General features: G+C 49.5%; 83 protein-coding genes, 1 tRNA gene, 1 other RNA gene and 3 pseudogenes (2 of these 88 cut by a window edge). 39 read left to right on the forward strand and 49 right to left on the reverse strand.

From position 1 onward, the window contains the following. Positions 1 to 148 carry the 3' end of a hypothetical protein gene (locus CIL02_RS12240; RefSeq protein WP_240513676.1) on the forward strand. The gene continues 257 nt to the left of window position 1, outside the view, so 148 of the gene's 405 nt are visible here — the last part of the coding sequence; its start codon lies off the left edge, out of view; its stop codon occupies positions 146 to 148. 32 nt (positions 149 to 180) lie between these two features. Here the strand turns inward: CIL02_RS12240 and CIL02_RS12245 are convergent, their stop codons facing one another. From CIL02_RS12245 to CIL02_RS12265, 5 genes are all read right to left on the reverse strand, one after another. Continuing rightward, entirely contained in the window at positions 181 to 795 is a 615-nt protein-coding gene (locus tag CIL02_RS12245; RefSeq protein ID WP_240513678.1) for a hypothetical protein, read from the reverse strand. 89 nt (positions 796 to 884) lie between these two features. After that, positions 885 to 1,403, reverse strand: a complete 519-nt coding sequence (locus CIL02_RS12250) for an imm11 family protein (protein WP_094402096.1) — start codon at positions 1,401 to 1,403, stop codon at positions 885 to 887. A gap of 10 nt (positions 1,404 to 1,413) precedes the next feature. Next, positions 1,414 to 1,698: a hypothetical protein gene (locus CIL02_RS12255; RefSeq protein WP_094402098.1), complete on the reverse strand. Its 285-nt coding sequence runs from the start codon at positions 1,696 to 1,698 to the stop codon at positions 1,414 to 1,416. Between the two features lie 327 nt (positions 1,699 to 2,025). Then, on the reverse strand, positions 2,026 to 2,721 hold the full coding sequence (locus CIL02_RS12260) for an immunoglobulin-like domain-containing protein (protein ID WP_094402100.1): 696 nt from the start codon (positions 2,719 to 2,721) through the stop codon (positions 2,026 to 2,028). A 249-nt stretch (positions 2,722 to 2,970) separates the two neighbouring features. Next, positions 2,971 to 3,180, reverse strand: a complete 210-nt coding sequence (locus tag CIL02_RS12265) for a helix-turn-helix domain-containing protein (protein ID WP_044072484.1) — start codon at positions 3,178 to 3,180, stop codon at positions 2,971 to 2,973. A 980-nt stretch (positions 3,181 to 4,160) separates the two neighbouring features. Between CIL02_RS12265 and CIL02_RS16745 the strand changes: the two are divergent. From CIL02_RS16745 to CIL02_RS12290, 4 genes and pseudogenes are all read left to right on the forward strand, one after another. Beyond that, a pseudogene (locus CIL02_RS16745) lies at positions 4,161 to 4,392 on the forward strand (IS982 family transposase); the annotation flags it as partial. Between the two features lie 245 nt (positions 4,393 to 4,637). Continuing rightward, positions 4,638 to 5,747, forward strand: a complete 1,110-nt coding sequence (locus tag CIL02_RS12280; RefSeq protein WP_240513679.1) for a transposase — start codon at positions 4,638 to 4,640, stop codon at positions 5,745 to 5,747. A 30-nt stretch (positions 5,748 to 5,777) separates the two neighbouring features. Next, positions 5,778 to 6,319, forward strand: a pseudogene (locus CIL02_RS12285) (IS982 family transposase); the annotation flags it as partial. 298 nt (positions 6,320 to 6,617) lie between these two features. Beyond that, positions 6,618 to 7,985, forward strand: coding sequence for an undecaprenyl-phosphate glucose phosphotransferase (locus CIL02_RS12290; protein WP_206073502.1), 1,368 nt, complete (start codon positions 6,618 to 6,620; stop codon positions 7,983 to 7,985). A 429-nt stretch (positions 7,986 to 8,414) separates the two neighbouring features. Here CIL02_RS12290 and CIL02_RS12295 read toward each other — a convergent pair. Together CIL02_RS12295 and CIL02_RS12300 are read right to left on the reverse strand one after the other, a co-directional pair. Beyond that, positions 8,415 to 8,488 (reverse strand) — tRNA-Arg (locus CIL02_RS12295). Positions 8,489 to 8,593: 105 nt separating this feature from the next. Then, positions 8,594 to 11,344: an H-type lectin domain-containing protein gene (locus tag CIL02_RS12300; protein WP_094402106.1), complete on the reverse strand. Its 2,751-nt coding sequence runs from the start codon at positions 11,342 to 11,344 to the stop codon at positions 8,594 to 8,596. Positions 11,345 to 11,599: 255 nt separating this feature from the next. Here CIL02_RS12300 and asnA point away from each other — a divergent pair, with 255 nt between their 5' ends. Next, the gene (asnA, locus tag CIL02_RS12305; protein ID WP_094402108.1) at positions 11,600 to 12,637 is read left to right on the forward strand and encodes an aspartate--ammonia ligase; all 1,038 of its coding nucleotides are present in this window, start codon (positions 11,600 to 11,602) and stop codon (positions 12,635 to 12,637) included. Positions 12,638 to 12,743: 106 nt separating this feature from the next. On the opposite strand, the gene CIL02_RS12310 is transcribed toward asnA, so the two are convergent. Continuing rightward, positions 12,744 to 14,570 carry a DNA polymerase III subunit gamma/tau gene (locus CIL02_RS12310; RefSeq protein WP_094402109.1) on the reverse strand — a complete coding sequence of 609 codons (1,827 nt, stop codon included), beginning with the start codon at positions 14,568 to 14,570 and terminating at the stop codon, positions 12,744 to 12,746. Positions 14,571 to 14,900: 330 nt separating this feature from the next. Between CIL02_RS12310 and CIL02_RS12315 the strand changes: the two genes are divergently transcribed. Next, positions 14,901 to 15,944 carry a hypothetical protein gene (locus CIL02_RS12315; RefSeq protein ID WP_094402111.1) on the forward strand — a complete coding sequence of 348 codons (1,044 nt, stop codon included), beginning with the start codon at positions 14,901 to 14,903 and terminating at the stop codon, positions 15,942 to 15,944. Positions 15,945 to 16,120: 176 nt separating this feature from the next. On the opposite strand, the gene rbr is transcribed toward CIL02_RS12315, so the two are convergent. After that, a complete protein-coding gene (gene rbr / locus CIL02_RS12320) occupies positions 16,121 to 16,663 on the reverse strand; it encodes a rubrerythrin (protein ID WP_094402113.1) in 543 nt (180 codons plus the stop codon). A 198-nt stretch (positions 16,664 to 16,861) separates the two neighbouring features. On the opposite strand from rbr, the gene CIL02_RS12325 reads away from it, so the two are divergent. After that, positions 16,862 to 17,788 (forward strand): hydrogen peroxide-inducible genes activator, encoded by a 927-nt coding sequence (locus tag CIL02_RS12325; protein WP_094402114.1) that lies wholly within the window; start codon positions 16,862 to 16,864, stop codon positions 17,786 to 17,788. Between the two features lie 34 nt (positions 17,789 to 17,822). Here CIL02_RS12325 and CIL02_RS16895 read toward each other — a convergent pair whose 3' ends face one another. Next, complete coding sequence (locus tag CIL02_RS16895; protein WP_256387562.1) at positions 17,823 to 17,954, reverse strand: hypothetical protein; 132 nt, start codon at positions 17,952 to 17,954, stop codon at positions 17,823 to 17,825. A 177-nt stretch (positions 17,955 to 18,131) separates the two neighbouring features. On the opposite strand from CIL02_RS16895, the gene lysS reads away from it, so the two are divergent. From lysS to CIL02_RS12345, 4 genes are read left to right on the forward strand one after another with little or no spacing between them, the layout of a single operon-like run. Further along, entirely contained in the window at positions 18,132 to 19,862 is a 1,731-nt protein-coding gene (gene lysS, locus CIL02_RS12330) for a lysine--tRNA ligase (RefSeq protein WP_094402116.1), read from the forward strand. A 28-nt stretch (positions 19,863 to 19,890) separates the two neighbouring features. Beyond that, complete coding sequence (locus CIL02_RS12335; protein ID WP_094402118.1) at positions 19,891 to 20,886, forward strand: NAD(P)H-dependent glycerol-3-phosphate dehydrogenase; 996 nt, start codon at positions 19,891 to 19,893, stop codon at positions 20,884 to 20,886. Between the two features lie 55 nt (positions 20,887 to 20,941). After that, positions 20,942 to 22,300, forward strand: a complete 1,359-nt coding sequence (locus CIL02_RS12340) for a glucose-6-phosphate isomerase (protein ID WP_094402120.1) — start codon at positions 20,942 to 20,944, stop codon at positions 22,298 to 22,300. An 11-nt stretch (positions 22,301 to 22,311) separates the two neighbouring features. Further along, positions 22,312 to 23,037 carry an HAD family phosphatase gene (locus tag CIL02_RS12345; protein ID WP_094402122.1) on the forward strand — a complete coding sequence of 242 codons (726 nt, stop codon included), beginning with the start codon at positions 22,312 to 22,314 and terminating at the stop codon, positions 23,035 to 23,037. A 120-nt stretch (positions 23,038 to 23,157) separates the two neighbouring features. Here the strand turns inward: CIL02_RS12345 and CIL02_RS12350 are convergent, their stop codons facing one another. From CIL02_RS12350 to CIL02_RS12390, 7 genes and pseudogenes are all read right to left on the reverse strand, one after another. Then, positions 23,158 to 23,931 (reverse strand): Rossmann-like and DUF2520 domain-containing protein, encoded by a 774-nt coding sequence (locus CIL02_RS12350; protein WP_094402123.1) that lies wholly within the window; start codon positions 23,929 to 23,931, stop codon positions 23,158 to 23,160. A 17-nt stretch (positions 23,932 to 23,948) separates the two neighbouring features. Continuing rightward, the gene (locus CIL02_RS12355) at positions 23,949 to 24,476 is read right to left on the reverse strand and encodes a nitroreductase family protein (RefSeq protein WP_094402125.1); all 528 of its coding nucleotides are present in this window, start codon (positions 24,474 to 24,476) and stop codon (positions 23,949 to 23,951) included. Positions 24,477 to 24,593: 117 nt separating this feature from the next. Beyond that, positions 24,594 to 24,746, reverse strand: a pseudogene (locus CIL02_RS17010) (4Fe-4S binding protein); the annotation flags it as partial. A 302-nt stretch (positions 24,747 to 25,048) separates the two neighbouring features. Beyond that, on the reverse strand, positions 25,049 to 25,768 hold the full coding sequence (locus CIL02_RS12370; RefSeq protein ID WP_240513681.1) for a DUF1349 domain-containing protein: 720 nt from the start codon (positions 25,766 to 25,768) through the stop codon (positions 25,049 to 25,051). Positions 25,769 to 25,857: 89 nt separating this feature from the next. Further along, entirely contained in the window at positions 25,858 to 26,058 is a 201-nt protein-coding gene (locus CIL02_RS12375) for a DUF4250 domain-containing protein (protein WP_094402130.1), read from the reverse strand. Positions 26,059 to 26,453: 395 nt separating this feature from the next. Beyond that, a complete protein-coding gene (locus CIL02_RS12385) occupies positions 26,454 to 27,119 on the reverse strand; it encodes a YqiA/YcfP family alpha/beta fold hydrolase (RefSeq protein WP_094402314.1) in 666 nt (221 codons plus the stop codon). 127 nt (positions 27,120 to 27,246) lie between these two features. Then, complete coding sequence (locus tag CIL02_RS12390; RefSeq protein WP_094402134.1) at positions 27,247 to 27,891, reverse strand: HXXEE domain-containing protein; 645 nt, start codon at positions 27,889 to 27,891, stop codon at positions 27,247 to 27,249. 734 nt (positions 27,892 to 28,625) lie between these two features. Between CIL02_RS12390 and CIL02_RS12395 the strand changes: the two genes are divergently transcribed. Together CIL02_RS12395 and CIL02_RS12400 are read left to right on the forward strand one after the other, a co-directional pair. Further along, complete coding sequence (locus tag CIL02_RS12395; RefSeq protein WP_094402316.1) at positions 28,626 to 30,860, forward strand: alpha-N-acetylglucosaminidase; 2,235 nt, start codon at positions 28,626 to 28,628, stop codon at positions 30,858 to 30,860. Positions 30,861 to 30,942: 82 nt separating this feature from the next. After that, entirely contained in the window at positions 30,943 to 32,139 is a 1,197-nt protein-coding gene (locus CIL02_RS12400) for an acyltransferase family protein (protein WP_094402135.1), read from the forward strand. Between the two features lie 113 nt (positions 32,140 to 32,252). Here the strand turns inward: CIL02_RS12400 and CIL02_RS12405 are convergent, their stop codons facing one another. The 3 genes from CIL02_RS12405 to CIL02_RS12415 all read right to left on the reverse strand — a co-directional run bounded on the left by CIL02_RS12405 (position 32,253) and on the right by CIL02_RS12415 (position 33,971). After that, a complete protein-coding gene (locus CIL02_RS12405; protein ID WP_094402137.1) occupies positions 32,253 to 32,678 on the reverse strand; it encodes an RNA-binding S4 domain-containing protein in 426 nt (141 codons plus the stop codon). Between the two features lie 9 nt (positions 32,679 to 32,687). Further along, positions 32,688 to 33,260 (reverse strand): aminoacyl-tRNA hydrolase, encoded by a 573-nt coding sequence (pth, locus tag CIL02_RS12410; protein WP_094402139.1) that lies wholly within the window; start codon positions 33,258 to 33,260, stop codon positions 32,688 to 32,690. A gap of 102 nt (positions 33,261 to 33,362) precedes the next feature. Further along, a complete protein-coding gene (locus CIL02_RS12415) occupies positions 33,363 to 33,971 on the reverse strand; it encodes a 50S ribosomal protein L25/general stress protein Ctc (protein ID WP_094402140.1) in 609 nt (202 codons plus the stop codon). Between the two features lie 287 nt (positions 33,972 to 34,258). On the opposite strand from CIL02_RS12415, the gene nusB reads away from it, so the two are divergent. The 7 genes from nusB (at position 34,259) to CIL02_RS12450 (ending at position 39,087) form a co-directional block, all read left to right on the forward strand. Further along, the gene (gene nusB, locus CIL02_RS12420) at positions 34,259 to 35,221 is read left to right on the forward strand and encodes a transcription antitermination factor NusB (RefSeq protein WP_094402142.1); all 963 of its coding nucleotides are present in this window, start codon (positions 34,259 to 34,261) and stop codon (positions 35,219 to 35,221) included. Between the two features lie 20 nt (positions 35,222 to 35,241). Beyond that, positions 35,242 to 35,571 carry a preprotein translocase subunit YajC gene (gene yajC / locus CIL02_RS12425; protein WP_094402143.1) on the forward strand — a complete coding sequence of 110 codons (330 nt, stop codon included), beginning with the start codon at positions 35,242 to 35,244 and terminating at the stop codon, positions 35,569 to 35,571. Then, on the forward strand, positions 35,571 to 36,554 hold the full coding sequence (locus CIL02_RS12430; protein ID WP_094402145.1) for a CdaR family protein: 984 nt from the start codon (positions 35,571 to 35,573) through the stop codon (positions 36,552 to 36,554). Before yajC ends, CIL02_RS12430 begins: the two co-directional genes overlap by 1 nt. Further along, positions 36,551 to 37,138 carry a dephospho-CoA kinase gene (gene coaE, locus CIL02_RS12435; RefSeq protein WP_094402147.1) on the forward strand — a complete coding sequence of 196 codons (588 nt, stop codon included), beginning with the start codon at positions 36,551 to 36,553 and terminating at the stop codon, positions 37,136 to 37,138. Before CIL02_RS12430 ends, coaE begins: the two co-directional genes overlap by 4 nt. Before the next feature lie 39 nt (positions 37,139 to 37,177). Continuing rightward, the gene (locus CIL02_RS12440; protein WP_094402149.1) at positions 37,178 to 37,621 is read left to right on the forward strand and encodes a DUF5606 domain-containing protein; all 444 of its coding nucleotides are present in this window, start codon (positions 37,178 to 37,180) and stop codon (positions 37,619 to 37,621) included. Positions 37,622 to 37,652: 31 nt separating this feature from the next. Beyond that, positions 37,653 to 38,522, forward strand: coding sequence for a DMT family transporter (locus CIL02_RS12445; RefSeq protein ID WP_094402151.1), 870 nt, complete (start codon positions 37,653 to 37,655; stop codon positions 38,520 to 38,522). Positions 38,523 to 38,679: 157 nt separating this feature from the next. Beyond that, complete coding sequence (locus CIL02_RS12450; protein ID WP_094402152.1) at positions 38,680 to 39,087, forward strand: Hsp20/alpha crystallin family protein; 408 nt, start codon at positions 38,680 to 38,682, stop codon at positions 39,085 to 39,087. Positions 39,088 to 39,090: 3 nt separating this feature from the next. On the opposite strand, the gene CIL02_RS12455 is transcribed toward CIL02_RS12450, so the two are convergent. After that, positions 39,091 to 40,386 (reverse strand): S9 family peptidase, encoded by a 1,296-nt coding sequence (locus CIL02_RS12455; protein WP_094402154.1) that lies wholly within the window; start codon positions 40,384 to 40,386, stop codon positions 39,091 to 39,093. A gap of 150 nt (positions 40,387 to 40,536) precedes the next feature. Between CIL02_RS12455 and CIL02_RS12460 the strand changes: the two genes are divergently transcribed. Next, entirely contained in the window at positions 40,537 to 41,211 is a 675-nt protein-coding gene (locus CIL02_RS12460; RefSeq protein WP_094402155.1) for a queuosine precursor transporter, read from the forward strand. 47 nt (positions 41,212 to 41,258) lie between these two features. Here CIL02_RS12460 and queF read toward each other — a convergent pair whose 3' ends face one another. Further along, positions 41,259 to 41,720, reverse strand: a complete 462-nt coding sequence (gene queF / locus CIL02_RS12465; RefSeq protein ID WP_094402157.1) for a preQ(1) synthase — start codon at positions 41,718 to 41,720, stop codon at positions 41,259 to 41,261. Between the two features lie 92 nt (positions 41,721 to 41,812). Continuing rightward, entirely contained in the window at positions 41,813 to 42,607 is a 795-nt protein-coding gene (locus CIL02_RS12470) for a lipocalin family protein (RefSeq protein ID WP_240513691.1), read from the reverse strand. A gap of 330 nt (positions 42,608 to 42,937) precedes the next feature. Here CIL02_RS12470 and CIL02_RS12475 point away from each other — a divergent pair, with 330 nt between their 5' ends. From CIL02_RS12475 to CIL02_RS12495, 5 genes are all read left to right on the forward strand, one after another. Beyond that, positions 42,938 to 44,716, forward strand: a complete 1,779-nt coding sequence (locus CIL02_RS12475) for a biotin/lipoyl-binding protein (RefSeq protein ID WP_094402160.1) — start codon at positions 42,938 to 42,940, stop codon at positions 44,714 to 44,716. Further along, entirely contained in the window at positions 44,713 to 45,267 is a 555-nt protein-coding gene (locus CIL02_RS12480) for an HDIG domain-containing metalloprotein (RefSeq protein ID WP_094402162.1), read from the forward strand. Before CIL02_RS12475 ends, CIL02_RS12480 begins: the two co-directional genes overlap by 4 nt. Before the next feature lie 101 nt (positions 45,268 to 45,368). Then, positions 45,369 to 46,592 (forward strand): peptidase T, encoded by a 1,224-nt coding sequence (gene pepT, locus CIL02_RS12485; RefSeq protein WP_094402163.1) that lies wholly within the window; start codon positions 45,369 to 45,371, stop codon positions 46,590 to 46,592. 23 nt (positions 46,593 to 46,615) lie between these two features. Beyond that, entirely contained in the window at positions 46,616 to 48,874 is a 2,259-nt protein-coding gene (locus tag CIL02_RS12490; protein ID WP_094402165.1) for a cation:proton antiporter, read from the forward strand. Positions 48,875 to 49,021: 147 nt separating this feature from the next. Beyond that, a complete protein-coding gene (locus CIL02_RS12495) occupies positions 49,022 to 51,913 on the forward strand; it encodes a putative LPS assembly protein LptD (protein WP_094402317.1) in 2,892 nt (963 codons plus the stop codon). A gap of 853 nt (positions 51,914 to 52,766) precedes the next feature. Here CIL02_RS12495 and CIL02_RS12500 read toward each other — a convergent pair. The 13 genes from CIL02_RS12500 to CIL02_RS12560 form a co-directional block, all read right to left on the reverse strand. Continuing rightward, the gene (locus tag CIL02_RS12500) at positions 52,767 to 53,585 is read right to left on the reverse strand and encodes an inositol monophosphatase family protein (protein WP_094402167.1); all 819 of its coding nucleotides are present in this window, start codon (positions 53,583 to 53,585) and stop codon (positions 52,767 to 52,769) included. A 29-nt stretch (positions 53,586 to 53,614) separates the two neighbouring features. Continuing rightward, on the reverse strand, positions 53,615 to 54,157 hold the full coding sequence (yfcE, locus tag CIL02_RS12505; RefSeq protein ID WP_094402168.1) for a phosphodiesterase: 543 nt from the start codon (positions 54,155 to 54,157) through the stop codon (positions 53,615 to 53,617). Between the two features lie 52 nt (positions 54,158 to 54,209). Continuing rightward, entirely contained in the window at positions 54,210 to 58,148 is a 3,939-nt protein-coding gene (locus tag CIL02_RS12510) for a two-component regulator propeller domain-containing protein (RefSeq protein ID WP_240513685.1), read from the reverse strand. Between the two features lie 27 nt (positions 58,149 to 58,175). Beyond that, positions 58,176 to 59,447 carry a DUF6055 domain-containing protein gene (locus CIL02_RS12515; protein WP_094402172.1) on the reverse strand — a complete coding sequence of 424 codons (1,272 nt, stop codon included), beginning with the start codon at positions 59,445 to 59,447 and terminating at the stop codon, positions 58,176 to 58,178. Between the two features lie 142 nt (positions 59,448 to 59,589). Then, positions 59,590 to 61,041: a CotH kinase family protein gene (locus tag CIL02_RS12520; protein WP_094402174.1), complete on the reverse strand. Its 1,452-nt coding sequence runs from the start codon at positions 61,039 to 61,041 to the stop codon at positions 59,590 to 59,592. Positions 61,042 to 61,151: 110 nt separating this feature from the next. After that, a complete protein-coding gene (locus tag CIL02_RS12525; protein WP_094402175.1) occupies positions 61,152 to 62,933 on the reverse strand; it encodes a RagB/SusD family nutrient uptake outer membrane protein in 1,782 nt (593 codons plus the stop codon). Between the two features lie 13 nt (positions 62,934 to 62,946). Continuing rightward, positions 62,947 to 66,192, reverse strand: coding sequence for a SusC/RagA family TonB-linked outer membrane protein (locus CIL02_RS12530; RefSeq protein WP_094402177.1), 3,246 nt, complete (start codon positions 66,190 to 66,192; stop codon positions 62,947 to 62,949). 18 nt (positions 66,193 to 66,210) lie between these two features. Beyond that, positions 66,211 to 67,902 (reverse strand): fasciclin domain-containing protein, encoded by a 1,692-nt coding sequence (locus CIL02_RS12535; protein WP_094402179.1) that lies wholly within the window; start codon positions 67,900 to 67,902, stop codon positions 66,211 to 66,213. Positions 67,903 to 67,930: 28 nt separating this feature from the next. Continuing rightward, positions 67,931 to 69,958, reverse strand: coding sequence for a fasciclin domain-containing protein (locus tag CIL02_RS12540; RefSeq protein ID WP_094402181.1), 2,028 nt, complete (start codon positions 69,956 to 69,958; stop codon positions 67,931 to 67,933). Positions 69,959 to 69,981: 23 nt separating this feature from the next. After that, complete coding sequence (locus CIL02_RS12545) at positions 69,982 to 71,700, reverse strand: RagB/SusD family nutrient uptake outer membrane protein (RefSeq protein ID WP_094402182.1); 1,719 nt, start codon at positions 71,698 to 71,700, stop codon at positions 69,982 to 69,984. 11 nt (positions 71,701 to 71,711) lie between these two features. After that, on the reverse strand, positions 71,712 to 75,032 hold the full coding sequence (locus tag CIL02_RS12550) for a SusC/RagA family TonB-linked outer membrane protein (protein WP_094402184.1): 3,321 nt from the start codon (positions 75,030 to 75,032) through the stop codon (positions 71,712 to 71,714). Between the two features lie 2 nt (positions 75,033 to 75,034). After that, positions 75,035 to 77,593, reverse strand: a complete 2,559-nt coding sequence (locus tag CIL02_RS12555; RefSeq protein WP_094402185.1) for a fasciclin domain-containing protein — start codon at positions 77,591 to 77,593, stop codon at positions 75,035 to 75,037. A 186-nt stretch (positions 77,594 to 77,779) separates the two neighbouring features. Beyond that, positions 77,780 to 80,383, reverse strand: coding sequence for a hypothetical protein (locus CIL02_RS12560; protein WP_141210227.1), 2,604 nt, complete (start codon positions 80,381 to 80,383; stop codon positions 77,780 to 77,782). Between the two features lie 330 nt (positions 80,384 to 80,713). Here CIL02_RS12560 and CIL02_RS12565 point away from each other — a divergent pair, with 330 nt between their 5' ends. Further along, positions 80,714 to 83,191, forward strand: a complete 2,478-nt coding sequence (locus CIL02_RS12565) for a DUF4859 domain-containing protein (RefSeq protein WP_094402189.1) — start codon at positions 80,714 to 80,716, stop codon at positions 83,189 to 83,191. Positions 83,192 to 83,829: 638 nt separating this feature from the next. Here CIL02_RS12565 and CIL02_RS12570 read toward each other — a convergent pair. From CIL02_RS12570 to ssrA, 3 genes are all read right to left on the reverse strand, one after another. Continuing rightward, positions 83,830 to 87,984 carry an RICIN domain-containing protein gene (locus tag CIL02_RS12570; RefSeq protein ID WP_094402191.1) on the reverse strand — a complete coding sequence of 1,385 codons (4,155 nt, stop codon included), beginning with the start codon at positions 87,982 to 87,984 and terminating at the stop codon, positions 83,830 to 83,832. Between the two features lie 179 nt (positions 87,985 to 88,163). Next, positions 88,164 to 88,301: a hypothetical protein gene (locus CIL02_RS16415; protein ID WP_170935095.1), complete on the reverse strand. Its 138-nt coding sequence runs from the start codon at positions 88,299 to 88,301 to the stop codon at positions 88,164 to 88,166. Between the two features lie 488 nt (positions 88,302 to 88,789). Then, positions 88,790 to 89,189: a transfer-messenger RNA gene (gene ssrA / locus CIL02_RS12575) on the reverse strand. Positions 89,190 to 89,320: 131 nt separating this feature from the next. Between ssrA and CIL02_RS12580 the strand changes: the two genes are divergently transcribed. The 7 genes from CIL02_RS12580 to CIL02_RS12610 all read left to right on the forward strand — a co-directional run bounded on the left by CIL02_RS12580 (position 89,321) and on the right by CIL02_RS12610 (position 102,547). Continuing rightward, entirely contained in the window at positions 89,321 to 93,646 is a 4,326-nt protein-coding gene (locus tag CIL02_RS12580) for a CotH kinase family protein (protein WP_094402192.1), read from the forward strand. A 205-nt stretch (positions 93,647 to 93,851) separates the two neighbouring features. Next, positions 93,852 to 96,386: an SLBB domain-containing protein gene (locus tag CIL02_RS12585; RefSeq protein ID WP_094402194.1), complete on the forward strand. Its 2,535-nt coding sequence runs from the start codon at positions 93,852 to 93,854 to the stop codon at positions 96,384 to 96,386. A gap of 35 nt (positions 96,387 to 96,421) precedes the next feature. Then, positions 96,422 to 97,465, forward strand: a complete 1,044-nt coding sequence (locus CIL02_RS12590) for a chain-length determining protein (protein WP_094402196.1) — start codon at positions 96,422 to 96,424, stop codon at positions 97,463 to 97,465. A gap of 113 nt (positions 97,466 to 97,578) precedes the next feature. Next, positions 97,579 to 99,117 (forward strand): hypothetical protein, encoded by a 1,539-nt coding sequence (locus CIL02_RS12595; protein WP_094402197.1) that lies wholly within the window; start codon positions 97,579 to 97,581, stop codon positions 99,115 to 99,117. 4 nt (positions 99,118 to 99,121) lie between these two features. Further along, on the forward strand, positions 99,122 to 100,183 hold the full coding sequence (locus CIL02_RS12600) for an EpsG family protein (RefSeq protein ID WP_094402199.1): 1,062 nt from the start codon (positions 99,122 to 99,124) through the stop codon (positions 100,181 to 100,183). A 59-nt stretch (positions 100,184 to 100,242) separates the two neighbouring features. Next, positions 100,243 to 101,406 carry a glycoside hydrolase family 99-like domain-containing protein gene (locus CIL02_RS12605; RefSeq protein WP_094402201.1) on the forward strand — a complete coding sequence of 388 codons (1,164 nt, stop codon included), beginning with the start codon at positions 100,243 to 100,245 and terminating at the stop codon, positions 101,404 to 101,406. Positions 101,407 to 101,419: 13 nt separating this feature from the next. Then, the gene (locus tag CIL02_RS12610; RefSeq protein WP_094402203.1) at positions 101,420 to 102,547 is read left to right on the forward strand and encodes a glycosyltransferase family 4 protein; all 1,128 of its coding nucleotides are present in this window, start codon (positions 101,420 to 101,422) and stop codon (positions 102,545 to 102,547) included. Positions 102,548 to 102,599: 52 nt separating this feature from the next. On the opposite strand, the gene CIL02_RS12615 is transcribed toward CIL02_RS12610, so the two are convergent. Together CIL02_RS12615 and CIL02_RS12620 are read right to left on the reverse strand one after the other, a co-directional pair. Continuing rightward, entirely contained in the window at positions 102,600 to 104,558 is a 1,959-nt protein-coding gene (locus tag CIL02_RS12615; protein ID WP_170935097.1) for a glycosyl hydrolase family 28-related protein, read from the reverse strand. A gap of 281 nt (positions 104,559 to 104,839) precedes the next feature. Further along, positions 104,840 to 105,718 (reverse strand): family 16 glycosylhydrolase, encoded by an 879-nt coding sequence (locus tag CIL02_RS12620; RefSeq protein WP_094402207.1) that lies wholly within the window; start codon positions 105,716 to 105,718, stop codon positions 104,840 to 104,842. Positions 105,719 to 105,840: 122 nt separating this feature from the next. On the opposite strand from CIL02_RS12620, the gene CIL02_RS12625 reads away from it, so the two are divergent. Together CIL02_RS12625 and CIL02_RS12630 are read left to right on the forward strand one after the other, a co-directional pair. After that, positions 105,841 to 106,635, forward strand: a complete 795-nt coding sequence (locus CIL02_RS12625) for a glycosyltransferase family 2 protein (protein WP_094402209.1) — start codon at positions 105,841 to 105,843, stop codon at positions 106,633 to 106,635. A gap of 64 nt (positions 106,636 to 106,699) precedes the next feature. Then, positions 106,700 to 107,368, forward strand: a complete 669-nt coding sequence (locus CIL02_RS12630; RefSeq protein WP_094402211.1) for a sugar transferase — start codon at positions 106,700 to 106,702, stop codon at positions 107,366 to 107,368. Positions 107,369 to 107,594: 226 nt separating this feature from the next. On the opposite strand, the gene CIL02_RS12635 is transcribed toward CIL02_RS12630, so the two are convergent. Further along, positions 107,595 to 108,038 carry a lipocalin-like domain-containing protein gene (locus CIL02_RS12635; RefSeq protein ID WP_094402213.1) on the reverse strand — a complete coding sequence of 148 codons (444 nt, stop codon included), beginning with the start codon at positions 108,036 to 108,038 and terminating at the stop codon, positions 107,595 to 107,597. A 19-nt stretch (positions 108,039 to 108,057) separates the two neighbouring features. Beyond that, on the reverse strand, positions 108,058 to 109,626 hold the full coding sequence (locus CIL02_RS12640; RefSeq protein ID WP_094402215.1) for a capsule assembly Wzi family protein: 1,569 nt from the start codon (positions 109,624 to 109,626) through the stop codon (positions 108,058 to 108,060). A 202-nt stretch (positions 109,627 to 109,828) separates the two neighbouring features. Between CIL02_RS12640 and CIL02_RS12645 the strand changes: the two genes are divergently transcribed. Next, on the forward strand, positions 109,829 to 110,890 hold the full coding sequence (locus tag CIL02_RS12645) for a hypothetical protein (protein WP_094402217.1): 1,062 nt from the start codon (positions 109,829 to 109,831) through the stop codon (positions 110,888 to 110,890). A gap of 145 nt (positions 110,891 to 111,035) precedes the next feature. Here the strand turns inward: CIL02_RS12645 and CIL02_RS12650 are convergent, their stop codons facing one another. Next, entirely contained in the window at positions 111,036 to 111,548 is a 513-nt protein-coding gene (locus tag CIL02_RS12650) for a histidine phosphatase family protein (RefSeq protein WP_094402218.1), read from the reverse strand. A gap of 96 nt (positions 111,549 to 111,644) precedes the next feature. Here CIL02_RS12650 and CIL02_RS12655 point away from each other — a divergent pair, with 96 nt between their 5' ends. Beyond that, the gene (locus tag CIL02_RS12655) at positions 111,645 to 112,277 is read left to right on the forward strand and encodes a DUF308 domain-containing protein (protein WP_094402220.1); all 633 of its coding nucleotides are present in this window, start codon (positions 111,645 to 111,647) and stop codon (positions 112,275 to 112,277) included. 198 nt (positions 112,278 to 112,475) lie between these two features. Here the strand turns inward: CIL02_RS12655 and CIL02_RS12660 are convergent, their stop codons facing one another. The 5 genes in view from CIL02_RS12660 to CIL02_RS12680 are tightly spaced (at most 51 nt apart) and all read right to left on the reverse strand, a layout consistent with a single transcriptional unit that may run on beyond the window. After that, positions 112,476 to 113,405 (reverse strand): acyltransferase, encoded by a 930-nt coding sequence (locus CIL02_RS12660; protein WP_094402222.1) that lies wholly within the window; start codon positions 113,403 to 113,405, stop codon positions 112,476 to 112,478. A gap of 51 nt (positions 113,406 to 113,456) precedes the next feature. Beyond that, positions 113,457 to 113,918, reverse strand: coding sequence for a thioredoxin-dependent thiol peroxidase (gene bcp / locus CIL02_RS12665; protein WP_094402223.1), 462 nt, complete (start codon positions 113,916 to 113,918; stop codon positions 113,457 to 113,459). A gap of 4 nt (positions 113,919 to 113,922) precedes the next feature. After that, the gene (gene udk / locus CIL02_RS12670) at positions 113,923 to 114,555 is read right to left on the reverse strand and encodes a uridine kinase (RefSeq protein ID WP_094402225.1); all 633 of its coding nucleotides are present in this window, start codon (positions 114,553 to 114,555) and stop codon (positions 113,923 to 113,925) included. A gap of 21 nt (positions 114,556 to 114,576) precedes the next feature. Next, the gene (locus tag CIL02_RS12675; protein ID WP_094402226.1) at positions 114,577 to 115,173 is read right to left on the reverse strand and encodes a uracil-DNA glycosylase family protein; all 597 of its coding nucleotides are present in this window, start codon (positions 115,171 to 115,173) and stop codon (positions 114,577 to 114,579) included. Beyond that, a protein-coding gene (locus tag CIL02_RS12680) for an endonuclease/exonuclease/phosphatase family protein (protein WP_094402228.1) crosses the window boundary here: on the reverse strand, positions 115,170 to 115,343 show its 3' end. 873 nt of this gene lie beyond the right edge of the window; only the last 174 of its 1,047 coding nucleotides appear in the window; the start codon falls outside the window, past its right edge; it ends in the stop codon at positions 115,170 to 115,172. The genes CIL02_RS12675 and CIL02_RS12680 overlap by 4 nt, the downstream gene beginning before the upstream one ends.

A 115,343-nucleotide genomic window follows, 5' to 3' on the forward strand; every position in this document is an offset into this window, starting at 1 on the left:
ACGGAAAAAAGTCCACGAGCGATACAAGGAATATGATGGCTGCTATCTCGGTCACTATGCACAGTGGTTCTTTTGGTTCTTCTTCACTATTGGTGTCTTTGTAATTGCAGGAGGTGTAGGAATGATAATTGCACAGAGTTGTGGCTAATGACAACAGATGTGCTCATGAGGGCTTAATTTTTATATCTCGTCAGTTGTTTCTACCGTACAATAGAAACATCCGCCCTTAATAATGTCATAACCAACAATTTTTTCATCTGCAAAAGCGTCAAGAACTCTTTTTGAGAAAAAGACATCAGAACCTTGTGGATATAGCAAATCTTGGTTTTTATATTTCGGTGTTAGTGTGATTCGCTTTGGAAAGTAAATATCATTGTCGTTGTAAAACTCCTTTCTGTTTTGAAATACTTTACATTTTTCATTGTATATATCAATAAACTCGCACTTAGGATAAACAAATTCTGTATCTTTAATAATCGGCACAAACAAAAGATAAAAGTCAGATGCGATGCCGTCAATTTTTATTCGCTTCAGAATGTATTCTGATTTACGAACGTGTATTTGTTCAAGTACATTTTTAACTTTTGCGCTGACAACAGCCTTCAAGCTTAGGCATGCAGGCGAAAAATCCATGAAATCGACATAGTCTTTCCTTTTGACAATTTGTCCCTCTATTTCATCGGGCATATTTATATATATGTCATGTTTATTCTCAAAATACATCAAAATATTCCTATTTTTCTCAGACATATAGTCCAGAAAGTCCTTTGATTTTATCTTAACAGTATGTGGCATTTCGTATCTGCCTCTGATTCTTTTATCTAACGTAAATGTTATTTGATAGTACATAATTCGTGACTTTATTAATGCATCATAGCTAATCTTTAATATTTATCTAAATCTTCAAAAGTTATATTTGTGATACCATTTTTTTCAATTAGTTCTTTAACTCTTAATGAACAAACTGTTGCACCACTATCTTTTAGGTAGAAGATTTCTTCACCATTCCATGATGTAAAATCTATTTGAAAAGTTCCATAAATACGGTCTCCGTCAGAATCGTACTCGCATATAGAATCCACCTGTGCTTCTACGAATGCAAAATACTGTAACTTTGATCCTCTAATCCTTATTGGTATAAAGGATAATCCTTTGACTCCATTACTTTCTAATAATTTTTTAAATTTATCAGAAACAAATCTTAATGGTCCTTGATCACCAATAAAATCATAAAACACATTTCCCTCATCAATGTAGAAAACATTGTTCTTAATTACATTTTGTAAATTAGGAAAAACGTGAAAAGGGTCATAGATCTCTTCTGACTGAAGCCTAACTTGTTTTTTCTTATGTCCTAACATTATAGTTGTAAAATTCATAGTGCTGTCGAATTTGTAATCCATACTCTATTGATTATGATTCACATAAATCTTTGCATTTCTCCCAATGCGCATCGAATTCCTCTTTGCTAACCAACATATTGGTTTCTATCGAATACAAGTCATATTGCAGGATGATGGACATTGGGGGATTGAGTTTGATGAAATCTTCTGGAAAGCAACCATCTATTTCGACATTAGCTACGCAATAGTTGCCATCTGCAGAAATTGTGATAGCCTTTGATACTCTCACGCCATCAAACTCGCCATGGCAAACCGTGTCGAACACCTTTGTCTTGAAATAGAACTTGTATATCAATATCCTGTTATTGCATGGAAGCTGGCTTCTCAGACGGATACACAAATGAGCTAAGGACAACAAAAAACTTTTCTTGGCATCCTTTGGAGACATTATCAGCGTGAAGTCCTTGCCTAGCTGACCTACGGAAATGTAGCCACAAATACTGTGAGCAAATATTTCTTTGTATCTTTATCTCTTAGTTTCATATTACGTTCATTATATTTTACTCTGTATTGTACACGCACACTTACCGTGTCCACCGCCTCTTGGGAATGGACGCATGAGGCAAATAAACAAAATGCCAATAAACTGAAGAGTATTTTCATAAGCAACAATTCTTTTTATTTACTTCAACTCAAAGGTTGCCATGAAAGGCACCTTCTCACCATCTATGCTATCCTCATAAAAAAAGCGGTAAACGCCTGGTTTGTTGGGAAGAATATCGGGAAAAAGATGGGCAGTAATGGTGCCGCTTTGACCATCGTTTAAAACATGACCGATGGCCGTGAACAAGCAATCGGTGGGCACAACAAACCAATTGCCATCCGCTCCTTGGGCTGTGATGCTATAGGCATCGCCATACACAAATTCCTCGCCACTATGGTTGGTAATCGTGAATCTGATTTCCGTGGTGCCCAATGGATAGGAAGGCTTCTCCGCCTTGAGGGAGATGCCTTGGTAGGTGCTCACGCCTTCCCTGTTGTCGATGATAGGGTCCAACTTGCCCTCAAACCTGATGGCGGGCGAGTTGTAAATCTGCCTACGAAACTCCAGCTGCTTCTCCTTCGTGTTCCAACGGAGCGCAACATCAATGGAGTTGGATCCCATTCCAAATCCAACAACATTTCGCAAGGCCGGGGTCTTGTCTTCCGACAGGAACTTCCGCTCAAGTATCCGCATAATGGCGTTCAGTTCCCTATGCGAATATTTACGCGCCGAAGCCTTGCGATAGGTTCTCTTCTTGCTCTTGACAACTCTCTTTTTGCTAATGGCAACCCTCTTTTTGCCAACAGTTGCCACTTTCTTTTGCTGAATGGCCATTGATGGGTTGCAAGCAGCACAAGTGGTTTGCATTGAAAGGAACATTGTCAATCCTAATATTATTGCATTGAGGAGTTTTGGCTTCAGTCTCATAGTTATCAGCAATTAATAATTTAACATGTAGAGAGATATGAACTCTTATAGTATATTTCTTTTCTTATGAGAAAAGTTCAATTTATTTTGCAAATACTATATTTTAGTTTATCCACAAAATGATGCTATGATATTATTTTGTCTCTCATAATCTCTTCAATCATTGCGTTCCTTTTTGTCCGTGATAAGTTCTTTCATATCCACAGACAAGAACTGTGCAATTTCAAGAAGCGTTGTAAGGTTGGGTTGAGAACGGTTGCATACGTAAGCATTGACCGTACTGAAACTCCTTCCTAACTTCTTTGCAAGCCATGTTTGGCTTATCCCTTTGTCCTCTAAGACTGCTCTTATGCGATTTAACTTCATGTTTTTATCGTTTTTACGCTACAAAAATAATATTTTATCGTGATAATCCATTCAAATCCCTTGAATATCTGCTGTATTCCGTCGTAATTTAGACAAAATAGAAATATAATCTGCAAAAATGGGACTAAGCAATTGATTTCCCAACATGGCAAGATACATATATGCGTTCATAAATATTTGTTCTATTTGCCATGTTCTTAAAATGTCAAAATCGGAAATTTATCATTGTTTTCAGTGTTAATTTATGTTTTCTCATGCTTTCATTTTGGGGTTTCTTGATTTTGTTGTTCCTAATTTGTTTCTTTCGTCATTTTACCATTCCAATTAGTATTGATTATCAGTACATTACGAGCAATCAGTAAGATTTCAAGAAGAAGATAATGACGTTAGTAGTAGTCTGTAAAGTCTAAAAAGTGACAAAACAAGTTACTTAACCAGTAATCAAACTGGACATTTATCTGCGGAAGGAGAATGTTGTCTAACGCACTAAATATCAGAGTGTTAAATTTGTATATATCAATTTTTTTCGTACCTTTATAGTTGAAAACCAAAGGGGTACAATCAACTATGCCACTTACACCTTGAAATGATTCACTTTTACCTAATATGTAAGTCTTACAGAATCTCGATTGTGTTTCATAATCACATGTTGACTCATAATGATCTTTCAATAATGCTGTAATAAACGTACTCGTTTTGTCAAAATCATTTCCTGTGATTAAACAGAGTTCTGCCAACAATTTATTGATTAAACCAGTTTCTTCCTCTACTGTATGAGGAAGGCATAGCCTCTTACAATAGTAAGATGACAAAGTGTAAGACTCTATGTTGGAAATCATAGTGTCGTTTTAAAATAACGTGAGTTCGACAAAATATAAGTGCTTGAAAATTTGGTGATTAGCGAAATTTTTGGAGTTTCCTTGAACGAAGCGAAAAACTTTATAGTGTTGAAATACAAAGAATTACAAACAATAATCGCTATGATCACCGAGGACAAAGTTTTTCACTTCGTTCAAGGAAACTCCAGAATTATTTTGTATTGCAGATGATTTTTGCAAGTTTTTTGATGCCATGATGGAAAAATATACACTGAAAGCAGATAAGAAACGGCAATATCATCGCAAGTCAACCATGTCAAAGGCAGAAATTATGGTAATCATGATACTGTTTCATGATTCAGGCTACCGTTGCCTGAAACATTTCTATATAGAAAACAATACTCTGTTAATTCTAATGTAATCGTTTGAAAATGAGAGAGTTAATTAACGTAATATAACTGGTGAAATTTGGTTAAGTGGCTGATTATCAGTAACTTTATAGTTCCCCAACATTAAAGTTATATGACATCAGAACCACTCAACCAATATACGGAAATCTGCAGAGATGCTATCAAAAGTTCATCTGCAAAGGTAAGCAAAACTTTCGAAAACCTTCTCTTGGAAATACTCTTATTGTACATGACGATACAAAGAAAGATAAATTTCACTCAAATGGAGCGCTACGGCACCCATTGCGAGCAGACCTACAGAACGAATTTCAACCGTGGCCGTGCTAAATGCATAGACTGGGTGAAGTTCAACCTTGCCCTTTGCAGACGTTACTTGAATATGGATGGTCTATTGGCTATTGCCATTGATCCGAGCTACATCAGCAAGTCTGGTAAGAAGACTCCGCATATCGGTACTTTCTGGTCCGGTTGTGCAAGTTCCATGAAGCATGGACTTGAAATCATGGGACTGGCTCTTGTCGATGTCTATGCCAACAGTTGCATGATGCTGCGCGCCCATCAGACTCCATCTACAGGAGAGTTGAAACTGCGCAACATGACTCTCGTGCAACATTACATAGCGGTCATCAAGCGTTACAAGAAGGAATTGTTGAAGGTCACCGATATTGTTGTCGCTGACGCCTTCTTCTCTATCCGTCCGTTTGTGGATGGAATCAAAGAGTGCGGTTTCCATCTTGTCAGCCGCTTCAGGGATACAGCGAGCCTATACTATGTGTATACGGGGCCTCGTTCCCACAAGCCTGGACGTCCCAAGACACTTGACGGAAAAATCAACTACAAGAAACTTGACCTCACTCGTATGGCAGAGTTGCATATTGAAGGACTTGAGGGCACAGCCTACACACTCATTGCCTATTCAAAGGCTTTGAAGAAGAAAGTGCGCCTTGTCATTTGGATTATGCCCAACGGAAAGCACAAGCTTTTCTTCTCAACAAAGACATCCATGTCGGGTGAGGATGTGCTGCGCACATACCGCTCAAGATTCCAAATAGAATTTTGTTTTCGCGATGCAAAGCAGTATACCGGCCTTACGCATTGCCAGGCAAGACACAAGAACCAGTTGGACTTTTCCTACAATGCATCATTCGCATCACAGAATGTAGCAAAGGTGATGATGAAGGAAAACGGGATGTCGTATTCCATGGCGTCTTTCAAGGAGATCATGGCAAGCACATACATCGCTAAATTAATTTTTGACAAGTGTCGGAGAATACCGAACCGAAAGTTAATTAGTCATACTATCAAAGAACTCTTTGGCTGGCAGCGTAAAACTGCTTAGCCTTTATCTCAAATTTTAACGAACTATTGAGAAAAGGTATGCAGACATATGCGTCACCTCTTCCCGAAAGTTGTCTCATACAACCGATTCGTGGAACTTGAAAAGGAAGTAGCCATCCCTTTGGCTTTAAGATGCATCTGATATGTAACGAGAGGGGTGAGTTGCTGAACTTTATGATAACCCCCGGAGATGTGGATGACAGGAAACCATTGGAATACAAAGTCTTCGTAGAATTCATATATGGCAAGCTGGTCGGAGATAAAGGGTATATCAGCAAGAACCTTTTCCAACGCCTGTTCGTGGATGGCATACAGCTTATCACCAAACTTAAAAACAACATGAAAGGTGCCCTGATGAGCGTGTCTGACAAGCTGCTGCTTAGGAAACGAGCAATAATAGAAACGGTAAATGACGAGTTGAAGAATATTGCACAAGTGGAACATTCAAGACACAGGTGCTTTGACAATTTCATCGTGAACCTGCTTGGAGCTATCGCTGCTTATTGTATGTTTCCTAAGAAGCCGTGTATCAATGTACGACGTACAGTTGATACACAGCTTTCATTGTTTTGAATTCATCAAACTCACGTTATTTACCAAGAATTGATTAAAGGTGGAAATTAATAGAACTCACAAAAAAAATATGCCTTTCTTATGATTTTCAAGAAAAATGAATGGAATATAAAAAATATTTGGTATTTTTGTACTCAAAACACAGGTGGCACACCACCAAAAAACAGAATATCACAAATAATAAACAAGATACATATATTAAAAAAACAATTCGTCCACATTACGGGGAGACAATATTTTTGTTATGACTAATCAAAATTCAAGAGAGTTTGTATATTTCAAGATTCCCGTGTTTATAATGGACTTGGGAATTCATATATTTGTTCTGACGTGCCTTGCCAGGCTAATGCCATCATCCTATTTCCCGGAATTGCTCAAGGGAAATAACATGTCGTTGTCTGTGTACGCACTGCTGACCATAGCATACACTATGTCTATTGGCGTTTTCGGCCTACGGTTGCACGAGAGACGGGTAAAGCTATTGTTAGTGCTGTGGCGAGCAATAGTGCAGACAGTAACCACATACCTGATGTTTACCGTGCTGATAACATTGGTGCTTAAGGCATCGCCACGAACGATGATTGTTATACAGTTTGGTGTATCCCTGCCATTGATAGTAGTATTCCACTATTGTGCAAACATGATAGTGAGAAGAATCAGACGACTGAGACACAACATTCGCAACGTGGTAATTATTGGTACCGACGATGTTTCGATAGACTTGTATGGAGAGCTTATTCAGGGACAGGCATTCAGAGGATATCAGGTGATGGGATTTTTCGGACCAAAAGAGGGTGTGGAAATCCCAGAGAGCAGCAAGATTATTGGTGACATCACATCTTTCTTTGAATGGATTAAGTGGAACAGGCCGGATGAGATTTATTGCTCGCTGCCACCTGCAGAGTATGAGGAAGACGTAAACCACATAATCCACATCTGTAACGAACGCTTCATAGAACTGTTCTTCGTACCAAACTTCAAGGGCTATCCCAAACGGCACATGCTTGTCAGAAGCATTGGCGACGTGAAATACATTAAGCTTCGTGAGGAGCCGATGAACTCGCCGACAGCTAAGCTGACGAAGCGGATGGTGGATGTCTGCGTGAGCGGCCTGTTCCTCTGCACCCTTTACCCGTTTATCGTGCTGTTCGTATGGCTCGGCAACCTGATTACAAGCAATAAGGGGCCTCTGTACTTCCGACAGGCAAGGACAGGATATAATGGAAAGAGTTTCTATATATATAAGTTCCGTTCGATGAAAGAGAACAAAGAGGCGGACAAGCTACAGGCAACGAAGGACGACCCAAGGAAGACTCCGTTTGGGGACTTCTTGCGTCGGTCGAGCATTGATGAGTTGCCACAGTTTATCAACGTTTTTATTGGAAACATGAGCATCATCGGGCCACGTCCGCACATGGAATACCACACGGACATGTATAGTGCGCTGATTAGCAACTACATGGTGAGGCATTTGGCTAAACCGGGCATTACGGGATGGGCACAGATTAACGGATGCCGCGGTGAGACCAAGACTTTGGAGGAAATGGCTGATAGGGTGGAACACGATATATGGTATATAGAAAACTGGAGTCTCCTGCTTGACGTGGAGATTTTCTTCAAGACTATATGGCAGGTTATGCCAGGCAGAGACAAGCAAGCCTATTAAACTGAGGGGACCCTCCCAACCACTCCCCAGAAGGGAGAGAGACACCCACCTGCAATCTAACATAGTTAGAGACTTGTATCATATAGGCTCAGTGGAAAAATATGGGGGAAAAGGATCACCTAAATGAAGGCAATGCTTTGCGTTGGCAGATGCAAAGCTTTGCGATGGCAGATGCAAAGCTTTGCGTTGGCTCATGCAAAGCTTTGCGTTGGCAGTTGCAATGCTTTGCGTCTGAGATGGGCTAAACTGGCACAGAAATCATCTGTCATATTCTGGATATGAGAAAATGGAGGAAAGACTCACCATACGGGGACATTGTAGCCCCCAGGAAAGTTCTGCTAAGCCAACATCACTTCATTTACGGATGAACAAAAAAAACTCGCACAGGCAAGTGACTGTGCGAGATAATCAGAACTTAAAACCTGTCTGTGAACCCGATGGGATTCAAACCCATGACCTTCAGAACCGGAATCTGACGCTCTATTCAGCTAAGCTACGGGTCCTTGACGTTAGCGGATGCAAAAGTAATAATTTTATTCGAAACAACAAAATATGGGGCGGATGTTTTTCGTCCGCCCCATATAATTTATAGACTTTTGCTATAACGGTTACTTGTTTACGAACTTATGCGTCTTGCCATCCTTCTTGATGACGTAGATACCCTTAGGCAGGTTGGTGACACTGTCGCCGACCCTTACACCATTGATGTCGTAGATGCCCTCGGCTGCATTGGTAGCCGGTGTTGCATCAACGTTTCTAATGCCTGTAGTAACACTGCCATCCTCGTCGCTTACCACTATATATCCGACACGCTCGGTATATTTCTTCGTACTTGACACGGTTCCGTATTCCGCATTGGTGTCGTCCGTCTGCAGGCGTACCCTGTGATAGTATTCTGTAGGACCTGTGCCATAAGTACGCAATACGGAGTAGCATGGAACATCGTATGACTGCATCTGTACGAGCACCTTTGGATTGGCAAGCAGGTCATCGTTGCCATAGAAGAACTTATAGTTGGTGAGAGTACTCGTAAAGGTAATTGTCGTGTCACGGACGGTAACGACATGTCCGCTGCCGTCGAGTGTCTGACCACGCTCTATGGCCACATAGCTGACATCACAGCTTCTGACACTTTTTGCAGTAACACCGCTCTGGCGAAGCAGGATAACCTTGAAGCCCTCCTTTGTCACGTCAAAGACACGCGTTATGACAGGATACGGGGATACGGTAACCGCATACTGACCCGGTGAAGCCATAACTATTGGTATATCGTTGAACGGCTGTGCGAATGTTATAACGGCGGTATCGGAACCGGCAACAGAGCTTCCCACAGCAAGTCTCTTCGCTGTGATACCAGCCTCGTAGCGAAGGTCACCGATAGTGCCGGAACCTTTCTTGGCAGCCATGTAGGTTACCGTCTCGGAAAGTGTCATGGGCACATCCTTGGTTGTACCCTCAGACCACGACAGGAGGTTCATCTGGAACGTACTGTTCTTTCTTCCAGCCACAGAGGTGAGGCTGACGAGATGCTCGACGAGCGACGCCTTGTTGTTCTTGTTTGATACAGAGCCGAAGATCAGAGCAGGTTTCTCATCATATCCCTTCTCGAAGAACGAGTATGCAGTGTTCTGGTCGGCCAAGGTCATCTCGCCTACTTGTATCTCACCTGCCTGCTCGTCTGCGCCAAGAGCCTTGGCGAAGGACACTACATTGTAGACTACATCCGAATAGTAGTCCTTATTATTATATGTAGTGGTATGTATTCGGTAGCCTTGCTTTCCGCCTGTAGACACGGTATCAACATATGTGTAGCTTGCCGGACCGTCATCAACGGGAATCTCTGCGATTACTGTCCATGCGCCTCCGTCAATCTGACGCTCGATAACCATGCTGTTGTTGTATTCTCCGTTAGGCTCATTCCATTTCAGCGTGAATGTAGACTGTGTCTGCTTGAAGCTGCCTGTCAGGTTGCTGGGTGCTCCCATGCGTGGTGCCGACGGAATATACTTGTCGTAGTCCTTAGAATAGCCCACACCGGTGTTCATGCTTGCATAGTATTCGCCGGTCGGAGTGAGCGCACCGTCATTGTATATTCTGGAATACCACTGCTCGCCGTTCCAGTAGAAATACCTTTCCACGTATCCCCAGCTGTTCAGCTTGTCGAGAATGCGCTTTACCACCACGGCATTCTGCGATACGCGATAGCTGTCCTCCCATCCTGAGGTGAAGACACCGTTTTTATTCCACGATGCGCCCCACACCCACTCAGATATCCACAATGGGCGGTTGCCGTAGCTGCTGTACCAGTTTGCGAGGTTATTGAACGAGCCTTCGGGCCAGTAGCAATGCACGTCCATTAAGTCGCAACGCCATCCGCGGGCATCAATAGAGTCGATGAACTCACGCAGCCAGCTAAGGCTACCATCGTGCGATGTTGGCGAGCAGAGACGCTTGCCTGTAGCCATAAGCTTCTCCCAGTTGGCCAATACTGTCGCCACAGACTGTGGATGGTCGTCAGCTGAGTTGCCAGGCTCGTTGTTGGTCTTCATCATCGGCGAGTAGGAAGTAGCACCACACGCAGCTGCAGACGGCCAGTCCTCATAGATATGGTTAGCTACACACTCACGGTCGATACCCATGTTGATGCCTGCATCCCAGGTATAGCATGACTGAGAGTTAACTGCCTTATTCGACTCCGTACCAACATCGCTGGCGAGTCCTCTCTTGCTGCAGTCGTTCCACTTGAATATACGGTACGAGCTTACCCTGCCTGCCAGTACTGTAGGAAGGTTCATCTCAAGGTCAGCCTTGTCGGCGATGAAGCAACGGCTGTAGCCATATCCGCCGGGTCTTGACGAGAATGTCACCATATATCCACGCTTGAGCTTGAAGCTCTGAATGCGGTTGTTGAGTTTTGCCTCTGTGAGGGTGTTCATAAAACCGCCTGTATTCTCAAGTCCAAAATCATTGCACGACTCGCCTCCGAAATCCTTCTCTGAATATACGGTAAGTGGCTTGATGTCGGCAGCATAAGGCATGATTATGGCTCCGGAATTATAAATCTTCACCTGGCAGTTGGTACCGTTCTTGGCAGGCTCGCCATTGATGTAGACATAGCCAAGCTGCTCAAGCGCCAGCGACGGATAAAGCCCGTCGAGCACCAATGTGGCGTGCTCCGTATTGGTGATGTTAACAGAACCCGTAGCCGTAAACGGTGTGGCTGACGTAATGTGATAGTCCACGTCATCACTAAGTGTGACAGCCTCCGATACCTGCTCAACCGTCGTTATGGTGTTGTCGGCCCAGACAGAAGGCAAAGCTACACAGAGGGATAATGTAAGTAAAGTTAGATGTTTCATTATTTTTTAGGTTTTTAATCAGTATTTGCTGGCAAAGATAAACAATTATTGCCAAATGACATATATGTTTATAACAATATTAACTTTTATTTTCTATTAACTCACATATATAAAAACAGACATCTATTCCTATCGATATGTAAAGTGAAAAGTTTAGTTTTACGACATTTTGCAAAAATAATTGGCAAAACAGTTTGCACATTCACAACAAATACGTACCTTTGCAGGCATATTCAAAAATCACATTACAAAAATATGAGCAAACTTATTGAGCCTATAGGCTATCAGACCCTGCTCGACAGAAACCAAACAGAGCAGGGTATCAAGAAGATAAAGGATTTCTTCCAGCAAAATCTGTCTACCGAGCTGAGGCTTCATCGTGTCACGGCACCTCTTTTCGTAATGAAGGGTCTTGGCATAAACGACGACCTGAACGGTGTTGAACGCCCAGTATCATTCCCTATCAAAGACCTTGGAGACGCAAAGGCCGAGGTTGTCCATTCGCTGGCAAAATGGAAGAGGCTCACTCTGGCGGAGTATGATGTGAAGCCCGGTTACGGCATATACACTGACATGAACGCCATCAGAGCCGACGAGGAACTGGACAACCTGCACTCACTATATGTAGACCAATGGGATTGGGAGGCTGTCATCACACGCGAGGACAGGAACCTAGCGTTCCTTGAGGACGTAGTTAGGAGAATCTACGCGGCCATCCTGCGCACCGAATACCTCACTTGCGAGACTTATCCAATTCTGAAGCCATTCCTGCCGAAGGAAATACATTTCGTACATAGCGAGGACCTGCTGAGGATGTATCCCGACTTGAGTCCGAAAGAGCGCGAGGATGCTATCTGTAAGAAATATGGTGCCGTATTCGTAGAAGGCATAGGCGGAAAGCTCAGCAACGGGAAGAAACACGACGGGCGCGCTCCCGACTACGATGACTGGTCGACTGTAGCCGAGAACGGAAAGAAAGGTCTTAATGGCGACATCCTTATTTGGTATCCTGTCTTGGGCCGCTCGTTCGAGCTTAGCTCTATGGGCATACGTGTTGACAAGGAGAGTCTGCTAAGACAGTTGGAGATAGAAGAAAAACAAGACCGTGAGAAGCTATACTTCCATAAGCAACTTCTTGAAGACAAACTGCCATTGTCCATAGGTGGAGGTATCGGCCAAAGCCGTCTGTGCATGGTGATGCTTCACAAAGCGCATATCGGAGAGATACAGGCAAGCATCTGGCCTGAGGACATGCGCATGGAATGCGCAAGGCTTGGTATGCCGCTGATATAAATTCAGATACACTGTTTTGCCGCAGAGCCCAAATTAGTTTTTTATTAAACGTTAATTCCGCAACTAAGTAAATAGATGTTCATTTACTTTGTTGCGGAATTGATGTTTATGACATTTCCAGACCGAGAGACTCATAGAGCAGCCGCACGCCCGGATAGTTTGCTTTCAGCTCATTAAGCACGTCACGCTTGGTCATCAGGACTTTCACTTCCTCCACCTTGGCAAGCCTGAGCTGAAGTTCGATATTGCCGTTGCCAAGCGCCTTGGCCAACGTGGCCCGGATGCGTCCCTTGATGGACTGAAGCTCGTTGAGCAGGATGTCGTTGTCTACCACGACCTCAACATTTGGATAATCAGATATCTTAGGCAATAGGTTCTTCATTCTGCTCGACAGTCCCGTCATCTCCTTCGGCATGCGGTTGCACATCAGCATCCACTGGTGACCCAGTTCCTCTTCTGTGAACAATTTGTCAGCCGACTTATCGATAGTCTCCTCTACATCCTGGCTATCATTCTGACTGTCCTTCTTTCCGAGCGTTGCAAAGGTCACTCCCAGTGAGCCGAGTTTAAGTTTTCTTCCTGCCAAAGCAGCAGGTTGCGTAGTTGCCGCGGATGACGAAGGTGTTGTGACAGCGGCTTCCGCATAGGTATTTATTGTCGTTGTCTGTGTTGCCACATGTGCTGCAACTGCCGCAGCGGATCCTTCGCTTCTCCTTGCCACGACAGCATTTCCGGCTACAGCCACCTGCGATGCTGCATTCTGCCGGACACCAGCTATTTTTCTGAACAGGGTTTTAAGTCGTCTGGGGCTACGCCCCGATGATGCTCCCTCGTCATCGGCCTGCGTCAGCTGAGCCACCTCGATGAGCGTCAGCTCCACCAGCAAGCGCTTGTTTGAGCTTTGCTTGTAGTTGACATCGCAGCGGTTCATAATCTTGAGGGCGTTGTACAGGAACTTAATGGGGCATTTCTGCGCCTGCTGTTGGTAGCGCTGCCGTTGTGTCTCGCTGGCCTCAAGCAGCTTTGTCGTCTCCGGGTCCTTCGCCATGAGCACATTGCGCACATGGCTCGCAAGCCCCACTATCAGGTTGCCGCCATCGAAGCCCTTCGACAGCACACCATCGAGGAGCAGCATAATGTCGGGCACCTTGTTCTCAAGGGCGAGGTCTACGATGTTGAAATAATTGTCAACGTCGAGGATGTTCAGGTCTTCGAGTACCTTCTGGTAGGTGATGTTCCCCTGACAGAAGCTCGCTGCCTGGTCGAAGATGGACAGAGCATCACGCATACCTCCGTCGGCCTTCTCGGCAATTAGGGCAAGTGCCTCGTCCTCGTAGGATATGCCTTCCTTTTCTGCCACCATCTTCAGATGGTCGATGGTACCTTGGACGGTCATCCTCTCGAAGTCATAAATCTGACATCGGGACAGGATGGTGGGCAAAATCTTATGCTTCTCTGTCGTGGCCAGGATGAAGATGACATGTGCGGGCGGCTCCTCCAGAGTCTTGAGGAACGAGTTGAAGGCTGCCTGCGACAGCATGTGTACCTCGTCGATGATGAACACCTTGTATTTTCCCACCTGCGGGGGGATGCGCGTCTGCTCCATGAGTGTCTTTATCTGCTCCACTCCATTGTTGCTGGCAGCATCAAGCTCAAATATGTTGTACGAGCGTTGCTCGTTGAAAGCCTTGCAGCTCTCACACACGCCGCAGGCATCGCCGTCGGCAGTAGGGTTCATGCAGTTTATAACTTTTGCGAAGATGCGGGCACAGGTGGTCTTGCCCACTCCTCGTGGTCCGCAAAACAGATATGCGTGCGCCAGCTTACCACTTCGCACGGCATTCTTCAGCGTTGTCGTAAGCGACTTCTGACCCACTACCGAGTCGAAGGACATTGGCCTGTACTTACGCGCGGAGACTATATAGTCATTCATTATCGGGATGATGTTTTGGTTGCACTTTCTCCAAGCCGCAAATGGCGTTGAAGCATAATCATCTGCAAACTTACAAATTATTTTCCAAATACCGATATCATTGCTGAGGAAAAAAGATTTTTTCGCTCAACTTCACTCAACTTTAGCTGGTAACAACAATACATTAGTTATGGTGAAAAAAAGTGTCTCTTGTATTATTGCGTTTCGTATATTTTGTGTACTTTTGCCAACAATTCCGCGACATTCCCCGCTTGTCAGACAAAGCTGAGAATAGAGACACATTCAGTGCCGTCCCTGCCGCCATATCTCTATTAATTTATTATCAACGATATGATGAAAAGACTGATTTCCCTCCTCCGCATCTGGAAGTTGCCCGTGTCGATGCTCACGGGTGTGTTGCTGTACTACCTCCTCAAGGCCCTGCTGCCTGCTGGCGGCGATGCGGAAAGTGCTTTCTATAACGTCGTGTCTCATTTTCTTCAGCCGTCGCTTATTTTCGTCATGCTTCTGCTCTCTTTTCTCCGTGTCGACGTTCGTGACCTGAAGCCCCACCGCTGGCACATCATCCTCCTCGCCGTACAGTCCTCTCTATTCGTGCTCAGTTCTGTCGTTGCACTGCTCATCCCGCCTACAACAGTTGGATGGCGACTGATGGCAGAGGGTGCGATGCTCTGTTTCATCTGTCCTACGGGCACAGCCTCAGCCGTCATCGTACAGAAACTCGGAGGCTCTGTCAGCGGAGATGTCACCTACATCGTGCTCTGCAACATGATGGTGTCGCTGCTTGCGCCTGCTTTCCTCACCCTTGTCGAGCCTCATGCCGGACTCGGCTTTATGACAGAGTTTTTCATGATTATGGGCAAGGTCTTCCCGCTCCTGCTCTTCCCGCTCCTTGTCTCGTTCGTTATCCGTCACTATGCGCCACGACTGCTTGAGCGTCTTCTCTCCGTGCCCGACCTCGCTTTCTATCTATGGCTCGTAGCCCTTGCCCTCGCCATCACCGTGACGGTTCGCACTATAGCCGAGAGCGACATCGCCCTTGTGCATCTTGTCGGTCTGGCAGTGGTGAGCGCATTGTGTTGCGTGGCGCAGTTCCGGGTGGGCCGCTGTGTGGGCCGTCGTTGGAAACAGCCTACGAAGCCGCTGTCAGAGCTGCCACCCTCGGCGTTGTACCCCAACGGATATGTCGATGCTGCCGAGCGTTCTGCCATCACTGCTGGGCAGGCGATGGGACAGAAGAACACCGTCTTCGCCATCTGGATGGGCCTCGTCTTCCTCAACCCCGTAACCTCAGTGGTAGGCGGCTTCTACAGCATATGGCACAATTTGATAAACTCATGGCAGCTATACAAGAAAGCTAAGGTGGCGAAATAACAGACACCCTATCAAATTGGACACCCTACAAATTAAATACCCCAGAAAGTAGCTGTTTCTATTTGGTTTGGAAACAAACATTCAGGGCACGCCCCAAGATGGAGCATGCCCTGAATAATTGTTTCCTACTTGCGAGAGGTTGGAGCACCGTCATTAACGAGTGCCTGTCCAACTCCTTACCAGTTCTGTGCCCTTACCTCGAAATAGCTCTGTGCGTGGTCGCATACGGGGCATACCTCGGGAGCAGCCTTGCCAACAACAATGTGTCCACAATTGCGGCACTGCCAGATGGTGTCGCCGTCGCGTGAGAATACTATGCCATCCTCGATGTTCTTGAGCAGCTTGCGGTAGCGCTCCTCGTGATGACGCTCAATCTCTGCCACGCCACGCATCCTTGCGGCAATCTCAATGAAGCCCTCTTCCTCTGCTTCCTTGGCCATGCGGTCGTACATGTCTGTCCACTCGTAGTTCTCACCCTCGGCGGCAGCCTTCAGATTGGACATGGTGTCCTTGATGGCACCACCCTCAAGATACTTGAACCACAGCTTGGCGTGCTCCTTCTCGTTGTTGGCTGTCTCCTCGAAGAGAGCGGCAATCTGCTGATAGCCGTCCTTCTTGGCCTTTGATGCGAAGTATGAATACTTGTTGCGTGCCTGAGACTCGCCTGCGAAGGCTTCCATCAGGTTCTTCTCTGTCTTTGTTCCTTTAAGTTCTTTCATAATCTTTCTGTTTGCTATTTATTAATTATTTGGTTCTATGATTTGATTGCAAAGATATATATATTTTTGATATCCAGCAAACAAAATGTGTCTATCAGAGAATAGAAAATATCTATATTTACATTATTTTAACGGCTTTTTCACATACTTTTATCTCCAAGTGATGTATATTTGCCACATATTTAATAATATACAAATATGACTTTACAGCAATTGGAATATATCGTGGCCGTGTATCGCACACGCCACTTCGTGAAGGCTGCCGAGGCATGTGGCGTAACGCAGCCTACCCTCAGCGCGATGATTCAGAAACTGGAAGCTGAGCTTGACGTGAAGCTATTCGAGCGTTCCTCCCAGCAGGTTATGCCTACGGCTATAGGGAAAGTCGTTGTTGAACAGGCATGGAAGGTTCTGAACAGAGCACGCAAGCTAAAAGATATAGTTGCCGAAGAGAAGAAGTCGCTCACTGGTACCTTCAGACTCGGCATCTTGCCCACCATCGCCCCTTATCTGTTGCCCAGATTTTTCCCAAGACTGATGAGAGAAAACTCTTCATTGGAAATTCGGGTGGTTGAGATGAAAACCGCCTATATACGCCGTGCCATAGACAGGGGCGAGATAGATGCCGCTGTGATGGTTGATACAGGCGACCTCGACGACTACGCCCTGACGACACTCTTCTATGAGCAGTTTCTTGCTTACGTATCACCCTCTGACCAGTTGTCGGCCAAGAAAAGCATCAAGACGAGCGACCTCAGCAACGAGCTCTTATGGTTGCTCGACGAGGGGCATTGCTTCAGAGACCAGCTGGTGAAATATTGCCAGCTCAAAGCAGCCAAGACCAGTCAGTCGGCCTACTCATTAGGGAGCATTGAGACATTCATGCGCATCGTAGAGAACGGGCAGGGGATGACGTTCATTCCCGAGCTGGCCACCATGCAGCTCACTCCAACGCAGAAAGAGCTTGTTCGTCCGTTTGCCATACCAATACCAACACGCGAGGTTGTAATGGCAACATCCAAGGCGTTTGTCAGGCAAAGCCTGCTGAACATGATAGTTGGACAGATTAGGAATAGCGTGCCCGAGAAAATGCTAAAGCTTAACAATACCGAGCAAAGAATATAATGTTCTTATCCCCGACCGCAAACAACTATCATTCTCACCCACAGCCATCGTGGTACGAACTGCAGATGCCAGTCTGCAACCTGTATGTGCCATTGATGGCTGCCAGAGGGCGACATCGGTAAGACATGGCACCTGTGACGACGGCAGGTTTTCGGACTATATCCATAATTCCGTTCTTAATATACATTATTATATATACCGCTTCCAAGCGGCAAAAACAACAAAAAGCAGGCATACTTTCCTGGGTTAGAAGATTAATTAATGAAAAAGACCCAAAAAACACATTCGCTTTCGGATTTATTTATTAAATTTGCACTCATAAAATCATATTCGAATAGACTTTATGAATATTTTAGAGCTTAGTGAACAGGAGATTGGCCGCCGCCAGAGTCTCCAGGAGTTAAGGGACATGGGTATCGACCCCTATCCTGCAGCAGAGTTTCCCACCAACGCTTTTTCAACCGACATAAGGGACGACTTCAGCGACGACGCCGAACCGCGCGAGGTTTCGGTGGCCGGTAGGCTTATGAGCAGGCGCGTCATGGGTAAGGCGAGCTTCGCCGAACTTCAGGACAGCAAGGGACGCATACAGATATACATCTCACGTGACGATATCTGCCCGGGAGAGGACAAGGACCTGTACAACAAGGTCTTCAAGAAGTTGATGGATATCGGCGACTTCATCGGAGTGAAGGGCTTTGTATTCCGTACCCAGACGGGAGAGATATCTGTCCACGCCAAGGAAATAACCCTTCTGAGCAAGAGCCTGAAGCCGTTGCCAATAGTGAAATACAAGGACGGTGTGGCCTACGACAAGTTCGATGACCCAGAGCTGCGCTATCGCCAGCGCTACGTAGACCTTATTGTCAACGACGGCGTCAAGGATACCTTCCTGCAGAGAGCCACCGTGCTGCGCACCATTCGCCGGGTACTCGACGAGGCCGGATATACAGAGGTAGAGACCCCTACCCTACAGGCTATTGCAGGAGGAGCATCGGCACGCCCGTTCATAACACATTTCAATGCCCTTAACGTCGATATGTACATGCGTATCGCCACTGAGCTTTACCTGAAGCGACTCATCGTGGGCGGCTTCGAGGGTGTTTACGAAATAGGAAAGAACTTCCGCAACGAGGGTATGGACCGCAACCACAACCCGGAATTCACATGTATGGAGCTGTACGTGCAGTACAAGGACTACAACTGGATGATGTCGTTCACCGAGAAGCTTCTTGAGGCTGTCTGCATAGCCGTCAACGGAAAGCCGGAACGTGAGGTCGACGGGCAGATTATCAGTTTCAAGGCTCCCTACCGCCGTCTGCCCATACTCGACGCCATCAAGGAGAAGACTGGCTTCGACTGCAACGGCAAGAGCGAGGACGAGATACGTGCCTTCTGCAAGGAGAAGGGCATGGAAGTAGACGACACCATGGGCAAGGGAAAGCTCATTGACGAGCTGTTCGGAGAGTTCTGCGAGGGCACATACATACAGCCAACATTCATCACAGACTATCCCGTGGAGATGTCACCACTAACCAAGAAGCACCGCTCTAAGCCTGGACTGACAGAGCGTTTCGAGCTGATGGTAAACGGCAAGGAGCTGGCCAACGCCTACTCAGAGCTTAACGACCCCATAGACCAGGAAGAAAGGTTCGTAGAGCAGATGCGACTGGCCGACAAGGGCGATGATGAGGCCATGATTATTGACCACGACTTCCTGCGCGCACTTCAATACGGCATGCCTCCCACAAGCGGTATCGGTATTGGCATCGACCGCCTGGTTATGCTTATGACCGGCAAGACATATATTCAGGAAGTACTCTTCTTCCCACAGATGAAGCCAGAGAAGAAGATGCCACAGAGCACCATTGCAGAATGGGGAGAGATAGGTGTGGCTGAGGAGTGGGCATATGTTCTGCGCAAGGTCGGCTACAATCTCATCGCTGACATTGTCGAGGAAAAGCCACAAGGACTGCAGCAGAAGCTTCTCGAAATAAACAAGAAATACAAACTCGGTTACGAGAAGCCAACACTCGAAGAGATAGGCACCTGGATAGAGAAAGCCGCTAAATAAGCAGCCGTAAACCATAACGCACACACTCATGTTCGACTGTGGGAAAATAGCCATCATCGGTGGAGGAAGCTGGGCTACCGCCATTGCAAAGATTGTGGTGGAACATACACACCACATAGGATGGTATATGCGGCGCGATGACCGCATAGAGGATTTCAAGAGACTGGGCCATAACCCTGCGTATCTTGTTGGAGCACACTTCAATGTCGACGAGATATTCTTCTCCTCCGACCTCAACAAGATTGTCGAGGCTTACGATACCTTGGTGTTCGTAACACCCTCGCCATATCTGAAAAATCACCTGCGCAAGCTCAAGACACGCATTAGGGACAAATTTGTACTTACCGCTATCAAGGGTATAGTGCCAGATGAGAATCTTGCATGCTCGGAATATTTCCACCACGTCTATGACGTACCATACGAGAACCTCGCATGCATAGGCGGACCATCGCATGCGGAAGAGGTAGCACTCGAACGGTTGTCATACCTTACAGTTGGATGTGCCGACATTGACAAGGCAAAAGCATTCACAGAGGTACTCTCGTCTGACTTCATCAAGACCAAGACTTCATGCGATGTCATCGGCATAGAATACTCGTCGGTACTGAAAAACGTATATGCCATTGCCGCAGGCATCTGCGGCGGACTGAAATACGGCGACAACTTCCAGGCCGTCCTCATGTCGAATGCCGTGCAGGAGATGAACCGCTTCCTCACTGCCATTCACCCTATGGAGCGTAATGTCTACGACTCGGTATACCTGGGCGACCTGCTCGTAACGGGATATTCCAACTTCAGCCGCAACCGCACCTTCGGAACCATGATAGGCAAGGGCTACTCCGTGAAGAGCGCACAGATAGAGATGGAGATGATTGCCGAAGGCTACTTCGGAACGAAATGCATGAAGGAGATCAACCGCCACATGCACGTCAACATGCCTATCCTCGACGCAGTCTACAACATCCTCTACGAGCGCATAAATCCACAGATTGAAATAAAGCTGCTCACAGACTCCTTCAGGTAGCCCCAGACACTACCGACACATAACAAGAAAAACAATTATCAATCATAAACAAAAAATGGGAAACATAACACTTGACACAAGCAAAGCTGCCCAGTTCCTCAAAGCTGGTGCAGTAGAGGCTCTTGAGCCTCAGGTAAAGGCCGCTCAGGAGGCCTTGGAAAACGGCACATGCCCAGGCAACGACTTCCTCGGATGGCTGCATCTGCCGACATCAATCTCTGCTGACTTCGTAAAGCAGATACAGGACTGCGCCGACGTTCTGCGTCAGAACTGTGAAGTTGTCGTTGTGGCTGGTATCGGCGGCAGCTACCTTGGCGCACGCGCCGTCATCGAGGCTTTGAGCAACTCGTTCGCATGGCTCGTTGGCGATAAGAAGAATCCCACTATCCTCTTCGCAGGAAACAACATCGGCGAGGACTATCTATCAGAGCTTACGACATATCTCAAGGATAAGAAGTTCGGTGTAATCAACATCTCCAAGTCAGGAACCACCACCGAGACCGCTCTCACCTTCCGTCTTCTCAAGAAACAATGCGAGGAGCAGCGTGGCAAGGAAGAGGCCAAGAAGGTCATTGTAGCCATTACGGATGCAAAGAAGGGTGCCGCACGCACATGCGCTGACAAGGAAGGCTACACATCATTCATCATCCCCGACAACGTAGGCGGACGCTTCTCCGTACTCACTCCCGTAGGCCTGCTGCCTATTGCCTGCGCAGGCTTCGACATAGCCAAGCTCGTAGAGGGCGCACAGACCATGGAGAAGGCTTGCGGCAAGGACGTACCGTTTGCAGAGAACATCGCCGCACAGTATGCCGCCGTGCGCAACGCACTGTATGCAGAGGCCGGCAAGAAGATTGAGATTATGGTCAACTACCAGCCGAAGCTCCACTTCATGAGCGAGTGGTGGAAGCAGCTCTACGGCGAGAGCGAGGGCAAGGACGGCAAGGGCATCTTCCCTGCATCATGCGACTTCACCACTGACCTGCACTCTATGGGACAGTGGATTCAGGAAGGCGAGCGCACCATCTTCGAGACCGTGATAAGCGTAGAGGCTCCCAACCACACGCTGCTCTTCCCACACGATGAGGAGAACCTCGACGGACTGAACTTCCTCGCTGGCAAGCGTGTTGACGACGTAAACAAGATGGCAGAGCTGGGCACACGCCTGGCACACGTGGACGGTGGTGTGCCAAACATCCGCATCTCTATGCCCGAACTCAACGAGTTCTACCTCGGAGAGCTCATCTACTTCTTCGAAATCGGCTGCGGCATCAGCGGCAACGTACTGGGCGTAAACCCATTCAACCAGCCTGGAGTAGAGGCTTACAAGAAAAACATGTTCGCCCTGCTCGACAAGCCAGGCTACGAGGCTGAGAGCAAGGCCATCAAAGAGCGTCTTGCCAACGAGAAGTAATACTATATTGTATGTTCAACGAGCAGATTAAAAGCTTTATAGATAACCACGGCCTTGGGACATTCCGTCCCAAGGCTGTTCTCTTTGATATGGACGGCGTGCTCTACGACAGCATGCCCAACCATGCCATAGCATGGCAGAAGTCCATGGCACAGTTCGGCATTAATATGACTGCCGAGGATGCCTACGCCACCGAGGGAGCACGAGGCATAGACACCATCAAGAAATTTGCCAGCATGCAGCTACACAAAGACATAAGCGACGAAGAGGCGCAGCAGATGTACGATGTGAAGACAGCAATTTTCCACAGCATGCCCGAGGCTCCCATCTTCGACGGAGTAATACGCCTTATGACCCTCATACGGCAAAGCGGACTGACAATAGGAATAGTAACGGGCAGCGGACAACGTCCTCTCATTAACCGTCTGCTCACCGACTTCGGCAACTTCATAACTGCCGGGCGCATTGTCACGGCATACGATGTCACACATGGCAAGCCCGCTCCTGACCCATACCTCATGGGAGCTGCTAAAACAGATGCGGAGCCTCACGAGTGCATTGTCGTAGAGAATGCACCACTCGGTGTCAAGGCTGGCGTAGCGGCAGGATGCCTCACCATAGCCGTGAACAGCGGTCCCCTACCCGACTCAGTACTCTCCGACTGCGGTGCACACGTCGTACTGCCAAGCATCAAAAGGCTTGCTGAGGTATGGGAAGAGACACTCAACAAACCATAGACATTCTACCAACTACAACCACCCTAATTAATTATTGGTTGCTGATAAATGAATCAATGCACCTTTGATACGTGTTCGTAAGGGCAACCTGCCTGATAAATGGCTTTTTGCTGTAAGGCCTCAGCGGTGGCTGCCCTTGTGTATGCTCTCACTCATCAGCCTGTATATTTCCTGCAATTCGGGGTCTTCGGTCAGTAGTGACATCTGGGCATCGATGACGTTGCGGTCGTATCTCACTGCCGGGCCAGTCTGTGCCTCGGCTGGCGGCATGACATGCACCTTGCGTGCTGTCTCGTCAATGAGCGGCAACATAACGTCGAACGGTATGCCATGACGCTCAAGCAGCGAGGCCGAAAGGGCATAGCAGCGGTTGACGAAGTTGCAGGCAAAGACTGCGGAAAGATGCAGGTAGCGTCGGGCATCGGAACTGAGGACATACACACGTGAGGAGAGGCTTGCAGCCAACGCTTGTATCTCTGCCTCCGTGGCTGCATCGCAGCCTTCCACGAAGCATGGTATGTCGCAGAAGTCCACCACCTTGGTCCTCGAGAACGTCTGCATGGGATAGAGCACACCATAGCGCACGGCCTTTCCGCGGAACACATCCATGGGAATGCTGCCGGCAGTATGCAGGAAGAGCTTTCCACTCCTGCCCCCACACACCCTGTCTGTCAACTCTCCGAGTACCCTGTCGCTCACGGAGAATATATATACATCGGCATCGTCTCTAACGTATGCGACTTCTGTCACCGCCTCGCAGCCAACGGCTGCTGCAAGAACAGTTGCCGAGTGTTCCGTCCGGCTGTACACCTGCAATATGTCATGTCCTGCCTTGCGCAGAGCGGGTGCAAGGCTGGTCATAAGGTTGCCCGCACCTATCAGTATTATCCTCATCGTCTCCAGTTGTTATGTCAGAATACGTTCACGTGAACGTTCTCCCACCTTAGAGCCTCTTCGTCCTGCAGTTTCCGCTCAGACGCCTTATGCCCCACTCCAATGACGCAGAGCACGGACAGCTCCTCAGGTATATCGAGTATTCCTCTTATGACCTCGTCTGCCGATGTACCGTCAGACAGTCCCCGGTTTCTCATCTGTGCCCAGCATGAGCCGAGTCCCAGCTGCTCAGCCTGATACTGCATGGATACAGCAGCGATGGAACAGTCCTCCACCCAGCAGTCGTTCACCGACGGATTGCCCAGCACGACTATTGCCAATGGGGCGTTCTTCAGGAACTGCCCTCCCATGTCCTTTGCATCGGAGAGTTTCTCTATCAGAAGCTTGTCGTCTACCACAACAAACTGCCACGAGCGGTTGCCTTTAGACGTTGGCGACATCAGGGCAGCCCGGAGGATAGTCTTCACATCCTCCGCGTCTATCATCTCCTGTGTAAAAGTCCTGTGACTGCGGCGCTTCTGCACCAGTTCTTCAAATCTTGTCATAATATCACTTTTTGTTAGTTGTCATTTTTGCTCCATGCCCCTCCAACTGCAAAGTTACACAATAATATATGTTTTGCATATCAGAGTGGGCACTGACGCATATTCCTAATGAGAGTCTTAGAGGTAAAGCTCGTTTTCCTTTCTTGTGGCACAGACTTTTTTCAGACCTTGTGTAGCCAGGAAGTTCATCACCACTCCGATTCTTCTTGCCCCCGTTGGGCATACAGACACACATCTCATGCAGGAGATGCACTTGGCAGTGTCAACCGTCCTAGGGTCAGAGAGCGGAAAAGCCGAGCGATAGGAAGTTCTCTCTTAGGAGAGCGGCAGAGCCGAAACTCGCTTAGGCGAGCGGCAGAGCCGAGCGAAAAGGAGCCAAATGTTTCACCCCTGAAAGGGTATTGGCTTATCATAACTCCCCATCATAACTCCCCATCATAACTTCTTTCTTGCCTTCCTTTACTTGCGAAAGTTGAATTAGTATATTTGCAGTATTATTGATATTTATTCCAAACATCGCTTCAAGCATTCGTGTCCCGCTGTATGTTCGGATAATATATAGTTTACTGTCTTCAGTCCGGCTGCTGCCCATCGTGGGCTTTCCAGGCACATTCTGTCAGTTTCATATCAGTAAAAATCGCCTTGAAAGACGACTGTTCCGGAGAACAGGCGTATATGCCAAATTGTATCTTTCCTCCGCCCTTATGCATGTGGCATACACGCATCTGCGTGAAATAAACCCCGTCGTGCGAGCACTCGATGCAATAATCGTCCTCTCTACGGGAAAGTCTATACCACATCGTTTTGACATTAGCAGGGATAGCCGTTGTAGCCCAATCAGAAAAACCATTGTTGGTCACCACACTTCCCAGATGCTGGAACTCCTCATTTTCGTACTCCACACTGCCCTTAAGCCAGTTGTCGCTATCGAGGTAAAGTACGATGCCACATTGGTCAAAACGATGATGGCTTTCCGTGAAATCAGTCTTTACCACAAAACTGAAAAACTTCTCCTCTGTCTCCATCTGGAAAACAGGGGCGTTGTCGTTTCTGAAATGATAATAGGTACGTTGCCAGAGATCTGTGCCCGGTTTGGTGACTACCTCTATGGTATCACCCTTAATGACGCAACTCTCCGGCTGTCGCGTCCATTTGAAATTGCCTATGTCCAGTGTCATAATCTTTTGATTTTGTCCAATGTTCTCTTGGCGTTTGCCATTGTCTTTGCCCATACATGCTACAAGAAGCGTCAGCATGGTGACGGTAATGACAGTCATCTTCGTTCTTTCCATATTCTTATGATGTGTTTAACTATAGCAACAGGGTGATAACAGACGCACAAAACTTGTCTGTTTTTCACTTCTGCTAACACCTCTTCAGTCTATTCATCATAGCCTACCGGTCGCATTTGTTTTTGCGCCTCGCTATATACATAGCCGTAGTCCTTGAGATATTGTTTTATTTCCTGTGGGTCGCGCCCAAAGGCACAGCAGAGAGATTCAAGCGAGTCGTATTCCTCATCCCTCAGAAGCATATTAATGCTCGACACAAGTATGTGCGGGTCTTGTGGCAGATATTCCATAACTATATGTTTTATTGATTCAACAAATTTTCCATTACCTCAATGGCAGACAAAATGTCATCGTGGAAGCGGCGGTGGTTAACCAAAAAGTCATCGTGTCCATCAGACAACAGACCATACAATGTTTTATCCATATCCTGTACGTAAGAGGATATAGCATATTCAATGTCGTCTTTTTGCCATTCCATGTTGGAATGTGCATACACACGTTCCTTTTGGTGAAAGAAACTGTATGCTGTTTCTATTGCGTTTTTGTCTATCCTGATGCTCGTACTCATTACACCTTATTATATATTATTTTTTATACTCCATAAGGATGTCACAACGCTCGTAGGCATTGCCCTGCAGGGGTATTTCCACAAAGCCAAGCGACCGATAGATGGCGATGGACGCTTTCAGGCGTGTGTTTCCCTCCAGATAATCGTCTCTATATTCTGGCTTGTAGGTTTCGAGCGTACTGTTGTGGGCGAAGAAAACTCGTCGAGCATCTTCCGTGCCAATGGAGCATACCATGACTTCACTTCCAGTTCCGTGGGCGTATGTCCCCCGGGAAAGTGATGACTGACGGCATAGTGTTGCAAGAACAAGGGCTCGAAATGTGCCAGGGTGTCTTGCTCGCCAAAGAGTCCCCACACCCGTTTTTCAGAAACAGGACTGCAATTGTCAAACTGTGAGGCTTCGAGCTCTGCAAACTCTTCTATTAACGCTTCGTCAATGACAAGCCGTTGGTTGCCATCCTTGCGCGGCGCCTTATATTGGTGCTCTCCCATGCGTTGTCTGAGGAAGTCTGTCATCATGAAATATGGATTTCCGAGTAGTGCTGGGACACCAACGTCAGGAGCCAGCAGCTGTGCCAGGAACGAGCCGCAGCTGTTGCCGATGAGCAGGTCGGGCTTCTCCTGGCTGATTAGTGTGCGAATGTATCTCAACGCCTCTTTTGGATGAAGAGGCAAGTCGGGCGTCAGCACAACAGCCTGCCCGTCAAAAGCCTCCCTAAGTGCCATCGCCATCGGACAGCTGCCTGTGGCAAAGAAGCCATGTAGAAACAGTATCTTTTTCATTTTAAAAGTCATTCTGTTAATCCTTCTCTTATTCATCCATTATATCTGAATATTCCGCAGGCTGCACACAGAGGCACATTGTCATGTGGCGTCCAACTATATGACAAACCTTTTAAATCCTGGCTCATTAATGTCGCGAACGTATCACCATCCCTGCAATACGATGGGCGAACAAAAGGTTGGCTGCCATAAATATGATTCCCACAACTCCGCATATTACCATTTCCATGCCGCTCATGGCATACCAAATACCCTGCAACCCTACATATGCATAGGGTATCAGAAGCAGGGAAGAAACCACACCAGGCACATATCCTTTCACCATGACAGCCTGCAAGACATGAACCACCAGATGGAAAGAAAAAGCCATGAACAGGGCAGCCCATATTTGGAAGCTGTATTCTCCCTGAACAAGCACGTAGCAGGTGGCTAAGAGAAGAACCACAAGTTCTTCAAGAGCGGCAATGACAAATGACTTTGTACTGATACCGCATAGATAGTCTATCACGGACTTCATCCCAGGAAATCTTCCTGCCAGAGCATCTTTGTGTTTCTGCATCCAGCGATGCTGCACTATAGCCTCTTCTGTGTCATGAAGGATAAAGGCAAGAGGGAGGGGAAGGACAAGATATAATACACTTAACGCACTCATATATATATATATTAAGATAATGCAAAGATACACAGAAATCAGAGAATACCACCGCTTTTGACAGAATAATTTTCGTTTTGGACAAATTTGAGTATGTTCTGTCCTCCGTATTACCGCCATGGCCTTGAGTTTGGTTCATCCGACATTTCGAGTGATTATCATTTAAGCAGTGTGGTCTGTATTTGTTACCTTCATTGCCGATAAGGTTATAAATCTTGTCTGTGACGTATTCATATTTGCGGTTCATGCTATATCTCGAGTGACAATATATTGTTGCGTGGTCGATGCATATATATATCATTGCCGATAAGGTTAATAACCTTACGCCTGCAAGGTTAATAACCTTAAGGCCGTAAGGTTATTAACCTTATCAGGGTTGCAAACGTATTCATATCCTTTGGCAAACGGTTTCACCCACTTCATTTAATAATATACTTCAGGAATAATATATTATAATGCGTCACTCCATATTTCTGATGAACCTTGAGTTTCTCTACCAGTGCATCGTGAGCATGCCGCTTATATCAGAAGTATTATGAACGTACATTTTCTCTGCGCTCTTTGCGACTTTGCGAGAGTTCTTTCCCGCATATGTTTATTGCGTGGTATATTTATCGCCAGGCCGCAAAGGTCGCAAAGATATATATACCCTTGCGAGACCTTTACACCCTCTGCGCATCCAATGTATGTTCTATGCTTGGCAATGCAGGGATGCAAGAACAACAAGAAAACAAAAGTTCTGACATGACATAAAATACAAAAACCCAATTGTCAATTTGCTTTTATCCCATATGTTTTGTAACTTTGCAAGCATAACAGACAAATATTACAAAACCTATAAACACTACCGCTATATGAGACACTTTCTGACAGCTTTGTTATGCATGATAGCCGTTGTTGCCAACGCAACTCCCATCGATGACCTGCTTGAGCGTATTGACAAGGGGGCATCGAGGAAATTCAAGATAGAACTGCGCAAGTCACCCACCGACTTCTTCGAGATAGACCAGGCTGGGAGCAAGGTCGTTGTCCGCGGCAACTCGTGGGTGAACATCGCAACGGGCATAAACTGGTATCTGAAATACCATTGCGGCATACACCTGACATGGGGCAACATGCAGGCCGCACTGCCTGCCAAACTGCCCGTCGTAAAGAAGAAAGAACGTCACGAGACCGACCTGAGGATGAGATACAGCTTCAACTATTGCACCTTCTCCTACTCCATGGCGTTCTGGGACTGGCAACGCTGGCAGGAGGAGATAGACTGGCTGGCCCTGCACGGGGTGAACATGCCGCTGGCCATTGTCGGAACGGAATGTGTGTGGAGGAACATGCTCCTGAAAATGGGATATACGGAAGAGGAGGTGGGACAGTTCATTGCCGGTCCGGCATTCCTCGCATGGTGGGAGATGAACAATCTCGAAGGCTGGGGCGGCCCGTTGCCACTGTCATGGTACAGCCAGCAGGAAGCCCTGCAGAAAAACATCCTGAAGCGTATGAGGCTGCTCGGCATGGAGCCCGTACTGCCAGGCTACAGCGGAATGATGCCACACGACGCAAGGCAGAAGATGGGACTCGATGTCACGGACGGAGGCACATGGAACGGATATGTACGTCCGGCAAACCTCATGCCCACCGACAAGCGGTTTGCAGAAATTGCCGACTCATACTATGCTGAGCTGACAAAGCTCTACGGCAAGTCAAAATACTACTCCATGGACCCGTTCCACGAGAGCAACGATGATGCGACAACAGACTACGCCAAGGCCGGAAAGGCGGTGATGGAGGCCATGAAGCGCACCAACGACCAGGCGAAATGGGTGGTGCAGGGATGGACGGAGAACCCACGCCCGCAGATGATGGCAGACCTCAGAAACGGAGATATCGTGATACTCGACCTCTTCTCTGAGTGCCGTCCCATGTTCGGCATACCATCGGTATGGAAACGCGACAAAGGATACGAGGGACACTCGTGGATGTTCTGCATGCTGGAGAACTTCGGCGGCAATGTGGGACTGCACGGGCGCATGGACCAGCTGCTCGGCAACTACCGCCTGGCACGAAACGGTAGTGACTGGACAAAGACCATGACTGGAACAGGCTTCACAATGGAGGGAACGGAGAACAACCCCGTGATGTTCGAGCTTATGAGCGAGCTGCCATGGCTCAGCGAGGTACCGACAAAGGAGGAATGGGTGAGGAAATATATCGTGGCACGGTATGGCAAATACGACAAGGATATCGAAGAGGCATGGATGCTGCTCGCCTCCTCTATATACAACTGTCCGCTTGGCAACAACCAGCAGGGGCCTCACGAGAGCATCTTCTGCGGCAGGCCGGGACTGAACAATTTCCAGGTGAAGAGCTGGTCGAAGATGAGAAACTACTACGACCCGGAAGACACCCGCAAGGCTGCTGAGAAGATGCTGGCGGCAGCGGACAGGATGAGAGACAACGACAACTACCTGCACGACCTGGTGGACATAACCAGGCAGGCTCTCGCCGACCAGGGCCGCAGGCAGTACCTGAAGACCATTGCCGACTACAACGCATTTGCACGCAAGGACTTCAAAAGGGATGCAGAACGCTTCCTGAGGATGCTCCTCATGCAGGACGAGCTGCTGGGCACACGCAGGGAATTCCGCCTCGGCAACTGGACGGAGATGGCAAGGGCGCTGGGAACGACACCACAGGAGAAAGACCTGTACGAATGGAACGCAAGGGTACAAATAACGACATGGGGCAACAGAGTGTGTGCCGACAAGGGCGGACTGCGCGACTATGCCAACAAGGAATGGCAGGGGCTGCTGAAGGACTTCTATTATAATAGGTGGAAGATATACTTCGATGCCCTCGACAGACAGATGGCCGACGACACCAAGCCCAACTACGAGGCCGTGGGAGGTGGCGCAAACTCCAACAAGACCTCCGACGAACTGTTCTCTATGGCATTGCCGCACGGTCCCGTCATCGACTGGTATGCAATAGAGGAGCCGTGGACTCTGAAGCATAATTCTTATTCGTCATCACCGGAAGGCGACCCAGTTGACATGGCAAGAAAAGCTGCTGAGTTTTTTAGTGAAGAGTGAAAAAAGTGAAGAATGAAGAGTGAAGGGTGAAGAATTTAATGGCATATAGAGAAAACTGCTATCATTATTAATAGAAATCAAAATGAACAAAAATACAAAGCACACCAGTCCAATCCTTACACCCCCCACCGGGGGGCAGGGGGGCTCCACTTCTGGGCAGGGAGGCTGTAGACAAAAGGGCTCCCGTCTGCTTGCCGTAGACATCCTTAGGGGTATGACTGTGATGTTCATGATACTCGTAAACAACGGGGCTGGAAAGGAGATATTCTCTACGCTGAAGCACTCGAAATGGGACGGCATGACACCCTGCGACCTCGTGTTTCCCTTCTTCCTCTTCATAATGGGGTTCTCCATCTTCCTGAGCCTTAGGAAAACAGAATTCAGATGGTCGGCACAGACAGGACTGAAAATCTTGAGGCGCACGCTGTTGCTCTTCGTCATCGGCCTTGCCATAAACTGGTTCGACATGGCATGCTCCGGCTCTCCGCTTGACTTAGAACACCTTAGGGTATGGGGCGTGATGCAGCGTCTGGCAATATGCTATTGTGCAGCTGCCCTGCTGGCCATCGCCCTTCCCCACCGCAGTATGAACTTACTCACTGTGGCTCTGCTCGCCGTATATGCCGCCATACTAATCATAGGCAACGGATATGCGCAGGACGCACAGGCAAACTGGCTCTCCATAGCCGACAACAACCTTATAGGCAGCAACCATCTGTATACGAAAAGTCCCGTTGACCCGGAAGGACTTGTAAGTACTATCTCTGCTATTGCCCATACCCTGATAGGTTTCAGTTGCGCACGTTATATCTCGACAAACAGCAAGCTGAGCAACCATGCCGACAAGGCTTTATGGCTGCTTGCCGCAGGAGCGGCGATAGGGTTTGCCGGATGGCTGCTATCGTTCGGACTGCCGCTGAACAAGCGCATATGGAGTCCGAGCTACGTACTGGCCACATGCGGCATGGCAATGATGGCTCTCGGCATCATAGTACGTCTCGTCGACATGACGCCCGACGGAAAGCAGAACAAGACCGCAAACTCCGTGATTACACTGTCAGTAGCTTTTGGCACCAACCCGCTGTTCCTGTATGTGGCGAGTGAGATTCTTGGAATAGCCTTCGGCAGTTTCGGTATTAAAGATGGTGCATACACAGCCATACGAACCATAATAGGAAACGGCTACTGGGCATCCCTCATCTACAGCATCGCCTTCGTAGCCCTTCATGCCGCAATGGGGCTGTGGCTATGGAGGAAGAGGATATTTGTAAAAATATAAAGCCTCACCCCCATCCCCTCCCCAAGAGGGAGGGGGCAAAACGGTTTTGAGGTTATGAGGTTTTAAGGTTGTTAGGTGAAATTACCTACAAAACCTACAATAACCTACAAAACCTATTCCTCGTCAAAATCAAAATCTGAGTCGAAGTCGTAGTCGAAAAACTCTGGTTCGACAAACGCATCAAGTGCCCGGCGTTCCTTCTTCGTGGGCCTTCCCGTACCCCTTGCCCTGTCAACGAAGCCGCTTATGCGGCTCATCTCCAGCAGTTCGTACTGCTTTGGGTCTGTGACATTCTCGTATATCTCGGGCAGCAGCTTCGCCCCTACCCTCTGCTCTATGGTCTTCAAGACCTTGAACGAATAGGTTATCGGCGGCTTCTTCACGTTAATAACGTCTCCCACCTTTATGGTGCGTGATGGCTTCATGTCCACCCCACCTATCGTCACCCTACCGTTCTTGCAGGCGTCAGAAGCTATGGAGCGCGTCTTGAAGATGCGCGCCGCCCATAGCCATTTGTCTATTCTTGCGGTATCAGCCATAGTGTTCCGTTATTTTTTTCCGAGTTTGTTGAACTGGTTCATGGTGATGTCCATGCCTGCCAGTACGAAACTTTTTATGATGTTGACAGCGATGTCTATGCTTGGCTGTAGCTGCTTCATGTCATCCTCGGAATACTGTCCGAGTACCCAGTCTATCTGTGCTCCCTTAGGATAGTCGTTGCCTATACCCATGCGCAGTCTCGGATAGTCCTGTCCTATGAGCTGCTGTATATGTCCCAGGCCGTTGTGTCCGCCATTGCTGCCGTTGGCCTTCAGGCGGAAGGCTCCAAGCGGCAGGGCCACATCGTCAGAGATGACGAGCAGCCTCTTCTGGTCTATGTTCTCCTTATTGAGCCAGTATCTCACGGCATTGCCGCTGAGGTTCATGAAAGTAGTAGGCTTCAGCAGGAACACCTTTCGCCCCTTGATGGATGTCTCGGCCACAAAGCCGTAGCGCTTGTCCTGAAATGTAGTTCCCATTTCCTTGGCGAAAGCGTCGAGAACCATGAAACCAGTATTGTGGCGTGTGCGTGCATACTCGTCACCGGGATTGCCCAGCCCGCATATCAGATATTTGTCCATTTGAAATATGGTCGGATGAAATGAATTATTGACTGAAAAAAAATAAAAGGCGGACACCACAGATGTCCGCCCGATTATCATACAGAATAGTTAGTCTCCAATTTACTTGCCCTCAGCGGCAGCGGCGGCAGCAGCAGCCTGCTGTGCGGCACGTGTCATCTTGATAGAGCAAACGATAACCTCCTTAGGAGTAGCAATCTCAAGACCCTCGAAGCTGAGTTCGCCAACCTTGATGCTCTTGCCAATCTTCAGAGCAGTAACGTCTACATCGAGATGCTCAGGGATCTGCTGATAAGGAGCTGTAACGTTAATCTTGCGGATAGAGAGGTTCATGCGTCCACCGTCGCGTACACCCTGTGCCAAACCAACGAGCTTGACAGGAATACCGATAGTGAGCGGCTTCTGGTCGTTAACCTCATAGAAGTCTACGTGAAGCAGAGCGTCTGTTACCGGGTGGAACTGCAGCTCCTTCATTACAGCGGTATGAGACTCGCCGTCGATGATAAGGTTGATGACATAGATGTGGGGAGTGTAGACAACCTTGCGGAGCTCAGTCATAGGAACTGCGAATGACATTGCTACGGGCTTGCCGTTCTCGTCCTTCTGCTCGCCATAGAGGTTGCATGGAACCAATCCCTCCTTGCGGAGGAGCTTAGAAGCTTTCTTGCCAAGGTCTGTACGCTTCTGACCTGTTACGTTAATCTCTTTCATGAGTTGTGTTACTATAAATTAAAATTGTTGATATTAATTCGCCATCACACAGAGATGCGCTTAGCGTCTTAAAAAAGTGGGTGCAAAGTTACGAATAAATCTCCAAAATCAAAACATCTTGGCCGAAAATTTGTTCTTTCTCGCATAAAAAACCATAAAAGAGCCACTTTTCCATATGGTTTTCTTGCGGGAAAAGTTTTTTTTGCCTAATTTTGCAAAACAATGTATGGATAAAACTCCATTTACAACTTAACACTGTACACAATATATAATATATAGGTAGAGTAATGATTAATAGGGAATTGATTAGAATAAAGATAGTCCAGTTAACCTACGCATACTATCAGAACGGCAACAAGAACATGGACAATGCTGAAAAAGAGCTGCTTTTCAGCTTGTCGAAGGCATACGACCTGTATAATTACCTTCTCGACCTTATTCTGGCCATAAGCAAGGAGGAAAGGCGGCGTGTGGAAATCGCCACACAAAGGGCCCAGCGAGAGGGTACAGATATCCCGTCAACAAAATTCATCGACAACAGATTTACCCTACAGCTTGAAGAGAACAAGATGCTCGCAGACTTCAACGAGGCAAAAAAGCTTACTTGGGCAGACGACATAGAGTTCATACGTAAGATGTGCGCCCTCATCGAGCAAAGCCAGATATATACCGACTATATGTCTGCCGAGGAAGACAACTATGAGGCCGACAGGGAGGTATGGCGCAAGATATACAGGCAGATGATACAAGACAACAGCGACCTGGAAGCCCTACTCGAGGAGAAGAGCCTGTACTGGAACGACGACAAGGAGGTTGTAGACACCTTCGTGCTGAAAACCATCAAGCGCTTCGACCCAAAGAACAAGGCAAAGCAGGAGCTCCTGCCGGAATACAAGGATGCCGAAGACAAGGACTTTGCAATAAAGCTGTTCCGTGCAACAATCCTCAACGCCGACCAGTACCAGCGTTTCATGAGCGAGACCAGCCGCAACTGGGATTTCTCACGTCTGGCGTACATGGACGTGATAATAATGCAGATTGCCATCGCAGAGATGCTTACCTTCCCCAACATTCCCGTGAGCGTCACCATAAACGAGTATGTGGAGCTTGCAAAGCTCTACAGCACTCCACGTAGCGGTGCATACATCAACGGCATGCTCGATGCCATAGCACGGCACCTTTCCGAGACTGGAAAGATGTTCAAGACACTCGCCAATCCCGTGAGACCGCAAACAACAGATAATCAATAATTCAACAATAATAAACAAACATGACAACACTTGTACTGGCTGCACAGGCAGCTGCTCAACAGGGTGGCGGTATGGGCGGAATGCTCATAATGATGATAGCCATCTTCGCCATCATGTATTTCCTCATGATTCGTCCGCAACAGAAGCAACAGAAGCGCATCCGAGAGTTCCAGAACTCACTTCAAGAGGGAACTAAGGTGCTCGTAGGCGGTGGCATACACGGCACCGTGAAGCGTGTAGACCTTGCTGCAGGCACCATCGACGTGGAAATAGCCCACGGCACAGTGATAACAGTAGAGAAAAGCGCTGTCTTCGCCTCTGCGCAGGACGCCACAGGCAATAAAGCGTAATGGCAGCTGGGCGCATACTTCGCAATGTCAGGGACTTCGTGTTCAGTGTAGTGAACAAGGAGTTTCTGATTTTTTTGTTCTTCCTCGCCCTCAGCGGCGTCTTCTGGCTTATGATGACGCTAAACGGGACTTACGAGAAAGAGCTGCAGGTGGAGATGCGCCTCGTCGGAGTGCCCGAGAACACTATCATCACGGCCCCCCTCCCCGACAGCGTCAAAATAACCGTGCGCGACAAGGGATTTGTGCTGCTCTCCTATGGTTTCAGTCACAAGATAAGGTCTCTGTCCTTCCCTTTCGCCACCTTTGCCAACCACAGCACCGGCAAGGGGCAAGTACCTGTGTCTGAGATAAACAAAGCCGTAAAGCAACAGTTGTTTGGCTCCACAACGCTGATATCGCTGAAGTGTGACCATACGGCCTTCCTGTTCAATGACGGCGAGCAGAAGACCATCCCCGTGCGGCTTGCCGGCACGCTAACGCCCAAAGCCAGCTACTACATAGCCAAGGTGAACGTCGTTCCCGACAAGGTGACCATCTATTCTGACAAGCACACCCTTGACAGCCTTAAGGCAATGCCCACTGAGACTTTCAAGATTACAAACATTCAGGACACACTCGTCACCGAAGTAAGCATGAGCAGCATCTATGGCGTGAAGTGCGTGCCCAACAAGGTAAAGCTGGAGATATTCACCGACATCCTCACCGAGGAGAGCATCGAGGTGCCGATAACGCCAATAAACGTTCCCGAGGGCATCGTACTACGCACATTCCCGCAACGGGTTAGGGTAATCTTCTATGCTGGTGCCAGAATGGTGCGCGACATAAAGAGCGCTCCCGAGGAGTTTGTCGTAGTGGCAGACTACCAGGCATTGGCAGACGGCAAAAGCGACAAATGCAGTCTTCAGCTGCAAAGCGCGCCACGCACCATAAACAACGCACGCATAGAGACACCAACTGTTGACTATCTGGTAGAACAGCAATGACACCACCACTATCCCCCAGCCATATTGCCATTACAGGCGGCATAGGAAGCGGCAAGAGCTTCGTCTGTGACATACTGCGCAGAAGGGGCTTCGGCGTCTACGACTGCGATGCAGCCGCAAAGAGGCTCATGGCCACCGACAAGGACTTGCAACGCGAGCTGTCACAGCTCGTCGGCAACGGAGTATATAGCAACGGTGTCTTGCAGAAGTCTGTGTTGGCACAGTTTATCCTTGAAAGTGAGGACAACAAGCAGGCCGTCAACCATATTGTGCATCCTGCCGTAGCCGCAGACTACCTATCCTCAGGCTGCCAGTGGCTTGAGAGTGCCATACTCTTCGATGCCAACTTCGACCAGCGTGTAACGTTCGACATCATCATTGGTGTGGTAGCTCCCGACGAAGTGAGGACTGAGCGCATCATGACGCGCGACGGCATAAGCCGTGAACAGGCCCTGCAGTGGATAGGCTGCCAGATGCCACAGGAGACCGTAGCAAGACTCTGTGACTACATCATCAGCAACGGAACAGGTGACGACGTGGAGGCACAGGTGGAGGACATTTGCATGAAGCTTAATATTGTATAACATACAAACCAATAAACCAAAAAACAACAGAGAAAGAAAATGGAAACAATACTGTCTATCGCCGGCAAGCCCGGCCTTTACCGACTGGTATCACGTGGTAAGATGAACCTCATCGTAGAAACTATCGATGACGCCAAGCGACGTATGCCCGCATTCTCAACAGACCGCGTCACAAGCCTCGCCGACATCGCCATGTACACTGACGCCGAAGACATTCCACTATGGAAGGTACTGAAGAGTCTTGGTGAGAAAGAGCAGTCGAAGACCGCCTCTATCAATTATAAGAAATGCAGCTCAAAGGAGTTGCGCGACTATTTCGCTGAGGTTCTGCCCAACTTCGACCAGGAGCGTGTACACGACAGCGACATAAAGAAGCTGCTGCAGTGGTACAACATTCTTGTCAACAACGGCTATACCGATTTCGAGACTGTCCTCTGCCCTACTCCTGGCGACAACGTCGACTCAAGGCAGGAGGCTGAATAACGACACCCAACAACTCACACAACAGTCCATTATGTGGAGATACCACCTCTTAGCCATAGCGACAATACTCGTATGGGGCGTAACCTTCGTCAACTCAAAGGTGCTGCTCCTGCATGGGCTTGCCGTCCACGAGATATTCGTCATACGCTTCGGCATAGCCTACCTCTGCATATGGACCATCTCTCCGCGCCGCCTGTGGGCCTCCAGCCTTCGTGACGAGGCCATCATGATGCTACTGGGCATCACAGGCGGCTCGCTGTATTTTGTAGCCGAGAACATGGCCGTGAAACTGAGCTTTGTCAGCAACGTGTCATTTATAGTGTGCACGGCCCCACTCTTCACCACACTTCTTGGGTTGCTCTTCATCAAGGGCATGCGTGCCACACGCGGCCTTGTCATCGGCTCCATGCTTGCCATAGCAGGAATGGCAATGGTGATTTTCAACGGGCAATTCGTGTTCAAGCTCAATCCCGCCGGTGACCTGCTGGCATTCTGTGGAGCACTCTGCTGGGCCGTCTACAGCCTGCTAATGAAGTCTGTTGCCACCCGCTACGGTGCAGTATTCGTTTCGCGCAAGGTATTCTTCTATGGCTTGCTCACTGCCCTTCCACTCTTTGCCTTCATGCCCTGGCAGTTTCCCGCAGAAGGTTTCCTTATTTCCGCAGTATGGGGAAATCTGCTGTTCCTTGGGTTCATAGCCTCCTTTGCCTGCTTTGTGTTGTGGAACCTCGCCATCAAGAAAGTGGGAGCCATAAGCGTATCAAACTATGTATACCTGAACCCCATCTCCACAGTTGTATGCTCCGCACTCGTGCTTCACGAGCCTACTACCTGGATAGCCATCCTCGGCTCAGCCCTCATCCTCTCAGGCGTGTTCGTAGCCAACAAGAGAGGTGTATGAGGTTAGTGTAGGAAATTTCATATAAAAAAAACATCGGTCAAAATGTCTGTTTGTTACGCCATTTTGTCACCCACTAAGTCTTTGGTACATTAGTTGCGATTACGATTAGTGTAAAAGTAAAACATTAACCATTTTAAAAGTATAGGAGATTACAACTATGTACAGAAACGCTTGGTTACCAGAAGTCTTCAACGACTTTTTTGACAACAACTATATGCCTAAGGCCAATGCCACCGCACCAGCCATCAACGTGATGGAGTCAAAGACCGACTACCGTGTAGAGCTCGCCGCTCCTGGCATGCGCAAGGAGGATTTCGACGTGAACATCAACACCGATGGTGACCTTGTAATAAAGATGGACCGCAAGGGCGAGAAGCACGATGAGAACGTCCACTACCTGCGCCGTGAGTTCTCTTACACCAAATACGAGCAGACTCTTATCCTCCCTGACGACGTGGACAAACAGAAGATAAGTGCCAATGTTGCTGACGGCGTGCTGACTATCGTACTGCCAAAAATAGTCAAGGAAGAGCAGAAGATTGCGCGCAACATTGAGATTGGCTGATAATCACCTGATATCATTTATCCAAAGGCATATCCTGTCCAGCACCTCCACAGACATTGTCTCCTCAATCTGCTGATATTCAGTATAATTGCCTGTGGTACAATGCTGGAAGAGATGGTTTAGCCCGTCAAAAGGCAGAATGGTATGCCTGCAAGCAGAAAGCCCAGCGTGGAGTGCCGAGAGATTAGCCTCGCAGTCCACCTGGGTATCTTTTTTTCCACCCATCGCCAGTACGGGGCAAACGATCTTCGGCAATATCGGACGCACGTCGATAGTAAGCAGGTGGCGCATATATGGCGAAGACGTCTGCCGCAACACCTTGGAAAAATGCTCCCGCAGCATAGCTGGCACATTCCCCACATCAATATCCTCGACACAAGCTCCGTTGGCCAGTTTGCCAAAGGCATCAGAGAGTGCGTTGCTATAGGCATCGAGGACGGTCACAGGCAAGAAAGCCTGTGCCAGGCTGGCACGATGCTGGCTCACCAGCGTCTGCAGTCCTGATACCGCCATGGCAGCCATAGTGACCACATAGTCGGCCTTACCCTCAGCGGCAATCATCAGTGCAATGGTGCCGCCCTCACTATGCCCTATCACCCCCACCCTGCTGAAGCGGTTGCGCAAATACCTTATTACAGCCTCCGCATCGTCTTTGAAATCATCAGTAGTGAAACTTGAGAAGTCCAATGCCGCATTGCCATACCCACGGTCATCATATCTCAGCGATGCTATCCCATGGCGTGCAAGCGCATCAGCCAGTACGGCAAATGGCCGGTGGCCAAATATCTCCTCGTCACGGTTTTGCTGTCCGCTACCCGTTACCATCACCACCACAGGAGTATTGCAGTTGCAGTTCGGTGGCAGAGTGAGTGTACCGCTGAGCACAATGTTCCCACTTGCCACTCTCACCTCCTCAGTGGTATATGGGAATGGCGATACAGGAGTCTGTGGGCGTCTCATTTGCATCATCCCCTTTCTGAGAGTCAGCGGCAACGACAGTCCTCCCTGCAGGAACAGTCCCTTGATAGAATCTCCCTCCATGAGGCCTTCGAACGTAACGCCAACGGCAGCCACCATCACCCTAAGCTTTCCCTCCTCAGTTATCGTCCTCTCGCCCTTAATACCCTTGACACCCTGTGCAGGAGAGTCAAGTGTACAGCCGTCCGCACTGAAGTTGAACACCAATGGCAGGCTCATGCCCTGCACATCAAGCTTGCCCGTCCATGCACCCTCCTGAGCAAGGGCGGTTAGACACACCAGTATAGAAAAAACAGTCGAAAAGAGACGAGATGTAGTCATAAATCAGTCTTTATATATGTTTTCTGCAAATATACGATAAAAATACGATATTTTTAGTATCTTTGCACCGCTTTTAGCTAAAAGCGCATAAAACGCTAATGACCAACATGGTCGAAGAGTGCTTGGTAAACCTCTATAAAAACAAGAAAAATGGAAAAAAGGAATAATCTTGTGAGCGTGACGTTCATGCTTTTCGGCACGCTCTTCTGCGTCTGCCTGATTACGGCAAACATTCTTGAGACAAAGCAAATATCACTTGCCGGCATAAGCCTCACCGGAGGACTGCTAGTGTTCCCCGTGTCGTATATCATCAACGACTGCGTGTGCGAGGTCTGGGGATATGGCAAAGCGCGCATGCTCATATGGACCGGTTTTGCCATGAACTTCTTCTTCGTCCTTACCGGTGCCCTGTGCGATGCCATTCCCGGTGCCCCCTACTGGACGAACAACGAAGGTTTCCATGCCATTTTCGGCCTTGCTCCGCGCATTGCCGGAGCCTCTTTCTTAGCCTTCGTCTGCGGCTCCTTCGCCAACGCCTACGTTATGAGCAGGATGAAAATCGCAACAAGAGGCAAAGGGTTCTCCCTGCGTGCCATACTGAGCACGGTAGCCGGCGAGAGCATAGACTCTTTGCTGTTCTTTCCGCTTGCGTTAGGCGGTGTCGTACCAGCGTCAGAGCTTGTGAAGCTCATGCTCTGGCAGGTGTTTCTGAAGACCGCCTACGAGGTAGTGGCTCTTCCTGCGACAACAAGGATTGTCAGATGGCTGAAGGCTCACGAGGGCATGGACGCCTACGACGATGGCATAGACTACAGATGGTGGTAGAGCCATGAGACACTCTTCACTGCTGCCCGTCTATCACTGCCGTCCGGCTATTCATGTCGTGCGAACCGCTCCATGGCGAGCTGCTCGTAGCGGGTGCCTGGACGACCATAGTTGGCATAGGGATATATGCTTATTCCTCCGCGCGGGGTGAACAGTCCCGTCACCTCTATATATTTAGGGTCCATGAGCCTTATTAGGTCCTTCATAATGATATTGACGCAGTCCTCATGGAAGTCGCCATGGTTACGGAAGCTAAACAGGTATAGCTTCAGGCTCTTGCTCTCCACCATTCTCACATCAGGGATATACGAGATGCGTATCTCGGCAAAGTCAGGCTGTCCGGTGATGGGACAGAGCGATGTGAACTCCGGGCAGTTGAATCTCACCCAGTAGTCATTCTCCGGATGCTTGTTTGTAAATGTCTCCAGTACGTCCGGCGCATAGTCCATTCGATATTGCGTCTTCGCTCCGAGGGCTTTCAGCCCGTCATCTTTTCTTTTATCGTTCATTTGTGTTTTTTTGAAGTGGTTGGTGATGTAAATAAATAGTTAGTGAGATTACCCTTTGACCTCAGACATCAGACCTTAGCCCTTAGACCTCATCACTCTCCCGTTGTAGCCTGCAGTGCCTCCTTGGTCAGTTTCTCAATCATCGCCTGTGCCTTCTTATTAATTGAATTCTCGGGCGACTGTCTGTAGTAGCTTCTTTGCACACCGTCAGATGCCAGGACGAGCGAGTCGTCGCGCAAGTATACGATATCACAGGTGTCGAGCCTGACGTCCTTAAGTTTCAGCGATCCTTCCTTGTCAATATTTTCCAGGTCGGGCTTGCCGCTCGTCATCACGAGCTTTCCATTCCAGATATGCCATTCCGTGAAATAGCTTAGCTGTGGATATACCACGGGGCTCTCGTCGGCCAGTGAGCTTTGCTCCCTTACATATCCCACGCTGGCCGCCGTCCACTGCCGTTTCAGCGAGAAGCCATATTCGCGAGGAATCATGTAGGTTGCCTTCACCGAGTCGGGCATATTGCGCTCCATGCGCTCCTGCATGCGCTTGCTCATATTCTCGTAGTCTCTCATCTTCGGCATGACGATATAGCACCAGGTGCCCTTCAGCTCATCAAGGTCTATCGCCATGTCGGCCACCGTAGAGTCTTCGCTATTGATGACCAGTCCCATCCAGTCGCCAACCTTTGGCTTGCCGAGCACTCTCCCCCTTCGCATGGCATCTATGATGTCATACCTCACAGGGTCGCTGCCGTCGTTTGGCAACAGTACTATCACCGAGTCAGAGCAGCCCTCGCAGGCCAGCCCGTACACCGTCAAATCTCCCTTCAGCTTCAGCTCGTCATTGAGATGTCCCTTACTCACCTGTCTGCTGTCACCGCATGACATGAAAGTCACGGCTGCCATGGCCAGACCAATGATTAATTTCCCTATATACATTACTTTTATTTTTAATATTCAGCCATTCGAGCTGCAAACTTACGAAAAAAAACACAACCACACAAGTTTGAGTGTCAGAAAATACAACTTGCCATAACTTCAGCATCCATATGGGCGTAAACATGCTCTGACAAACCACAACGCCACCACTTCTTGCACAAATCCTACTCTGTGAGCAAGTTTGCGGCAAAACAGATTTAATAAAACGCAAAAAATCATTGGGACAGCTAAATAATTGGATTTATTTGTGTAATTTTGCGGTCGAATTTGGAAAAGATTATGAAAAAGAAAATACAATTCAGTCTCGTCTACAGAGACATGTGGCAGAGCTCTGGTAAGTTCCAGCCACGCAAGGACCAGTTGGAGCGCATCGCTCCCGTAATAATAGACATGGGATGTTTTGCCCGCGTAGAGACCAATGGTGGAGCCTTCGAGCAGGTGAACCTGCTTGCCGGCGAGAACCCCAACGATGCCGTGAGGGCATTCTGCAAGCCTTTCAACGAGGTTGGCATCAAGACCCACATGCTCGACCGCGGTCTCAATGCCCTGAGAATGTACCCCGTGCCCGATGACGTCCGCGCCCTTATGTACAAGGTGAAGAACGCACAGGGAACCAACATCACCCGCATCTTCGACGGTCTCAACGACGTGAGGAACATCATCCCCTCCATCAAGTGGGCAAAGGAGGCAGGCATGACTCCGCAGGGCACGCTCTGCATCACAACCTCGCCCGTACACACCCTTGACTACTACGACAACATTGCCGACCAGCTCATAGAAGCTGGCGCAGAAGAGATCTGCCTCAAGGACATGGCAGGCATCGGACAGCCCGCCCTGCTGGGACAGCTCACCAAACGCATAAAGGAGAAGCACCCGGAGATTATCATCGAGTACCACGGCCACTCCGGTCCCGGTCTGTCGATGGCATCCATCCTGGAGGTGTGCAACAATGGTGCCGACATCATCGACACCGCCATCGAGCCACTGTCATGGGGCAAGGTTCATCCGGACGTAATCTCCGTCATCAGCATGCTCAAGAACGAGGGCTTCGAGGTACCAGAGATAAATATGAACGCCTACATGAAGGCACGCGCACTCACCCAGGAGTTCATCGACGAGTGGCTCGGTTACTTCATCAACCCCGGCAACAAGGTCATGTCCTCTCTGCTCCTCGGCTGCGGACTCCCGGGCGGAATGATGGGAAGTATGATGGCCGACCTTGGAGGCATCATGGGCACCATCAACAACATCCGCCGCAAGCGTGGCGACGAGGAGCTGTCTACCGACGACATGCTCGTGAAGCTCTTCAACGAGGTTGAGTACGTATGGCCGCGCGTAGGCTATCCTCCATTGGTAACGCCATTCTCACAGTATGTGAAGAATATAGCCCTTATGAACCTCCTCACCATGGAGCAGGGCAAGGGCCGTTTCGTCATGATGGACGACTCCATGTGGGGAATGATACTCGGCAAGAGCGGTAAGATACCAGGCACCATCGACCAGGAACTTATAGACCTCGCCGCCAAGCAGGGACGCGAGTTCACCGATGCAGACCCACACACCCTGCTCGACAACGCCCTCGACAGCTTCCGCAAGGAAATGGACGAGAACGGATGGGAATACGGTCAGGACGACGAGGAACTCTTTGAGCTGGCCATGCACCCCGAGCAGTACCGCAACTACAAGAGCGGTCAGGCCAAGAAGAACTTCCTTGCCGACCTTCAGGCAGCCAAGGATGCCAAGCTTGGCACACAGCTCTCACCTGAGAAGCTCGCAGAGTTCAAGCATGCCAAGGCCGATGCCATTGTCGCTCCCGTCAAGGGACAGATATACTGGGAGTTCCAGGGCGAGGGCGAGTGCGCACCAGCCGTCGAGCCATACATCGGCAAGACCTACGCCGAGGGCGACAGCTTCTGCTTCATCCAGGCACCATGGGGTGAGTTCGTAGAGGTACAGGCAGCACTGGGCGGCAAGCTCGTGGAGATAAACGCCAAGCAGGGTTCCAAGGTCAACAAGGGCGACGTCATCGCCTACATAGAGCGCGACAACAAGGAATGAACTACCAGGCTCTGATAGAGAAATATTATCCCGAGGACGATGCCCTGCGGCAGCTCCTCATCACTCATAGTCAATCTGTAGCGCAATTTGCGCTACAGATTGTTTCGTTACATCCCGAGCTCGGCATCGACCGCCAGTTCGTCCTTGAAGCAGCCATGCTCCACGATATAGGCATCCGCCTCTGCGATGCTCCCGGCATCCACTGCCACGGCACCGAGCCCTACATCCGCCACGGACGCATAGGAGCCGAGTGGCTGCGCACCGAGGGCTTCCCCCGCCATGCAAGGGTATGCGAGCGGCACACGGGAGCAGGCATCACATGCAGGCAGATAGTGGAGCGCGACCTCCCCCTGCCCCACGAGGATTTCCTCCCCGAGACCATCGAGGAACAACTCATCTGCTACGCCGACAAATTCTTCAGCAAGTCGCATCCAGAGAGGCAAAAGACCGCCGAGCAAGCCATCAAAAGCCTTCGCAAATTCGGTGAAGACGGCGTGACGCGCTTCATGCAGTGGCAAAGGATGTTCGGAGAGGAGAAGGAGATAAGATAGATAAGATAGATAAGATAGAGGAGATAGACCTCAGACCTCAGTCCTTAGACCTTCGACCTCAGACCTTCTTCTGAAACTAAAATATACTAATATTAACGACTATGGATATAGTAGAAAGATTTATAAACTACACACGGTTCGACACACAGTCGAGCGAAGAATCAGACCAGGTGCCCAGCACCGCCAAGCAACTTGTTTTCGCACAATATCTCAGGGACGAGCTGCAGCGCGAGGGCTTCTCAGACGTCGAGATGGATGACAAGGGCTATATATATGCCACGTTGAAGTCCAACTCTACGAAGAAGCTCCCCACGATAGGCTTCATCTCACACTATGACACCAGTCCCGACTGCAGCGGCAAGGATGTCAACGCGCATATCGTGAATGCATACCAGGGTGGCGACATAGAGCTCTCTCCCGGCATCGTCACCTCTCCTTCGAAGTTCCCGGAACTCAACGCCCATATCGGCGAGGACCTCATCGTCACCGACGGACACACGCTGCTCGGAGCCGACGATAAGGCTGGCATAGCGGAGATTGTCGATGCCATGTGCTACCTGCGCGACCACAACGAGATAGAGCATGGCGACATACGCATGGGCTTCAACCCCGACGAGGAGATAGGCATGGGAGCCCACCACTTCGATGTGGCAAAGTTCGGATGCCAGTGGGCATACACCATTGACGGTGGCGACCTTGGCGACCTGGAGTACGAGAACTTCAATGCCGCTGGGGCAAAGGTTCTCATCAAGGGTGTCAGCGTGCATACCGGCTACGCCAAGGGCAAGATGCTCAACGCCAGCCGTCTGGCCTGCGAGTTCAACTCCCATATCCCCGACACCGACATCCCGGAGACCACCGAGGGCTACGAGGGCTTCTACCATCTGCTCTCCATGGAGACACGCACCGAGGAGGCCAAGATGAGCTATATCATACGCGACCACGACCGACGCCGCTTCGAGGAGCGCAAGCGCTTCTTTACCGACATCGCCACCCGGATGAACGCAAAATACGGCGAGGGTACGGTCAGCGTGACTCTCAATGACCAATACTATAACATGAAGGAGAAGATAGACGACAACATGCACGTCATCGACATCGTGCTCAAGGCAATGGAGCAGACCGGTGTGAGGCCTAAGGTGGAGCCCATACGCGGCGGCACCGACGGCGCGCAGCTAAGCTTCATGGGCCTTCCCTGCCCCAACATCTTCGCTGGGGGCGTCAACTTCCATGGTCCCCACGAATTTGTGAGCGTGCAGGTCATGGAGAAGGCCTCCGCCGTCATTGTGAAGATATGCGAGATAACGGGTAAATTCAACGATTAAGCCATCACCGCCACTCCCATACCATGTCCCATATCCCTGCCCTCATACAAGACCTGGCTCTGATACTCGTCGTGGCAGGTCTTGTCACGCTGCTGTTCAAGAAGCTGCGCCAGCCAATAGTGCTTGGATATATCGTCGCCGGCTTCCTCGTCAGCCCCCACATGCCATATATCATGTCAGTGGTCGACAAGGCCGACATACAGACATGGGCAGACATCGGCGTGCTCTTCCTTCTCTTCGCCCTCGGCCTCGACTTCTCGTTCAAGAAGATACTCCGCATGGGGCTTGCCCCAATAGTGGCAACACTCACTATCATCTTCTGCATGATGGCTACAGGCACCGCCGTGGGCAGTCTCTTCGGCTGGAGCCGCATGGACTGCCTGTTCCTTGCCGGAATGCTCGCCATGTCATCGACCACCATCATCTACAAGGCCTTCGATGACCTTGGCATGCGCCAACAGCGCTTTGCCGGGCTCGTAATGAGCGTCCTCATCCTTGAGGATGTCCTCGCCATTGTCATGATGGTGATGCTCTCCACCATAGCGGGCGGCGCCAGTCCCGACGGCGGCATGATGCTAGGGAGCATTGTCAAGATAGTGTTCTTCCTCGTGCTATGGTTTGTCGTGGGCATATTCCTCATACCACCATTCCTGCGCCGTACCCGCCGTCTGATGAACGGCGAGACGATGGTAGTGGTGGCGCTTGGGCTGTGCTGCGCCATGGCCGTTATCTCCGCCACCGTTGGCTTCAGCCCCGCCTTCGGTGCATTCGTCATGGGCAGCATCCTCGCCGAGACTGTCGAGGCCGACAAGATAGCGCGTGTCGTAGACCCTGTCAAGAACCTCTTCGGCGCCGTCTTCTTCGTCTCCGTGGGCATGCTCGTCGACCCTCATGTCCTTGTCTCCTACGCACTCCCCATCATGGTGCTCGTTGTGGCCATCATCCTCGGGCAGGCACTCTTCGGCACCATGGGGTTCATGCTTAGCGGCCAGCCGCTGAAGACCGCCATGCAGTGCGGCTTCTCCATGGCGCAGATTGGCGAGTTCGCTTTCATCATAGCCTCGCTCGGCCTCACCCTGGGTGTTATCTCCGATTTTCTTTACCCCGTTGTCGTGGCAGTCTCCGTCATCACCACTTTCCTCACGCCCTATATGATGAAGGCCGCCCTGCCGGCCTACACACATGTCGAGCGGCGGCTGCCTCGCCGATGGATGCGCAGGCTCAACCACCTTGGCACCATGCATCATGCCACCCGCGCCGAGGCCGGCCACTGGCGCACGCTCCTGCGTGCCATGGCGTGGAACGTCACTGTCTACTCCATACTCTCGGCGGCTGTCACAGCAGTCATGCTGACCACTTTCCTGCCATTCATGCGCCGGCTACTGCCCGGATGGGAACTGCACTGGTGGGCCAACGGCATCACGGGGGTGCTCACCGTAGCGCTCATCTCGCCCTTCCTGCGCTCCATGGTAATGAAGAAGAACCATAGCGAGGAGTTCAAGGCACTGTGGACAGAGAGCCGTCTCAACCGTCTTCCCCTCACTTTCACCGTCCTGGCACGTGTCGCCGTGGCGGCAAGCTTCGTCTTCTACATCTGCAACTACCTCACTCGCTTCCAGAACGCGCTTATTATCACCCTCAGCCTCGTCGCCATACTCCTCATGGCACTGTCACGACGGCTCAAACACCGCAGCATAAGGCTCGAGAGACTCTTCGTGCAGAACCTGCGCTCGCGAGACATCGAGGCACAGGTCAGCGGCCGCCGCCGCCCACTCTTCGAGGGACATCTCCTCGACCGCGACATACACATCTCCGACTTCGATATACCAACCGACTCGCTGTGGGCAGGCAAGACGCTCCGCGAGCTGGCTCTCGGCACTCGCTTCGGAGTACACGTGAGCAGCATCCTGCGTGGCTCCCATCGCATAAATATCCCAGACGGCAACATGATGCTCTTCGTGGGCGACCGCCTGCAGGCCATCGGTAACGACTCGCAGCTCAACGCCATGAACACAGCCATGCAGAACGAGCTAATACCCGAGGATGACGAGGTGGAACGCAGGGAGATGCGGCTTCAGCGCATCGTAGTATCTGCCAACAGCCCTCTTGTCGGCAAGACCGTCAGGGATGCCGCCATACGCCAACGCTTCAGCTGTATGGTGGTGGGAGTGGAGGAAGGACAGAAAAACCTCACCATGATAAGCTCCTCACGCAAATTCCGCGAAGGCGACATCGTGTGGATAGTGGGCGAAGAACAGAACGTGGTAAGGCTCGGGGAATAACTAATGGAAGGAGGAGATAGGAGGAGTTAGGAGAAGATAGGAGAAGTCATTAGTTTTGCCCTCAAACCCCTCGAACCTTTAATAAACTGTTAAAAAACGGAAACAAGTGACATATTCACCATTTATTCCGTAATTTTGCATTTCATTATGAGAAGACATACCATAACAGCACTCTTACTTCTGGCAGGCATCATCATGCTTGCCGGTACTGGTATGCCCCTCACCCAGCGTGCCAAGACCCACCGCACAGACACTCTTAAGGTTACTGTCGACACTGTTTCTGTAGACACTATTTCTGGCCATGAGGCTCTAAAAGACTCCTTGCTCCCCTCCATAAAGGTGGATTCTGCAGGAAAGGCCTCACCTGACACCCTCGGCATGGACTCCCTGCAGCTTGCCGTATACATGCACAACAAGCATGTGGACGACTCAATACGCCTCGACTCCCTCAACAGGCAGAAGAAGAACGGCATCGACGCACCAGTGGAATACTCGGCCAACGACTCCATCATCTACGACGCATCCACAAATACCGCCTTCCTCTACGGCTCGTCAAAGGTAGACTACGAGAACATGAACCTTGAGAGCGACAAGATATACATGAGTCTCGACAGCAGCCTTGTCCACGCCACCGGCTCCCCCGACTCCACAGCCGCCGACGGACTTATGGGCAAGCCTGTCTTCAAGATGGGCAACGACACCTACAACAACGACACCATAGCCTTCAACTTCAAGACCAAGAAGGGACTCATCAGAAACGTCACCACACAGCAGGAGGACGGATTTCTCACCTCAGAGCTTAGCAAGCGCAACGCCAACGGTGACGTCTACCTGCAGCACGGACGATACACCACCTGCGACGCTGAGCACCCCGATTTCTACATAGCACTCTCAAGAGCGAAGGTGCGCCCCGGCAAAGATGTAGTCTTCGGACCCGCCTACCTCGTCGTTGCCGACGTGCCGCTGCCTCTGGCCATCCCCTACGGCTTCTTCCCCTTCTCCAAGAGCTATTCCTCGGGCTTCATAATGCCCACCTACGGCGACGAGAGCAGCCGCGGCTTCTATCTCCGCGATGGAGGCTACTATTTCGCCATGAGCGACAAGTGGGACCTGAAGCTTCTCGGTGAGATCTACACCAAGGGGTCATGGGGTGTCTCGGCAGCATCCAACTACCGCAAGCGATACAAGTACAGCGGCAGCTTCTTCTTCAGCTACCAGGACACCAAGACCGGCGACAAGGGCATGCCCGACTTCGAAGAGCAGAAGAGCTTCAAGGTGCAGTGGAGCCACAGGCAGGACACCAAGGCCAACCCCTTCAGTACCCTCTCGGCAAGTGTCAACTTCGCCACATCGAGCTATGAGCGCAACAACCTCAACAGCCTCTACAACCCACAGACCATGACGCAGAGCACGCGCACCTCATCGGTGAGCTGGAGCACCACCTTCTCAAGCATCGGACTGACGCTCAGCTCCACGGCCAACCTCAGCCAGAACATGCGCGACTCGTCAATAGCCATGACACTCCCCGACCTTAACATATCGCTGTCGCGCTTCTACCCCTTCCGCCGCAAGCACGCCGCAGGAAAGGAACGCTGGTACGAGAAAATATCCATGAGCTACACAGGACAACTGTCCAACTCCATAAGCACAAAGGAAGACCAGCTCGCACACAGCAACCTCATCAAAGACTGGCGCAACGGCATGCAGCACAGCATACCCATCAGCGGAAGCTTCACGCTGTTCGACATCATCAACGTAAACCCCTCGTTCAACTTCACCGACCGCATGTACACCAACAAGATAAAACGCTCATGGGATGAGGCGGCACAGAAGGAACGCGTCGACACCATATACGGATTCAACAACGTCTACAACTGGAACCTCAGCCTCTCGGCGAGCACCAAGCTGTATGGCTTCTACGTGCCCAACCGCAAGCTCTTCGGCGACAAGGTTGTCGCCATACGCCACGTCCTCACACCGCAGGTGAGCTTCAGCTATGCACCAGACTTCAGCGCGTCGCGCTACGGCTACTACGACAGCTACCTAAAGACCGATGCCGACGGCAACGTATCGCTCGTAGAGTACTCACCCTACCAGAACTCTCTCTACGGCGTGCCCGGCAAGGGCAAGACGGGAAGCATCTCATGGGATATATCCAACAACATCGAGATGAAAATCAGAAGCGACAAGGACACTACCGGCTACCGCAAGATAAGCATCATCGACGAGCTCGGAGCTGCAATGTCCTACAACATGGCAGCCAAGGTACGGCCGTTGAGTGACCTGTCCGTCCGCCTCCGCCTGAAATGGTGGAAACGCTATACCTTCAACATGAACGCCGTCTTCGCCACCTACGCATACGAACTCGACGAGAACGGACGCCCATACGTAGGAAACCGCACGGAATACAGCTACGGACGCTTCGGACGCTTCCAGGGCATGTCGCAGAACTTCTCCTTCACCCTCAGCCCCGAACAGCTGCGGAAATGGTTCGGAGGAGGCAAGGACGACGAGAACGATAAGGAAAACAACGGAGACAACGACGAGGAAGGCGTGGACACAGACATAGAGAGCAACGTAGACGATGACATGATAGACGGACAGCGGGCTGCCAAGAAGCAGGGCAAGGGAGCCTTGGCCGAGACTGACGGCGACGGCTACATGACATTCTCCATGCCCTGGTCGCTCACCTTCGGCTACGGCATCACCATGCGCGAGAACACCAGCGGCAAGTTCAACACCAAGACCATGCGCTACCCCTACAAGTTCACGCAGACTCTCAACGTCAGCGGCAACCTCAGGCTAAGCGACGGATGGAACATCAGCTTCTCCAGCGGCTACGACTTTGAGAACAAGGCCATGTCCATGACCACAGCCTCGCTGCAGCGCGACCTCCACTGCTTCAACATGAGCTGCTCCGTAGTGCTCGCACCATACACCAGCTACAACTTCAGCTTCCGTTGCAACGCATCGACACTCACCGATGCCCTGAAATACGACAAGCGAAGCGGATACAGCAACGCCGTGCAGTGGTATTGACACCACAGTGTAATTCCAACACTGTAGAGACACCACACTATGAGGCCTCTACAATTTCCACATCATCATTTGATATATATCAAGAAGAAAGCAAAAAACGTATTTTTCCTTGCAAATTATTTGCTGTGTTCGTACACAATGCGTACCTTTGCATCGTCAAAAGACAATAAGATTGTTTTGGTTAGTAGTATAGATTTAGGTTTTTAGTTATTTAGGTTTTTAGGATTTTAGGATTTCATTAGGTTATTAGTTACAGAGGTAAGCATAGAGAATGTTTCAGGACGACAAGGTATAGTCTTAAGAAAGAAGGAAAAGATTGACATGGATAACCAGATGAAGAAAGCCTTGCTTGCAGTGTGATACTGCAGCAGGCATGATGGGAACGGGCGCGTTCCTTTTTTTTGTGCCCGTTTTCTGGGTCACCAGTAAAACACAGTGTCTGTTGAGAATCATAGTCTGTATCAATCATGAATAACATTTTTTTGGCTCAGTAGATAATTCCTGGGGGCTACAGCGACCTGTATGGTGAGCCAACCTCCCTTTTCTCTTATCCAGAATAGGACTGCCGATTTATGTGCCAGTTTAGCCTATCTCAGAGCAAAGCATTGCATCTGTCAACGCAAAGCATTGCATCCGCCAACGCAAAGCATTGCATCCGCCAACGCAAAGCTTTGCAATCGCCAACGTAAAGCTTTGCATCTGCCAACGTAAAGCTTTGCATCTGCCAACGCATAGTTTTTTGCTTTTAGCTTAACGAAATTGTTCATTTGGAATACACCTTTGCATAGAAGGGCAAAGGGCAAAGGGTGAAGTCCTTAGGGAGAAAGGCATCTTCGCCCTTAGACTTTTGTCCTCACAGGCCATTACTCCCCTCTCCCCTTGAAGAGGGGGTGGAGGCGAGGCTCATGCGCCCTTGCACTGTCTCCAGCAGTTTCTGGAAGTTTTCGGCACTGTTGGCAGCAATCACTCCCTTGTGTTCCAAGCACGAGAGTGGCTGACCGTGCAGGTCTGAGATTATTCCTCCAGCCTCGGTGACAACGAGCGAGGCGGCAGCAAAATCCCAGGGGCCGAGCATATACTCAAAGTACAGCTCACAGCGTCCCATGGCGAGATAGCACAGCTCTGGGGCGCAGGCGCCGAATCGGCGGAAGTCGTTACACTGGCGGAACAGGCTTACGATGATGTCTGCACAAATGTCTGTATACTCCTTGTGGTATACGGAGAAGGCCGTGCATACCACGGCATTGGCAAAGGGTCGGTCAGAGACATGTATTGGCTTTCCGTTGCGGAAGGCTCCATGCCCCTTCTGGGCTGTGAACATCTCACCCGTTCGTGGCACATAGACCACGCCCATGACGATGTCGGCATGGTGGCGCAAGGCCACGCAGATGGCACACTGGTCTATGCCGCGGCTATAGTTGGCCGTACCGTCGATGGGGTCGATAATCCACAGATACTCATGGTTGATGTCGCGCATGCCAACCTCCTCGCATAGGAATCCGCTGCCTGGCAGCAATACGGAGAGTCTTTCACAAAGGAACGCCTGCACGGCAAGGTCGGAGGATGTCACGATGTCGGCATATCCGCCTTTCTGCGTGATGTCGAAATGTTCGGTTGTCATCAGCTTGGCTGCCTCGACAACAACAGACGAGAGCTGTTCGATGGTAATCATAATGTATGTGTAAGTGTTGGTTATGTATGTTACAAGTCTTTGGTGGCGAGCACCTCGCCGTCGGTTGTCATGAGCGTGACGCAGCCATTGTCGTAGATGGCCAGCGTGGGTTTATTACCTCCCTTGGGGAATGTGGGCGAGCCAGTGTTGCATACTATGGTGCCGTCGGCGTCAGCATAAAGCTCCCACAGGTGGGTATGGCCATAGAAGAGCACGTCTGCACTGGCAGCAGGCTTGCGGCCGCTGTTGTATACATGACCGTGGGTGAGCCACAGGCGCACGCCATTGTCGACTATGAGCAGTGAGTCCTGCATTATAGGGAACTGCAGGAGCATCTGGTCGACCTCGGAGTCGCAATTGCCCCGCACTGCGACAATGTCGCTGGCCATGGCGTTGAGCAAGGAGGCCACGCCCTTGGGGTCGAGTCCCTCGGGGAGTCCGTTGCGCGGGCCGTAGTTGAGGATGTCGCCCAGAAGGCACAGCATCTGGCATCCCGTGCCGCGGTAGATATCCAAGGCCTTCTGCAATGCTGGCAGCGAGCCATGGATATCAGAAAGTATCATGTATTTCATAAGACGGAAATTTATGTTCAGCTGATAATATAACGCACGTACGAGCGGTTTATTATCTCCGCGCCCTCACTTCCTCGACGTATGCGCCAGGAGTCATGCCAAACTGCCGGGCAAAACACTTGGCGAAATAGCTTGGACTATTGAACCCTACCTTGTAGCATACCTCATTGACGCGATACCGCTGTTGCGCCAGCAGCTCGGCAGCCTTCTTGAGCCTTATGACCTGTATCATCTCGTTGGGTGTGACGTTGGTGATGCTCTTCACCTTTGCGAACAGTCCGCTGCGGCTTATGCCGAGGTTGTCGGCAAGGAACGACACATTGAGTCCGGTGTTGTCGATATTGTCGAGTATGAGCTGGTTCATGCGGCTGAGCAACTCGTTGTCCAATGGCGACATGCTAATCTCGGGGATTTTCTCCTCGGGCTGCGACGTGAACTTGCGAAAGAGGCTCTGCCTCATGTCCACCATGTTGCGTATGCACGCCTGAAGGTATCTAAGCGAGAACGGCTTCTCAATGTAGGCGTCTGCCCCACACTGCATGGCCTCCACCTTGCTGTCGTCGTCGGTCTTGGCAGTGAGCAGCACGAAAGGTATATGGCTGAGGGCACGGTCGGAGCGTATCTTGCGGCAAAGCTCCGCGCCGTCCATCACGGGCATCATCCAGTCGGAGACTATCATCGACACCATGGTGCCCCTAAGGAGATCAAGCGCCTCTGCGCCGTTGGATGCCGTATAGACAGCGTAGTGTGGCGAGAAGTTGGAGGAGAGGAAGCGCAGCATGTCGTCATCATCATCGACAAGGAGTACGGAGTCGGCCGATGGCTCCACCCTGACATTGGCGTCACTGGGTTCTGCTGTTCCACACTCCGCAAGAACATTGCCATGCGTGTTATGCTGACAGTCAGCCGCAGCCTCGCCCAACGAGCAGTCGACGGGGAGCGTGACGCTGAAGCAGGAACCCTTGCCCTCGGCTGATGACACCGTAACCTCACCATGATGTAGCTCAACGATGTTCTTCACGATAGACAGTCCGATGCCAGTGCCTGGCTTGTTGTCGCGCGCCTGATAGAATGGGCTGAATATTTTCTGCTGCTCCTTGGGGCTGATGCCTATGCCGTTGTCGGATACCTCGATGACGAAGTGGGACCCGCCGGCACTGACGCGACATTCGAGAGAGACGTGGTTGCTCGTATACTTCAGGGCGTTGGTAAGCAGGTTGCTGACAATCTTGGTGATGCCCTCTCGGTCGACAATGGCGACAAAGCCCGCCTGCGGGACAACGACATCGAAGGTGATGCCACGCTGCTCCATGGACGGGGCAAATCGCTCAGCGACAGCCTCAACCAATTCGGCAATGTCGTGCTGGCCATAGTGGAGTTCCAGTCCCTGCTGCTGCACCTTGTTGAAATCGAGAAGCTGGTTGACGAGCTCAAGGAGCCGGTGGGCGTTGCGGTCAATCATCTCCAGTGCATCGTTCCTGGCCACCTTCCGCATGTATGCCTCAAGTGGTCCGATGATGAGCGACACGGGGGTGCGTATCTCGTGGGCTATCATGGTGAAGAAGCGCAGCCTGAGCTCACGCTCCTCAATCTCTCTCTTCTGGCTCATGCGCCGCAGCTCCCGGGCATGCTGACGCTCGGCCTTGCGCAGGCGGTACTGCATCACCATATATATAATGGCGCAAAGGAGGAGGAAATAGAATATACGGGCTGGCCACGACCACCAGAAGGGCGGATGGACAACAATGCGCAGACATGCCTCGTGGGGACTCCACAGGCCGTCGTTATTGGTGGCCTTAACACGGAAGACATACTCGCCTGCAGGGATGTTGGTATAGGTGGCCTTGTGCTGCGCGCCAACGTAAATCCAGTCGGCATCGAAGCCCTCGAGCATGTAGGCATACTGGTTCTTCGCGGGTGAGCAATAGCTCAGGGCGGCAAAGCTGAGGCTGAACATGGTATCGTCATGGCCGAGGTCGAGCTGGGGAATTGCCGACAGCGAGAGCGGCAGCTTGTCGCTGCCCACGGGGACAACCTTGTTCATAATTTCCAGAGAGGTGATGTAGACAGGCGGCATGACCTTGTTGGACTTTATCTGGTAGGGCATGAAACTGTCGAAGCCACGTACGGAACCGAAGTATATGCGGCCATCGGATGCGAGCAGGCAGGAGCTGGGCTGATACTGCTCGCCCACCAGACCGTCGTGGCGGGTGAAAGCCTGGACGCCATCATCGGGAGAGTAGCGGAGGATGCCCTTGTCTGACGACATCCAGAGCACGCCCTGACTTTCAACGATGGCCGCCACGCCGCGCATGTCGGTACTGATGTCGAGAAGCCGGAACGTCTTGGTGGACGACTCATATACGCAGGCTCCGGCAGCGGTGCCTAATAGTACACGGCCGTCGGCATCTATGCAGATGCTGTTAATCTGTTCGGACGGCAACGCACCCTTTCCCTTGCCGCTGACAAAGTGATGCCACTTGCGACCCGACAGCGAGTAGGTCCAAAGACCATCGCCCTGAGAACAGAACCACACGTTGCCCTGACGGTCCTCATCGATGTCGATGACAAGCCCACGCATGTCGTGACCAAGATTGCGAACGCCCATAGCCTGCACGCCATCGAGGGTGCCTATCCAAAGGTTGCCGCGGCTGTCGCGGAACATGGAATAGACGCTGCGCGGAGCTTCCTTGCAGGGAGTACATACCCCGGAGGCTATGTCGAGGGTATAAAGTCCATCGGAATAGGTGCCTATCCACAACTTTCCGTCCTCGACGTATAGCGAGTGGACGTTGAGTGAGGAGAGCTGACTGCGTGAGGGGAAGTCGAGGAATGTTCCCAACGAGGGCGAATAGCAGCTAAGGCCTCCATCATCAGAGGCTACCCAGATGTTGCCGCGGGAGTCCTCACAGAAACGGGAGATAACGGTGCCGGAGAGTCCAAGGGTACGGTCAGCTGCATTTGTGAAGGACATGAAACGGCCACCGAGGGGCGAGATGTAATGCACTCCCTCATAGAAGGTGCCCATCCATATGCCTCCCTCGTTGTCCTTTACAATGGAATAGACGAAGTTGGGCGAGCGTTTCTTGCCAGTTACCGGTGCCAGCGATGAGGTGAGAGGGTTGAAAGCCAACAGGCCGGCGTCACAGCCTACGAGTATGCAGTCGGGCGACTGCTCGTAGAGGGCGTGGATGTGAAGGGCGTCTGCCGCACCGGGCAATGGGGCGGCCATCTCTCCGTTGGGCTTCAGCTCTACTATGCCATGCTCCCACGTGCCGAGCCAGCGTCGCCCGTCACGAGTCTGGAGCATGGCCAAGGAACGGGCGGCAGAGGCCGGCGCCTGCATGCCATGACGCACAAACCTGTGGTGGGCCTTGTCGAAGCGCCACAGCGGCTCGCTGCCGCTATCGGCGAGCAGCCACACGCTGTTGTCATTGTCAGCATATACGGCACCCAGTCTAAGTTTTCCACCTCCGATATCGTAACGGCGGCTCTGCCCTGTGCGCAGGCTATAGGAATAGGCCGCACCTTGTCGGGATGCCACCCACACCACGCTGTCGTGGTCAATGGTAAGCGACACCACATGCTGCCGGGCAGGAACATTGGCCGACGAGGGAAGGATTATAGGGGTGAAGGCGCCTGTGGAGAAGCTGAAGGAATAAAGGCCACGGAGCGTGCCCACAACAAGGCTGTCGCCAACGACGAGAAGAGAGGACACACACTGGTCCTCACCAATGGCAGGATTGCTGAACAGCCGGAAACCAACACCATCGTAGCGGCACAGGCCATTGTCCGTACCCATCCAGATGAAGCCACGCCGGTCCTGTACGATATGGCGGACGGTATTGGAGGCCAGCCCGTCGTTGATGGTGATGTTACGGAACAGGGTGCCGGAAGCTGCTGAAGCAAGTGTCCCGGATAGCAGAAGGAGCTGAAGGAGCAATGTGCGCAAGTGACCAGTGGCGGCCATGTGTGTGTGGGTATGCGTCATGGATATAGGAGGTAGGTATGAGGGGAATTAATCGCGGGGATTCAGTATTTCTGCTCCAGAGAGCTTGAACGTATACGGATAACTGGCGTTGTTCTCCGGATGACGGTAGTCGAGCTTGGTGTGGGCGGCGGGAGCGCCAGTGACAAGAAGGTACAGCGCCTTTAGCTGCTTATCCTTGGGCAGTGCCATCTTGGGCTTGCCATCGGTAACGAGAGTGCCATAATATGATTTGCCGTCGGTGTCAACGGCAACAAAACCGCTGACAAGTCCCTGCCCCCGAAGTGTAGCGGAAACCTTGCGCTTGCATCTCTCCGTATCGAGACGTATGGCATTGAAGCCATAATCCTCTGGCAGCATGCCTGGTGCGGGGGCATACCACCCCTTAGGCGCTGATGCCTCGACCGGCGTGGAGAAGGTGCAGGCATAGGGGCGCGTCTCCTTGCGGGCATGAGTGAAGTCGAAGTTGAGTAGACGCTGATAGCATTGTGCCATCTCCATGCAGAACTGCTGCTGCGACAGCCCATACAGCCGCTGATAGGTAAGAACGGGGTCCTCATCCTTGCGTCCCTGACGGAACAGCTCGCCTATGGATGGAAGGCCGCGAAGCTCTGCCCAATACTCAAGGACATATGGAGAATGGTAGATGTTGTCGAGGTGCAGGAATGCCTTGTGAGTGAGATTGCGGAAAGCCTCGAAGTGATAGTACTCGTCTTTTATCCAGTCGGGGTTCACTTGCCACAACATCCACTGGCTTGCCATCTCGTAAAAGCCACTGCCTCCCCATGCGTCGCCTACGGAGTCGGCGGGTATCTGCAGCTGGAAGCTGTGGCCAAGCTCATGCGCAAGGCAGTTGAGCTTGCGGTCCTGTATACGGTTGGGCGCCACCCACAGTGCACCAATGAAATTGTCGTAAGTGCCTCCGTAGGCCGTACCCTCAAGGCTGTAGTGCAGCATGACCATCATCTTGTAACGGTCGGCCTTGCTGCCGGGAAGGGTGAAACGGAGCGTATCGCGGAAATAGCGGTAGAAATGCTGCACGCGCGACTTAAGGTTAGGCAAGTCCACACGCATATCGTGGCCATCAAGCTGCGGAGCATGGGCAAGGTCATCGCCAAATCCTTTCTCCCAAAAGAACACGAGGTCGTCGGTTTGGGCAGAACGTTGCCAACACCACCGCGAGGCTGTGTCGTTGAGATCATAAATGCGCAGGGAGTCTGGCAGGAAGACTGCCTTCTGTGCCCGGGCAGGCTGGGCAAAGGCCAAGAGGAAGGCTAAAAGCACAAAGGTGAATGATGTCATGGTAGGGTTGTTGTTTAATGTTATTCAAGTCTCGCATGAGGAGTCAAAAGACAATAGTAAAAGTCAGGCTTAAACATACGTCATTTATCTCCCTTTATCTCCTTTTATCTTCTTTTATCTTCAAATAATCGGGGGCATGGTATCATTTACCGTCGGGGTATTCCTGGACGACCTTGTCCATGAACGTCACCCTATTGGTGAGCCATGTCTTCATACGTTCAGTCTCGGTATCAGGGTCCTTGCCTATCGGCCAACGGCTGATGTCTCTCTGCATGGCCTCACGGAAGCCATCGGCGTAGCGCATGATCTCTGGCCAGAACTCTGACATTATGCGATCCTTCATCATGCGCCAGCGCATGCGCACGGCATTGACAAAGGAACGGCTATGCCACATATCGGTGAAGAAGGAGTTGACGTATGAATAGTTGCTGATGTGGTTGGCAGGGTCGGTACCCAGCACTGTTTCCTTGTAGCTGGCAAAGAAGTCGTGCCCAGTATACATATTGGCCCACTCGAAATCGAAGCCGGCATCGAAGTCCCATACAGGTCCGGCATGCCACCGTGTCTCGGCAGAGTCACGATAGAGGTATATGCTGCGGGGTGCCGCTATCTCGACATTATATACGAAAGCCTGGATGAGCAGGTAGTCGATGAACTCGAAGGCTGCCGCATTGGCATAGAAGGAGCGCCAGTCGTGACTCTTGATGGCATTCTCAAGCGCAGAGAACTGGTACTGGATGTACTGCAAGTCCTGTGTGGTAGGGTCCGAGGGACTCTTTACGCAGACAGGAAGCTTGTAGACAAGTGACCAGAAATTGTCAGTGGCATCGGGTGAGAGCTCTGGGCCATCGTCGGCATCAAGGGAGAGGAGTATGCCGCCATCCTCGTTGATATCCACACGGCTATTGGCAACCTCTATCTGCTCAGTGAGCTGATATAGCCCCAGGAAGTCGCCGTTGAGCGTCAGCTCCACATAACGCGAGTGGTTGGTAAAGGGCAGCCCCACCCCACTTGCCATAGTGAAGGCAAAAGTGTTCATGAGGTCGGTGGCGTCACGGTAGTTGGCCAGCAACACCCAGTCCTTGTTCTTTGGCAGTCCGAGCATGGGCTGCTTCTTGTCGAACTTCAGGCGGTAGGGCTTCTTGTCGTACCACAGCCACGAGGAGTTGCCACGGCCACGGATGCGGGCTGTAGCAGTGAGGTTCCATTGCGGGCAGTCGGATGTTACCTTGACAGTACAGTTGACATAGTCGGTCTTCTCCTTGCCAACGACCGGCGCACCACCCTCTGTGGTTATCTCGATGGTGGCCACCTTATATTTATAGGCAGCGGGATTGAAGAGATAAAACTGGCCAGCGGTGACATCGCCTGCAACAAGCGAGTCCAAGGGATGCTCACCGACAGCACCGTCGGGATGGTACATGCGCAACGACGGCATACCATCGGAGGTGACAAACTCTACGGAGTCATAATCAGCCAATGGTATGGCAGCGACACCGAGCGAAGGATTGTCATGCTGAAACCAGAGCGTGTCCTGAGAGCGAGCAGGCAGGAAAGCCAGACAGAAGGCAAGAAGTATGAGGCAACGTATCATGGTAGTATTTTCGGAAGAAGGCCTCACCCACCACCTCACGACGGGGGAGGGAAAGCGGGCAAGGCCTTTGGTTATGCTATGATTATCAGATTACGGTTGGCAGCAGGACGTTAATAGCCCAGGCCAATCTTGTCATTCCAGTTGAGATACCAGTTGCGGGTATCTGTGAGGTCACAACGAATGGCCGCCCTCATCACTCCGACATTCTCTGCTCCCTTGCGCTGGTAAACCTTGTCGGCAAGGTAGGACGGGTCGTTGCGGCGAAGAGCCACACGCATGAGGTCGTAGAAACGGTAGCCCTCGAAGGCGAACTCCAGTGCCTCCTCCTGCATTATGAGGTCCTCGACCTTCTCTATCTGGTAGTTGAGGCGCACGGCCGGGTCTGTCTCCAGAGTGTCGTCGGGCATCTCGTAATACTCGTTCACGTCGGTACGGCCGCTGCCACGGGAGTGTATTCCCATGGTGTTCTCGTCGGCATCGTAATCAGAGAGCAGTACATACTTGAGGTTGGGGAAGTCGAACTGCCTTATCCACGCCTCCGACTCAGGATAGTAGGGTAAAACGTGCTCCTCGATGACGCTGTTGTTAAGACCGCGCTTGAGTATCTGGAAAGCGAAACGCGGATAGCCGGCACGGTTGAGCGCCTCGGCAAGGCGCAGATAAACCATAGTGCGGCGATAGATATGGACATTGCGCGAAGAGTACTTAACCAATGAGGAAAAGTCTGTTATGATCTTTCCGTCGGACATAAATGTAAGTCCTGTAGCTGGCGAATTCCAGACGGAAAATAGCCTGAGATCACCTGTCCTGAGGTACTGAAGTCCCTCAGGAGCGTAGACGACTTTCTTTGCAGGGTAGCTGACATCGCAATATTTCTGCGCTGCGGAAATCTCTATTATGCGCTGTGACGGCTGAGCAGACACCTTGTAGTTGTTGTCGCTGCTTGAATTAAAGATGTTGCGCAACTCGCTGTAGTTGCCCTCAGAGGGTATGGAGTCGCCGGGTATCATGGTAATCAGCTCGCCATTCTGGCTCATGCTCTCGCTCATGAACATATTAGCTGACCACGAGTCATTTGTCATCTGCCAGTTAGAGCCGACATTGTACCATCTGGAGCAGTTTATCGAGGTGGGATAGGCAGACTCAGCCCCATTGCGTGTGCTCAGATACTTATAGTAAGCCACGGCGGCCTCCTTGTAGTGGCCAGCCCAAAGGTTCAGGTCGCCAAGCAGGATGTAGATGGGGAAATAGAACAGCTTAGAGTCGGTATTGCGGATTTCACCATAGTTGGGTGTCTCGATATCTGCGTAGGGCGCGATGTCGGCTATGAGATAGTCGCAAACCTCACGGATGTCCTTGGTGGCATGGTCGCGGTCAGCCTCCTCCTTGGAGAGTATCGGCTCGGTTACGAACGGCACACGGCCATAGTTGATGACTAACTGCAGGTAGGTCCACGCACGGAAAGCCTTCACGGCTGCATACTCCCGCATGAAGATATACTCGTTGCGGTTGTTCTTCAATGCCGTATCGACCTTGGCGATGAAGTAGTTGCAGTTGTTGATGACGGCATAGTAGTCGCGGGGGGAATTGTAGACATTGCTGTCGCCAATCTGAAAGAGCGCAATGTCGCGGAGGTCAGACGGCGTAGTGCTGTTGATGTCCATGAGGTCGCCACGCAGCTCACCCAGCAGGATTGTCCTGTCGGAGAGGTTCTGTAGCTTGTCAAGGATGCCAGTGACGGAATAGATGGTGTCGGTGGCATTGCCGAGATGCCCCTTGTCGGCATATATTACCTGTTCTGAGTCCTGGTCAAAGAAGTCACCGCATGATGTCACGGCGAACATCAGTGAGCCCAGAATGAGCGAGGGGGCTATAATAGATTTCAATTTCATAATAGACAATAGTTTAAAGGTTTATTTTAACACCGGCTACGAAGCTGCGGCTCTGTGGGAGCTGTCCGAGGTCGATGCCTTGACCGATAACATTGGAAGTCATGCTGAACTCCGGGTCTGAGCCAAGATACTTGCTGAAGGTGAGCAGGTTGTTGGCCTGTACCCAGAACTCAAATCCCTGAAGTAGCGTGGAGTTGACAGGCAGCCTGTAGCTCAAGGTGACGGTCTTGAGGCGCAGATAGCTGCCGTCCTCAATCCAACGGTCGCTGAAACGGCTGTTGCCCATTGGGTCCTGGAAAGTGGCCTTTGGAATGGCTGTCACCTGTCCCTCGGTCTGCCAGCGGCGTGTGAGGGCCGTGGTCTGGTTCATGAAGCGGCTGCCACCCTCAAGCTGGCTGCGCATGTAGTTGTAGACATCGTTGCCAAGGCTATAGTTGAAATTGACATCAAGCCTGAAACGCTTGTAGGCGAGAGTGGTGAAGATATTGCCATAGATATCGGGATTGGGATCGCCGATGAACGTACGGTCGTGCTCGTCTATCTTATGGTCGCCGTTAAGGTCGACAAAGCGCATGTCGCCGGCACCGAAATAGTTCTTGTCCACACCGTTATCGCCAAGCACGTAGAGAGCGGCGGCAGCGGCCTCCTCGCTTGTGCTGAACACTCCGTCGGTGACATAGCCGTAGAACATGTTGGCAGGCTTGCCAACCTCAGTGCGGATGGTAGCACCATAGACAGATGAGTCAAAATAGGTAGCATCGTCGGCAAGCGACGTAATCTTGTTCTTGTAATGACCTACGCTCAGACCAAGCTCCCACTGGAAGGACTTCATGGCAACGAGCTTGCCAACGGCTGTAACGTCGAAGCCCTCGTTCTTGAGCGAGCCGCCATTGCCCCAGTTCTTCTCGATACCGGTCAGGAAACCGAGTGCCTGATAGGTGAGCAGATGGTCGGTCTTGCTGTTGAAATAGTTGAAGCGGAGGTTAAGCCTGTTGTTGATGAGGTTGGTCTCGAAGCCAACGTTGAAGCGCTTGGTGGTCTCCCACTGAAGCCGTGTGTTTCCGATGTTCTCGAACGAGATACCCGAGATGGCATCAAGGAACTTGACTGCGCTGAAGTAGCTGCGTGCGGCAAAGTAGTCGATGTCGTCATTTCCGCTGACGTCATAGCCGACATTCAGACGGAGATAGTCTATGCCCCTCACCTTGGCAAACCAAGGCTCGTTGCTCACTACCCACGATGCCTGGACACCTGGGAAGATACCCCATGCGGCATCGAAAGCCTTGAGGGAATTCTCGGCATCGGCACCAAAGCGCGACGAAGCCTCGGCGGTGAGGTTGGCCTGCAGATAGTAACGCTGCAGATAGTTATACTCTGCCTGAGCGTACCATGCCACGGAGTTCCAGCTGTCATTGGAGCCAACGGTGCTGGCATTGAGCAGGGCCGAGCTCATGAACGGAGTCTTGTCGCTACCGGTGTTATAACCCCACTGGGAGTTGAGGGTGTAGCTCTCCCAATTGATGCGCGCTCCACCAAACACATGCACGGCATGGGCACCATAGCTGTTGCTCCAGTCCACACGGGTGTCGCTCATCACGGAGTTCTGCTTGGAGAAGAGCGAGCGAGTCTCGTTCTCACGCACAGCGTTGACGCTTGACACGTAGTAGCTCGGCACACCATTTACAGGAATATAGAACTTCTCGTTGGTGTTCACGAGGTTGTAGCTAAAATGCTCGCTTAACGAGAGGTGGGGATTGAACTGGTACTTCGGTGTCACGGTGATGTTGATCATCGAATTCTCGAAACGGTTCTTGTTCTCAGCCTCACCATACTCATTAACAGCCACAGGGTTGGCAAGCTTGTAGTTGTAGTTGGGGTATTCAGCCAACGCCTCGTCAAGGTAGCTCTCGTCTGTGATGTCAAGATAAGAGTCGGAAAGAATTCCGTTAGCATAGGCGTAAGGACTCAGCATCGGGCTTTTTGCGTAAGCGAGGAATGCTGTCGAGGTAGGTGTTCCCTCATCGTAGTTGGCCGGTGCTCCGTCGTTGCGCAGGTTGCGAGTCTGGTTGGCAAACGAGGCATCGAAGCGTACGGAGAACTCATTGGTGAGCTTGATATCGGTATTGAAACGGATATTGAGCCTGTCCATGCCATTGTTCTTCAATACACTCTGGTTGCTGATATATCCCAATGAAAGGTTATAGTTGGCAACATCGTCACCACCCTCAACGTTGATGCTGTAGTTCTGGGTGATGGCAGTACGATAGACGAGGTTCTTCCAGTCGGTATCGTTGTGATACTGCGGATAATAGTAGTAGTTGGGGTCCTCGTTGAGGAACTTGAAGTTTGTAATGGTGGTGTTGGTCGTCGAGAGCAGGTCGGAGGCATAGCTCTTGAACTGCGAGGCATTCATCACATCAATGAACTTCGGCTCCAGGGTTACGCCAGCAGAGATGCTTGCCGTGATACGGGTCGCCATGCTGTGGTTGCGGCGGGTCTCGATGAGGATTACACCGTTGGCACCCTTGGCACCATAGAGGGCCGTACCGTTGCGGAGCACAGTCACCTTCTCTATGTCCGAGGGACTGATGTTTGAGAGGATGTCATTGTAGAAACCCTCATGGAGCATGGTGCGTCCGAACTGCTGGTCGAAGATTACTCCATCGACAACGATGAGCGGTTGCGCATTGATGTTGAGCGAGTTGATACCGTTCATGAACATCACCCCACCGATGCCCGGCGTGCCATTGCGGTTGATGACGCGCACGTCTGCACCAAGCCGCTTCTGCACCTCATCCTCGATGGTGACGGCATTGGAGTACCTGAAGTCGGTGGTGCTTTCTGATGCAAGTACGTTGGTACCGTCGGTATACTCCTTGCTGAAGGTCTCAGGATAAAGCAGCACGTCACGCTGCTCCTCTCCCCTTACGAGACCTATCTTGGCCACATTGAGGTCGGGCGCCGACACCTGCAGCGAGGTGGCAAACAAGGGAACCTTCAGCTCGTAAGTGCCGTCGGAATGGGAAAGGGTACTGTAGCCGTCAACTTCCGCCGTACGGATCATGGCTCCGGAAACGGGATTGTTGGTGGTGGCATTGAGCACACGGCCCTTAACGACACGTGTGGGATATTGCTTTCTCGGCTTGGCAGGCTGTTCCCTCTTTGCTGACGGAGCATCCTCATCGGCCTCATCCTGCGCAAAGGCGGGGGCGGCACTGAACATAATCAGCGACAAGCCGTAAATGATATATCTTTTCATTGCGTATAGTTTTCTGGGTTAGTTATTCGAAAGATTCTTCGCAGCCTCCTCGGTAGCCTCGTAACGCGGCTTGAGGATGAAGCAGTCAATGCGCATGGTACGTGTCCACTTCGTGAGGTTGCCACTCGTCACGCGGGAGAGCAGCTGTATCTGCACCTGATGGTCGGACAAGCCATAGCTGCAAGTGGGGAACTGGAATTTCTTCGCTACAAGGATGGTGTCGACGACATCGGGAGTAGACTCGAAATAGCCTGATATCTGCTTCAGAGTGTTCTTGCCATTCTGGTCGTTATAGCCCAACTTTACCTGAATCCTTATCGGCAGGCGCTTGTCGGCGGCAGCCAGGGTGTCGGAGGCTATGACAGGTGCGGTAACGACATAAACGTCGTAAGGAACATTCGACAGGACATCGGGAATGCCAAACATCACGATGGGGTTTACAGACGTGTTCTCAGGAACAATCTCGACAAAGGAGTTGCCTGAGATCTTCCCAAAGAAAGGATTGTCGGTTGCCACGTCACATACCGTGAGCGGGTCCTCGGCGTATGCTATACTGTCCTGCGTAAGGATGGACTCGGCCTCAACCTTTATTGTCTGAAGGAAGTTCTGCGTAGGCTGTACATTGTACCTCGAAGCCTTCAGTACCTGACCGTTGCTGCACTCCACAGCCTCTGTGCCATCGAAGACACCACCAGCCTCGTATGGCTTGTAATAGGTGCCGTATGCATCATCTATCTCGCGGTAATGACGCATCTGCCAAGACAATGCCGATGTGGACACGGCAGAGTCGCGGATGGCCTCGTCGGGATTGGTCGTACGGCTGAAGAACGAGCCGGAGATGACGGACAGACGCGAATTGGCAAACTGTATGGAGTCACGCTTGTTGACCGTATTGTCATAGTTGAACCAAGGCTCATACTCTGCCACCATCCTGTTCCACTCGTCATTGGTGGGAGCAAGGAACAGGTAGCTGCTGTCCTCGTTGTTGATGAGTCCATACTTGTTGAAAATGGCATTGTTGAGTACAGTCACAGAGTCGAGGTATACTATCAGACCATCCTCAATGCCTCCGGCAACGCTCTTGTCGGGGTCAAACTTGTAGACGCTGTACTGGTTGAGGAAGTTATATACGCTGTCCACATCCCCGTCAAGGCCAAGATACTCATAGACATTGGGGAAATACTCCACCTGCTTGTCAAGGGTGAACAGCACGCCATTGCTGTAAAGGTGGTTGGCACTGCTGAGCTTCGAGTCGCCAAGCATTGACTGTGTGAGAACCTTGTACTTGCCGTTCATCATCGATATCGAGTCGTTGGTAAGGCTCGATACCGGATGGCTGTAAAGGGATATATGGTTTTGGACAAACTGGCGGACAACGGTGTTGTCCTCATCCTTGACGCCGTTTCTCTCCTGCTCGTTGAAAGAGCTGATAAGCTCGTCAGCCTGCTCGGAAGTGAAGTCGGCATCTACGGGAGCGAAGACGGAGAATGTCTGCGAGCCGTTGAGTGTCTTGTCGTAGCCGCAGGCCTGGATAACCCTTGTGAAGTTGGTCAGATTGTCCTGGCTTGAGATGGCCTGCCACAGCGTGCCGCTGTCCGACACCGCCGCATCGTAGTGCTCATCCCAGTCATCGGTACAGGCTGCGCAGGCAAAGACTGCCGTTACGAGGGCAACAGCCGACCGGGAAATGGTTATATTGGATAGTTTCATTGTTGTATCTTTTTAGATGACTTGATTATTATAGCATGTCCTCTATCTGTCCCTCGTCGGTGACACCATAGATGCTCTTTGGTACAAGCTCGAGATAGTCGAGCATGAACTCGTTGTCATTACCCTTAGCCGTAGAGACGCAGCGTATACGGAGGAAGTGGTCCTCGTTCGGGTCGAGGTGGACGGTACAGAGCACCATGCGGTATGTCCACGACTGTGTGGCAAAGATTGTGGTGGTGGTACCACCTGCACCATTGTACCTGTAACCGCCAGCCGCACCACGATAGTAGCCCTTGTTCTTCAGAGCCTTCTGGTCGGCTGCAAGGTCGGTGATAGACATCTTGCTGTACTCTCCCGTCCAGTCGCTACCAAGTATCGAGGGGTGGTCGAGGTTCTTGGTCATGTCGAGAGGAATACCCTGAGGCTTGCCGTCGAAGTAGATCTGCGCGATGCCTCGCGTAGGCTCTGCGGCGTAGCCAAGGCGTATCTGCCAGTCGCCCTCGTATGGCACTGGAGGTATACGGAACGTGAAGTCGAAGTTGCCGAAGAGGTTCATCTCGTCACCCTCATAAGAGTCGTAATAGTCGTGAGGACGGCGATAGACGAAGTAACCGGACGTGGTCACGTTGTCGAGATAGCCGTTGGGGAAATAGTAGTTGTTTCCATACTTGGCAGTCTCGTCAAACTCCGGGTCTTGCACCTTCGGGTTACCGTTCTGCCTGATGTCGTTGGTCATCAGCTCGGGGAAGATGGTTGAGAAGTCCATGCGTATGCGGGTGTTGTGGACAATGTCGCGTGTGGTCTCGCTGAATGCCAGCAGGTCATCCACGTAGAAGTAGCGGCCATTGAGGGCATCCTGCACATAGTCTTTCTCTATTGTACGCTCTACCATCGAGCCGAGGATATTATACTCGTCGTTGTAACACCTATTTATATACCTCTGTCCGATGGTGCTTGGGCCTGCATATTTCAGAACGGTTAGACGCTCGAACTTAAGCATGGTGTGGGGCAGCATTGTCTCATACCAGTCAATAGGATTCATCAGCGTAGTGATGATACCGATGTCGTTGAGCGGGGTCAGGTAGTTCCAGCCCTTCACGTCACGGGTAAGGATGTGGTAGGCGATAAAGCGGTTGAGCGGGTTGCGGCGGTCTGTGAGATGGTCGAAGCCGTGTGACTCTGCGCTTGCATCATCGGGATAGACGGCATCGTATATCTCGCAGGCTTTGTTGTAGAGCTGCTCAAGGGTTGTTATGCCGTACTTCTCACGGAGTATGGAGTCTGTAGGCACAAAACAGGTGAAGCCATATTTCTTCTTCTCTGGTGCCGTAGCCGTCTCCTTGTTTACGTGAGAGGTATACTTGTAGCGTGGATACCTGCTGTTCTTGGTGTTGTCGTAGTTGGGATCAATATACTTGTACAGAGAGTCCGACAGTCCCGTTTGACGCAGGGCCTCATTGAAGAGGCTTATGCGCGGATTGGTACGCATCACGTCGGGCAACATTCTGTTGGAGCTCTCAAGCACCTCGTTGATGGGCTGCATGATACCGTTCTCTACAGAATCGTCCTGAAGCTCATAGATGATGTGTGCGGAGCGGTTGAGGAACACCACCGCATTACTGTCAGCATCGAGGTCGTGGGTAATCTCGATATATCGCTGGTTCATGTTGGCGGTAGTGAGAACACCGTCGTTCATCTCTGACGTGGAATACATGTTGTTCACAAGGTGCGTCCTGGCGATGGTGTCGCAGTCGGCATCCGAGAGCTGGTCTATCGATGCCAGTCCCTTCTTCTTCAGGTACTGGTCAAAAGCGTCGTTCGTAGGCGGGAAGCAAGTGTATGCTCCATAGGCCGACAGCAAATCCATCATGCCAGCCCGCTCGACGACAGCCGTAAAGCTGCTGAACTCGCTGTGACCGTACAGATACTCGCTCATCATCTCACCGGTGAAGGTGTAGTAGTTGGCCTCATCCGGCTCATCGGAACATCCAGAGAGCGAGACCCCGAAGCCAATACCGAGAACAAGCATCAATGTATATCTAAATATTCTTTTCATATTGTTTCCTGTTTAGGCGTTATCTATTTGGTAGTATTCTGATAGGAGTTGTCGTCACCGCTGCCGAACGCCGGGTTCTGCACGAGATACGGATTGACCTTAAGCTCCTCAAGGTTGTATGGCCAGAAGATGGCATCCATCTTTGCAAGCTTTGCCTGGACAACGCTGGCATTGTCTGAGCCTTTGCGGGTAACCTGCTGAACAAGATAGCTGGTGTTGCCATCGCGCAGCGAGCGGCGCACAAGGTCGTACCAGCGCTTGCCCTCGAACATCAGCTCGCGCGCACGCTCCTCGAAGACGAGGTTTTCCATCTGCGACTTGGTGCTGTAGTTGGCATACGTTATCGGAGTGTAAGTGGTGGCGCAGTTTGAACGCTTGTTTATGACGGAAACAATGTCATAGGCAGCACGCAGCAAGCTGTCGTTAACCTCCGATTTAGCGTCACCCTCAACCATCTGCACGAGAGCCTCTGCCTTAAGCAGCATGACATCGGTCAGACGATAGAGAATCCAGTTGGCATGACAGTATTTTTCCGGGTATGACGGATATTGTGACATAGCGGAAATCTCCGTTGAGCTTACGGTAACCATTCCGTTCTTGCAAACATACTTGGCCACTCCATACTGCGATGCACTCATCTTGTAGAGGTTCTCATAGTAGCGGGTGTCGTACTTGTCACGATAGACTTTATAGCTTGCGTCCGATACATCGGTAGTGATGAAGTCGGCAGGCTTGACGATGCCCGGCGAGGTCTTCTGGTTTCCATAAAGGAAGCTGAGACCATGGTTGGCCAACAGAGTGTTGTCGTCTGCAAATATCAGCTCAAGTATGCTCTCACGGCTGGCTCCAGAACCGAAAATTGACTCGTAGGCATTGCCATAGTAGTTGCCGGATGTATAGGAGTCGTAGATAAGAGGATAGTCCTCGAACATCTTGTAAGCTGACGAGTTGCTGCCAATGTTATCTATCTCGTTCTGATACCTCTGTGTCTTGGAGTCTATAACCATATCCGCATATCTCACGGAGTTGGCATAGTCTTTCTTCCACAGGTACATCTCGGCAAGCATGGCGTGAATGGCATCCTGGGTGATGCGTCCGCACTGATAGTTTGTCTTCGACACCGGATATGTCTTCACGGCGTATGACTTGACATTCTCCAAGTCTGTGATAAGGCTGTCAAGCACGGCGTCAAACTTTGTTGCCGGCATGGCCATCTGCTGCAGCTCGTCAAGGAACGGCTGGGTGGAGTAAGGCACGTCACGGAATGTGCGGATGAGGTAGAAGTAGCAGAGGTCACGGATGGCAGAAACCTCGGCACGTGTGGCCATAAGCTCTGTCTCGGTGTAGTTCGGGTCTCTCTCTGCCACCAATGGCGAATAGTGCAGTACGGTATTGCACCTGTTGATGATGTCATAGAACTCACCCCAACTGGTGTATACGTTGTTGGCAGTAATGTTCTCTTTCAATATGTTCTGGATGTTGATGTTGTCCTGCACGCCAGTACCGCCAATGAGATGGTCTGAGCGAAGCTCGCCCCAGACAATCATTCTCTCTATGAGTATACGGTTCTGCATGCCGGAATAGCATCCTGCCACGATGTTCTCGACGTCATTCTCCTCATTCCAGAACTTGTCGAGCACAATGTCGTTCAAGGGTTCTATCTCCAGGAAGTCAGAGCAGGAGCCGAGCCCGAGGGCCATCATTCCAGTTACACCTATTATAATATTATTCTTCAGTTTCATAGTCTAAAGCGTTAAAAGTCCACGGTGATACCAAGTGTATAAGATTTAGAGCGCGGTGTCTGACCGGTATCGGTAGCCGCACCATAGCTTCCATAGCCAATTTCCGGGTCTACACCAGTATATTTGGTGAGGCAGAACAGGTTGTTGGCACTGGCGTAGAAGCGCAATCCGTTGAGTCCGATAGCCTTCTTCACAGCCTTCGGGTCGAAGGAGTAGGAGAGCTGCAGATAGTTCAGACGCAGGAAAGAGCCATCCTCTACAAACCTGTCGCTCACGAGGGTGTTGTAGTTGGTGTCTGAACCATACATGGCTCGTGGGATATTGGTGATGTCACCTTCCTTGCGCCACCTGTAGTTTACAGCCTGGCTCTGATTGTTGTTGTTGATCATAGCCTCGGTATCAAGACGTGCGAGGTTCAGGATCTTGTTGCCTAAACGGTAGTTGAACTGTGCGTTGAGCTTCCAGCGGTTGTAGTTCAGATTGAAGCCGAAACCACCGGTGAGCTTTGGCAGAGAGCTTCCGAGGTACACGATGTCGAGGGCGTTGATGTTTCCATCGTTGTTGATGTCCTCGTAGATGGCGTCACCACCCTTGAACTTATAGTTCTTTCCTGTACCGTCGTTGGTATAATTGTACATCATCCTTACCGGGTCGCCGGCATCATCGAGGATTACCCTTCCGTCGGCGGTAAGTGCCACAGGTGCTGTCTTGCCAGAAGCAAGGAACTCGGCACGCTCGGCATCCGACATGTCGGCAAAGGTCTCATACTGGTACTGGTAAACGCCCTTGAAGCGGAAACCATAGATGGCACCAAACGGGTTGTTGAGCTGCACACGCTGCAGGGTCACCCTGTTGCCGTCGAAGTTGAACTCGGTATTGAGGGTCTTCAGGACGTTCTCGTCCATCTCCAATATCTCGTTCTTGTTGTTTGCGAAGGTTGCGTTGATATCAGCCCAGAACTTACCGGCCTGTATGAGATGGTTGGTGTTGATGTTGAACTCCCATCCGATGTTGCGCATGGAGCCGACGTTGGCATAAGCCTTGGTATAATAACCTGAGTTGGAAGGTATGCGCACGTTAGGCATGAGCATGTCTGATGTCTTGGCGTTGTACCACTCCAGCGTGAAGACCACCTTGTCGTTCCACAGTCCGAGGTCCATACCGATATCCCATGTGGACTTGGTCTCCCATCTGAGGTCTGTGAGCTTAATGTTGATAGGTCTCATTGCCGACATGTCAAGGTATTTGTCGGTAGAACCATACTTACTCTCGTATAGGTAGTCCTGCGAGGGCTGGTTACCAACCTTACCCCAGCTTGGACGGAAACTGAGCATGGAGAGCCAGCTTTGCGCTCCCTTCATCCATGGCTCGTCAATGATGTTCCATCGTGCTGACACTGCGGGGAAGTAGCCCCAGCGCCTGTCCGGGCCAAACTTCGTGGTACCGTCGGCACGAACGGAGAAGTCGAGCATATAGCGTCCCTTATAGGCGTAGTGGGCAGAGAATGTATAGTACATTGAGCGCCACTGGCTGTAGCTTGATGACAGGCCGGTGATAAGGCCTCCTGCATCAGGACTGGTTACGCCCGATGGCAGTCCGTTGCCGTTTGTACCCTGACCGCTGGAGCTGCCGGAGGTAAGCTCGAAACGTCCCATCATCATGAGCGAGTGGTCCTTGTTGTTGAAGTGGGGTATGTAGGTAAGGGTCTGCTTGGTGTTGAAGGCAACGCTCTTGGTGCTTCCGGCATAAGAGCTGTTAACGCCGTCCTTCCATGATGTTGTCACAAGCTCGGAGGGATAGTACATATCCACATACTCATTGAAGATGTTCATGTATACCCTACCCTGCCAGTTGAGCTGGTGAGACTCCTCGTCAAGGCCAAGCAGATGGTAGTTGAGTTCAAACTCAGGAGTGATATCGTAGGTACGGTCATCGTTCTTTGCGAGATTGGCACTTGCCACAGGGTTCACGTACACCCTCTGGTCATCCTTGAACACGTCGGGAGCCGTTTGCAGCATCTGATAATACTTGTCTGTGTCCTCACCGGTAATGGGGTCTTGCTCGTAGATGCTCATGTTAGGCATCTTCTTGTATGCCAGTGCGAGCAGGTTGTCGTAGTTGCGCTGGTTCTTGGTGTACGTCATCGAGAAATTCGTCGAAATCTTGATACGGTCGCTGACGAAGTAGTCGAGACACACACGTGTGGAGAAGCGGTCGAGCTGCTGCTTGATGACGCTACCTGTCTCATGGTCGAAACCGCCGGAGATACGGAAGGTAGCCTTCTCACCACCACCCGTTACAGAGAGGTAATGGTTCTGGCGCAAACCAACCTGAGTGACGGCATCCTGCCAGTCGGTATTGTTGTTGTACTGCTCATACTCCGAGAATGTCGGGTCATAGTTGATTTCAGGAATATTGGCGGCCACGTCTGACTGCTCCGGGTTGAAGTATGCCTCCTTGAGCAACATCGTGTAGTCGTCACCGCTAAGCAGCTTGTAGCCCTGCGGCTGGTAGGTGCCGGTAAGCCTGAGAGAGTATGTGAGCCTTGGTGCTCCGCGCGTACCTCTCTTGGTCTTAATCTCTATAACACCATTGGCACCCTGCGAGCCGTAGATGGCCGTTGCGGCGGCATCCTTGAGAACGGTAATCTCCGAGATGTCCTCCGGGTTGACGTTCAGAAGCTGTGCGAACTGCTCATCGTTGGCATTGCTGACATCGAAGTTGCTCATGTCAACGTTCCATGTGTTGCCGTTGACAACAATAAGGGGGTTGGCGTTGGTAAGGGTACTGATGGAGGACGAGCCGCGCAGACGCATGGTTGTTCCTGCACCAAGGTTACCAGATACCGACACAATGTCAAGACCGGCGATACGTCCCTGGAGAGCCTCGTCGATAGTATTCATGCCGAGTCCTTCAAACTCTTTCGTAGAGATGGTCTGGGTAGCGTATGAGATTTCTCGCTCCGGAATTGCGAGACCGCCACCATTGAGCCTTCTCTTTGCTACGACCGTTACTTCCTTCAGGTTGGTCTCCGACTTCAGTGTGATGATATACTCATCCTTGTCGATAGGCAGCGTCTGTGCCTTGCAACCCACATAACTGAACCTTATCTTGTCTTTCGGGTTCCTGATTTTCATCGAGAAGTTACCGTTGATGTCTGTAACGGTAGCCTCTATGATACGTCCGCTGCCATCGATTTCGCATACCGATGCACCGGTTATCTCACCAAATTCATCGCTGACTGTTCCATGTACGGCTGTTATCTGTGCCGTAGCTCCCATTGCCAGGAGGCAAAGCAGCGACAATACAATATGTCTTAAACTGTTGTTCATGATTATCTCCTCCCCTTAGCGCTGGTTGTAATGAGTGCGTCTATTTCGTCTTTCCATGGAGTGAGCTGCTCACCGCCATAGAGCAGAGTGCCGTCAATGAGATGTACGACAACGTCGGAGGCGTTGTATATCTGGTCTGTTTTGGAGTCTATCCAGTATTCGCGTCCCTGGTTGTTGTAGAGTCCTTCCTTCTTGACCACGTTCCTGACATTGTTCATCTGGTCTACGAGTTGCATGCGGCTGTCGTCGGATGTCACCGTGAGACTGAAGAACCTCTTGTTGGCATTGTTGATCTTGAAGGTCTCGTACTTCACCTCGCTGTTGTCTAGGCCACCGATTATCACGGAGTTGTCCTGGATGTGGTATCTCAGGAAGTTGTTGATGCGGTCGGTAAGCAATTTCTGTGCAGACTTCAGCAAGTTGGCATCACCGCCGAAGTAGTCGGCTGTCAGTTCTTCCACGTCTGTCCAATAAGGCAGCAGTCCCTGCTCGTGCAACTTCTCTATCGACTCGTTGGTAGGCACATATATCGTATAGTTGTATGCGTCGAAGAGCTTGATGTTGAAGTCGGCACAGGTATACTTGGCACTGAGCTTCTGTGTGAAGAGGTCGCTGTTGCGCATCAGCGTAAAGAATTTGGCGTACTCCTCGTTGTTGCTCAGGATGGAATATGTCGAGCGACGGCTGGTGAGCGGCATGGCAGTATCCATGATATATGACTTTCCGTTGCCGGAGACCGTCTGGTCGTAGATGGTCTGAATGGGTACTGAAGAGCCTTGCTCCACTTGCAAGCCACCAGATACCGTCATCACGCCCTCCTTGCCAGAGTTGGCGACCTTCAGGTAACTGCCAGCCTTGGTCTTGTAGTAGGTTTTGCCATCCTCCACATTGCCAATGACAATGAGGTTGTTGAGTAAGTCCGTGAGCCTGTTGGTAATCATCGTTGATGTAGCAGTACCCATCTCTTTCTCATCAATAATGGTGTTGGTGGACAAGTCATACCTGTATATCTTGGCCTTTACGGTCTTGGCCTCATAGTCGTAATAGAACTTGTAGAGCTTCTGCGTTGACGTACCATAGCTGCACGGGTCTACGTAAGTAAGCATGGCGTCGTTGGTAGGAATGAAGAAGCTGTAGTATGAGTCCATGGAGTTGAGGTATGGCTCAAAGTTCAGGTTCGAGATGGCCCAGTAGATGATGTTCATCGTCTGCTCGTTGACAAGTGCCGGGAACGATACAGAAGAATAGTCGGCCGGTGTGAACACCTTGTTTGACAGGTATACCACTCCATTGCATCCCATGAAGCAGCTGTCGATGTCAGCCTTCTGAACGCCGAGGCTCACCTTGGTGGTGTTGTCCACGATATTCTGGAATTTCGATGGTACGGTCTCAGAGAACGAATTTACCATACCTATGTTCATTAGCTTCACAAGTACGGTCATTGGAACATTGTCCCATGTTTTATACATATCCTGCAGAACCTTTCCGTCGTGGTTCCACCAGAAGTCCAGGGCCTCGTTCGAAGGAACTATAATGGCACCGGCGTCATAGTTCACACCACTGCCCACGCTATACTGGTTCCATCCGGGGTCGAATGACAGCATAGCCTCCACTGGCATTCCGCTCGGGTCGTTCTCAGCCCTTGTCGGCGAGAAATACTTGAGCACGAACACAGAGTCGGTGTTGTTGTACAGACGATTGTATGCCTTTGTGGCATCATCGTCATAATATGGTGCGCTGAAGCGGTTAAGCAATCTGCTGAAGAGCGACATGTTGGCGTGGCTGCCAATGATGCCTGCCATGTTGTCGGCAGATGTCATCACACCGTCCACCTTATGTATGTAGCCATTCTTGCAGGCAATGTCACGCTCGACAATCTTCATGCCGTTCACCCATGCGTCGGCTGTCGAAGTGCTACCGCCATTGGTGAGGATGTTCAGGTCGTCGTCGGTGATGTTCTTCTTGTTCATATAGGCGGGCAAGAAGTGTATCATAGGCTTTGTGGTGTTGTCGCGAAGCAGGACGATACCGTTGGTATGGTCGCGATACTTGTCCCATGACTCTGTCATAGGCATGTCAGCAGGATAAATCCTGGATATTGAGTCATAGACAGATACGGCGGTGGCACGTCTCATACACTCTCCCTCCTCGGGCGGATTGCCGCTGACATTGCTCAGCAGCTCCACGAGGTAGGCATTGTTGATCATGGCACTGTTCAGGAGCAGCTTCTTCTGGGCGTTGGTAAGGTCCTCATACCTCCTGACGCCCCAGCTGTTGCTTTTGAAAAACTCGTTGAAGGCAGCATCATCGGCAACGAACAGGGTCTTACTACCTGTCTGGCTGAGCACTGCCGTCTGGTCAAGGTCATCAATGAGTCTTAGCGTATAGCCGAAGTTCCCGTCTTCCTGCAACCGTTCGTAGATGGAGTTACCCAGCCACGACGGTTGTCCGGTCAGCTCGTCTGTACTACAAGACTGCATCATGAACCCTGCACTTGAGAGCATCAGCATTGTGGCCAACGCTGACGTTCCGGCTCTCATCTTAGGTTTGATACTTCTCATAAGTTAGGTTTTAGTTATTTATGTTAAAAGTTTGTATTGTCTATATCCACCGATACCAGAGCCAAGCGTGGCTGGCTCTGGTAGTCAGGATTTGACTCCTTGTCTTTGTTTCCCGGTTCCTACACCTAATAATATATACTACCCGGTTTCTGCACCTGTTATATATATATAATAATGTGTAGCAACTTACTCTACTACTATCTTTATAGCAGCCTTGTCAGCTCCGCTTACGGCCTGCAGCACGTACAGTCCCGGTGCGGTATTGGCAGGGATGCTGAAGCCGCCATCCCTCAACAGGCTCTGAGCATATACCAGTCCGCCGTTGGCCGAGAACATGCGCACCTGCACCTGCCATGTAGAGGCACCAGTAAATGTGAGTGGCAAAGTCTCGCCTGCCCTAACCTTGGTCTGAGCAGCCTGCAAGCCAAAAGTCGTGCCCTGCTCCTGGTCGGCCAGCTCGTTGTTGATACCAGCCACAAAGTTGTTGTCGGTAATGGTAGACGTATAGTTGAACCACTTCAGCTGCTCGTTGCCGGGCATATATGCATTGTCGAGCATCTGGAGCCTGTAGTCGTAATGCGTCTTGCGCTGAGCCTCGCCGGTATATATATAATCGGTGTTGCAGACCACTGCAAACAGCACCTTGTTGGCTGGTGCGTCGGGCAGTATCATCATCACGTCACCCTCTCCAACAACAGGCTCGGAGTAGTAGCAGCGTCCGCGCTTGGTTCTGAAGCACAGCTGACAGGTCATGTTCTGTCCGAGGGGCTTGAAATGTATTTTCACTAAGTCACCCTTGTTGCCGCTCACGTGTATGGGCACGATATTTGAGCCGCTCCATCCCGGTGTCGTCCTGTACTCAGGCTTCCACCATCCAGCCGAGTCCACCTCGTCGCACTTCGACATCTTGGCATAGCATGTTGCCTTCCATGTCTCCACGTTCTTCAGCCAGTTTCCTCCGGCCGTGTTGCCCTCCGGCTTAATGTTGATGAGCCAGTTGGATGTGAGCAATGCCCTTGATGCCGCGGTCCATTTGCCGAACTCGATGGTTGCCTGCTTAGCCCTGAACTCCATGATGAGACGACGTGTCTCGTCACCTCCGATAGAGTCGGCAATACCGTCGAGAACCCTGTTCTTGCAATATCTCCATACCCATGGAAGTGCTCCGTCGCCGAAGCGTACTGACAGGAAGTGTGCGAACAACTCGCCATACTGGTTGCCGCCCAGAAGATTGCGCCATGTACAGAGCTGGGCTCCGCTGGAGTTGAACATGTTCACTCCCTCTGCGCTCGGACCTCCGAACGATCCATCCTGCAACCATCCCGAATAGCACTCGATGGGCTGGAACGGAGCTATCATATTGCTGCCTGACAAAAATCCCATGGACGACGGTACGGCATTTGGTGTCTTGCTTAGCTCGGCATCGGCCTGCATCGACGTGTTGCCGCTCTCCTGGAACCATGCAGCGTTCTTGCATCCCTCAAGGTCGGCAAACACGGCGTGTATGCCCTCATGCACGCAGGCATTCTGCTGTCCCACTTGGTCGGTGACATTACCTATAAGCGATATACCGTTCTGCGGGTCGCCATATTTGCAGTAGGTGAAGTCAGGGTCAAAGCATGCCACAGGATAGTACGACAGGTGTATCATCGGCCAGCTCTCATTTTTGTACCATGTAGCACCCTGCCAGCCGCCACGTGCCAAAGAGTCGGCATTATCGGTATACAGTCCGCTGCCATACAGGTAGATGGTGCTGTAGTAGCCTCTTCTGGCGCGTTTGTCGGGAAGCCAGCCAAGTGTGTTGCGGAAATAGCCGAAGTCCTCGTCCATCTTCTTGAGCAGTCCGTCTATGGCCTCATCGGTAACATAGGCGTTGCGGTTCTTGCCCCAGGCAAAAGCCCACCAGCCGTAGGTCTTCACGCCTACCTGTCCCACGTCCTCGGGCAGCATCTTAGTTGGTGCAGGAACGCCCTCGGGGTAGTCGTAGCGGTAGTTGTAGCACAGTGTCGACTGGTAGTCAGGCCAAGTAAATGTCACGTTGGGATCTTTTATAGTATATGTCAGCGATGCTATTGAGCCGCAAGGCCTCTGGCATGTCACAGTATACACACCCGGTGCCGTCACGGTAAGCTCGTCCGTTGTGGAGACAATCTCCTTTTCCGAAGTCCAGTTCCATATCAGTTGACTGAGGTCTCCGTCATCAACTGTCACCGTGGGACTGAGCGTCAGCGGCTCTCCCATATAATATTGTGTGGCGTTATTGTCTGTCAATGTTGCCATCTGGCATGTCTCATCCAGCTCGCCCACAAGCCTCACCTCTTTTATACCGCATGCCTTGTCGCTCTTCATGTAGATCCGAAGCCTGTTGGCAGTAAACACCTGCTTGGTAACACTCCTGTTCGCGGCGTCGAAACCCTCAAACTCCAATTCCTCGCGCTGCCACTCATGGCCGTCCCATATCATTATATAGAAATCGGTGGGCAACTGTATGCTGTCGCCATCCACTGCCCAATAGATTGTCGAGGTTGTGATGGTGGCGTTGTAGCTCCAGTTCAGCTCCACATATTGGTACTCGCCGTACTTGTCCTGTCCGGCATAGCTGCTCCAGTAGTCATTTCCTGTGAACTTTCCATCTACTATAAGCGACAATGGGTGCTCATCCGACTGTACAGACGCATCTGTGCTCGAGACCTTTGTCCCGAGAATGACGACGCCAAATGCCATATTGGCAACAGACAAGGCAGCTGCAGTTGCCAGTGTCCTTCGAAAGGTTGTTAACTGTTGTTTCATATTTAGGTGTAATAAAGTCTCGACAGTCGGCTATATGTTAGGTGTGGCAAAAATACAAAAATAATAGTTAACAGCCAAGGTCTTTTCCTTTTTTTTTTGAATGTCACGCTTTTTTTTGTTCATACAGCTGAGGCAGCCGAAAAATAGTCTAAATAGATAAAAAAAACGTCCAATAGAATATTTTTTATATCGCCACGACCATGTTTTTCAATATTTTTTTTTAGCTTTGCGATGTTTAAGGTGCGGAACAGGAAACCATAGACACTAACCCAACAGCAATCAATCATGAAAATCAAACAAATAAATTATCAACCTAAAAACTGTTAAACTATGAGAATTATTACTTCTATGACATCACGTCTGTTGTCATTGGCCGCAGGTCTTCTTATGACCATGACAGCCAACGCACAGTTCAGTGCCAAGGTGGAGCAGTATGCCAACTCCGACTATTCGTCTGTGGAGGCAGTGTTCAGCCTAACCAAGGTAGCAACGCAGCTTGGAACCGACACAGCCACTCTCGTAAAAGCCCTTGACGAGTGGAAAGAGGCTGGTTCTGACGGAACAACAAAGATGTTCCAGAGCAAGAACGCCGACGGTACATTCACCGGCGAGTACAATGCCAACTTTGGTGAGTTCTGGATTGGACTTGACGGAAACCTCCATACGTACGGAGAAGAAAGCGCATTCTTCGGAGGCAACAAATGGGATGCCAACGAGGACCTCTACTGCATCTATGTAGGCCAGTTCCCCGACTTCCTTGCTGAGGGTGCTGTCATCGACCACACCTTCGCCCTTGTATATGGTGACAAGACAGCCACCTTCGACATCAACTACACTGTAAAGAAATTGCCTGATGCTCCAGTGCCCACAACGGTAAAGATATCTGAGCTGAACGTCGTTGCAGAGAAGTCGGTGGACGTAACCCGTCTTGACAACCAGGGCTATGAGGCTACTCAGATTTCGTTCGACCTCGCTGGCGTTGCCGAGCTGCTCGGAACAGACAACGCAGGGCTGGCACTCTTGATGTCAAAAGTGCTGTACGCACAGGATGCTGATGCAACTCTTGGTACAGGAAAGGACTCTCTGACAAACGTATACACAGCTGGTGCTCCTGGCTGGTGGTACAAGCAACTGCTTTATTCTGAAGGCGAGAACATTGGCGAGAAGAGCAACGAGTGTGCAGCCTGCTCATACGGAGGTGACGCCATCTTCTTCATTGAGGCCCTCACTCTTGACCAGGAGACAGGCATCCTCACAGGTAATCTCGGACAATATCCTGGCAACCTCAAGGCAGAAGCCGCCCTGTACACAAGCATTTACATCATATATGGTGACAAGGCTGTGAAACTCACCGTCAACCTCAAGTGCGAGGCTGCTCCCGTAGAGAGCATTAAGGAAATGACATGTGTGGGCAACACGGATATCTCGCTCCAATTCAACAACTCGTTCGTTGACTATCAGACCGTACCGTTCTCTATCGACATCGAGGCTATCGCTCAGGCTCTTGGCTGCGCATCAAGCGAAATAACATTGAAATGCCTTGCTGAGGAGGACGCATTCTACACAGGCAATCCTACCGCTAACCGTGGCGGTTACTGGCTGACAGATGTGGGTATGGTTTGTAGCTGGGGCGCTTCCGCTGCCTTGTTCGTAGAGCCTGTGACTGAAAACGACTACACGTCAATGACTGGCGGTCTTTACGCTGGTGTACAAAGCAATGTCGGAGAGTCTTACACCGCCGTACTCTACTTCGTGAATGGTACCAACTACTACACCGTAACCATAACATTCAACATTGTCGAGAAACAGGCCGAAGACCAGTCTGGCTGGGAAATCGTAGCTACACGCCCTGCTGCCGTACAGATCATTCCTAACGAAAGTTACGATGTATCAGAAGGCACTCAGACATTCTACACCCTCACACCAGAGACTGTAAACGAGCTGATTGGAACCACCAATCCTACTATGTATGTGCTCAACAACGATGACGACCTTGCAGCAACCGGCGAGAAGTGGGTACCGGCAAGCAAGTATCCATGTACCCCTGCTCCAGGTGCTTGGGTTAACGAGAACGGTGTCGGTACTGGTTGGGGTAGCAATGCTGCCGTAGGTATATGCTACGACCTCAGCTCTGGTAAGTTCACCATTTACCAGATGCCAGGTACAGGAAAGAACGTTGTCGGCAACACTATGACTGTGCCAATCTACCTTGCCAACGACGACACACACAAGATGGTTGAGGTAAAATTCAACATCCAGTTCGTAAGCGAGCTGAAGAGTCTGGAGTTAGTAGGCGAGAAGAATATCATCCTGCCTCTGTCTGTCGGGATGGAAGAACTGAAAACTCCTATCGACCTTACTGAAGCCGCAACGGCTCTCGACCTTACCATTGACGAGCTTGCTGATTGCATGGTTGGCCAGACGGCATCAGGCCTATGGAGCGACCCAGTAAACATGGAGACAGGCCTTTCGTTCCGTCTTGACGGCTCTTGCGACCCACAAGGCATGAGCGACCTGGGTATCTACATCATTAAGGAGACAGACGGCAACTATCAGGCTATTACCTACACTAACCAGGAAATTGAAAACCCTGAGTTCAAGACTACCGTCCAGTTCGGTTTCATAAATGGTGACAAGCTGTTTGTATACATTGTTAACCTGCTCAATGAGGGTGAATACACTGGCATCAGCAACATCAACGCTACCGCCACAACTGCCAACAAGGTATATGACCTCATGGGACGTGAAGTGAAGAAAGCCGTTAAGGGTATCTACATCATGAACAACAAGAAGGTAATCATAAAATAACATCTTGGCACACTGCCAAAACACAGGACAACTGACAAGGCCCCTGAGCAAATAACGCTCAGGGGCCTTATCGTCTACGATATCTTAACCGCCTGTGTCAACATTCTCGAATGACGGAGAAGTCGGCCTTTGCAGTAATTTTATTAGGGTGTCCAGTTTGATAGGGTGTCCAGTTTGTTGTACCCAAAATGGGACTGTTCCTTATTTACTCTGACTACTTGCTCATCAAAAACACATTGACCAGCACGCGCTGTAAGCGCAGAAGCACATAGCCCAGGGTAGAGCGTAGCGGCACCCTGGGTGTAAGGAGACATTGTCCATGCGCGCTGTAAGCGCAAAAGCGTTATTTGTCCTGCTGTTGTCTACGCTTTTGCGCTTTGCCTTTCCTTTCAGCCGGCGACCTTTGGTTCAGCGCGACCATCACCTACATGAAATAACCCAGGGTGTCGCTACGCTCTACCCTGGGCTAGCAGCTTTTGGCCTTTCAGGCCGAGCAGCCCTGGGTTTTTGTGTGGGTGTAGGAATTATCAAGGGTGTGTCAAAATTTTGACACACCCTTGAATCACTTCTCTGATAGTAAAACGTCTGTTGCAGTCTTTACGGTATTGTGTTCGGCAATTGCCTCCAAAGGAGAGGCGTCAGCGTACGACTTTCTTGCCATTCACGATATAGATGCCGCGCGGGAGCCCATTTAAGGTTGTCGAGGATTGGGCTTTTACTTGCTGGCCAGCCAGATTGTAGATTGCCTTGGAGTTGGGGCGGTTTTCTGTCTGCACGGCCTGTATAGCCACGACAGATGGCAGTTCTGTAAGGATGGATGGCTGCTTGGTGGAGCGTCTTGAGATGAGGTATGCTTTGTGTGCCGGGTTCTTGAATACAGCTCCGTCTGTTGCAGTCCAGTTCCATTCCATCTGGTGGTTTTCGTTCTCACATAAAGTGTAGTAGAAAGTGCCGCCGTGGGTCAGTTGGTCCTCGTCGGAGCCTCGGAGCTGGTTTCTGGAGTCGAGGCTGTTCTTCTTCGTGGTGGGTAGCATGGTATATCTCCCTGGTTGAGCACCAAGTACAACGGCTTGTCCTGCGGGCAACACGGTACCTGGAGCCGTGAAGTGCTGGCTGACGGCAAAGTCTTGGGTTGTCTCGCGGAATGTGTAGGCCTCCATGCCTTCGGGCAGCAGGAAGCTCTGGTCGCTATAGTAGAAGGTGGTGTAGCCCGACTGTGGTATCTCCACAGTGACAAACGGCTGTCGGTATTTTATTTCGAAGCCTTGGAAATTGACCCATTGTGTGCTGCTGGAGATTGTTGCGGACAGCGTCATTTGGTGATTGTCCACGACCGCATCTTTCAGTACTGTCTGTGCCAGGTCGCTGGTTAGCGTCTGTGCCGCACCGGCAGTCGTCTCGGCGGCTGTCATCATCACCTCGTTGTCTGCCACCGTCTGCCACTCAACCACCGTTCCCGTCACGGTGTTCGTGGCCTCGGCAGTCACAACAGGCACTTTGTCTGCATTGTCGTTGCGATAGAATGCGTGTAACACGATGTCGTAGATGCCCAGCGGCAGGTCGGTTTGCGTTTGTGTGAGGGTAAAGGGCTTGTGGAACATCTCGATGTTTCCGTCCTTAATGGTGGTTGAAGCAGTTGTCCAGTCGGTCGTGGTCGCATTTCCAAGCATGTCAGCGTTGTCGAACAGGCAGGATGCGTCTATGCTGCTCGTGAGACCTTCCGCTACGGCCAGAACCAGTTTGCGAGCGGCCGCACGCAGTTCTGCCACCGTTGCATCGGCATTCAGATAGACTTGGGCCGCAGCCTGAATGTTAGCAGCATAAGCCTCTTCTTTTCTTGAGTCGGCAATAGCTTGGCGGAGGGCAAACAGCTTCTGTCGTTCCTTGTATTTGGCGTATGACTGGGAGGAAATCTCTTTCGGCGCGATAAAAGCCCAGCGCGTGAAACCACGTCCGTGGCGCGTGGTCAGGGGACCACCATAGGCATAGGACACGTCGAGATAGTCCTTTTGTGCATTTGATATCAAGGCATACGTGCTTCCGGCGGCTGTGGATGTCTCTTGCCACGTGAATGTGGCTTCCTCAGCCGAACGGTCGCTCCAAACGTTGCAGGCATCCGGGAGGCATCCGATGTATGCGTTGGCCTTGTCCGCCATCGAGAGTCTGACTTTGTCTCCAGCCAATTTCGTTACTTTTACTCGGAATCGGTTGTCCAGACTGCGGTCGCCTTTTGCCAGACGCTGTGCCACCGATTGGGTGTTCCAGCTCATTCCGTAAGTGACGAAGGCGTCGGCATCCACGTTGTAGAGGTAGAGGACTTCTGCAGAGCTGATTTCCGCTATAGTCTTGGATGGCAGTACAGGCTCGGGCCATGCATTCTCATCGCCGTGTGAAGAGGTCTCGCCCATCACGGACTGGAGTTCTGCGGGACTTAGCGCATAGTTGTAGATGCGCAGGTCGTCAATTCGTCCATCCATCGGTGGTACGCTCGCGTCTTGTCCACGACCGATGTAGTTGCACACGGGCCGGATGTCAGCAAGCCCGACAGATGGCGCCGCGCCAGTTCCACTCGGCTCACCATCGAGATAGACCTTTGTCATGCCCTCGCCGATGGTCACGGCTACATGATGCCAGCCTTCGGGCAGCTTTCCGCCGCTGATGGTCTGCACATGCTCGCCGTCCTGTACCGTCAGCACGATGTTTCCCCCTTGGTTCAGGAAGAGTACGGCCTGGCGCGTGTCGTTGGCAGCGAAGTCAAAGAGGCGGCTGTTCTCGGCCAAGCGGCCTGGGTTATACACCCATGCAGCGATGGTGGCTTGTGCCAGACATAGGGCAGCGGGCGGGATGCGAATATCGCTTGCCGAGCTGCCATCGTACTTCGCCACCAGTCCACGCTGTCCGCTCAGGGCCGCCTCCACAGGTTCCGATTTGTCGGAGCGGTTCTGGGAGTAGTCCACGCTTTGCAGGGCATAGTAGTAGATGGTGTTCTGGCGGCAGTCGCTGTCGGTGAAACGATTATCCATGACTTGTCGTCCGATGACGTCGTATTCAATTGTTCCCGCTGCGTTCTTTTCACCACGGAGCACCATATACCCATTGAAGTCCTTGTCCTGAGTGTTGGCTTCCCAGCTGAGTTCGATGGTGCTTATGCCCGGTGTGGCTTTCAGTCCCGACGGAACGGTGGGAGCCACACGTTCGCAGGGCGCATCGATGGGTAGGAGTTTCCACAGCTGGTGGTCGTCGGTAGCCTCGGTGCACAGGCGCACGGTGGCGTTGTTGAATGAACTTCCGCCAGCCACCTCAAGATAGAGTCCCGACTGGTAGTTGCGAATCTTGTAGTAACCGTCGCTGGCATACTCAAAGGTCCAGCGCTGGTTCTCTGCCTTTGTCACGGGATAGACGCTCACCGTGGCACCGGGTTTCACCTGAAAGCCCGCAGTCTCGAGGTTCATGTTCGCATTGCGCAGGCTGTGGATATAGAACCCCGTGAGGTCGCCTCCATTGTCCTTTAGGGCTTCCAGCGTCCATTGCTGGTAGGCATAGTCCTTGTCTTCGTACTGGCCTACGGTTGCCGAATTAGCTGTGGAGCCTGACAGAATTGTCAGCACCTTCTGACTTTTCTTGTTGACGATGATGTAGTTGCTGCCTGTCAGCGGACAGAGAGGCACGTCCTCACCTTGGCATATCTGTATGCTGCGCTCTGCACTTTGCTGGTACTTGTCGCCAAAACGGTAGCCACCGGGCAGGGAGACGGGGTAGGTGTAAGCGGGGCCATAGCCATCGAAATACACTGCTTTGTCTGTACTTACCAGTTCATAGGTGCATGGTGAGGCCTGTCGCTCGCTGGCGCCTGCAAATGCCTTGATGCGGCCGTCGGGCATCCTGTAGACAGCAGCCCCAGTCCATGCAGCGCGATTCTCGCCATAGCCCAGGCGCATACCGCCAGGGCTGGTGGCCAGACAGAAGTCACCTCGTGTAGGTCCAACCGTTCCCCACCAGATGCCATTCTCCAAACCGTATTGTGCGCCCACGATGCCTTCCATCACGTTGTGCAGCTCGTCGTTCGTAGCCACGTTGCCGTCGGCTTTCACCGCAGTATAGAAATCGGCATAGTGGTCGAAATCACCGGCCAGCTGGTGCGTATTCCCTTCATCGACGTATGGCTTCATGTGCTGATACCATTCCATGGCGCCATCGTTGTTGCAGGTGTTGCCGGCGCAAATGCGTATGCCGGCAAGCTCGGGATCTTCCTTCAGCAGTTTGGCCACAGCCTTGAAGTCGTCCTTCGTTCCTTGATTGCTGGCCGTCACATCCGGCTCGTTGAAGGGAGCGATAGAGACCACGTTCAGTCCGTAGTCTTGCACATATTTCACCGTTGCCTTGATGACCTTGTACCACTGTTCGGGGTGGTGGGTGAAGATGTCCACGTTAATGTCTACGGGGTCGCTGTTGAGTAGAATGCCCGTGGGCTTGCTCAGTGCGATATGCTGCAATCGCGACTGCAAAAACTTCTGCTGCCGGGCAGACAATGTGCCATCAGCATTCACAGGGTCCATCACCTGGAAGGAGACCCGGCCGTAGGTGAGACGGTCGGCACCGATGAAATTGATGCCACGCAACACGTTACCCTCGTCATCCCAGGCTGTGTCCATGCCCCACTTGATGGGTGTCGGCTGTCCAGTATCAGTGACGCAGAACGGCACTTTCACGATGTTGCTGCACAACTGCTGAGCTGACATCCTGCAACACAGCAGGAGGAGAATCATGAAGACCAGAGATTTATGGTATTTCATATGGTATGTGAATTTTTTGGGTTTATAAAGTAACAAAGATATTAAAAAAATCCAAGTTCATGTGAAAAGGAAGGACTATATTAAAATAGTTTAACAAATCCACTCTTCGGATTTGACTTTGCAAGGGTGGTGCAAGGCGAACAAAGAAAGCAGCGAGGGCAGAGTCAAGTTTACTTGAACTATGCCGAGTCGCGTTCGAGGTCGATGAATGTCAGTGCAGAGCCGAGCTCGCTCGAGCTATGCTGAGCTGCAGCCCACACTCGCCATTGCATCTCAAATGCGACGGCAAAGTCGCACCAAGTTATTGAGCTGTGCAATACCTTTTATTATTCCTGAAATATATTATTAAATGAAGTGGGTGAAACCGTTTGTCATAGGAGATGAATACGTTTGCATCCCTGATAAGGTTAATAACCTTACGGCTGAAAGGTTAATAACCTTACGCCCGAAAGGTTATTAACCTTATCGGCAATGATATATATATGCATCGACCACGCAACAATATATTGTCACTCGAGATATAGCATGAACCGCAAATATGAATACGCCACAGACAAGACTTATAACCTTAGCGGCAATGAAGGTAACAAATACAGAGCACACTGCTATAAATGGTAATCAATCGATCAGTCCTATTCCGGATAAGAGAAAAGGGAGGAAAGACTCACCATACGGGTCACTGTAGCCCCCAGGATATTTCTGCCGAATCCAATTTGCAGCAGTCTACAAGAACAAACAACCCAGAAAAAACAACGTTAAGGCGAGGGAATAGCGGCCGCTATTCCCTCGCCTTAACATTAGAAGTAGGTGGAGCTGGTGGGATTCGAACCCACGTCCGCACAAGGAAACCATACGCTTTCTACATGCTTATTCCGGACAATGTTTTCGGGCATCAGCAAGAACCGGACTACCAACCAATGCCTTATCCCCTAAAATTTCACCTGCACACTGGGGCTTATACAGGCTATTTCCGATTTTCCTGCACCGCTTGACCCTCCGATTCGGAACAACATCATTGGAGCGATGTCTCGTCCTGTCACCTGGTGACGGGATAAAGCCAGTAATCTACTGTACTTCGATTAGGCAGCGAGAGCGTAGTTGTTTTCGCCAATTAAATTTCTGTCCACTTCGTTTATGGAGATAGCAGACGAGGCTCCGCATGCTTACGTACCATTTCATCTCGCCGTCAAATCCATGTCAACCCCAAGAATACGTGATACGTGCTGCAAAGATACAACAAAAAACTGACATCGAGAGCAAAACCGCACAAAAAACTTTTGCCGTCACGTTTTTTTTATTACTTTTGCAGCATAATACACCTAATAACAAAAGCTTTATGAACCGACAGTACCTTATTGCATCAGCTCTGACTGCAATTTTAATGTATACCAGTGAGGTCTCTGCCCAAGACAGCTGGATAGACATAACAGATGATTTTGTTGTTAATCCGCGCTTCGACGGCAATGACATATCGACCGGCTGGCTTGGCACGGCCTTTGGTTCCGCCAATCCGAAAGAGAATGCGGAACACTATCAGAAGAACTTCAACACCTATCAGGTTATTACAGGCGTGGTACCGGGCAAGTACCGCGTATCGGTAAACGCCTTCTACCGCTGCGGAAGCTCCGCCAACGACTACAACACATACACCTCGGGCAACTATGCTGACTATCAGTATGCAAAACTATATGCCACATCTTCTGTTGACGACCAATCGGCAGGCATCGCCTTGGCATCAAGCGCGGCCTTGGAGAACAGTCTCGGTGGCGCGGTGAGCAACGTTGGCACAAAGAGGCTATACATCCCGAACAACATGGAAGCTGCCGACTATTGGTTCAATGCCGGGTACTACCAGAACTCGGTAGAGGTAGAAGTGGGTAGCGACGGGCAGCTTACCATCGGCATAAAGAAAGACATCATTATCGGGGGAGACTGGACATGTCTGGACAACTGGAAACTGGAATACTGGGGTGTTCGAACATATGTTAGCGAGATTGTATTTCCAGAACAGGAAATGACAATACAACTGGGCGAGACACGCAAGCTGACAGCCACCATACAACCATCTAACGCCACAACCAAGAAGCTCTCATGGTCGTCATCAGACACAGGCATCGTCACCGTTGACGAACAAGGCAACATCCTCGGTGTAGGTCGCGGCAAGGCAACCATCACTGCCACGGCTACCGACGGCAGTAATGTCTCGGCCTCATGCCTCGTAGAGGTTGAGGAGAACATTCCTACAGCACAGTCGCTTGTGATAAACGAGATAATGGCCTCTAACGTTGACGAGTTTGTCAGTCCTGCCTTCCAGTTTGACGGATGGATAGAGCTCTACAACCCCTCAGACAAGGGCGTTACCCTTTCTGGCCTATGGCTGAGCAACGACCCCACAAATACAAAGATGTGGAGAACGACACCTGCCAACGGTGTGCTGCCCGCCAAGGGTTATAAGGTGATATGGTTTGAGAACAGCGAGCTGTGCCCGTCGAACGCCAACATAAAGCTCGATGTTGACGGCGGTCAGGTAATCATCAGCGATGACAACGGAACCGTCATTGCCTCGGCCTCCTACCCTGCCAGCCTGGAACGCATCAGCTTTGCGAGAACCACCGATGGCGGAGACATATGGGCCAACACCGACAAGCCCACACCAGGCAAGAGCAACAGCTCATCCACATTCGGCTCTGCACAACTAAGCGCACCAGCGGTATCAGCAGGCTCGCAGGTGTTTACGTCTACCATGAATATTACCGTCGACATTCCGTCAGGCACAAGCCTTAGATATACCACCGACGGCACACTGCCAACAGAAACCAACGGAAAGAGCTCAAGCACAGGAGTGTTCAGCATCAGCAGCACTACCAACTTCAGGTTCCGCCTCTTCGCCGACGGCATGATGGCAAGTCCGGTAACAACCCGCTCGTATATCAAATGGGACAAGGAATTCAAGATACCTGTACTGTCCGTAGTGTCTGACCCAAGGTTCCTCTACGATGATTCACTGGGAGTATACGTACAGGGAGTAAACGGTAAGCCGGGCAACGGACAAAGTTCGCCATGCAACTGGAACATGGACTGGGAACGGCCCGTCAACATGTCGTACATAAACGAACAGGGGCAAATGGTGTTCAACCAGGATGTAAACCTCGAGATGTGCGGAGGATGGAGCCGAGCATGGACCCCCCACTCTTTCAAACTGAAAGGTGACAAGGAACTTGGTGGCAACAAGAACCTCAGCTACCCGTTCTTCGAGGCCAAGCCATATATCAGAAACAGGACTTTACAGGTGAGAAACGGAGGCAACGACAACTCGTGCCGCTTCAAGGATGCCGCTCTGGAAACGATAATTCAAATGTCAGGCATCGACATCGACCTGCAGAGCTACCAGCCAGTACACGAGTTCCTGAACGGTAAGTATATCGGAGTGCTAAATATGCGTGAGCCGAACAACAAACATTATGTCTATGCCAACTACGGATGGGACGACGACCTGATAGACCAGTTCGAGATGAGCCCCGACAGCGGATATGTACAGAAGGAGGGCACCATAGACAACTTCATGAAATGGTACGACCTGTCGGCAGATGCTGCCAATAACGACACCTACGAGGAGATAAAGCTCATGGTTGACATTGACGAATATGCCAACTACATGGCGGCAATGATGTACCTTGGCGGAACAGACTGGCCACAGAACAACATTAAAGGCTTCAGACTTACCGAAAACGGTAAGTTCCGCTTCGTTTCCTTCGACCTTGACTTCGCCTTCAGCACCCCTGACCCTTTCAACACGTTCGAATGGAAAAACACCTACACCTTCAACAAGCTGTATAACGGGCTGCCACAAATAACGGCAGAGATACGCTTCGTCACCATATTCCTGAACATGCTGAAGAACACTGACTTCAGAAAGAAATTCATAGACACCTACTGCATAATGGGCGGTAGCGTGTTTGAGCCGACCAGATGCAACGAGATACTGGACAGTCTCGTAAACAAGGTGGCTCCTGAAATGGCTTTCAATGGTGAGAGTCCCTACAATACATATTACAGCGTGAAGGATGCCCTGGCCAACAGACAACCGACAATGACCAATGCTCTGAAAAACTATTGGCGAATGCAGATTAGCGACAAGACTGCTGTTAGCGGAAAACTCAGCAGCGACACAAAGGGGGCAAGGCTGGAACTCAACGGCATTGACATTCCTACCGGCAAATTCGACGGACAGCTGTTTACACCAATGACCATCACCGCCGTAGCACCAGCCGGATACAGGTTCGCAGGATGGAAGAGCAGCCAGCAGGACATGACAACAATCGTCGAGCGCGGAAGCAAATGGACTTATTACGACAAGGGAAGCTTGGACAACACAAGCTGGACAGCAACATCCTACAGCACAAGCAGATGGAAACAGGGCAACGCCCCACTCGGCTATGGCAAGGACAATCTGGCCACAACAATAGAATATGGCGGAAACAGCTCCAATAAATATCCGACATACTATTTCCGGCAGACCTTCAAACTTGATGCCAAACCATCAACTTCCACAAAGGCAGTCCTCAACTTCACTGTCGACGACGGCTTCATAGTATACATCAACGGCAAGGAAGCCGGACGGTACAACATGCCTGGCGGAACCGTTGACTTCAATACGCTGAGCACCACCTACGCCCAGGGAAATCCAGACACAGGAACAATGGAGCTAAGCACCGACGCCATGGTGAAGGGCAATAACGTAATAGCCGTAGAGGTACACAACAACAACACGACAAGCTCTGACATATACTGGGATGCCGAACTGAAAGGCCTGTTCGACACCAGCAGCGGCAACTACGTTTACAATGAGCCTACGATAACGATGCCGGATGAGGACTTTGACCTCGTGGCGTGTTACGAGCCTATGGACAACCCCATCTCTGAGGGATATACTCCCATAAGGATCAACGAGATAAGCGCAGCCAACGATATCTACGTAAACGAATATGGCAAGAAGAACGACTGGGTGGAACTCTATAACACCACCGACGAGCCTATAGACGTGGAAGGCATGTTCCTAAGCAACGATGCCAATAATCCAAGGCTCTGCATACTCTCCAAGGGTGACACAAACGCCAGCACCGTCATCCCAGCCAAGGGACACATGGTTGTATGGTGCGACAAACTGGCTACTGCCCAAGACCTGCATACCACCTTCAAGCTGTCTGCCACAGGAGGCACCGTGGCTATCACGGCAGCAGACGGGTCATGGACTGACACCATCACCTATCCCGAACACGACGGATTCTCTACAATAGGACGATATGCCGATGGCTCACAGAGAATATATCATCTAACAACCCCAACCATAGGCAAGGCCAATATCATGACCTCGTATGCCGAGATGCTCGAAGAACAGGTCTCTGGTATCAGAAACGAAACCGTCTCAATCGGCAACAGCATAACACTGAGACTGGCAGCAGGCAACTTTATAGTCAGGTCTAATGCAGAATGGGCAAGTATCGAGGTATACACTCTCGGAGGACAGAAGGTCGCAGAGACAGCTGTTGACATTACAGGAGGCATCGGCACATCTGCTGCCCCAGCCTTACCTCACGGCTGCTATATAGCCAAGGCTACAGACAGCAACGGCAAGACTGCAACCATGAAGATTGGAAAGTAAGATTTGTTAGGATGCATGTATATATTGCCGCACCAAGCAGTACCTCTCCGTGGTCCTGCTTGGTGCGGACTGTTGTTTAGGCATTTATTTATCCACGAAAAGCCACTTTAATAAAATAAAAATGATTAACTTTGCAACAAAATTGAAAAAATAGAGTTTTATATAATAACAATACCAACCATAAAAAATAGAACAGTTTCCAAAAATGAAAAGAAACATATTATCAATACTACTGTTGATAATGTGCCCGTTGCTCGCTACGGCACAATCGTCAATGACTGATGACCAACTGATGCAGTTTGTAATTAAAGAGCATAATGCCGGAACTTCACAGCAGCAGATAGTAACCAAGCTCATGCAACGCGGCGTAGACATCCAGCAAATCAGAAGGGTAAAGGCAAAATACGAACGCCAGATAAAGCAGAGCGGACTCGGAAATGTTGCCGACAAGGCCGTTGGAGACGCAGAGACAAGAATGAGGCAGAACAACGGCAAGACAAAGGACTCAAATACGCCAGAGATTACAACATCTAAAGATGCCGGAACAAGCTACCACATCCAGGACATCACCACATGGCAGCAGACATACGACGAGAACAGCGAGGATTTCATCAGGATGCAGGCCGAGCTGGGCGGGCTGCTGCCCACCGACTCTATAGAATGGCTCAACCAGCTGCTGAAGGAGAAAGAACTGGACCAGAAGAAGGTCTTCGGACGTGACATTTTCAACAACAAGGAGCTGACATTCGAGCCGAATATGAACATCGCTACGCCGCAGAACTACAAGCTCGGGCCTGGTGATGCCGTATTCATTGACATCTATGGAGCATCTCAGAAAACAATTGAGGGGACAATATCTCCAGATGGCGAAATCACCATTGACGGCTTTGGCCCAGTGCATGTCAGCGGACTTACCGTAGCACAAGCCAACAGCAAGCTCAGGTCAACTCTTGGCGCACGGTACAGCAGCAGCCAGATAAAGCTCACTGTTGGTCAAACCAAGACCATCATGGTAAACGTCATGGGCGAGGTAAAGGTTCCGGGCACTTATACCCTCTCCGCCTTTGCAACAGTATTCCATGCACTATACATGGCAGGAGGAACCAATGAGCTGGGAACACTCAGAAGCATCAAAGTCTATCGCAACAACAAGCTCGTAACGGTTGTCGACATCTACGACTACATCCTCAACGGCAAGTTGACAGGCAACATCCGTCTGGCAGACAACGACGTTATCGTTGTTGGGCCATACGACTGTCTCGTGAACATCACCGGCAAGGTGAAAAGACCAATGTACTATGAGATGAAACGCAATGAGAGCTTAAGCACGTTGCTCAAATACTCTGGCGGTTTTGCTGGCGACGCATACACCAAGTCTGTCAGAGTGGTGAGAAAAACGGGGCAGCAGCGCTCGGTATTCAACATCGAGGAGTTTGACATGGCGTCATTTCATGTCAGCGACGGCGACTCCGTGAGCGTAGACTCCATACTGCCACGATACGAGAATACCGTAGAGCTGAAAGGTGCGGTGTTCCGTCCGGGACTATACCAACTCGGCAACAACATCAACAGCGTACGCTCACTCATAGAACATGCCGAAGGCATAACAGAGGAGGCATTTACCAACCGCGCTGTCATGCACCGCATGAAGGCAGACCGTACACTTGAGGTTGTAAGCGTAGACCTTGCAGGCATCCTCAACGGTACATCAGCCGATATTCCACTGAAAGAGAACGACGTACTCTTCGTTCCGACAAAGCAAGACGCCATGGTTGACCGCACCATCACTATACATGGCGAGGTACACTACCCCGGCATATACAAATATGCAGACAACGAGACCATCGAGGACTTCATCTTGCAGGCTGGTGGACTGCGCGAGTCAGCATCAATGGTGAAAGTGGATGTCGCACGCCGCGTGAGCGACCCAAAAGCAACAGTCAACGACTCCATTATTGCCCGCACATATAGTTTCGCCATTAAGGACGGATTTGTTGTCGACGGCACACCGGGCTTCACACTAATGCCTTTCGATGAAGTATATGTCAGGAAGAGCCCGGGCTATAGCGCACAACAGAACATCAAAGTGGAAGGTCAGGCCATGTTCCCTGGAACATACACCCTGTCCATGAAAAACGAGCGACTCAGCGACATACTGAAAAAAGCCGGAGGTGTCACCGATTTGGCCTACACTCCAGGTGCACGTCTTGAGAGGCGCATCACTCCTGACGAGAAACTTCGAATGCAGACCATAACCAATATGCTCAACTCTCAGAGCGGCAATGACAGCCTCGACATCAAGAAACTTGATTTGGGCAACACATACTATGTCGGTATCGAACTTGACAAGGCGATAGCGGAACCAGGCGGTGACGCAGACATCGTACTGCGTGAGGGTGACAGGCTCATCATTCCGGAATACAACGGAACAGTCAAAATCTCGGGTGACGTAATGTACCCGAACACCGTGGCTTACGAGAAAGGCAAGCGTGCATCATACTACATAGACCAGGCCGGCGGATGGGGTGACAGAGCAAAGAAGAGCAACACGTACATCATTTATATGAATGGTACCGTGGCTAAAGTCGGCCACAATGCCAAGATTATGCCCGGATGCGAGATTGTCGTGCCGAGCAAGCCCAAGAAGGATGCACGCACGCTTGCACAGATACTGACTATCGGCACCAGCGTGGCATCGCTCGCAACAATGATAGCAACAATAGCTAACATTGTAAAATAAAGCTATCTGAAAGCCAAACATGCAAAATGTCTAAAATGGAAAACAATAAAACACCTGAAGTTATTGACCTGAGGGTCATATTCAGCAAAATTTGGTCGGAAAGGAAACTGTTCTACAAAGTTTTGCCAATCACATTTGTTCTCTCATGCGCTTACATCCTTTGCATACCGAGAACCTATACCTCAAGCCTAAGCCTCGCTCCGGAAATCGGCGGCATGGGCATGGAAGGTACCCTTGGCTCACTGGCATCATCATTCGGCATAGACCTTGGTTCCATGGAAACGACAGACGCCATCAACCCCATGCTCTATCCTGACCTGATGGAAGACAACGGTTTTGTAGTAGGCCTGTTCTCGGTACGGATTAAGACATCCGACGGAGAGATAGAGTCAAGCTACTATGACTATCTTACAAAATATCACCAGGCTCCATGGTGGTCCAAACCTATCCAGTGGATAAATGATCTGGTACCAACTAAGGAAGAAGGTATCAAGGGGAATACGGAAAACAGCCCATACGTGTTATCAAAACGTCAGGACGACATCGCCAACATGATTAGAGACGACATATCAATAAGTGTTGACAAGAAAACTGCAGTGATAACTATAACTGCCCAAGCTCAGGACGCACTGGCCTGCAAAATACTTGCCGACTCCGTAAAGGAACGCCTGCAGGACTTCATTACAGACTATCGTACGAACAAATCCCGTGTAGATGAGCAATACTACAAGAAACTCATGGACGAGGCAAAACAGAACTATGAGAGCGCGCGTCGGATCTATGGCAGCTATGCAGATGCTAACACCGATGTCACCCTTGAAAGTTTCCGCGCCAAGCAGGAGGACCTTGAGAACGACATGCAGCTGAAATTCAATACCTACAGCACGCTCATGACACAATATCAGGCTGCCAAGGCAAAGGTTCAGGAGCGCACACCTGCATTCACAGTTGTCAAGGGTGCTGCGGTACCCATAAAGCCAACTGGGCCAAAGAGAATGCTTTTCGTATTGGGAATGTGTATATTAGCAACTTTTATATTGAGTCTGTATTCCATAAGAGACCTCCTTCTTAAAGAGTAATTTTTTTGTCATATTACACACATTAACAATATATGCACAATCCCATGGTAGAGGAGCTATGCAAGTATACCAAAGGGTAAGAATACTCTATGTAAGAAAAATAGCATTTAAACATGACAGATAATAATAGCGACAATGATTTCGGACAAGCAAGGCAAAAGAGAATAGCATCTAACGCTATGGTTCTTTTTGCCAGAATATTTATTATAACTATTGTCAATCTCTATTCTGTACGTTATATCATTAAAGGGCTCGGAATAGAAGACTATGGTATCTACAATGCCATAGCAGGTGTTGTAATGACAAGTTCATGTTTAATACCTGTATTAGCTTTGTCGATGCAACGCTTTTATTCCTATACCATGGGTAAAGGGGACTTCGACAAATTAAAGACGCTTTTCTCGACAGGAGTGAATATAAGTCTTGTTTTTTCACTACTTATAGTTGTTTTTTTCGAAACATTAGGGCTTTGGTTCATCAATACACAATTGACCATTCCTGATGGAAGGGTAGCAGAAGCTATACTAGTATTTCATCTCTCACTATTTTCCTTTGTGTTTTCTTTGCTACAAGTTCCTTATACAGCTGCGGTATTCTCTAATGAACAAATGGGAATTTACGCATTGATTTCGACTATAGAGTGTATTGCAAAATTTGCAATTGCAATTATGATCAGTTATTCCTCATATGACCATCTGGTTTATTATTGCACAGGACTGTTCATTGTTTCAATATTCGTTTTCTTTACATATGCTATTATAGCCCATCACAGATATGCAGAATGCAGTTATGTTCATGTCAAGGACCGTAAGCTATACAAGGAATTGCTTTCTTTTTCAGGCTGGACATTATACGGAGCCTTAGCGAGTGTTGGCATGATACAAGGAAGTACCATATTACTGAACATATACTATGGGCCAGTTGCCAACGCCGCTTTCGGAATAGCTGTTAACGTATATAATGCTTTCATGTCACTTACAAACAGTATTGTTTTGGCATTCAGACCTTCGATGGTAAAGACCTACGCAGAAGATAGACAAGACTTGTTGGGACAGCTTTTTTACGTGTGCAACAAAGCTATATTCTTACTTTTAACATGTGTTGCAATACCAATTATTATGGAGACAAGCACTATCTTGAACTTGTGGCTTGGCATTGTCCCAGAAAACACATCATTATATATATGCCTTTTCGTAATATTCTGTTTATGTTTAGCTTTGCACAACCCTATTACGATTATTATACAATCAATTGGCCGTATAAAGAACTATCATATGACCATCGAAACCCTTATGGCTTCTTGTGTCCCTTTGACTTGGCTGATGTTTCACATAAAGTTACCATCATATAGTCTGTTTGTCATCATGATTTCGCTTTGCATCCTTGCTCATGCTATAAGAGTGCTCTTTCTTCGTTGCAATCATGGATTTTTTTCCATCAAAAACTATCTTATGCAGTTTGTTGCTCCATGTATGTCAATAGCAATAGCTAATGTGATTGTTACAGGCTGGGTACACACCATGGTGCACAATTGCCTGTTGAGACTATTAGCCGTCTGTTTTACATCCATCCTGGTTACCATCATATTCACCAGTCTTATCGGAACCTCAAAGACAGAGAGAGAATACATAAGGAAAAAGATACACATTTAACGTTATGCCATATATAATTCTCATATTATTCATATTGACGAGTACATTGTGTTTCTTAGAGCATCGCCTTTCTAAGAAATACAATATTACTATCTATATTACATTGGGAGTTATACTTATCATACTAGCAGGGTTAAGAGAAGTTGGTATAGATCCAGATTCCGACAATTATGAGGCCGCATACAGGAATTATTATAGTTCAAATATGCTTGGCTCCGTTGATTATTCCTTTTTGCTTCTCTCGAACTTGTTCAATTTGTTCACCACAGATGTTCATGCTTTGTTTCTATTTTATGCCTTATTCGGTGTGGCGTTCAAGTTTATGGCATTTAGACAGCATTCTTCTTACTATTTCTTACCTATCGTGGTGTATCTCAGCTTCTATTATGAGCTACATGAGCTTACCCAGATACGAACAGGAATAATGTCAGGATTGTTCTTGTTGGCTATAAAGCCCATAACGGAGGGAAAAAGATTTAAGGCTTTCCTACTGATACTCGCTGGTTCGTTTTTCCACATTTCCGCAATAATACTTCTTCCTTTCTTGTTTTTGAAGAGCAAGCCATTAAATATGAAGTGGAAAATATTATTGATAGCATTGATTCCTACAGCCTATGTCATAAGTACTTTGTTGACAAATACCACATTGACATCAAGCATACCATATATAGGTGACAAGCTCATATTATATCAGAAAGCCGAGCAAATGGGCACAGCTTCTGTATCCGTCAATATAGTGAGTCCGCTTCTTATGTTGTCTATCTTTATTTATTATTATTTAATAATATTCTCAAAAGCAATAGAACATAAGCTTAATTGTTATCCAATTTTGATAAAGATATTGGGCGTTGCCCTTTTCTCTTATATTGCATTATCTTTCCTCCCGGTATTGGCAGAAAGAGTATGTTATTTGCTAAGAATCGTTATTGTCTTGCTGTTCCCTGCAATATCATATACTATCCGCCCAAGGTGGATTGGAATGATAATTGTCATGCTCATTTCCATAATATTCATGAATTATGGATTAAGATTACTCGATTTTGTTTTCTTATGGGAAGTAAGTTAATCTCTGGTGTTTTGTGACAGAAAATGAAAAAACTATAAAGCAAAAAAAATAACCGACACATGAAAGCAAGAATCATAGCATTATACCTACCGCAATTCCACCCTATTCCAGAAAACGACGAATGGTGGGGACCTGGTTTCACGGAATGGACCAACGTTGTAAAGGCCAAGCCATTATTCAAGGGGCACAACCAACCACGCATACCCGCAGACCTTGGTTTTTACGACCTAAGATTACCTGAGACAAGAGAGCTTCAAGCAAAATTAGCACGAGAGGCTGGTATTGAAGGTTTCTGCTATTATCATTACTGGTTTGGCAATGGCAAGCAACTTCTTGAGCGTCCTTTCAACGAAGTGCTTGCAAGCAACAAACCCGACTTTCCTTTCTGCCTATGTTGGGCAAACCATACGTGGAGCAACAGTACCTGGCAACGCAAATCGGGATTTAGCAGTAATACATTGATAGAACAGCTATACCCTGGTAAAGAAGATGACATAGAGCATTTTATGTCAGTACTTCCGGCATTCAAGGACAAAAGATATATTACTATAGATGGGCGACCTGTATTTGTACTTTGGGAGCCCAGAGACCATCCTCACGTACAACAATGGATTAACACCTGGCGTGAGCTGGCACTAAAAAACGGACTCCCTGGAATATATTTTATAGGCATGACCCATAGTACTCTCGCCTTTAAACAAGATAATAATGGAAAAAGAACAAGGGCTATTCCAAATCTTGAAAGCAGTAAAGATGTATTTCAGGATATACTGAATATGGGATTTGATGCCGTAAATTCTTATGGGAAAAGAAGAGGCGAGATGCTTAAAGACGGAAAATTTGTCAATCTTGCCAAAACAGCATTAAGGAGATTTGGACTTCCTGTTGGCAGACGATTTGATTACTCTAAAACGGTGAAGCACTTTTTCGCTCCTGAGGACTGTTGGGAAAACGTTTATCCCACTATTCTTCCCCAATGGGACAGAACTCCCAGAAAAGCAGCGTGGGATGGAATATATACAGGAGCGAGTCCAAAAGCTTTTGAACAACATATTTTGCAAGCAATGGAAGTTATAAAGGATAAGGCTCCTGAGCACAAAGTGATATTCATGAAATCATGGAACGAGTGGGGAGAAGGCAATTATGTCGAACCAGACGAGGAATTTGGACACGGATGGTTGCAAGCTATACGTAATGCTATAGACAAGGATTTCCAACCATAAGACAATTTTTTCCATGAAAGTATTCTATATCAATCCTCAATCATACAACAATCTGAGTACTTACGATTTATCGTTGCTCAAGAACATTCAAGGTCACGATGTTACATATTATCATTGTGACCAATACCAACACGACATATTGCCAGGCAACAGCAACAAATGCTATTTCCATTACAACAAGAAAAAATATGGTATCACAAAAGGTATAAGTTACCTATGTAGCATAATACGTATAACTATAGACGCTATCATACATAAGCCAGACATAGTACATGTGCAATGGCTACGGGTTTGGCATATTGATTATGTTTTTGCATTACTGATGCACTGGATGGGCATACGGCTTATATTTACTGCCCATAACATTCTCCCCCATGTAATTAAGAAAAATGACAAAAGACATTACAAGAGATATTATAAGCTTGTAGACAACATCATTGTTCACAATAGCAGGACTCGCAAAGAACTTGCAGAGCTTATGGATATTAGTGAAAGAAAAATAAAGGTCATTTTTCATGGTGTTCTCAATTCTGATACCGCAAAAGCAGATGTCATCTCAAGGGCAGAAGAACTTAGAGAGCTGTTACATATCAAGCCTTCCGACATAGTCTTTTCATGCCTCGGGGTACAAAAAGAATACAAAGGCACCTCACTTGTTATTGACATCTGGGCTGACAATCCAGAACTAAATGCCAATCCGAATACACACTTGCTTATTGTGGGACGCTCGCATGGAATAGATTATGCTCCAATAATCGGATTCTCCAATGTATACATCCTTGACCAAATGATTTCAGACTTGGATTTTGATGCCTATCTTCATTTGTCTTCCGCAATTCTGCTGCCATACATCAGAATATCACAAAGCGGTTTGCTGTTTTCTGCAGTAAATCAGCATATACCAGTATTGGTGAGTGATGTTGGTGGTCTTACAGAGCCATTATCTTATGGCAATATCGGTTGGAACATTGGTACACCGACAAAAGAAAACCTGCAAAGACAAATGCTTGAGTTGGTGAGGAGGCCAGACGAAATTGAAGCAATAAAGAATAACAGCCAGGAATTTGATAAGGTCAGGAAAGCATATGATTGGGAATCTATTGGAGAAAAGACATCCAGTCTATATTCCGGAGAATACTAACAATGTTCTGTTGGCATACGTTTTGCAGCTGCCAAACAACTAACGGTGAAAGTCAGCCAGGAACATGTTGGAGGTATTGTCCGTATATGGAAAAAGGACGACAAGTCTCTCCGACATGAGAAACTTTCACCGTTTTATCATCAAGTCCGTCAATATCGTTTGCGGTCTTGACACCTATTACATGGCTGTTCTTGAAGAACATATAATGTTGTTTTGCTTCAATGCCTGTTCGGTCGATATCATTCAACTTGGCCCTGATATTCTCAACAAAGGTTTTAAAAGAAAAGATACGGTTCTTCTGTATCATCGCAACTGCAAAACCAATGGCTGTAACAAGTCTCAAAACGCCCTTTTTCTCGCGATAGGTCATGGCATAAAACAAAGGCCCACCCTTACGTTCGCCTTCGGTAATGATATTCCACCATATATTGTTCTGGGCGCAAGAAGGAAGATTATACAAGGCTCCAGCCGACTTTATACATCGGAAACCAGTTACACATTCAAACAGATTGTCGGAAGGCGGGCTCATTGGTCCCTCTCCAAATCCATGGAAGTCAAAATCTACTGGATGGAAAGACGGGTTCAAATATCTGATTCCGCTGAATACATTACCATAGGCATTACCCTCTCCTCCCAACATATCGGCAAAGTGATTGTAAAACGCAATGTTCTGGAAAAGGCAGTCACAAGCATGCTGATATATCTTAATTCCCTGATGACCATCATAGCCAGAAACAGAGATATCTTTTATCGTTACATTACGGCTGTCAAGGACATATATAGGATTGGTGAAATTTACTATTTCCAAATTATACACCTTCGCATGGGCAACCCTTTTCATATTTATTGCGTTCCAGCCATAGTCCATTTCCTGAGACTCCGCTATGCTGTAGTACAATGGGAAGCCGTGATGTCTGAACATTCCATTCCACTTGCTGTTCAATCTCAGATTGCCAATTGTGATATTCTCCAGCATGGCAACGTTAAACACTGCCGGCTCGTAAACCATATCACACGATCTAAGCAACGGACGAGCCAGTTCTATTGTATTCCCGTCAACAATGCGGTTCACTTCAACAAGCCATTGGTAGGAAGGAGCCTCTTCCACTCCTGCCCTAAGAGCGGTTTTCCATTCTGGGCGCAGTTTCTCTACTCCCAATATATCTTTTATCAGATTGCCGTCCAAAGAGGTGTTGTACAAGCCTAACATAATGTATCTTCCAACCTTAGAGCTGTCTGCTACCCGCAGAAGCCTACTGCCTTTTGGTGACTCTTCGATGACCGAAGTACAGTATTCTGGGGTAAGGATAGAGCCATCACTACCCGGATCTGACAACGAGTTGCTTTGCGAAAACCCTATCTTGCGTTTACGGAACTGCAACCCGAAAAATTCGTTGCTTGGCTGCAGTGCCTCTCCTGTGGTAATAAAAAATGGAGACAGCCATGGGTTCTTCTTTCCACACGACGTAGGTCCGCAAGACACAAGTTCTGTCAATAAATGTCCGTTGCTGTCGGTTTCGCCTTCAATATGAATGTTGGAATAGTTTATCTGCAGGAAGTTTCCACGACTTTTATTGAACAGATATCTCCCTTTAGGAAAAAAGACATGTCCGCCACCTTCCCTACCAACCTTATTAATAAGGTCTTGTACTTTAGATGTCAGATCTTCATTCGTGCCAGGCAATATCCCGTAATCTTTAACATTAAACACAATCTGCGTATCTGTATTTCGTTTGCATCCTGCATAAGAAAAGTCGGGTATCTCGCCACAATAATCTACCGCATCCTGCTCCGGAATGACTTTCTCTGTTTTTCGTGAAAACAGGTATTCCAGACACAAATCCTTCTTGTGTGGTATTCCAAATGTAACATTACGCAAATACACCCCCATAAGGACGAACGGGAAAAACGGCATCCTGTTGCCGTACGCCATTGATGATATAAGATACGAAATAAGCCCAACGTAAGCGAAGCGAAATGTCCACGACACAAAGGGCGTCAATGTATTCATGCGTGAAAGCACAAATTCAGCAAAGAATATGAAAGTCAATAATGCCGCGGAAAAAACCAGTAATACCGTTATGCTGCAAAAACAGATATCATGGAACATCAAAGCAAGCGATACTAACGATGATACATAAGTAACCGACTGAGCTTTCCCGACAGATATATTATATCTGCCTGTAAGCAAACACAATTCCCTCAACAGTATCTGGAAGCCTATGAAAAAGGCTGCCATACACATTATTGAATATAAATATATCATATTATTCTTAGTTATATGCCGTAAGTCTATTCTATTTTTTGATACACCTTTATCCAGTCAAAGAGCGTTTCATACGTATGGGTAACATCTGGTATCATGCCATGAGCACCTTCACCAACACTTTGATTAAGTATTAGAAAAAAAGGATAATCGAAAGTCCATTGTCCCTTGTCCAATAATGTCTTGTCAGTAGATTTAACATAGACATGAACAAGTTCCCCATCGACAAACCATTTTATGCTGTTGGCATCCCATTCTATGCCGTACACATGCCATTTTTCCGGATTTACCCGTTTCTCTCCGTGATTACTCCTCCTGTACTTAGCATCACTCAACGTCAGTTTTGTATGTGCGGAATGGGCTGTTTCCCTCTTGTCACCGAATACCTCGACAATGTCTATTTCCCCATAAGGTATTGACGGGTCTTTATATTCATAGTTCTTCATCCAAACAGCCGGGAAATTACCTTTGTGATTTTTGGTTTTCATCCTGACCTCCACCTTGCCATAAATGAAAGAATAGGTGTTCCTGGTTTCTATAGCCCCAGTGAGCATCCTCGCCGTGTCGTTTTTCTCCTTTCTGTTAGGAATAGCCCTGCACACTAATTTTCCATTCCTTATAAACACCACTTCCTCATTGTCACTAATCCACCTGCTCCAAAGACTATTAGTTCTTTTTGCACGTTTCCATTTCACAGAGTCAGGCTGACTGCCATTAGGAAGATTGAAATCATCGAAGAAAACAAGTTTGTACTCATAATCGTTTGCCAATCCAATGCTCTTCGGCAAAGGCTCGGTAAACGACAATGTCATCAATGATGCCAGAACGCTAATTGTAAAATGTGTTTTCTTGCCCATAATTTCTACAAAGGTATTGATAATATACTTGATTCCAAACTCTTTCACGCTTTTTAACGCTGATTAATCGACATATAACGACATGCCATTTCAGTTCTCGTAAAAACAAGGATTTTATTTTGCCATTCCACTCTTTTGCACTATCTTTGCACAACAAAACAAAAAACGCAATGATAGAAGGCTTAGTATCAGTCATCATGCCGACATACAATTCGGGCAAATTCCTTGCAGAAAGTATTGAAAGCATACTGAACCAGACATACAAACATTTAGAACTACTAATCACCGATGACTGTTCTTCAGATGAAGACACGATCAACCTCCTTGCGAAATACCAAAAGGAGGATAATCGTGTAAGGGTTGTATCTCTCAAGCAAAATAGTGGTCCTGGAGTAGCAAGGAACCATTCAATAGAAAGAGCACAAGGACAATATATAGCTTTCTGTGACAGCGATGACAGATGGATGCCAAACAAATTGGAAATACAGCTGGCAACGATGACGAAAACAGGCAAGGCTCTATGCTGCTCGTCATACATTATCTGCGATGACAACAACAACAATATCGGAATAAACATCTCTCCATCCCGTATAACATTCGGCATGATGAAATGCGACAACAAAGTAGGATGTCTTACGGCCATATACGACGTAAAGGCCTTAGGCAGGAAATATTACATGCCGATAATTCGCAAAAGACAGGATTGGGCTTTGTTCTTAAGCATTACAAAAGACTGCAAGGAAGCATGTGGTATCAAGGAGCCATTGGCTTACTATAGAAAGCGTTCCAACTCTGTATCAAGCCGCAAACTGTCACTTGTGAAATATAACATAGCAGTATACCGCCAATGTCTCGGCTTCAGCAAAACCAAATCATTATCATATTTCTTTTTCTGTTTTCTTCCCACCTACACGGCTAAAAGGCTGAAACAGAAAGTTGATTCTTTTAAATTCACACGTTTCTAATATTTTTTGGTAAATTCATGCAATATGTTCCACTATCATGCGTTAATAAAATAAACAAATAATAATGGAACAAGTAATAACGATGGTTTTACCGAAATATAACAACGAGAAGGGGGACATGCGTTTCATCGAGGACGGGATGAACGAGGTGGAGCGCAACATAAAACGCATCGGCGACTTTGTCATTGCAGCCATAAGTCTCGTGGTTTTCTCACCTTTGTTTCTCGTATGCTACATAGCCGTAAGACGGGAGGACGGCGGGCCTGCAATATTCAAACAGGAGAGACTGGGAAGGTTCGGACGACCGTTCTACATCTACAAGTTCAGAAGCATGAGGGTGGACGCCGAGAAGGACGGGCCTGCACTCTACCAGCATGAGCGTGATGACCGCATGACAAAGGTGGGCAAGTTCCTTAGGGAACATCATCTTGACGAGCTGCCTCAGCTATACAACGTCCTGATAGGCGACATGGCATTCATAGGTCCCCGTCCTGAGCGCAAGTACTATATCGACCAGATTATGGAACACGACCCACGCTACCGCTATCTGTACCAGATACGTCCGGGCGTAACATCCTATGCTACTCTGTACAATGGCTACACAGACACCATGGAGAAGATGCTCCGGCGGCTTGAGCTCGACCTGTATTACCTTGAGCACCGCTCATGGTGGTTCGACATCAAGATACTCTTTAAGACATTCATCAATATCGTATTCGGAAAGAAGTTCTAATAATATAAGGTGAGGGACAAATCCTCACCTTTTATTGTCTCTCTAAGGTTGGAAGCGAATACTTTGCGTGAGCAGATGCAAAGCTTTGCGTTGGCACATGCAATGCTTTGCGTCTGAGATGGGCAAAGTTGGCACGGAAATCGTCAGTCCTATTCCGGACAAGATAAAATGGAGGAAAGACTCACCACACATGGCACGGTAGCCCCCAGAATATATCTGCTGAAGCTCAGAACTTCTTCAAGTTCAGCCTCAAGGTTTCAGACCTCAGTATCATTTTCTTGCCGTCGATAGCCTCAACGGCAAAGGTCTCCTCAAGGCTGTTGATACCATATGGGGCAAGGACTTTGACATCTTCCACTACAGGGTCGCCTTCCCTTCTGTCAGATACAAGAGGATCATACAGATAGAGAGAGCCGTCTGCCTGACGGAAGGAGAAGATGAATTTGGAGCCCGTAGTCTTGTTGCTTACTTCGAGCAGCTTTACCTGTACCGACCAGAACAGTTTCTCGTTGCTTACGTCGAGCGTTCCTCCTGTTGCCAGGGTGTCGATATGCTCAAGATGCCAAAAGCCGTCTATCTTGCCGTTGTCGTGGCTTTCTATCTCGCAAGCTGTTAGAGTTCCGAGTGCGAGTGTGGCGATTGCGATATATTTTGAGATATTTTTCTTCATTGTGTTCTTTTGCCTGGGTTTATCTTAATAATCCGCATTTACGTATCGTGAGTTGGAAGCCTGCATTGTCGCCAAGCAGCTTGCCGAAGTCCATGCCGTAGGCTGCCGACACGCTCCATTTCTTCGAGAACGAGTATTCCGCCTCAGCCATCACGCTGACGTTGGTCTGTTTCTTCGTGAACGGTTCCTCATAGGTTCCGTAACCGTCCTGATATGTAGCGAGCAGGCGATAGCCAAGCCTTTCTGTTGGTGCCCCGCTGATGCCTATATGGTATGCCTTGAAGCGGTTGTCGGAAAAGATGATTCTTCCGTCCTCATTATATATAGGTGAGCGGTAGAGCGGATTGCCCATAGCCTGTCCCCAGTGTTGCCAACCGGTATAGATATAGTGGTTGTAGAAGTTGTCGTTGCCACCCACGTGCACCTGGTTGTTCTGCGTGTGGTCGTGGTAAATCGGTCCGCTCTGGTATTTGGTATTGATATACTCCACTACGATGTCCCTTACCCACCGGTTGTACTTGAAGTTGAGCTCCACTCCGAGGAGCCAGTCGGTGAGGTCGTAGAGTATGAACTTACGTTTCTTCTTCACATTCCACTCCTCACCCGTTCCGTAACCGTCGTAGTCAATCAGGAACATGGACGAATGGTCTTCGAAATACTTGTCGGCATAGAAAGAGAACTTCCAGGTATCGGCATCGTAGTTCAGTCGTGCTACCCAGCTGCCGAGGTGGTTTCCTTCCGCATTCTGATATATGGTAGACATCTCCGGAGCATCTCCTCCGCCTGGTATCAGAGCCTTGAACATGCCCTTCAGGCCTCCGTTGTTCTTCACGACAGTCTCTTTGCCAGCAGCATCAAACATGTGGCTTGTTCCACCGAATTGTGTCGCCATTTCCAGTCCAAGCTCAAGCGAGAGTGGCATGAAGCGGTCTGGATTGCCTATCATTATGTAGCCCGCCTTGCTGTGGTAGAGCACGCCATCGGCATATTTGCTCTGCCTGTTTGTGAATGAATGCTGCCAGTTGTCATCGGTCATCTTTCCGTACGCGATATGTCCTTTCAAGCGTATCATCCCATTGCCAAAGGGCAATACCCAATAGTCAGGCAACGCCAGCCTGACCTGTGGCACCGGCCGGGCATTGATGCCGAGAGTCTGTGAGCCGCTACTGAGCTTGTTGTTTTTCAGTTCCATAAGATAATGCTTGCTGCCTACCGTAAGCACGCCATGCAGCCAGCGTGCCTCAACAAAAGCCTGCTGAACGACGATGTTGCTGGTATAATTGTACGCCGCAGCCATGTCAAGTCCATAGCCTATTCCCCACCTGCGGGCAGAGTCTGACTGCAACGGTCGTATGACTGCTGCGCGGAAATAGCCATTGCTTTCTTCCAGAGAACTGAGTCCATATTTATTAGCATTGAGCCATAATGGGGTCTTATCCTTTGATACGGATGCCTGAGTCTCCACCATATACGATATATTGTCCTTCAAGTCCAACTTCTCCCCTTCAGCACCATGCATCCAAGAGTGCTGGGCGTGGCCAGCAAGAGAAGCGAACAAGGAAAGACAAGTCAACAAATAATGTTTCATCCCTTTAATGCGTTATATATAATATAACGTAAGGAAAAAGCACATATTGCACCAGCAGATAACTTTGTTTAGGGATTTTCCCCCTATCGTTTAGGGAATTTCCCTTTTTAGCTTGAAAACTATGTGCTATCTTTGCAACATCAAAGAATTAATTAACGGTCTCTTGGAGATCACAAGTCGAACAAATAAAAACTCTATAGATATGAAAAAGTTACTTTTAGCCCTTGTGGCACTGTTCACGCTGACTACTTCAGCTTCAGCAATGAGTTACGAGCAAGCTCGCGAAAGAGCATTGTTCCTCACCGACAAGATGGCATACGAGCTCAATCTCACCGACGACCAGTATGAGGCCGCCTATGAAGTGAACCTTGACTATCTGATGGGTATCAACGACTATAACGACCTGTACGGAGCATACTGGAGACAGCGCAACCTCGACTTCAGCTACATCCTGCTCGACTGGCAGTACAGAGCTTTCTGCGCAGCCTCTTATTTCTACCGTCCTCTCTACTGGGATGCCGGATGCTGGCACTTCGCAATATATGCCCGCTATCCACACCGCCACTACTTCTACTTTGGCCGTCCTCACTTCTACACAGTATACAGAGGCGGACACAGCTGGAGAATGAACGGAGGGAAGTCATGGTATTACGGCAGAACATATGGTGCTCCGGCAAGGGGTACAAGAAACCACTCAGGCATGCGCGACGGCTTTAAGAGAGGCGACTACGGACGCGGCTACCAGAGCAACCAGCCCTCACGCGACAACAACTACCGTCAGCATGGCACACAGAACGGCAACCGCCAGACAGGCAACGGCAACCGCTCGTTTGGCAACAGCAACCGCCAGAGCAGCACTCGCACAACAACCACCGCCCCCAATAACGGCAGTTCGTCAGGCCATCGCTCGTTTGGAGGAAGTCGCAGCAACACATCATCTCCATCGACAACAGCTCCAAAGAAGACCTTCACTCCCAGCACCAGCACGTCAGGCTCCCGCTCCTTCGGCATAGGCAGCAGCTCATCAAGCACACGCTCCTTCGGTGGAGGCAGCAGCTCATCAAGCACACGATCTTTCGGTGGAGGCAGCAGCTCATCAAGCACACGCTCGTTCGGCAGCAGCAGCTCATCAAGCACACGCTCTTTCGGTGTAGGCAGCAGCTCGTCAAGCACACGCTCTTTTGGTGGAGGCAGCAGCTCATCAAGCACACGCTCTTCAGGTGGAAGCTCAAGCAACGGCAGCCGTTTCGGAGGCAGAAGATAACACTCCTCCTACCATCAGGGAATGTTATAACACATACTCTTATAGATTTAGAAAAAAATGGGTCATATCACACGCTCTACTAAAGAGTGTTGATATGGCCCATTCACTGCTTACAAGCAGCATGTAAAAAGTTTCTTCTACATTATTATAACATTATTATTCTCACATCTGCATTCATCATTTTTGGAATCTCGTTCATAGGCTTGCCAAGATGCACGCTCTGAACAGCCTTATTGATGATGCCATGGCCAACAGCCAGAACGGTCTTGCCAGGATATTCCTTCTTTATCCAGTTCAGGAAGCGGCGTGCCCGCTCCTTCATCTGTCCTGTTGTCTCAATGTCGTCTGGCCACACCTTATCCTTCAAGTCAGGAATAAACAACCCCGTGAAGCTACCCCAGTCACGCTCACGCAGCAAAGGGGTTGTGACAACTGGCTTGCCATGAGGTTCGGCAATAATCTCACAAGTTTGCCAAGCCCTCCTAAGGTCGCTGGAGACAAACACATCAATATGCTCACCTTCCATCTTCTCCGCAAGTTCCCTTGCCTGTCGACATCCTTGCTCATTCAGTTTTCCAGGCGTTTGTCCCTGCAAAATCTGGTTGACGTTGTCTTCCGTTTCCCCGTGTCTTACCAAATACAATCTTGTTGTCTGCATGTTAATAATCTATATACACGATGCAAAAGTACAAAAAATAATTGCTACGACAAGAATTTGTTTGTATTTTTGCACTCACACAAGATAGTTTTAATTATGAATACATTGCAAGGATCATTTCTAAGAGCTGTATGCTCCATCATCGTGGGAGCATTGCTCGTAAAATACCGTGAGGAGACCGTCACATGGATAACAATAGCCATGGGTGTCCTGTTTTTCCTCTCAGGCTTAGTGTCGTGCCTTATCTATTTCGGTCAAAAGCGCCGTGCCGACGAGCCTGCAGTATACGACTCCAAAGGGCGTCAGCTGACAGGCATCAAGCCGTCGTTCCCGTTAGCAGGCATAGGCAGCATCATCCTGGGAATAGCGCTGGCCATGATGCCAGCCTCTTTCATCACAGGTCTGATGTATGTCTTTGCGGCAATACTCATAGTTGGTGCGCTGAACCAGTTCTTCACTCTGGCCACCGCGTGCAAGTACGCACGCATAGGACTATTGTGGTGGATAATGCCTTCGGCTGTTCTGCTTGTTGGCATAATAGCCGTCATCCGCCCATCAACAATAGCCAGTGCCCCACTCTTCGTCATCGGCTGGTGCATGATGCTCTACGGTGTCGTAGAATGTATCAATGCCATGAAAATCTATCGTGCCAGAAAGACTTTCATACGCTTGAGCGAGCAGGCGCAAGCTGAGGAGAAACTGGGGGCTGAGGACAACGGCGCAGCCTGAGCAAACAGCAAAAAAAACGAAGATACCTTCATGAGCCAACGAAGGTATCTTCATAAAATGGCATGCCTATTCTCAAAAAAATGGCATGCCATTAACATGAAAGCAACATACTTCCACACTGGCTACGACTTGATATAGTCAAGTATCTGCTCGGCGTGGATTTTTGTCTTAACAAAATCATATTATGTGTAATAGTTACTACGAACACATCTTTTTCCACATCCAAACAAACAAAGTTGTTATCAATACATTTATAATAAAATACGTCAGGAAATGTATGCCCTGGCTAGGAATGGAGAGCATCACAAAAACATTGAAAAGATAGTAATAAAGGCTATTTTTCCCTATATATTCCAGCCAAGATGCTTTAAAGTGCAAGGAGAGAACTCTAATACAGAAAAGCAACAAAATACAGAGTGCGAGGTTTCCTGCAATTACAATAGGAACTTTAGTAAACAAAAAAACATTGCCCAAGTAATATATGCAAAAAAATATAATGGATAAGATTAATGCAGGTATCATCATTTTCTGTATTCGTGCTTTTGAGGCACTTGAGACTATTGCACCAAGTGGAAATAACAAATTTGAACAATACCAATACAAAGGAATATGATTCAGATAGCAGATGGCAATGAAAACCACATGTAGAATTGTAATTATTCTAATTACTTGTACTGCATGAAGTTTGATTACAAAAAGCAATATAGTGACAATATAATCAGCAAGTATCACCTTGAAGAACCACATGTCAATTCCGGATGGCATGGATAATCTGAAAATAGCAGTTATATCGTTTATAGTAATCTGGGTAACACTTGAAGGAACTAATTCACCAACTATGTATGCGATAACAAATGCTGCAATGAATGGTGACAACAGCTTGAGAAGATGGCTTATCAAGTAGGAACTATTAACACGCTTTTTTTCTAAAGAGCGAAAGAGCCCGTAGCCCGACATAAAAAAGAAAACACTGCATCCCATACATCCATATTCTGGAATCATTAAAGCACGGCACCATGAAGAATCATAATCTGAGTATTCGTTGATTGAATGAACGAATATTATCATCAACATTGCTATGCCACGAAGAAAGTATCCGGTATAATATGGAATTTCTATCCTATTCATCAATTCAATAATATATTGTGTTTTTTGTATTTGTCCTGCGTAATATATTCATTACTTATTTATGTAGTCAAGTATCTGCTCTGCATGAATCTTTGTCTTGATTTCCTTCGGAGTGAATATCTTCTCTACCACTCCCTGCCCGTTCACGAGATAGGTGGTACGCAATATGCCCATGAATTTCTTTCCGTACATTGACTTCTCGCCCCATGCGCCAACCTGCTGCAGCAGCGTTGTCTCGGTATCAGCGATGAGCGGGAAGGGCAGTTGCTGCTTGTCGATGAACTTCTGATGGCTTGCGGCAGAGTCCTTGCTAACTCCTATGACCACGTAGCCAGCCTGCTGCAGCTCGTCGTAGTGGTCTCTAAGCGAGCACGCCTCAGCGGTACACCCCGACGTATTGTCCTTGGGGTAAGCATACAACACCAGCTTCTTTCCTGCAAATGAGGAAAGAGTAATCTCCTGACCATTTTGGTCGAGCCCGAGCACCTCGGGCAATTTGTCTCCTACATTCATTATTCTATTCGTTACTCGGAATTATACCCTCTATATACTTACATAGGATGCCAACGCCCTTAGCATTCTCACCTCCCTGCGGAATGATGAGGTCAGCATATCGCTTAGTAGGCTCAATGAACTGCTCGTGCATGGGTTTCAGCACGGCGAGATAGCGGTCTACGACCATGCTCACGGTGCGTCCGCGGTCGATGGTGTCACGCTGTATGTTGCGTATGAGCCTCTCATCGGAATCGCAGTCTACGAAAATCTTCAGGTCCATCAGCTCACGCAGCTTCTTGTTGAGCAGAGTCATGATGCCCTCAATAATGATGACCGGCTTCGGCTCCACATGTACAGTCTCCGGCAACCTGTTGCACTTTATATATGAATATGTAGGCTGCTCGATGGGCTTTCCTTCCCTAAGGTCGTTAATCTGCTTGTGCAGCAGTTTCCAGTCGAAGGCGTCAGGATGGTCAAAGTTTATGGCGTGCCTTTCCTCATCCGTCATTCCCGTAGTGTCGTTGTAATAGGAGTCAAGAGGAACGACAGCAACGAAATGAGGAGGAAGCGCCTCGACGATTTTCCTTACCACCGTGGTCTTTCCCGACCCGGTACCTCCCGCGATACCTATGATGGTGATTTTGTTCTTATCCATAGTGTTTCAGTTAGGTGGATTCTATAAATTATCTTTGTCTGATTTCAACAATATTGCAGAAAACATTTTCCCGTACACCTCCGCTTTCGCCTCCACTTTCATGGGGTAAGCTCTTGAGCTGCTTGGCATACGGTAGAGCCTCAGCATACGGCTTCCGAAAACGAACTCTGTATATCCTCCCACCTTTGGCTCGGGTATACCGAAGTGGCTGCAGAATACAGTTGTGGCAAGCTGGCCTGCCGTTGCTACCGCCCTGCATTGTGCGAGCTGGCTGAGCATAGCGTCAAAGTCAGTCTGCTCCACTATCATGAGGTCCTTGTCCGAGGCGGTATTCTTGGTCCTCACCACCCTTCTGGCCGTGTCATACAACGCCACTCCCCTCTCGTTGAGGAAGTCGATGATGGCAGGCAGGTTGTAGGTCTTCTTCTCGCTGACGACAAAATGGTTCTTGTCATCAAAGAAACAGATGCCGAAGATGCGCCACATGTCGTTGGTGAAGTTGGGATAATAGAATTCCATACACCAGCGCTTCGGTGACGGGGGGAACGTTCCGAGCATAAGCAGACGGGCGTTGTCAGGCAGGAAGGGTGTGAAGGGATGCTCTTCTATGTTGCTCATTTCTGTTCCTTTACAAGATACACGCAGACGGGCAGGTGGTCAGAGAAGCCGTCGAGCCATACGCCACCCGCTGTCGTTCGCTTCGGTGTTCCCTTGTATTTTCCCTCCGTCTGGAAGAGGTAAGGCATCCGCTGTATCTGGTTCTTGAAGAATGTCAGCTTAGTGTAGTC

This window comes from Prevotella sp. P3-122 (assembly GCF_002251365.1).
Lineage (GTDB): Bacteria > Bacteroidota > Bacteroidia > Bacteroidales > Bacteroidaceae > Prevotella.

Bases quoted from the DNA above. Each gene is read 5' to 3' on its own strand.
- CIL02_RS12395 (WP_094402316.1), top strand. From the start codon at position 28,626: ATGAGACACTTTCTGACAGCTTTGTTATGCATGATAGCCGTTGTTGCC.
- CIL02_RS12645 (WP_094402217.1), top strand. From the start codon at position 109,829: ATGAAAAAGTTACTTTTAGCCCTTGTGGCACTGTTCACGCTGACTACT.
- lysS (WP_094402116.1), top strand. From the start codon at position 18,132: ATGAATATTTTAGAGCTTAGTGAACAGGAGATTGGCCGCCGCCAGAGT.
- CIL02_RS12540 (WP_094402181.1), bottom strand. From the start codon at position 69,958: ATGAAAAGAATATTTAGATATACATTGATGCTTGTTCTCGGTATTGGC.
- CIL02_RS12545 (WP_094402182.1), bottom strand. From the start codon at position 71,700: ATGAAACTGAAGAATAATATTATAATAGGTGTAACTGGAATGATGGCC.
- CIL02_RS12675 (WP_094402226.1), bottom strand. From the start codon at position 115,173: ATGAGCAACATAGAAGAGCATCCCTTCACACCCTTCCTGCCTGACAAC.
- CIL02_RS16895 (WP_256387562.1), bottom strand. From the start codon at position 17,954: ATGGATATAGTCCGAAAACCTGCCGTCGTCACAGGTGCCATGTCTTAC.
- CIL02_RS12430 (WP_094402145.1), top strand. From the start codon at position 35,571: ATGGCAGCTGGGCGCATACTTCGCAATGTCAGGGACTTCGTGTTCAGT.
- CIL02_RS12490 (WP_094402165.1), top strand. From the start codon at position 46,616: ATGTCCCATATCCCTGCCCTCATACAAGACCTGGCTCTGATACTCGTC.
- CIL02_RS12630 (WP_094402211.1), top strand. From the start codon at position 106,700: ATGGAACAAGTAATAACGATGGTTTTACCGAAATATAACAACGAGAAG.
- CIL02_RS12375 (WP_094402130.1), bottom strand. From the start codon at position 26,058: ATGGAATATCTGCCACAAGACCCGCACATACTTGTGTCGAGCATTAAT.
- CIL02_RS12445 (WP_094402151.1), top strand. From the start codon at position 37,653: ATGTGGAGATACCACCTCTTAGCCATAGCGACAATACTCGTATGGGGC.
- CIL02_RS12400 (WP_094402135.1), top strand. From the start codon at position 30,943: ATGAACAAAAATACAAAGCACACCAGTCCAATCCTTACACCCCCCACC.
- CIL02_RS12335 (WP_094402118.1), top strand. From the start codon at position 19,891: ATGTTCGACTGTGGGAAAATAGCCATCATCGGTGGAGGAAGCTGGGCT.
- CIL02_RS12535 (WP_094402179.1), bottom strand. From the start codon at position 67,902: ATGAAACTATCCAATATAACCATTTCCCGGTCGGCTGTTGCCCTCGTA.
- CIL02_RS12475 (WP_094402160.1), top strand. From the start codon at position 42,938: ATGAAAAAGAAAATACAATTCAGTCTCGTCTACAGAGACATGTGGCAG.
- udk (WP_094402225.1), bottom strand. From the start codon at position 114,555: ATGGATAAGAACAAAATCACCATCATAGGTATCGCGGGAGGTACCGGG.
- CIL02_RS12300 (WP_094402106.1), bottom strand. From the start codon at position 11,344: ATGAAACATCTAACTTTACTTACATTATCCCTCTGTGTAGCTTTGCCT.
- CIL02_RS12495 (WP_094402317.1), top strand. From the start codon at position 49,022: ATGAGAAGACATACCATAACAGCACTCTTACTTCTGGCAGGCATCATC.
- CIL02_RS12460 (WP_094402155.1), top strand. From the start codon at position 40,537: ATGGAAAAAAGGAATAATCTTGTGAGCGTGACGTTCATGCTTTTCGGC.
- CIL02_RS12340 (WP_094402120.1), top strand. From the start codon at position 20,942: ATGGGAAACATAACACTTGACACAAGCAAAGCTGCCCAGTTCCTCAAA.
- CIL02_RS12555 (WP_094402185.1), bottom strand. From the start codon at position 77,593: ATGAGAAGTATCAAACCTAAGATGAGAGCCGGAACGTCAGCGTTGGCC.
- CIL02_RS12260 (WP_094402100.1), bottom strand. From the start codon at position 2,721: ATGGCCATTCAGCAAAAGAAAGTGGCAACTGTTGGCAAAAAGAGGGTT.
- CIL02_RS12520 (WP_094402174.1), bottom strand. From the start codon at position 61,041: ATGATACGTTGCCTCATACTTCTTGCCTTCTGTCTGGCTTTCCTGCCT.
- CIL02_RS12265 (WP_044072484.1), bottom strand. From the start codon at position 3,180: ATGAAGTTAAATCGCATAAGAGCAGTCTTAGAGGACAAAGGGATAAGC.
- pepT (WP_094402163.1), top strand. From the start codon at position 45,369: ATGGATATAGTAGAAAGATTTATAAACTACACACGGTTCGACACACAG.
- CIL02_RS12605 (WP_094402201.1), top strand. From the start codon at position 100,243: ATGAAAGCAAGAATCATAGCATTATACCTACCGCAATTCCACCCTATT.
- CIL02_RS12405 (WP_094402137.1), bottom strand. From the start codon at position 32,678: ATGGCTGATACCGCAAGAATAGACAAATGGCTATGGGCGGCGCGCATC.
- CIL02_RS12510 (WP_240513685.1), bottom strand. From the start codon at position 58,148: ATGACGCATACCCACACACACATGGCCGCCACTGGTCACTTGCGCACA.
- CIL02_RS12570 (WP_094402191.1), bottom strand. From the start codon at position 87,984: ATGAAATACCATAAATCTCTGGTCTTCATGATTCTCCTCCTGCTGTGT.
- CIL02_RS12455 (WP_094402154.1), bottom strand. From the start codon at position 40,386: ATGACTACATCTCGTCTCTTTTCGACTGTTTTTTCTATACTGGTGTGT.
- CIL02_RS12560 (WP_141210227.1), bottom strand. From the start codon at position 80,383: ATGAAACAACAGTTAACAACCTTTCGAAGGACACTGGCAACTGCAGCT.
- nusB (WP_094402142.1), top strand. From the start codon at position 34,259: ATGATTAATAGGGAATTGATTAGAATAAAGATAGTCCAGTTAACCTAC.
- CIL02_RS12660 (WP_094402222.1), bottom strand. From the start codon at position 113,405: ATGAATAGGATAGAAATTCCATATTATACCGGATACTTTCTTCGTGGC.
- CIL02_RS12350 (WP_094402123.1), bottom strand. From the start codon at position 23,931: ATGAGGATAATACTGATAGGTGCGGGCAACCTTATGACCAGCCTTGCA.
- CIL02_RS12590 (WP_094402196.1), top strand. From the start codon at position 96,422: ATGGAAAACAATAAAACACCTGAAGTTATTGACCTGAGGGTCATATTC.
- CIL02_RS12280 (WP_240513679.1), top strand. From the start codon at position 4,638: ATGACGATACAAAGAAAGATAAATTTCACTCAAATGGAGCGCTACGGC.
- CIL02_RS12310 (WP_094402109.1), bottom strand. From the start codon at position 14,570: ATGAATGACTATATAGTCTCCGCGCGTAAGTACAGGCCAATGTCCTTC.
- CIL02_RS12355 (WP_094402125.1), bottom strand. From the start codon at position 24,476: ATGACAAGATTTGAAGAACTGGTGCAGAAGCGCCGCAGTCACAGGACT.
- CIL02_RS12615 (WP_170935097.1), bottom strand. From the start codon at position 104,558: ATGAATACATTGACGCCCTTTGTGTCGTGGACATTTCGCTTCGCTTAC.
- CIL02_RS12635 (WP_094402213.1), bottom strand. From the start codon at position 108,038: ATGAAGAAAAATATCTCAAAATATATCGCAATCGCCACACTCGCACTC.
- CIL02_RS12525 (WP_094402175.1), bottom strand. From the start codon at position 62,933: ATGAAATTGAAATCTATTATAGCCCCCTCGCTCATTCTGGGCTCACTG.
- CIL02_RS12655 (WP_094402220.1), top strand. From the start codon at position 111,645: ATGAATACATTGCAAGGATCATTTCTAAGAGCTGTATGCTCCATCATC.
- CIL02_RS12325 (WP_094402114.1), top strand. From the start codon at position 16,862: ATGACTTTACAGCAATTGGAATATATCGTGGCCGTGTATCGCACACGC.
- CIL02_RS12480 (WP_094402162.1), top strand. From the start codon at position 44,713: ATGAACTACCAGGCTCTGATAGAGAAATATTATCCCGAGGACGATGCC.
- CIL02_RS12470 (WP_240513691.1), bottom strand. From the start codon at position 42,607: ATGTCATGCGGTGACAGCAGACAGGTGAGTAAGGGACATCTCAATGAC.
- CIL02_RS12625 (WP_094402209.1), top strand. From the start codon at position 105,841: ATGATAGAAGGCTTAGTATCAGTCATCATGCCGACATACAATTCGGGC.
- asnA (WP_094402108.1), top strand. From the start codon at position 11,600: ATGAGCAAACTTATTGAGCCTATAGGCTATCAGACCCTGCTCGACAGA.
- queF (WP_094402157.1), bottom strand. From the start codon at position 41,720: ATGAACGATAAAAGAAAAGATGACGGGCTGAAAGCCCTCGGAGCGAAG.
- CIL02_RS12345 (WP_094402122.1), top strand. From the start codon at position 22,312: ATGTTCAACGAGCAGATTAAAAGCTTTATAGATAACCACGGCCTTGGG.
- CIL02_RS12370 (WP_240513681.1), bottom strand. From the start codon at position 25,768: ATGGAAAGAACGAAGATGACTGTCATTACCGTCACCATGCTGACGCTT.
- yajC (WP_094402143.1), top strand. From the start codon at position 35,242: ATGACAACACTTGTACTGGCTGCACAGGCAGCTGCTCAACAGGGTGGC.
- coaE (WP_094402147.1), top strand. From the start codon at position 36,551: ATGACACCACCACTATCCCCCAGCCATATTGCCATTACAGGCGGCATA.
- CIL02_RS12530 (WP_094402177.1), bottom strand. From the start codon at position 66,192: ATGAAAAGATATATCATTTACGGCTTGTCGCTGATTATGTTCAGTGCC.
- CIL02_RS12315 (WP_094402111.1), top strand. From the start codon at position 14,901: ATGATGAAAAGACTGATTTCCCTCCTCCGCATCTGGAAGTTGCCCGTG.
- rbr (WP_094402113.1), bottom strand. From the start codon at position 16,663: ATGAAAGAACTTAAAGGAACAAAGACAGAGAAGAACCTGATGGAAGCC.
- CIL02_RS12450 (WP_094402152.1), top strand. From the start codon at position 38,680: ATGTACAGAAACGCTTGGTTACCAGAAGTCTTCAACGACTTTTTTGAC.
- CIL02_RS12595 (WP_094402197.1), top strand. From the start codon at position 97,579: ATGACAGATAATAATAGCGACAATGATTTCGGACAAGCAAGGCAAAAG.
- CIL02_RS12245 (WP_240513678.1), bottom strand. From the start codon at position 795: ATGCCACATACTGTTAAGATAAAATCAAAGGACTTTCTGGACTATATG.
- CIL02_RS12290 (WP_206073502.1), top strand. From the start codon at position 6,618: ATGGACTTGGGAATTCATATATTTGTTCTGACGTGCCTTGCCAGGCTA.
- CIL02_RS12550 (WP_094402184.1), bottom strand. From the start codon at position 75,032: ATGAACAACAGTTTAAGACATATTGTATTGTCGCTGCTTTGCCTCCTG.
- CIL02_RS12585 (WP_094402194.1), top strand. From the start codon at position 93,852: ATGAAAAGAAACATATTATCAATACTACTGTTGATAATGTGCCCGTTG.
- CIL02_RS12390 (WP_094402134.1), bottom strand. From the start codon at position 27,891: ATGGCGGTAATACGGAGGACAGAACATACTCAAATTTGTCCAAAACGA.
- yfcE (WP_094402168.1), bottom strand. From the start codon at position 54,157: ATGAAATACATGATACTTTCTGATATCCATGGCTCGCTGCCAGCATTG.
- CIL02_RS12600 (WP_094402199.1), top strand. From the start codon at position 99,122: ATGCCATATATAATTCTCATATTATTCATATTGACGAGTACATTGTGT.
- CIL02_RS12385 (WP_094402314.1), bottom strand. From the start codon at position 27,119: ATGAAAAAGATACTGTTTCTACATGGCTTCTTTGCCACAGGCAGCTGT.
- CIL02_RS12640 (WP_094402215.1), bottom strand. From the start codon at position 109,626: ATGAAACATTATTTGTTGACTTGTCTTTCCTTGTTCGCTTCTCTTGCT.
- CIL02_RS12580 (WP_094402192.1), top strand. From the start codon at position 89,321: ATGAACCGACAGTACCTTATTGCATCAGCTCTGACTGCAATTTTAATG.
- CIL02_RS12415 (WP_094402140.1), bottom strand. From the start codon at position 33,971: ATGAAAGAGATTAACGTAACAGGTCAGAAGCGTACAGACCTTGGCAAG.
- CIL02_RS12650 (WP_094402218.1), bottom strand. From the start codon at position 111,548: ATGCAGACAACAAGATTGTATTTGGTAAGACACGGGGAAACGGAAGAC.
- bcp (WP_094402223.1), bottom strand. From the start codon at position 113,918: ATGAATGTAGGAGACAAATTGCCCGAGGTGCTCGGGCTCGACCAAAAT.
- CIL02_RS12500 (WP_094402167.1), bottom strand. From the start codon at position 53,585: ATGATTACCATCGAACAGCTCTCGTCTGTTGTTGTCGAGGCAGCCAAG.
- CIL02_RS12565 (WP_094402189.1), top strand. From the start codon at position 80,714: ATGAGAATTATTACTTCTATGACATCACGTCTGTTGTCATTGGCCGCA.
- pth (WP_094402139.1), bottom strand. From the start codon at position 33,260: ATGGACAAATATCTGATATGCGGGCTGGGCAATCCCGGTGACGAGTAT.
- CIL02_RS12515 (WP_094402172.1), bottom strand. From the start codon at position 59,447: ATGACATCATTCACCTTTGTGCTTTTAGCCTTCCTCTTGGCCTTTGCC.
- CIL02_RS12440 (WP_094402149.1), top strand. From the start codon at position 37,178: ATGGAAACAATACTGTCTATCGCCGGCAAGCCCGGCCTTTACCGACTG.
- CIL02_RS12250 (WP_094402096.1), bottom strand. From the start codon at position 1,403: ATGGATTACAAATTCGACAGCACTATGAATTTTACAACTATAATGTTA.
- CIL02_RS12610 (WP_094402203.1), top strand. From the start codon at position 101,420: ATGAAAGTATTCTATATCAATCCTCAATCATACAACAATCTGAGTACT.